Genomic DNA, 86,903 nt, shown 5'->3' with positions numbered 1-86,903 from the left:
CCGATCCACCCCCATTAGGGCTTGGTGACGCAGGTTTCGGAGCCCTTCGCGGCTCGCTTCGCTCGCACCTCAGGGAGCAATGGGGGCGCTTCGCTCGCACCTCAGGGAGCGGTTGGGGCCGCTATAGCTCCTCGCACCTCGCACCTCGGGGACAGAGGGTGTGCGGGTCCGCGGTACTGAGAGCCGAGCGTCACGTCCGGTCGTTGCCACCGCCGGCGGGCAGGAAGCGGAACACGCGGTCGTCGGTGGGCTTCGGTGTCCCCACTTCTTTGTTGACGGTCGCCACCTGCAGCAACCCGTTGGGCAGCGCGGCCATCCGGCCGAGTGCGCCGTACCGGCGTTCGAGCACGACGGCCGGTGCGGTGATCGTCGGCTCCTCACGCGTCGGCTCGTTGATGGCCTCGATGCGCTGCGTCCGCGTCGTCGACACGAAGATGCTGCCGGCGGCGACACCGCACCCGGCGATCTGTGGCCGGTCGGGCCAGGTCCACAGCACCTTGGGTCCACCTTCTTCGAGCACCTGCACGCGATCCTCGGTGGCCGTCTGGTCGGCGACGTAGACGGTCCCGGTGGAAGCGTTGGGGCACAACGACACCGTGGACCCGAACCCGGATGCGAGGATCGCCGGACGGGGACTCGCGCCCGAGGTGAACGAGGTGACCAGCAGCACCTTGCCGGCAAGCGAAGACGGATCGTCGGCGGCCGCGGGATTCCCGGCATTGCCGGTGGCGACCACGAGTTCGGTCGGCGACCGGAAGTACATCGCGCCCATGTTCCCGGTGGCGCCCTTCGGGATGCCGGTGAGGATCGGCTTGGGCACGTCACCCGGCGCCAGGCGGACGATCCGATTGTCCGACGGGGTCGTGATGTAGGCGTAGATCAACCGGTCCTGGGAGTAGGTGGGGGAGAAGGCGAAATCGATCAGACCGCCGTCACCGGACGCGTCGACCGGCGCCTCGCCCAGGGTCCGGGCGGGACCGTAGCGCTTGGTGGTGAGGATCTTTCCGGTCGTGCGTTCGGCGACGACCGTCACCTCGCCCTGCTCGTCGCCGGGCATCACACCGCCGGTCGACGCGAGGCAGGTGGCGATGACCGCGGGGTCGGGGTCGACGCACGGACCGGTCGGCGGCGGCTGTGTCTCCCGAGGGGTCTCGGGGGGCGGAGTCGGCTCGGGCTGGCCGCTCGGCCGGTTGTTGGGGCTGAACGCGCCGGCCTCGCGCTGGTTGTCCTGCGCGGTGAAATCCGCACAGCCGCCGACCAGGACGACCACCGCGGTCAGCACCGTCAGCAGGGTGCGCCACCGAACCCGTACCCGTCGATCCGCCGAGGCGGGTGAACTCGGCCGGCCGGCATGACCGCGCGTGCCCGTCGGGCGCCCCTTCCACATGGCGTCCACAGTAGTGGTGCCCCGGCTCGTGGTGCCCGAGCGTGGTGCCCCGACTCACCCCGCCGGGGTGCGAGGGCCGCGGTGCGCGAGCCTCTAGAGTCGGGCGTGTGAGCGAACGCGACACGTCGGGCACCAGCGGGCGCGACACACCGGCGACGAGTCCCTACGACGAACCGACCGGACAGATTCCGGTCCCGGGTACCGGGGGTGGAGTGCCCAGCGCGGGCACCGGCCCGGGGGCCGCGCGTCCCGAGGCCGGTCCGCCGACACCACCGGCGGTGACCGACCGCGACGACTTCTACAACCGGCACGCCCGGCGGTCCCCGGCGCCCTATTCACGAGTGGACGACCTCGACGACCTCGATCCCGGCGACGTGGAGACCCGTCCCGCCGCCGCGGGTCCGCCGACGACCTCGAGTCCTGCCGCACCGCCCCCACGCTCCGCCGCACCGGCCACGGGCCCGGCAGCGCCGGCGGACGACGATTTCGAGACCGTCCAGTTCGCGAAGCCTCCCGGGCCCGCGCGCGTGCCGCCCGCGGACGACGCGATCACCACCCCTGAGCCCGCCCTCCCGCCGGCCGGCACCGCGCGCTACGACTTCCTCGATGACGACGACGATGCGTCATCCCGCACCCGTGCCCGCGACGAGTCGGCGGCCACCGAGGTGTTGGACGACGAGCCTCGCGCGCGTCGTCGGTTCGGCCGTCGCCGAACCGACGACGACACCGACGTCCGGCCGGACGCGGCGGCCGACGACCTGGAGGAGGCCCTCGCGAAGTCGCGGCGCGGCACGATCGACCTGGGTCTGCTGGTACTGCGCGTCGCGCTCGGCGGTCTGGTCGGAGCCCACGGGCTGCAGAAGCTCTTCGGACTGTGGAACGGCCCGCGACTCAGCGGATTCGAGTCGATGCTCGTCGACGCCGGGTTCACCGCCGACTATGCGCAGATCCTCGCGATCGTCGGCGCCCTGTCGGAGACGATCGGCGGACTCATGGTGATCCTCGGCCTCCTGACGCCGATCGGGGCGTCGGCGATCCTCGGCACGATGCTCGTCGCCGCGGCCTTCAAGATGTCGATGGCGGACGGCTTCTCGTTCTTCGCCGCTGCCGGCGGAGTCGAGTTCGAGCTCTTCCTCGCGGTGGCCGCGGCGGTCGTCATCCTGACCGGACCGGGTCTGTACTCGCTCGACTATCCCCGAGGCTGGGCGCGGCGGCCGTTCGTCGGCTCGTTCCTCTGGCTCATCGTCGGCGCGGCCGCGGCCGTCGCGGTCTGGGTGCTCGCGAACGGCAGCAATCCACTGGTGTGACCCGAGCGGACAACGAATGCGGGGTACGTGTCGGATTCCGACACGTACGCCGCATTCTGTGGTGAGGGGTCAGTCGACCTGACGCACCGCGCCGCGGTCGGCCGACGTTGCGAGCTTGGCATAGGCGCGCAGCGCGGTGGTGACCGTGCGCTGGCGGTCCTTCGGCTGCCACGGACGCTCGGAGGCCTCCATCTTGGCGCGGCGCTCAGCGAGCACGTCGTCGTCGACGAGGACCTCGAGACGGCGGGTCTTGACATCGATGAGGATCCGGTCGCCGTCCTCGACGAGCCCGATGGCACCACCCGACGCGGCTTCGGGAGACATGTGGCCGACCGACAGACCCGACGATCCGCCGGAGAACCGGCCGTCGGTGATGAGGGCGCACTTCTTGCCCATCCCGGTGCCCTTCATGAAGGCCGTCGGGTGGAGCATCTCCTGCATTCCGGGGCCGCCCGCGGGACCCTCGTAACGCACCACGAGGACCTCGCCGGCCTGGATGGTCTTGGACAGGATGACCTGGACGGCGTCCTCCTGGCTCTCGACGACGCGGGCCGGGCCCTCGAAGTGCCACAGGTCCTCGTCGATGCCCGCGGTCTTCAGGACCGCCCCGTCGGGCGCGAGGTTGCCGCGGAGCACGCACAACCCGCCCTCGACGGTGTAGGCGTGCTCGAGGTCTCGGATGCATCCGCCCTCGGCGTCGGTGTCGAGCGAACTCCACCGGTTGGCCGTCGAGAACGGGGTGGTGGTGCGGACGCCGCCCGGTGCTGCGTGGAAGAGTTCGACGGCCTCGTCGATCGCCTTGCCGCCGCGGATGTCCCAATCGTCGAGCGCCTGGGCCATCGTCGGGGTGTGGACGGTCGAGGCGGTGTCGTCGAGCAGACCCGCGCGCCGCAATTCGCCGAGGATGGCCGGGATTCCGCCTGCCCGGTGAACGTCCTCCATGTGGTAGTCGGAGTTCGGCGAGACCTTCGAGAGGCACGGGACGTTCCGGCTGATCTCGTCGATGACCGTGAGGTCGAAGTCGGCGACCTCGCCCTCCTGCGCGGCGGCGAGGATGTGCAGAACGGTGTTGGTCGAGCCGCCCATCGCGACGTCGAGTGCCATGGCGTTACGGAAGGCGGTCGGCGTCGCGATGTTCCGCGGGAGCACCGACGCGTCGTCGTCGCGGTACCAGCGCGTCGCGGCGTCGACGACGACGGTGCCGGCGCGCCGGAACAGGGCGCGACGTGCCTCGTGCGTGGCCAGGGTCGAGCCGTTGCCGGGCAGGGCGAGCCCGAGCGCCTCGGTCAGGCAGTTCATCGAGTTGGCGGTGAACATGCCCGAACACGATCCGCAGGTCGGGCATGCCGCCGCCTCGACCTCGCTCAGGCCCGCATCGTCGACGTCGCTGTTGGCCGACGCGGAGATGGTGGTGATCAGATCCGACGACGGGTGCGCGACATCGCCGACGACGACGGCCTTGCCGGCCTCCATCGGTCCGCCCGAGACGAACACGGTCGGGATGTTCAGGCGCATCGCGGCATTGAGCATGCCCGGGGTGATCTTGTCGCAGTTCGAGATACACACGAGCGCGTCCGCGGTGTGGGCGTTGACCATGTATTCGACGGAGTCGGCGATGATCTCGCGACTGGGCAGCGAGTAGAGCATGCCGCCGTGACCCATCGCGATGCCGTCGTCGACGGCGATGGTGTGGAACTCGCGTGGCACGCCACCGGCTGCCCGCACGGCCTCGGCCACGATGTCGCCGACATCCTTCAGATGTACGTGCCCCGGCACGAACTGGGTGTACGAGTTGGCGATCGCCACGATCGGCTTGCCGAAATCGTCGTCGGTCATCCCGGTGGCGCGCCACAGGGAGCGGGCGCCGGCGGCTTCACGGCCGACGGTGGTGGTGCGTGACCTCAGGGCAGGCATGGCTTCCTCGAATCGATCGTCTGGCTCGGGTGGGCCCGGCGCGATCGGACGTGCGATGACGGACCGGCGCCGGACTCTTCGGCTCAACACCGCGACCCCGGGTGTTGTTTCCCACGGGCTGTGGCCGGGACGAGGCTGTGTTGACGGGCGCCGCCTCGCTGAGGGTGGGCGTGGGGGAGCGCCGAGAAGTCAGGCTACTCCGCCGTGAGATGGGGGAACAAAACGATTCGGACGTGCCCGGCACGACGTCGCCGGCACCACGTAGCGGCGGTGTCAGATCCCCAGCACCGCTTTGGCGATCGAGAAGTAGACGAGGAGGCCGGTGGCGTCGCAGAACGTGGAGATGAACGGTGTGGAGAAGACCGCGGGATCGACGCGGATGGACTTCGCGACCAGCGGCATCACGCCGCCCACGGTCGCGGCCAGCGCGCACACCGACAGGATCGTCAGACCGATGACCACACCGATGTCGAGGCCGTACACGAGTGCGGCGACGGTGAAGCCGGCCAGTCCGAGCAGTGCGCCCATGGTCAGCCCGACGCGGACCTCCTTGGCGGCGACGCGGGTGACGTCGCGTGGGGCGACCTCCTCGGTGGCGAGTGCGCGGGTCACGGTCGTCGCCGCCTGCGAACCGGTGTTGCCGCCGATCCCGGTGAGCAGGGGGATGAACAGGGCCAGCGCGACCCGCTGTTCGAGGGTGCCCTCGAAGATCTCCAGGACGTTGACGGTGAGGATGGCCGACACCGCGAGGACGAACAGCCACACGATCCGGGCTCGGGTGATCGACAGGATGGAGGCGAACAGGTAGGGATCGCGGAGCGGTTCGCGCGCGCCGGCCCGAGCCTCGTCGGTGTCGCGGGCCTGCTCGACGACTTCGACGGCGTCGTCGATGGTCAGGACCCCGACCAGGCGCCGGTCGTTGTCGACGACCGGCATCGCGAGAATTCCGCGGTCCACGCACCGCTGCGCGGTGGCCTCGGCATCGTCGTCGGCATGCGCGAACATCGGTTTGTTCATCAGGTCGCGGACGGAGTCGGCGGGATCGGCCAGGAGGAGATCGCGAAGGCTGACCACACCGCACAGGGAACGGGAACCGTCGAGGACGGGGACGGTGTAGATCGTCTCCGCGGCGTGTCCGCGTTCGCGCACGCGAGCCAGGGCGTCGCCGGCCGATTCGTCCTCGCGCGCGTGGACGAACTCGGGACTCATCCGGCGCCCCACCGAACCTCTCGGATAGCCGAGGACGACGGCGGTCATGTCGCGTTCGGCGGGGGAGAGTTGCTGGATCAGCGACTTGGCGACTCCCGCGGGCAGCTCGTCCAGCAACTCGGCGCGGTCGTCGGGGTCGAGACGGTCGAAGGCGGCGGCCACCTCGACGGTTCCGAGATCATCGATGAGGCGGCGCTGCGAGCCGGCGGACAGGTCGTCGAACACCTCCACAGCGAGGTCCTTGGCCAGCAGGCGGAACGCGACCCCGCGGGATTTGTGGGGGAGCCGGTCGAGCAGGGCGGCGATGTCGCCCGCCGGCAGCGTTGACAGCATCGTCCCGACGTCTGCGAGGCGTCCTGCCGAGATCAGTTCGTCGAGTTCACCGGCGTCGAGTGTTCGGGCGTGCTCCACGGCCGCACTCTATCGCCGCCACGCCGGGCGACGAGATGAGGGAACGAGATCAGAAGAAGGCGCGGCGGTGCTCTCAGATCGCGCGTGCCGCCGACGACTATTCGGCGGAACGGGCCGCCTCGAAGGGGTCCGGGATTCGACCGCCGCTGACGATCGACAACGCCGGGAGATCACGGAAACCGATGGCGGGCAGACGGACTCGACTGCCGTCGGTCAGCACCGCCCGCACCGAACTCCATTTCGGGAACTGCAGCCCCGCGACCTCCGGCCAGGCGATCTCGGTCGTGGAGAACATCCGGACGGCGCGCAGGCCGTCCTCGGTGACCACGGTCCGCAGCCGGTGGATCCACAGCCACAGCACCACCGGCACGACCAGGGCGAAGGTGAACCACGGAGAGGCGCCGACCAGCAGCACGACCACCAGGGCGACCATCGGGACCGTGAAGTAGGCGATCCGATTGATACGGAACGTCACCGGGTAGTCGAACGTGACGTCGTCGTCGGCCGGGGCCGTGCTGGTCTTCGGGTCTGTCGTGGCGGTCTTCGGGTCTGCGGGGTCGGTGGAATCTGTCGGCACCCGTCCATTGTGCCAACCTCGTCGGAGTCTCCCTGTCGACGGGTTCGTCGCGCCGGACCCGATGGGCACTGCGGAAGCGACCGGCACGACCTGTGCGTTCCCACAGTGTGGGACGGCATGGTCCGGAGTTTGACTCAGAACCGAACACAGTCCTACCGTGAACGCGTGATGCAGAACGGGATCCTCGTAGTAATCGGCTGGCGCGTCTTCGCCTGACCGGTCACCTCGCAGACCCCCAACCGGCATCGACGCGCCACCCTCGAACAGCGGAAGCTGTCGGGGGTTTTTTCATGCCAGGTACTTCCATCACCGATATCGGATTCCACAACCAAGATGAGGATCGTGCAGTGAGCGCACCAACAGCACGCACCGACGCCGGCCGCACCGAGCCGTCGCGTAACGCAGGACTGCGGCAGCAGTCTCCGGCGGCGGGCAACCTCCGTGCGGTAAACCAGCACACCGTTGCGCCCGAGCGCGTCAGCGGCGCCCAGTCTGTGGTTCGTTCCCTCGAGGAACTCGGTGTCGAGGTCGTCTTCGGCATCCCGGGTGGCGCGGTCCTGCCGGTCTACGACCCGCTCCTGGACTCACAGAAGGTCCGGCACGTCCTCGTCCGTCACGAGCAGGGCGCCGGCCACGCCGCGACCGGGTACGCCCAGGTCGCCGGACGCGCAGGCGTCATGATGGCCACGTCCGGTCCCGGTGCCACCAACCTGGTGACCCCGCTTGCCGACGCCCAGATGGATTCGGTGCCCGTCGTCGCGATCACCGGCCAGGTCGGACGCGCGCTGATCGGCACCGACGCGTTCCAGGAAGCCGACATCTCCGGTATCACCATGCCGGTCACCAAGCACAACTTCCTGGTCAGTCGGGCGATCGACATCCCGAAGACCATCGCGGAGGCGTTCCACATCGCCGAGAGCGGTCGTCCCGGCGCGGTCCTGGTCGACATCCCCAAGGACATCCTGCAGGCGCAGACCACGTTCTCGTGGCCGCCGCAGATCGACCTGCCCGGCTACCGTCCGGTCACCAAGCCGCACGGCAAGCAGGTTCGCGAGGCGGCCCGCCTGATCAACTCCGCGACGTCGCCGGTGCTCTACGTCGGCGGCGGTGTCATCAAGGCGAACGCGTCGGCGGAACTGCTCGAACTGGCCGAGCTCACCGGTATCCCGGTGGTCACGACCCTGATGGCGCGCGGCGCGTTCCCCGACAGTCACCAGCAGCACCTGGGCATGCCGGGCATGCACGGCACGGTGGCGGCGGTCGCGGGTCTGCAGCGCAGCGACCTGCTGATCACCCTGGGAGCGCGCTTCGACGACCGGGTCACCGGCCAGCTGTCGTCGTTCGCGCCGAACGCGAAGGTCATCCACGCCGACATCGACCCTGCGGAGATCGGCAAGAACCGGCCCGTCGACGTGCCGATCGTCGGTGACTGCAAGGCGGTCACCGAGGAGCTCACCGAGGCCCTGCGCGACGAGCGGGCGACCAGCGGCTCGACTCCCGACATCTCGCAGTGGTGGTCCTACCTCGACAACCTGCGGCGGACCTACCCGCTGAGCTACGACCGTCAGACCGACGGTTCGATGTCGCCGGAGTTCGTCATCCAGGCCCTCGGCAAGGCCGCCGGACCGGACGCGGTGTACTGCGCGGGCGTCGGCCAGCACCAGATGTGGGCCGCGCAGTTCATCTCCTACGAGAAGCCGCGCACGTGGCTCAACTCCGGCGGTCTGGGCACGATGGGCTACGCGGTGCCCGCCGCCATGGGCGCCAAGGCCGCCGACCCCGATGCCGAGGTGTGGGCGATCGACGGTGACGGCTGCTTCCAGATGACCAATCAGGAACTCGCGACCTGCGCGATCGAGGGAATCCCGATCAAGGTGGCGCTGATCAACAACGGCAACCTGGGCATGGTTCGTCAGTGGCAGACGCTCTTCTACGAGGAGCGGTACTCGAACACCGATCTGTCGACCCACTCGCGGATGATCCCGGACTTCGTCAAGCTCTCGGAGGCGCTGGGCTGCGTGGCATTCCGCGTCGAACGCGAAGAAGACGTCGACGAGGTGATCGCGAAGGCCCGGGAGATCAACGACCGTCCGGTGGTCATCGACTTCATCGTCGGCAAGGACGCCCAGGTCTGGCCGATGGTCGCCGCCGGCACCGGCAACGACGAGATCATGGCCGCACGCAACATCCGGCCGCTGTTCGACGACGAGGAGTCGGCGTCGGGTCCGGTGGAGATCCACCAGACGATGGACGGTCATCAGACGGTCGAGAACGCACCGGCCGACCGCGCAACCGAGAAGGACGAGCAGTGAGCACCACCCATACCCTCAGCGTCCTGGTCGAAGACCGGCCCGGCGTCCTGGCGCGCATCTCGGCGTTGTTCTCGCGGCGCGGGTTCAACATCGAGTCGCTCGCTGTCGGCCCCACCGAACTCAAGGGCATCTCCCGGATGACGATCATGGTCTCCGTGGAGGACTTCCCGCTCGAGCAGGTCACCAAGCAGCTCAACAAGCTGATCAACGTGATCAAGATCGTCGAGCAGGACCCGGGGAGTTCGGTCTCGCGCGAGCTGATGATGGTCAAGGTGCGCTCGGACTCGACGGTGCGCACCGAGGTCATCGAGGTCGTGAATCTGTTCCGCGCCAAGGTCATCGACGTCTCGCCCGAGTCGCTCACCATCGAGGCCACGGGTACGTCGGAAAAGCTCGAAGCACTTCTGCGGATGCTCGATCCGTATGGAATCCGGGAGATCGCGCAATCGGGTGCGGTGACCCTCGGTCGAGGACCGAAGAGCATGTCGGCCAACCGCTGACAGAGAATCCCGCTGTCGTCGTGCGCATCTGAGCACCGGCGATGAGCGACAAGAGAATTACGTCCCCGGCGGATTCCGAAATCCACCGAGGACACCACATATCGAAGGGAAACATAGTGGCCATCGAACTGTTCTACGACGACGACGCGGATCTGTCGATCATCCAGGGTCGCAAGGTCGCGGTGATCGGCTACGGCAGCCAGGGCCATGCGCATTCGCTGTCGCTGCGCGATTCCGGCGTCGATGTCGTGATCGGCCTGCGCGAGGGCTCCAAGTCCAAGGCCAAGGCCGAGGAGCAGGGCCTCAAGGTGCTCACCGCCTCCGAAGCCGCCGCATGGGCCGACGTGATCATGGTCCTGGCGCCCGACACCTCGCAGGCCTCGATCTTCACCGAGGACATCGAGCCGAACCTGCAGGACGGCAACGCGCTGTTCTTCGGCCACGGCCTCAACATCCACTTCGGCCTCATCAAGGCGCCGGAGAACGTGACCGTCGCGATGGTCGCCCCCAAGGGCCCCGGCCACCTCGTGCGTCGCCAGTTCGTCGACGGCAAGGGCGTTCCCGCGCTCATCGCCGTCCACCAGGACCCCAAGGGCGAGGGTCAGGCACTCGCGCTGAGCTACGCCAGCGCCATCGGCGGTGGTCGTGCCGGAATCATCAAGACCACCTTCAAGGAAGAGACCGAGACCGACCTCTTCGGCGAGCAGGCCGTGCTGTGCGGCGGCACCGAGGAACTGGTCAAGACCGGCTTCGAGGTCATGGTCGAGGCGGGTTACGCCCCGGAGATGGCCTACTTCGAGGTGCTGCACGAGCTCAAGCTCATCGTCGACCTCATGTACGAGGGCGGCATCGCCCGCATGAACTACTCGGTCTCCGACACCGCCGAGTTCGGCGGATACGTGTCGGGCCCGCGGGTCATCGACGCCGACACCAAGGAGCGCATGCGCGGCATCCTCACCGACATCCAGGACGGCACCTTCGTCAAGCGCCTCGTCGCCAACGTCGAGGGCGGCAACAAGGAGCTCGAGGGTCTGCGCAAGGAGAACGCCGAGCACCCGATCGAGGTCACCGGCAAGAAGCTGCGCGACCTGATGAGCTGGGTGGATCGCCCGATCACCGAGACCGCCTGAGTCGCAACGACAAGCGGGCCCGCACCGAAAGGTGCGGGCCCGTTCTGCTGTCGGGGGAGAGTTTTGCCCGGACGGCCTTCGCTCACTCGATCCGTTCGCGCTCGGCCGCGGGCCGACCACGTTCCCGTACCGCGGCGATGTCGAGTCCGGAGTGTCTCGACACCGCGGCGACGAGCTCGTCGTAGGTACGGCACACGGTCGCCGACCCCGTGAGGGAGGCGACGACCCATCCCGACGGGATCGGGCGCACCGTGTGCCGGCGCAGCACCTCCGACATCCGGCGTGCCACCTGGGCGCGTCGGCGCGGACCGCTCACGAACTCGGCGGCCCAATCCGGGGGTGCCCCGGCGCAGCCCCCGCACATCAGGGCATCACGTCGCCCGAGTTGGGGCCGAGGACCTGACCGACGAACAGATTGCCGCCCGGATCGGAGGCCAGAAGCACCGCCGTCGGGGCGATCTCCTCCGGTCGCCCGAACCGGCCGAGTGGCAGCTCGGCGCGTTTGCTGTGCTTCCACTCGTCGTCGATGCCCTCCACCATCGGGGTGTCGACCGGACCGGGAGCGATGGCGTTCACCAGCACGCCGCGTCCGGCGGTCTCGAGGGCGATCGACTTCGACATGGCAATGACACCTGCCTTCGCCGCGGCGTAATGCGCCAGTGAGACACCGCCTTTGATGGCGAGCTGCGACGCCACGTTGATGATGCGGCCGGCACCCTGGTCCAGCATCGGTCGCAGCGCCGCCCGATTGCACAGGAAGACGCTGGTGAGATCGATGTCGACGGTCTCGCGCCACAATTCGGTCGGCATGTCCACGGTGGGCGACTGGGTGAGGATGCCGTGCGAGCAGACGAGGATGTCGAGTCCGCCGTCCTCGTCGACGACGCGCCCGATCAGGGCGTCGACTTCGGGCTCGGACGTCGCGTCCAGGACGACACCACGCCGGGCCCCGATCTCGTCGGCCACCGCGCTCACCCGGTGGTCGCGATCGGCCAGTGTCACCACGGCGCCCTCGGCGACGTAGGCGGCGGCGATCGCGCGACCGATCCCCGATGCTGCACCGGTCACCAGGGCGCGCCTGCCCGGTAGTACTCCGGTCATGTCGGATCCTCTCTCTCAGATGTTCGTTCAGTCGCGCATCGCAGTGGTCAGCGCGCCGTCCACCACGATCGCCTGGCCGCTGACATAGGACGCCTGCGGACTGGACAGGAAGGCGATGACCTCGGCGACCTCCCGCGGATCACCGACCCGGCCCCACGGGATGTAACCCCCGGCCCGGTCGAGCCCTTCGGGTCCCAGAGAATTGACGGCGTCGCTCGACTGCGGGGTGCGGATGAGCCCGGGGATGATCGCGTTCGCGCGGATGGCCCGGGGTCCGTATTCGACGGCGAGACTGCGCGCGAGGCCGATCACCCCGGCCTTGGCGGTCGCATAGTGCGCGTGATCCTGCCACCCGTAGACACCGCCGGCGATCGACGAGATCACGGTCACCGATCCGCCTGCGGTCATGTGGCGCAGTCCGGCGCGTGCGGTCCGCATCACCCCGTGCAGGTCGACGTCCATCATGTCGTGCCACTGGTCGTCGGTGATCGAGTCGAAGGACGCCTCGCGCAGGATTCCCGCGTTGGCGACGGCGGTGTCGAGACGCCCCCACGTCGCCACGAGTTCGTCGGCGAAGGCATCCACCGACTCGGTCGACCGGACGTCCACTTCGACGATCCGTCCCTGTCCTCCCGCGTCGCTGACATCCCGCAGGGTCGACTCGGGGTCGTGGGGATCGCCCGGGAACGTCCCGATGCCCACCCGCACACCGCGTTCGGCGAGGCACACCGCGGTGGCGGCACCGATACCGGAGGCCGCGCCGGTGATCATCGCGACGGATTGCTCGCTCATGCCTGGGCCCCCGCGGTCGTCGTCGGGCCCGCCGACACACCTGCGGACGGCGGCGCGTCGGCGACCTTGCGCGCGAACAACACCACCACGGCCGAGACGATCGCGCCGAGCGCACCGACCCACAGTGCGGCGGTGGAGTATCCGATGGATGCGGCCGTGAGCCCGGTGAGGATGAAGCCCGAGATGATCGCTCCCGGTTGTGACATCGCGCCGATGAACGCACTTCCGGTTGCGCGGCAATCGGTGTCGAAGCACTCCGCCTGGAAGAACATGATCGCGGCGTAGGGCCCGAGGAGGAAGAACAACCCCATCATGTAGGTCACCAGAACGAAGATCTGGCTCGAGGGTCCCAGCAGCATCGCGCCGAAGAACAGCCCCGACAGCAGCCACCCCACCGCGATGGTGTTGCGGCGACCGAAGCGGTCACCGGCCCACCCGTGGGCGAGGTAGCCGGCGACGGCGACCAGGTTCGAGAGCACGACGAGGATCAGGGTGCTCGAGGCGTCGATGCCCTTGCCCTTCTCGAGCACCGTGGTGCCCAAGACCGAGAAGGTCTGGATCGCGAACCAGTTCAGCAGCCAGGCGAGCGAGAGAACGACCGTGTTGCGCAGGTGCTTACCCGTGAAGATCCGCTTGAACGGTGCCGCGGTCTGTTCGACCGTCGCGGTGGCGGCGGCGAGAGCGTCCGCCTCGTCGTGCTTCCCGGCCTTGCGGAGCTGCTTGACGGCGTGTTGGGCCTCGAACTGCGGGCTCTCCTTGAGCTTTCGGCACACCAGCGCGACGATGATGGCCGGAATGGTCGCCAAGAGGAAGGCGATCCGCCACGAGTCGGCACCGAAGATCGCGGTGACCACGGCGACGAATCCGGCGGCGAGAAGTGCACCCGCGGGCCACCCGGTCTGCACCATCGAGTAGACGAATCCTCGTCGCTTCTTGATCTTGTCGTCCTCGGTGAGCTCGTAGAGCTCGTTGAGATAGGTCGCGTCGACCGATTGTTCGGCGAGCCCGAGTCCGCTGATCGCGCGGACGCCGATCAGTGAGGCCGCGCCGAACGTCGCCGCGGTGGCGGCCGATGACGCAGCCGTACCGCCGACGGAGATGATCATGCCCTTGCGACGGCCGACCTTGTCGACCAGCGGGCCGACGAGGAGGACCACGATGGCGGTGCCGACGCTGACGAGCGTCGAGACCAGCAGCGCGTAACTGGTCGTCCAGCCGAACGATTCCTCGATTCGCGGCAGGAGCGTCCCGAAGAGGATGAAGTCGTAGACCGCGATCGTCCAGGCGAAGAAGGCAATCCCCGAGGCGCGCCGGGTCTCTGTCCCGGTGACGCGCCGGAACCCCGTTGGGGTGGCGGTGTTCTCGTGAGTCATTGTCGTGCTCTCTTGCTCGATGGTGATGTCGATGAGGTGCCGGCGCGTCGTCGGGTCGGCGATGGGTGGGCAACGGGGACGTCGCCCCGGGCAGACGTCAGAGTCGGGGTGACCGCTTCTTGAAGTCCTCGGCGATGGTGTCGAAGTTCGCCCAGCGGACGCCGTCGTGTGAATTGATGTGCTCGATCAATCGCTCGAGCATGAGCAGGACCTGCGGGCGGCCGGAGACATCCGGGTGGATGGTGAAGGTGAAGACCGCATAGTCACTCTCGCGGTAGACCCAGTCGAACTGATCGCGCCACATCTCTTCGATGTGCCGCGGGTTGACGAAGCCGTGGCTGTTCGGGCTGCCCTTGATGAACATCATCGGGGGCAGGTCGTCGAGGTACCAGCTCGCCGGGATCTCGACGAGGTCGGTCTCCTCGCCGCGGACGAGAGGCTTCATCCATTCCGCCGCCGGCTTGTCGTAGTCGATGGGGGTCCACGAGTCACCGACACGGACGTAGTACGGCTCGAAGTCACGGTGCATCAGCGAGTGGTCGTAGGTGATCCCGCGCTCGACGAGCAGCTCGTCGGTGACCTTGCTGAACTCCCACCACGGTGCGACATATCCGGTGGGCCGCTTGCCGGTTCGATTGCTGATCAGATCGATGCAGTGATCGAGGATCTCCGACTCCTGCTCGCGTGTCATCGCGATCGGGTTCTCGTGACTGTAGCCGTGCAGACCGATCTCGTGTCCTGCGGCGACGACCTGATCGAACTGTTCGGGGAATGTCTCGACCGAGTGCCCCGGCCAGAACCAGGTCGCCGGGAGGTCGTATTTCGCGAGCAGGTTGTTGAGGCGGGGGACACCGACCTCGCCCGCGAAGACACCCCGCGAGATGTCCCCGGGCGAGTTCTCGCCCCCGTACGAGCCGAGCCAGCCGCCGACCGCGTCGACGTCGATTCCGAAGGCTACGAAGATTTCCTTGGCCATTGTTCAGTCCTCCTTGGTGGTGTGGCGAGTGGTGGGATGGTGATCGGTGTGGTTGTCGGCCGATGCCAGGTCGGCGTAGGTCGAGATCAGCTCGGTGAGCGACTCCGTACGGGTGAGACCGGTGGACAGCAACAGCGCCAACAGGATTCGTGCCTGGGTCGCGGGTAGGCCGGAGACGGGTGGGACGCCGGCGGCGACCAGGTCGGCGCCGCCGCCGTTGCCGTAGACACCGCGGACGGGGCCGGCCGGTACGCGAGTGGACAGGACGAGAGCGAGGCCGTCTCCGACGAGATCGGCCGCGGCTTCGACGATGTCCGGGTTGCCGTTGCCGATTCCGGTGCCGGCCAGCACGATTCCGGCGGCGCCGCAGTTCGCGGCCGCGCGCAGCAGCGCGTCGTCCGCACCGGGATAGACGTCGACGAGGTCGACGCGCGTGTCGTCGAACGCAGCCCCTGGGCGCGGCAGCGGGTCGGGCCTCGGCGCCGAGTGCCCGAAGCACACCCGGCCGTTCGCCACGGTGCCAGATGGCGGAGAGACGACAGAGCGGAACGCGTCGAGTGCGATCGTGTGGATCTTTCGTGCCCCACGGGCGGGGATGATCTGCCCGGCGAAGACGATCATGACCCCACGGTCGCGGGCAGCCGGCGCCGCGGCGACGCGGACTGCGTCGGTGAGATTGCCCGGACCGTCGCCGTCGGCGGTGTCTCCGGCCCGTTGGGCTCCCGTCAGGACGACGGGGCGGGGATCGTCGTGGACGAGGTCGAGAAGGATCGCGGTTTCCTCCATCGTGTCTGTTCCGTGCGTGATCACCACGCCGTCGACCGGTTCCGTGGATCGCGCGAGAAGTGTTGCGACCGCGTCACTGATCTGCCGCAGGTGCCCGAGCGTCAGCCGGTAGGACCCGACCGTCATCAGATCGACGGTCTCGACCTCGACGTCGTCGAGGCCCGCGTGTTCGACCAGCCGCGCGGCGGTCCGGGTGGCCACCACTCCGGCGTCGGTCGCCTCGGACGCGATCGTGCCCCCCGTGGCGATGACTGCGATCCGCGTCATCGGCTACGGCTCGGCGACGGGGTGGGGCTCCCGGCACCGGGGGCGAAGGTGAGGACTGTGACGTGCATGACGTGAAGTGAACCACGAGACAAACGTTTGCCGCAATCGTTTGTGTAACGTCCGCCAAACGTTTGTGTAAATCGCGACGTAACACAACGCGTTGGGTACGCTGTGGGCCACCGACGAGAGAGGGCCGGGTTGAGAAAGCCAGCAGAGGGGCCGGCACAGGGACCGCTGACGCTCCGCATGATCGCGACCGAACTCGGGGTGAGCCCGTCGACCGTGTCCCGTGTGCTCAACACGCCTGGTGACGCCGCGCTCCGTTGGGGTTCGTCCGAGACGGTCGCCCGGATCCGCGCGTTCGCGGCCGAGCACGACTACTCGCCGAACCCGCAGGCGTCGAGTCTCCGCACACGGCGCTCGGGATTGATCGGGGTGCTCGTGCCCCGGCTACAGGACTACGTCCTCGCCACCATCTACGAGGGAATCGAGGAGGCGGCCTACGAGTCTGGTCTGTCTACGTTCGTCACCAACTCGCTGGACAAGCCGGACAACCAGCGGGCGCGTACCCGCATGATGATCGACCGTCGGGTCGATGGCCTGATCTACGGGGACGCCCACCTCGACCATCACTTTCTCGACGAGATCTATTCGCAGGGAATCAAATTCGCACTCGTGTCCCGAACGGCGGGGGACTATCCCTCGGCGACGGTCGACGACGTGAAGGGCGGACGGCTGGTCGGGGGACATCTGCTCGACACGGGACGGCGAGACGTCGCGGTACTCGCCGGCTGGGAGTTCGCCTCCACCGCCCGCGACCGGACCAACGGGATCGTGACCACGTTCGCCGAACACGGCGTCGAGATCCCGGACGACCGAATCGTCTATTCGGGCTTCGACCCGGCCGGCGGTCGTGCCGCCGTCGAACAGCTGCTCGCGACCGGTCCGGTGCCCGATGCCATCTTCGCGACGAACGACTTCGCCGCGATCGGAGCTTTCGGCGCCTTGCGGGATCGCGGGATCCGGGTACCCGACGACGTCGCACTCGTCGGTTACAACGACACGCCCATCGCCGCGGGCGGCGCCGTCCCGCTCACGACGATCCGCTCACCGATGCACGAGATGGGCAGGCGCGCCGTCGGATTGCTGCTCGAGGTCATCGGTGGCCGGACACCCGAGTCGGTCGTGCTCGAGCCCGAACTGATCGTCCGCTCGAGCAGTACCTCCGCGAACGTCCAGACGGGTGGCCAGCCATCTGTCGAGGCCTGACGAGCGAACTCCCCACACTCCGACACCGCACGCGCTGACACCGAATACGATGACGCCCCAGAACACGACGACGCCCCGGAGGAGAATCATCCGGGGCGTCGGTGGGGGTGGGACTCGGAGTCGTCAGGCGACCCGGAAGCCCCGGTAGGCGTCGAGCGAAGCGATCCGCTTGAGGATCGGCTGGATGTTGGTTCCGGTCTCGGGGCCGAGGCAGCCGAGGAAGTAGTAGGCGTTGACCATTCCGACGAGGCGATCGCCGACGACGACCGGGCTGCCGGAGTCACCTTCGATCACGCACATCTGGCTGACGTGGACGTCGCCGTCGGAGAACCAGGCGATACCGCAGGTATTGCCGGTGGTCCGGCCTTCTTTGCAGGCGATCGTCGGGAAGGCGAGGGGCTTCGGGTCGACCGAGCGGATCGTCACGCCGCGCACGGTACGCAGCGGCACGACGCGCGAGGCGTCGAATTCGATGATCGCCATGTCGAGATCGGGAGCGGTGTACGTGATGGTGCCCGCCTGGCCGCGATCCTGGAAGGTCTCGGAGTACACCTTCTGACCGGGTGTGCCGCAATGTCCCGCGGTGACGCCGATGAGCTTGTTGGTCTTCGAGCGGCCGATGGTGGTCATCGTGCAGGCCGCGGCCGAATTGCCGCCCTTGAGCACCAGGATGCCGGAGCCGCCTCCCAGGAAAATCTTCGCCGGTGCGGCGACCGCGACGCCCCCTCCCCAGCCGGCCAGCACCGTCGCAGCCAAAACCGCCAACAGCACTGTCAGCTTCTTCGTCATCCGCACTCCACTTCTCGGGTCCAACCAGTTCTCGGTCACGGGCATTCGGCCACCCGTCGGGACTTCGAAACTGGCGGCAAGCACACCGTACCGGTCCCCCCGGGCGCTCACGGCTGCGTGGGATCGACCCGCGGTCGGTTTGCAACACTTCCGTGATGCTCCATGCAAGGTAACCGTAATGCGGGTCACACTCTACCCATGCAGGAGGACAGGACTCCGAATTCGGGGTAGGCCACGTGCTCGGCGGCACCTACCACACCTTTAAGCTGTCGTACGGAGTCGTCACCGACACTCCGCATCGCCGATCGTGAAACCGCACTCCCCGAACCTGGAGAAATGACTGTGAGCTCTGCTGGCCGCCCGGTTGTACTCATCGCCGACAAGCTGGCGCCGTCCACCGTGGAAGCACTCGGTGACGGTGTCGAGGTTCGATGGGTCGACGGTCCGGATCGTCCCAAGTTGCTCGAGGCGGTCGTCGACGCCGACGCCATCCTGGTCCGCTCCGCCACGACCGTGGACGCCGAGGTCCTCGACGCGGGCAAGAAGCTGAAGATCATCGCCCGGGCGGGTGTCGGTCTGGACAACGTGGACGTCCCCGCGGCGACCGAGCGCGGCGTCATGGTCGTCAACGCCCCGACCTCGAACATCCACACTGCCGCCGAACACGCCATCGCGCTGCTGATGTCGGCGTCGCGTGAGATCCCCGCTGCTGACGCAACCCTGCGTGAGAAGACCTGGAAGCGTTCGTCGTTCAACGGCGTCGAGATCTTCGACAAGACCGTCGGCGTCGTCGGGCTCGGCCGGATCGGTCAGCTCGTGGCCGCCCGGCTGGCCGCTTTCGAGACCCACATCATCGCCTACGACCCCTATGTGTCGCCCGCTCGCGCGGCCCAGCTGGGCATCGAGCTGGTCAGCCTCGACGAACTGCTCGAGCGCGCCGACTTCATCACCGTGCACCTGCCGAAGACGCCGGAGACGCTGGGTCTCATCGGCGCCGAGCAGCTCGCCCGGACCAAGAAGGGCGTGGTCATCGTCAACGCCGCCCGCGGTGGCCTGATCGACGAACAGGCCCTCGCCGACGCGATCACCTCCGGTCAGGTCCGCGCCGCCGGACTCGACGTCTTCGCCACCGAGCCCTGCACGGACTCGCCGCTGTTCGAGCTCCCGCAGGTCGTCGTGACCCCGCACCTCGGTGCGTCGACCAGCGAGGCGCAGGACCGCGCCGGCACCGACGTCGCCAAGAGCGTGCGGCTCGCGCTGGCCGGACACTTCGTCCCCGACGCGGTGAACATCACCGGCGGCGCCGTCGACGAAGAGGTCGCGCCGTGGCTCGAGGTCGCCCGCAAGGCCGGCGTCCTCGTCGGTGCCATCAGCAAGGAACCGCCGACGTCGCTGGTCGTCGATGTCCGCGGCGAACTGGCCGCGAAGAACGTCGAGGTGCTCGGTCTGTCGGCGCTGCGTGGCCTGTTCTCCGCCGTGCTCGACGAGCCCGTCACGTTCGTCAACGCCCCGGCCGTCGCCGAGAGCCGTGGCGTCACCAGCGAGGTGACCACCGCACCGGACAGCCCCAATCACCGCAGTGTCGTCGACGTGAAGGCCGTCTTCGCCGACGGCTCGGTGCACAACGTGTCGGGCACCCTCACCGAGCCGCGTCTCGTCGAGAAGATCGTCAACATCAACGGCCGCAACTTCGACCTCCGCGCCGAGGGCCACAACCTCATCGTCAGTTACGCCGACCAGCCGGGTTCGCTGGGCAAGATCGGCACGCTGCTCGGCAACGCCGGCGTCGACATCCTCGCCGCCGGCCTGTCGCAGGACGCCGAGGGTGGCGGCGCCACGATGATGCTGCGCGTGAGCAGTGTCGTCGACGACGGCGTCGTCGCCGCGATCGGTGACGCCGTCTCGGCAACCCTCATCGAACAGGTCGACCTCGCATGAGACTCGCAGTCATCGCCGGCGACGGCATCGGACCCGAGGTCATCGGGGAGGCGCTCGGCGTCCTCGAGGCGGTCGTTCCGTCGGTCAGCACCACCGAGTTCGATCTCGGAGCGCGCCGCTACCACCGCAACGGCGAACTGCTGACCGAGGACGACCTCGAGTCCCTCCGCCGTCACGACGCAATCCTGTTGGGCGCCATCGGAGATCCGTCGGTGCCGTCCGGTGTGCTGGAGCGCGGGCTGCTCCTCACCATGCGATTCGCCCTCGACCACCACGTCAACCTGCGCCCGTCGCGCCGTTTCCCCGGTGTCTCCTCGCCGCTCGCCGGTGACCCCGACATCGACTTCGTGGTGGTCCGGGAGGGGACCGAGGGTCCCTACACGGGCAACGGCGGTGCCATCCGGGTCGGCACCCCGAACGAGGTCGCCACCGAGGTCAGCGTCAACACCCGCTTCGGCGTCGAGCGTGTGGTGCGCAACGCTTTCCAGCGCGCGCAGCAGCGTCGCAAGAAGCTGACGCTGGTCCACAAGACCAACGTCCTGACCTTCGCCGGGTCGATGTGGAGTCGCGCGGTCGACGAGGTCGGCGCCGAGTTCCCGGACGTGACGACCGACTACTGCCATGTGGACGCGGCGACCATCTATCTGGTCACCGATCCCGGACGCTTCGACGTCATAGTCACCGACAACCTGTTCGGCGACATCATCACCGACATCGCTGCTGCGGTGAGCGGCGGCATCGGACTGGCCGCATCGGGCAACATCGACGCCACCGGCGCCAACCCGTCGATGTTCGAGCCCGTCCACGGGTCGGCTCCCGACATCGCCGGTCAGGGCAAAGCCGATCCGACCGCCGCGATCCTGTCGGTCGCACTCCTGCTCCAGCATCTCGGCGACCTCGACGCCGCCGCCCGGATCGAGAAGGCCGTCGCCGACGACCTCGCCGACCGCAGCGGCACGTTCGGCACCGCTGAGATCGGGGCACGCATCCGCGAACGGCTGTAGTTCCGGCCCCGCGCCGACCACTCTCGCGACCGACAGACCTGAACTCGACTGGTGGACTTCGATCGAAGTCCACCCGTCGAGATGAGGTTCATCGGTCGGGTTGGTATTCAGCACAGTATGTTCGCGCATCCTGCTCTGTCAGAACAGCTCTGCATTCACGCGTCCACCAAGTCGTCGGCTCCCGGCGACCGGTCGCGGGGGACCAGCGGTGTCGCGACGAGCGGCGCGAGGGCGGTGGCCGCGAACGCGATGGGGAAGCCGACCGCCGCGATCAGTGCCCCCAGTAGGGGTGTGGTGGCCGCGGTGACCAGATACTGCCCGGTGTTCTGGACGGCGAGGCCGCGCCCGCTCCATTCCGGTCCCACGTATTCGGCGATGGCGGTGAACGCCAAGCCGTTGTCGGCGACGGAGATGATGCTCGCCACCGCCATGAGGGCGGGTGCCAGCGGACTGTCGAACCAGTCGGCGATCGCCAGCGCGGACATGGCGGCGACACCGGCGACCGCGATCACCCGTACGGGTCGCATACGCGACAACCAGGCATCCGACCATCGTCCGGCGACTATCCGGCCCAGCGCACCGATGACCTGGGTCACCGTGATCAGCGTGCCGGCGCCGACCGGTGACCATCCGTGCGCGACGATGAGCCAGGTGGGTACGAAGGTCCACAGCATCGACTGCGGGATGACGAGCAGCATGCTGACGATGTGGACACGCGCGAGGAAAGAATTGCCGCGGTAGGGATTCGCACGTGCGGGAGAGTCGTCGACCACCGCGGCGGGTGTTGTGCGGCGCGGTGGGTCGGTGATGCCGACGACCACCGCGACCAGGCCTGCGGCAGTCACGATCGCTGGGATCGCCAGTGCCGCAGCAGGTCCCGAGCCCGCCGCGACAACCGGCATGGTGAGTGCGCAGACGCCGATTCCCAGCGGCTGGGCCATCTGTCGGATGCCCATCGCGGTCCCGCGCTGATGGGCGGGGAACCAGCCGACGACGATGCGGCCGCTGGCCCCGTTGGCAGCTCCCGAACCGAGACCGCCCACGAAGAGTGCGGCGCCCACGACGAGGTACGACGCGTCGGCCGCCGCGGCGACCGCGGCCGCGATCGCGCCGCTGAGGGAGATCGACAGCGACAGCAACAGGATGCGGCGTTCGCCGTAGCGGTCCAACAGGATCCCCCAAGGGATCGTCGCGGCCATCAGGCCGATGGTCGGGATCGCGGCGAGCGTCGACGCCTCGGTCAATGAGAGTCCGGCGTCGGTGTGGAGCGCCGGGATCAGGTAGGCGACACCGCTGACCACGCACGTCGTGGTGAGTGCGGCGAGGAGCGAGCAGCCGAGGATGACCCACCTTCTGGCAGTGGTGATGTCGTCGACATCGGTCATGTTCTGCTCACCTCGCTGTCTGATCAGACGGACGCCCGTGGCGCGGATCTCAATATATGAAACTCGGCGTCCACATTCTAAAACCGGCTCGGAGGTCTGCCAACTCGGCTCCCAACGTGTGGGATCGACGGTGCGATAAGGTCTGGGACATGCGCTTAGGTCGAATTGCGAGTCCTGACGGCGTGGCATTCGTGTCCGTCGAGGGCGATGGTGACGACGCCGTGATGAAGGAGATCGCCGAGCATCCCTTCGGCACGCCGACGTTCACCGGCCGCTCGTGGAAGGCGGCAGATGTGCGGATTCTGGCACCGATCCTGGCCAGCAAGGTGATCTGCATCGGGAAGAACTACGCCGCGCACGCCGCGGAGATGGGTGGCGAGGCGCCCGCCGATCCGGTGATCTTCCTCAAGCCCAACACCTCGATCATCGGGCCCGAGTTGCCCATCGTGCGCCCGCCGTCGTCGGAACGCGTGGACTACGAAGGTGAACTGGCGATCGTCATCGGACGTGCGTGCAAGGATGTGAAGGCCTCGCAGGCCAAGGACGTGATCCTCGGTTACACGGTCGCCAACGACGTGACCGCCCGCGACCACCAGCAGGCCGACGGGCAGTGGACGCGGGGGAAGAGCTACGACTCCTTCTGTCCGCTCGGTCCGTGGATCGACACCGCGTTCGACCCGGCCGATGTCGAACTCGTGACCGAACTCGACGGCGAGGTCAAGCAGCGGACCCGGACGTCGTTGATGCTCCACGACGTCGGTGAGATCGTGGAGTGGATCTCGCGCGTCATGACCCTTCTGCCGGGTGACGTGATCCTCACGGGTACCCCGGAAGGTGTGGGACCGATGGTCGCCGGCCAGCGTGTCTCGGTGACCGTCGAAGGAATCGGTACGCTCTCCAACCCGGTGGTGGACAAGTGACAGCTCCCAGCACGGCACGAGTCAACGGCATCGACATCTCCTACAGCGTGGCCGGTTCCGGCCCGCTGGTCGTCATGGTGATGGGGACCGGTAGCCCCGGACGCGTGTGGAAGGCCCACCAGGAACCGGCGTTGGTCAAGGCCGGGTTCACCGTGGTGACCTTCGACAACCGCGGTGTCGCCCCGTCATCGGAGTGTGCCGAGGGATTCACCCTCGACGACATGGTCGCCGACACAGCCGCCCTGATCGAGCACCTGGGTCGCGGTCCGGCGATCGTGATCGGCACCTCGCTCGGCGCCCGGATCACCCAGGAGCTGGCGCTGGCGCGGCCGGATGTGGTCAAAGCGGCAGTGATGGTCGCGACCTATGGCCGCAACACTCCACTGCAGGAGGCGATCTCGGCCGGGGAGCGGGCGCTCTACGACAACAAGATCAAGCTGCCGCCCGAGTACGAGGCCGCGATCACCGCCCATCTGAACCTGTCGCCACACACGCTCGACGACGACCGCACCGCGCGCGACTGGCTCGACATCATCGGGTTCTCGCCGCAGACGATCACCCCGGGTGTGCGTGCGCAGCTCGAACTCCACAACAAGGAGTCCAACCGCCTCGCGGCCTACCGCGGCATCACCCGGCCCGCCCTGGTCGTCGGTTTCGCCGACGATCGGACGCTGCCGGCGAAGCTGGCGCGCGAAGTCGCCGAGGCCATTCCGGGCGCGCAGTACGTCGAGATCGAACGAGCCGGTCATTTCGGGTATCTCGAACAGCCGGCCGAGGTGAATCGGGTCCTCGTCGAGTTCTGCGAGGCGCACCGGGCCTGACGGCGGGCATGTCGGGGGCGTGGCACGGCTTCGATACCCTGAGCCAATGACCAGTACTGAGGGTGTGCGCGTCCGATTCTGTCCGTCTCCGACGGGGACGCCGCACGTGGGGCTCGTGCGGACCGCGCTGTTCAACTTCGCCCAGGCCCGCCACGACGCCGGCACTTTCGTCTTCCGCATCGAGGACACCGATGCCGCGCGCGACAGCGAGGAGTCCTACGCGGCGATCCTCGACGCGCTGCGCTGGCTGGGACTCGACTGGGACGAGGGCCCCGAGGTGGGGGGACCCTACGGGCCCTACCGGCAGTCGGAGCGTCGGGAACTCCATGCCGACGTCGTCGCCCGGTTGCTCGCAGCGGGCGAGGCCTATGAGGCCTTCTCCACACCCGAGGAAGTCGAGGCCCGTCATCGCGCCGCCGGCCGTGACCCGAAACTGGGTTATGACAACTTCGACCGCGACCTGACTCCCGATCAGCGCGCTGCGTACGTGGCCGAGGGACGCAAACCCGTTGTCCGACTGCGCATGCCGGACACCGACATCTCGTGGGACGATCTCGTGCGCGGTACGACGACCATCAAGGCCGGGACCGTGCCGGACTTCGCCCTCACGCGCGCCTCGGGCGATCCGCTCTACACCCTGGTCAATCCGGTCGACGACGCCATGATGAAGATCACGCATGTGCTGCGCGGCGAGGACCTCTTCTCGTCGACCCCGCGCCAGCTCGCACTGTACGACGCGCTGATCCGCATCGGCGTCGCCGATTCGGTTCCGTCCTTCGGCCACCTTCCGTTCGTCATGGGGGAGGGCAACAAGAAGCTCTCCAAGCGCGACCCGCAGTCGAATCTGTTCCACCACCGCGACCGCGGGTTCATCCCCGAAGGCCTGCTCAACTACCTCGCGCTGCTCGGCTGGGGGTACAAGAGTGATGTCGACGTCTTCAGCCTCGACGAGATGATCGCGGCTTTCGATGTGCGGCAGGTCAATTCCAATCCCGCGCGCTTCGACCAGAAGAAGGCCGACGCCATCAACGCCGAGCACATCCGCCGGTTGGACCTCGGCGACTTCATCGCCCGGCTCAAGTCGTATCTCGTCGCGCAGGGCAAGCTCGCCGAGACCGCCGACGACGAGACCTTCGCAGCTCTGGCCGAACTGGTGCAGACGCGCATCCAGGTCCTGGGTGACGCCTGGGATCTCATCCGGTTCGTCTACGTCTCGGACGCCGACTTCACGATCGACGAGAAGGCGGCGAGCAAGAACCTGGGTGCCGACGCCGTGCCGGTTCTGGACGCCACCATCGCCGCGATCGAGTCGCTGGATTCCTTCACCACGACCGCGCTGCAGGACGCGCTGAACGCCGCCCTGGTGGACGATCTGGGACTCAAACCGCGCAAGGCGTACGGTCCGGTGCGCGTGGCCGTGACCGGTTCGCAGATCAGTCCTCCGCTGTTCGAGTCGATGGAGATCCTGGGTCGCGACAAGACGCTCGCGAGGCTGGCCTCGGCCCGGCGGATTGCAGCCGAATAAGGGGTCTGAGCTGCACGTTTGTGGACTTCCGGCAACCCTTTGATACTCTCTTTCTCGGCAGTTTTCCGCAAGGAGAACCACGCCAATGGGGTATGGTGTAATTGGCAACACAGCGGTTTCTGGTACCGCCATTCTAGGTTCGAGTCCTGGTACCCCAGCGGACAGAAAGAGATCGAGACCGTGCTAAGGTCTTGATCGCCGGAAGTTCCCATGGCCCCGTCGTCTAGCGGCCTAGGACGCCGCCCTCTCAAGGCGGTAGCGCGGGTTCGAATCCCGTCGGGGCTACGAGAAACACCCTCCCTCTGCACTGCAGGGGGAGGGTGTTTTGCTATGCGCCACAGGCCATCTCGCCTGAGTCGCGCTGATCACAGCGCGACGCGGACCGAGCCGGGTCGGCGTCTGTCACCGTCGTCGGGTCACAGGAACTCGGCGGTGCTCCCGGAGGCGGGCATCTCGGGGATGCCGAGCTTGCGGTGATCCCAGGAACGAGTGCGAGACGGTCTGATCCGGACGGCCACGCGCTTGTTCATCATCTGCTCCACGAAGGGCCGCGATTCCTCGGTGTAGGGCGCGGTGTAGCGCTCCCAGACGCTGATGCCGACCTTCAGGCACGAGTCGGGGTCGTCGAGGATCTCCGCGTTGCCCTCGAACGCGACGCCCCGGAGGGTGTCGTAGGTGTCGCCGTCTTCGATCATCACCGAGCACCGGCTGTTGCGGCGGATGTTGACGGCCTTCTGCGACTTGGATTTCGTCTCGAACCAGATGTCGCCGTCGACGATCCCGTACCACATCGCCACCAGGTGGATGTTCCCGTCGGGTCCGGTGGTGGCGAGGGTGGCGGTCCGGCTGCGCGCGACGAACTCGGTGATCTCGGCCTCGGACATGACGATCTGACTGCGTTGATTGACTCCCATTCCCCGACGCTAGCCCACCGACGGGTGCATCGGAACGGCACCGGGTGCAACGGCTCTGGGTCAGGGGCGTGCGGCCTGGAGGCGTTTGTGGATGGCGTCCGCGGCGGCGAGCAGATCGGCGGCCCAGCGCGCACCCGGCCGGCGGCCCATGCGGTCGATCGGCCCGGACACCGAGATCGCGGCGACGACGTCACCGTTGCCGTCGCGCACGGGAGCCGACACACTCGCCACCCCGGCGGCGCGTTCGCCTGCGCTCTGCGCCCACCCGCGGCGGCGGATCTCGTGGAGCGCGCGCTCGCTGAAGATGCTGTCCGGCACGAGCGCACGTTGGGTCGCGGGATCGGCCCAGGCGAGCAGGACCTTCGCCGCCGACCCCGCGCTCATCGGGAAGCGGGTGCCCACCGGCACGGTGTCGCGCAGTCCGGTCGGTGGTTCCATCGCGGCGACGCAGACGCGTTCGGCTCCTTCGCGGCGGTAGACCTGGACCGATTCGCCGGTGATGTCGCGGAGCCGGGGGAGGACCATCAGGGCCGACTCGGTGATGGGATCGTGTGCCGAGGAGGCGAGTTCGCCGAGGACGGGGCCGGGCTGCCAGCGCCCGGTGACGTCCCTGGTGAGGAAGCGGTGGGTCTCGAGCCCGACCGCGAGCCGGTGCGCCGTCGCCCGCGGCAGGCCGGTTCGTTCGCAGAGCTCCGACAGGTTGCACGGGGCCTCGGCGATCGCGTGCAGCACCGCCACGGACTTGTCGAGCACGCCGATTCCGCTGCTGACCGCAGATGCGGTATCCTTTCCCATAGGACGATACTAGCTGTCCAAATAGTGAGATGCACGTTCGAAAGCCAGCCAGAACGTCGAGACCGCGTGCAGAGTCCGAAGAACCCGAGACAGATAACGAGTGCAGCCATGAGCAACAGCCCAGCCCAGCCGCTAACTCTCGCCGAGAAGGTGTGGCGCGATCACGTCGTGGTCCCCGGTGGCGCCGACGCGTCGGGCACCAACGATCCCGACCTGATCTACATCGACCTCCACCTCGTACACGAGGTCACCAGTCCGCAGGCCTTCGAGGGCCTGCGTCTCGCCGGGCGACCGGTCCGGCGACCGGACCTGACGATCGCGACCGAGGACCACAACGTCCCGACGATGGACATCGACAAGCCCATCGCCGACCCGGTCTCGCGCACTCAGGTCGACACACTTCGCAGCAACTGCGAGGAGTTCGGCATCCGCCTGCATCCGATGGGTGATGCCGAGCAGGGCATCGTCCACGTCGTCGGGCCGCAGCTGGGCCTGACCCAGCCCGGCATGACCGTCGTCTGCGGCGACAGCCACACGTCGACACACGGCGCCTTCGGAGCGATCGCGATGGGAATCGGCACCAGCGAGGTCGAGCACGTGCTCGCGACACAGACCCTGTCGCTGCGGCCGTTCAAGACGATGGCCATCAACGTCGACGGCGAGCTGCCGCCCGGTGTGACGAGCAAGGACCTGATCCTCGCGATCATCGCGAAGATCGGCACCGGCGGCGGACAGGGCTACGTGCTGGAGTACCGCGGCGAGGCCATCCGGAAGCTGTCCATGGAAGCCCGGATGACGGTGTGCAACATGTCGATCGAGGCGGGGGCCCGGGCGGGGATGATCGCGCCCGACGAGACCACCTATGAGTTCCTGAAGGGGCGCCCGCATGCCCCGTCCGGTGCCGATTGGGATGCCGCGGTTGCCTATTGGGACAGCCTGCGCACCGATCCCGACGCCACCTTCGACGCCGAGGTGCACATCGACGCCTCCACGCTGACCCCCTTCGTCACGTGGGGAACCAACCCGGGCCAGGGTGCGCCGCTCGGCGCCGCGGTACCGGACCCGGCCGATTACGGCGACGAGGTCAAGGCAGGCGCCGCGGCGAAGGCGCTGGAGTACATGGGCCTGGAGCCCGGAACGCCGCTGCGCGACATCAAGGTCGACACGGTCTTCGTCGGCTCGTGCACGAACGGCCGGATCGAGGATCTGCGCGAGGTCGCCGACATCCTGAAGGGGCGCAAGGTCGCGGACGGCATGCGGATGCTGATCGTCCCCGGCTCGATGCGCGTACGCGCGCAGGCCGAGGAAGAAGGACTGGGTGAGATCTTCGTCGCCGCCGGCGCCGAGTGGCGGCAGGCCGGGTGCTCGATGTGCCTGGGCATGAACCCGGATCAGCTCGCCCCGGGTGAGCGGTGCGCGTCGACCTCGAACCGCAATTTCGAAGGGCGCCAGGGCAAGGGTGGTCGAACCCACCTCGTGTCACCGGCAGTGGCGGCGGCCACCGCCCTGCGCGGCACCTTGTCCGCGCCCGCCGATCTGGACTCACTGCCGGCGACCGCCGATCTCGGTTGAGTCACGGTCCGAACCACATCCCGGCCACATCATTCGAACAGGGGCATTCTCATGGAACCGTTCACCGAACACACCGGCATCGGCGTCCCGCTGCGCCACAGCAACGTCGACACCGACCAGATCATCCCGGCCGTCTATCTGAAGCGGGTGACGCGCACCGGCTTTGAAGACGGTCTCTTCGCCGGCTGGCGAACCGATCCCGACTTCATCCTCAACAACGAACCCTGGAGCCGCGGGTCGGTCCTGGTCGCCGGCCCCGACTTCGGCACCGGCTCCTCGCGTGAGCACGCGGTCTGGGCCCTGTCCGATTTCGGCTTCCGCGTGGTGATCTCGTCCCGCTTCGCCGACATCTTCCGCGGCAACTCGGGCAAGGCGGGTCTGGTGGCCGCCCAGGTCGAGCAGTCCGACGTCGAGCTGCTGTGGAAGCGGCTCGAGGAGACTCCGGGCCTCGAACTGACGGTGAGCCTTGTCGATAAGACGGTCACCGCCGGAGACCTCGTGGTGCCGTTGGCAATTGATGACTACACGCGGTGGCGTCTGATGGAGGGTCTCGACGACATCGGCCTCACGTTGCGCCAGGTAGACGCGATTTCCGAGTACGAGTCGACGCGGCCGGGATTCAAGCCGCGCACCCTGGCGGGCTGATTTCTCGCCGCCGCGACGGGGCGATCCCGTCGCGGCGGCACCGTCGTGAGCTGCCATGCCATTTCGCAACACGGCGTCCTAATTGGCGTGGAAGATGGACGTTTTCACATCCGACGTTTACCGTGTGTTGGTAGCTGGCCGAAACTCGGTCAGATCAGCTTGCGGAGGTACTCATGAACAAGGCGGAGCTCATTGATGAGCTGACCAAGAAGCTCGACGCGGATCGCAAGACTGCGACAGAAGCGGTCGAGCTCGTCGTCGACACGATCGTTCGCGCAGTCAACAAGGGCGAGAGCGTGACGATCACCGGCTTCGGCGTATTCGAAAAGCGGAAGCGCGCACCGCGCGTCGCCCGCAACCCGCGGACCGGCGAGACCGTGAAGGTCCGCGCAACATCTGTTCCGGCATTCCGTCCGGGAGCTCAGTTCAAAGCCGTTGTGGCCGGCAAGCAGAAGCTGTCCGCCACCGGTCCGGCTGTGAAGCGCGGCAGCGGAACCACCACCACGGCAGCCAAGAAGGCTGCGCCGGCGAAGAAGACCGCCGCCAAGAAGGCGACCACCGCGGCCAAGAAGACCACCGCGGCCAAGAAGGCTCCGGCCAAGACCACGGCGGTCAAGAAGACCACGACGGCCGCGAAGAAGGCTCCGGCCAAGACCACGGCGGCCAAGAAGACCACCACGGCCGCGAAGAAGGCTCCGGCCAAGAAGGCCGCGCCGGCGAAGAAGGCCACGGCCGCGAAGAAGGCTCCGGCCAAGAAGGCCCCTGCAAAGAAGACCGCAGCCAAGAAGACCACCCGTCGCTGACCCGCGGACTACCGCGGTCGACAACCACAGTTCAGCCCCCGGCGTACTTCCCCCGCCGGGGGCTGAACTGTGTTCGGACGATCACCGGAGGCGGTGTCGCCCGCGTGCCGACTCCGACTCAGGTCGCGGGAAGCGGTCCGGCGATGTGATCGGCCGCCACCAGGCGGCCGTCGTACAGGGACAGAACCCATACGCTCCCCTTGCGATTGGACGCCTTGGGAAGCGAGATCGAGTCCCGGTCGGCCCACCACTCCATGAGGGGCGGAATCACCTTGCCCTGGCTGCAGACCGCCAGGGTCGACGTCGTGTCGGCCGCGAGTCGAAGGACCCGGTGTTGCGCCGCTGCCGGATTCGTCCGGTACGTCTCCTCCGACAGGTCCGGCTCGGCATGCAGCTCGACGCCGAGGCGGTCGCGCAACGGTTCCAGGGTCTGCTCGCATCGCACGCGATCAGCCGAGTGGACGCGGCCCGCCCCGAACGCCAGCAGCAACGGGACGAGGGCGGCGGCCTGCGCCCGGCCCAGCTTGTCGAGGGGGCGCAACCGGTCGTCGCCCTTGTACGTCGAGCGCCGGCCGGCCTTGGCGTGCCGGACCAACAAAAACGTGTGCAGGTCCGCGGGTAGTCGCACGAACTCCTCCAGGATCGTGCGGTCGAGCGGGTAGCTCAAGGCCTCCCGGGCCCTGTCGACCGAGAGCCAGTGCAGATCGTCGACCTCGCTGCCGGCGACGAAAGCCCCGTCGATGGCCCGTGCCGACCAGTAGCGGACATGCTTAAGGGTGCCACCGAGGTCGTAGTGGACGTCGTCGAGGTGCCGGCCGAGGACGACGTGTTGTCCGGTCTCCTCGGCGATCTCGCGCACCGCGGTGTCGATGAGCGTCTCGCCCGGCTCGGCCTTTCCCTTGGGCAGCGTCCAGTCGTCGTACTTCGGGCGGTGGACGACCGCGATCTCGACACCGTCGGTCTCGGCGGAACCGGAGACCCCCGGCCGCCAGACCACGCCGCCCGCGGCCCACACCTCATTCGTCTTCTTCGCCATATCGGTGGTGATGGTAGAGGCCGAAGGTTACGCGTCGGTGCCGGTCACGAACTGGTCTCCGGCCGACGACGATTGCGCCGCATCATCTGTCGCTGATGGTCGCGCACCTCCTCGCCCTCGGCGGGTGAGGCGACCCAGCTCCCGTCGGAATGCAGAACCCAGCAGCGGGTTCGGGGGTCGAGCGCGGAGGCGAAGATGTCGCCGAGTTCGCCGGCCAGACGTTCATCACGGACGTTCACCATCACCTCGACGCGCCGATCCAGATTGCGATGCATCATGTCCGCGCTGCCGAACCAGTACTGGTTCTGCGCACCGAAGTACAGGATTCGCGAGTGCTCGAGGAACTGCCCCAGGATCGACCGCACGTGGATGTTGTCGCTGTAGCCCTCGACCCCGGGCCGCAGGGCGCTGATGCCCCGGACGACGACATCGACCGGTACCCCGCTCTGGGAGGCCCGGTAGAGCGCATCGATCACCTGCTCGTCGACAAGGGCATTCGCCTTGAGCTGGATCCGCGCTCGAGTGTCCCCCTCGCGGAAGAGCTCGATCTCGCGGTGGATCCGCTTGATGATGCCGGCCCGGATGCCGTGCGGCGCAACGAGGATGTTGCGGTACTCCTGCTTGCGTGAATAACCGGTCAGGGTGTTGAACAGGTCGGTCAGATCGGCGCCGATGTCGGGTGCGGCGGTCAGCAGGCCCACGTCCTCGTAGAGCCGTGCTGTCTTCGGGTTGTAGTTCCCGGTGCCGATGTGGCAGTACCGCTTGATCGTCGAGCCCTCACGACGCACCACAAGGCAGGTCTTGCAGTGGGTCTTGAGTCCCACGAGGCCGTAGACGACGTGGACGCCGGCCTGCTCGAGCTTGCGTGCCCACTTGATGTTCGCCTGCTCGTCGAAGCGTGCCTTGATCTCGACCAGGGCGACGACCTGTTTGCCGGCCTCGGCGGCGTCGATGAGCGCGTTGACGATCGGGGAGTCGCCGGAAGTGCGGTACAGCGTCTGCTTGATGGCGAGTACCTGGGGGTCGGCCGCGGCCTGCTCGATGAACCGCTGGACGCTCGTCGAGAACGAGTCGTACGGATGGTGCACGAGCACGTCGCCGTCGCGCAGTGTCGAGAACACGCTCTTGGGTGTTTCCCGCTCGCCGAACGCCGGATGGGTGGCGGGGACGAACGGGCGGTCCTTCAGGTGCGGGCGGTCGAGCGCGTAGATTTCGAAAAGTGATGACAGATCGAGGAGTCCGGGCACCTGGATGACATCGGCGGGGTCCACCTCGAGCTCGCGCAGCAACAACTCGAGCATGTGCTCGGTCATGTCATCGGCCACCTCGAGCCGCACCGGGGAGCCGAACCGGCGCCGGGCGAGTTCACGCTCCAGGGCCTGGAGCAGATCCTCGTCCCGGTCCTCCTCGACTTCGAAGTCGGCGTTGCGGGTGATCCGGAACACGTGGTGCTCAACGATTTCCATCCCCGGGAACAGATTGCCGAGGTTGGCCGCGATCAGACTCTCCAGCGGCAGATACACCGCGCGTTTGGCCGCCTTGTCGTCGGTGCCCCGATACGGCGACAACCGGTCGACCCGGATGAAGCGGTTCACGTTGTCGGGGACCTTGACCCGCGCGAAATGCTCGCCGCTCTCGTTGACGTCGCGGACCGTCACGGCGAGGTTCAACGACAACCCGCTGATGTACGGGAACGGGTGAGCGGGATCGACGGCCAGCGGGGTCAGGACCGGGAAGACCTCGTCCTGGAAGTAGTCCGTCATCCGCGCCTGCTGCTCGTCCGTGAGCTGTGACCAGGTCACCACGTAGATGTCGTTGTCGGCCAACGCCGGTCGGACCGAGTCGAGGAATACGCGCGCGTGGCGGTCGGCGATGGTCTGGGCACGGCCGGCGATCCGCATGAGCTGCTCTCGAGGCGACAGCCCGTCCGCGGACCGAACCGACAGGCCGGTCTCGTCACGACGTTTCAGCCCGGCCACCCGGACCATGAAGAACTCGTCGAGATTCGAGGCGAAGATCGCGAGGAACTTCGCGCGATCGAGGAGCGGCAACGAGGTGTCCTCGGCGAGCGCGAGCACGCGGGAGTTGAAGTCCAGCCAGCTCAATTCCCGGTTGAGGTAGCGGTCCTCGGGCAGGTCGGCGGACTCGTCGGGAACCAAGGTGGCGGCCGGCGGTGCGTGGGGTATCGGTGACATGGTGAACGTGGTGGTGGTGGTCTTGGAGGAGTCGTCGTCGGCGGGGCTCACCCCCCAATGATGACCCATCTCGGTCCTCGGCGTACACGCCCGCCGGATAGACCGGGATCGATGCCGTGTGCGGGTCAGAGATGACGCAGCGCAGCGGTGGTGTGTGGTCCGAGACCGAGTTCGCGGGCGACGGCGAGGTCCGTCGCGGTGTCGACGTCGGTGCGCAGGTCGGGCCAGTTCCGGCCCGCGGGATCGAGTTCGACGGCGCCGGCGGATCGGTGTGCCGCCGCGGAACCGGGGCCGAAGCGCGGTGCCGCGTCGTCGGCGACGGTTCCGTGCAACAGGACCGTCCCGGTGCCGTCGCGGTCGGTGAGGAAGCTGGATCGATGGTGCTGTGCCTCACGCAGCACGGCGGTGATCGACGTGCTCGTCGCGGCGGGCAGGTCCGCCTGGACGTACATCATGCCCGTCGACTCGGGCCAGGCCTCGCGTGCCCATCGTGCGCCGTCGACGAATGCGGCATTGAGTCCCGCATCCGCAGGAGCCGCCGACTCCCGTAGGCCGCGCATGCCCGAACGCCGGGCAGCGGCGAGGACCTCGTCGTCGGGGCTGACGACGACGATGCGGGAGATCCCCGCGCCGCGCAGGGCGTCGACGGTGTCGAGGAACATCGCGAGCACCAGCGAGCCGCGGGTGACCGGATCATCGCCTTCGAACGCGGTGGACAGGGTTGCGGCCAATCGCGACTTCGCGCGATGCAGGCTCTTCACCGCCAGCACAGCCGCGACGGTCGGCGCGACGGGCTCGCTGCCCCCGGCGTCGACGATCGTCGGGTCGGCGTCCGCGCCGACAGTGCCGTGTTCCATGCAGACCATCATGATGCACCGGCCGATGGCCGGTGACATTCCGGGTCGGTCACACCGGGGAGGGCACTAGGGTGAGCAGGGTCGCCACGGCCAGGAGGCCGCCGGTGTGGATGTGGAATTGGGCTTGCCCGGTGGGAGGTTGCGGTGCGCGCGGCGGTGATGGGAGCGGGTTCCTGGGGAACCTCGGTGGCGAAGGTGCTCGTGGATGCCGGGACGGACACCGTGATCTGGGCCCGACGCCCCGAGCTCGCCGAGGCGATCAACACCGAGCACGTCAACGCCGACTACCTACCCGGGATCACGCTGCCCGGTGCTCTGACGGCGAGGAGTTCGGCGGTCGACGCCCTGATGGGTGCCGACATCGTCGTCTGCGGTGTGCCCTCGCAGTCGTTGCGCCCCAACCTGACGCAGTGGACCCCGTACATCGGTTCGGATGCGTCCCTGGTGTCGCTCGCCAAAGGCATCGAATCGAACACGCTGTTACGGATGAGCGAGGTCATCGCCGAGGTGACCGGCGTCGACGACAACCGGATCGCGGTGCTGACCGGTCCGAACCTGGCCCGTGAGATCGCCGAGGGGCAGCCCGCGGCGACGGTCATCGCCTGCGCCGACGAGGCGCGGGCGGTGACTCTGCAGAGTGCGTTCAGTACGCGGTACTTCCGGCCGTACACGAACACCGACGTCGTCGGATGCGAGATCGGCGGTTCGGCCAAGAACGTCATCGCGCTGGCCTGTGGGATGGCGAGCGGCATCGGGTTCGGTCAGAACACGTTGGCGACGATCATCACGCGCGGGCTCGCCGAGACGATCCGCCTGGGTGTCGCGGTGGGCGCGCAGATCGAGACCTTGGCCGGCCTGGCCGGGATCGGGGACCTCGTTGCGACGTGCTCGTCGCCGTTGTCCCGCAACCGGTCGTTCGGTGCACGGCTGGGGGAGGGCGCCACCATGGCGCAGGCTCAGGAGGCCACGAACGGACAGGTAGCCGAAGGCGTCAAGTCGTGCTCGTCGGTGCGCGCGCTGGCCGAGCGGCATCAGGTGCCGATGCCCCTCACGGACGCGGTCCACCAGGTCTGCCACGAGGGGATGTCGGTGGCCGACGCCGTCGACTCGCTGCTCGGCCGCAGTACCAAGCCGGAGATCTACCGGGACTGATCTCCCCGGCTCGGAGGATCAGCCGAAGTCGAGCGGTCCTCGTTCGAGGGTGCGGTCGATCAGGCCCGAGATGTCGGTGATGGGTCCGTTGCCGGCGTTCGCCGGAATCCACATCGCGACATACGGCCGGTGATCGACGCACACGTAGGCCTGGCCCGAGCCGTCGACGGTGTCGGTGATGAACCACTGGACGCCGGCCTGACCGACCGCGTGGATCTCCTGGAGATTGCTCGTGGGAGACAGCTCCGCCGGCCGGGTCACCCCGCACCGCAGTGTCATGTCGTCGCCAGAGCCGGTCGCCGGCCACGTCGCGCTGTCGCCGGACACCTCTTTCGTGCCGAATCCTTCGAGAGTCTCCGGTGCTTCGGCGAGGAGTCGGCTGCACCCCTCGGCGACCGGGCCGGCGGAGTCGTAGGACTCGATCGGGGTCACCGGGTCGGGACGCAGCGCGGCGAACACGATGAACCCGGCGAGCACCATCACCGGGATGGCGACCAGCGTCGCGACGAGTGCCGGGCTGAGCCGCCCGCCGCCGCCATACCGCGAGGTGTCCTCGGTGGGGTCGTCGGGATCGCTGCCGAGGGGGCTCTGCGGAGTGTCATCCGAACCTGCTGACGTCACCCCACAACAGTAGGAGTCCGATTGTCGGACCCGCGCGCGGGGACCTGTCGCCCGGAGATGCGCGCGGACGGCGGCCGCCGAAGGTCAGCGTGTGGTCGTGACCACCGGGCAGGTGAGGGTACGGGTGATCCCGTCGACCTTCTGGATCTGCGGAACCACGTTCTCGGTCAGATGCGTGACATCGGCCGCATCGACCCGGACGATCACGTCGTACGGCCCACTGACCTCCTCGGACGAGGCGACCCCGGCGATCTCGGCGATGGTCGCCGCCGCGAGTGCGGCCCTGCCGACCTCGGTCTGGATCAGTATGTATGCCTGAACCACGGACATCCTCTCCGTCTGTGTCGTACCCGGGCCACCATCATCTGGGGCACATCGCCGACACGGGCTGTCGATACCGGCGGCTCGGCGCGTGCACGATCGTCGGGCAGTGTACGACGCCGTCGGCCGACCCGGGGTCTGCTCCGAACCGGTCTCGCCCGGCGGCCCATACACTGTGGCACACATTGTCACCGACAACCCCGTGCGCGCGCGACCGGAAGAGGAAAGGCCCGACGAGTGACCTTCGACGAGACCGGTCGGTCCGATCTCCCGATCGACCGGACCGCCACGGTCGGTGCGATCGGTGAGCGTGCCGTGATCGCGGCGCTGACCGCATCCGCGACATCTGGTGAGCCCACGCAGGACATCGTGATCGGATCGGGTGACGACGCAGCCGTTCTCGACATCGGCGGGTCGGCGGTGATCAGCACCGACACCGTCGTCGAGGGTCGCCATTTCCGGTTCGACTGGTCGACGCCACAACAGGTCGGTGCCCGCGCGGTGGTGCAGAGTTCGGCCGATGTCGCCGCGATGGGTGGTCGCACAGCGGGTCTCGTCGTATCCATCGCATGTCCGGCCGAAACGCCGGTCGGCGTGGTCCTCGACCTCAACGACGGCGTGGTCCGTGCGGCGCACGACCTGGGCGCGCGGGTACTGGGCGGTGATCTGGTCGCCGCGGGTGAGGTGGTGGTGAGTGTCACCGCGGTCGGTGCCCTCGAGGACCGCCGCCCGGTGTCGCTGGGTGGCGCGCGAACCGGTGACGTCCTTGCCGTGAGCGGTCCGCTCGGAGCCAGCGCGGCGGGGCTCGCGGTGCTGTCCGATCCGCGTGCCGCCGACGAGGATTGGCCGGAACTCGTTGCGCTGCATCGTGTGCCGGCTCCCGACCTCACCCAGGGGCCGGTCGCCGCAGCGGCGGGCGCGCACGCCATGACCGACATCTCCGACGGTCTGGTCGAAGAACTGCTCACGATGTCGAGAGCCGCGGAGCTCACGATGACCGTGGATTCCGATTCCGTGCCGCGACGCCCCGATCTGGCCGAGGCGGCAGACCGGCTCGGGGTGGACGTCGCGCGGTGGGTTCTCGCGGGGGGCGAGGACCATCACCTGCTCGCCGCGTTCGAAGCGACGTCGGTGCCCCCGGGCTGGAGTGTGATCGGCTCGGTCGGTGCGAGGTCGTCGTCGGCGCCCGAGGTCTGGGTCGACGGCCGGCGCGTCGGCGGGCCCGACGGACCGGACCTGCACGGGTGGCAGTCCTTCGCCGACCCGACCGGTGACTAGCGAGACGCCCCACTAGAGTCGCCGTCATGGCGATCTACGCACTCGACGATCGAGAACCGGTCCTGGGACAGGACACCTACGTGCACCCGGACGCGGTGGTGATCGGCGCGGTCACCCTGGGCGACGGGGTGTCGGTGTGGCCGGGAGCGGTCCTGCGGGGCGACTACGGGACCATCACCGTCGGTGCTCGCACCAACATCCAGGACGGCACCGTCATCCATTGCACGGTGTTCGAACCGACGGTGATCGGCGAGCGGTGCGTCGTCGGCCACAACGCCCACATCGAGGGCGCGACGATCGGTGACGACTGCCTCATCGCATCGGGCTCGGTGGTCTTGAACGGCTCGACGGTCGGCGACGGCGCGATCGTCGGCGCCGGCGCGGTGGTCCCGTTCAAGTTCGACGTCCCGCCGCGACGGATGGCGCTCGGTGTGCCGGCACGGCTGCGCGACGGCTACGAGGTCCCGCAGGGGCACACCGAACTCAACTGTGAGATGTACTTCCAGAACGCACAGCACTACCGCACCGCGCTCAGACGACTGGACTGACGACCACGCACGACGGAGGCAATCGAGTGACCGCACCACCCAAACCCCTCGCCGAACTGATCGACCCGGGTTGGGCGCAGGCGCTGGCCCCGGTCGAGCCGCTCATCACCGAGATGGGCCGGTTCCTGCGCACGGAGATCGCCGAGGGGCGCCGCTATCTGCCTGCGGGACAACATGTCCTGCGGGCATTCACGCGTCCCTTCGAAGACGTGCGCGTCCTGATCGTCGGGCAGGATCCGTACCCCACGCCCGGACACGCAGTCGGACTGAGCTTCTCGGTGGCGCCCGACGTGCGTCCGATCCCTCGCTCACTGACGAACATCTACACCGAGTACTGTGCGGATCTCGGCTACCCGACACCGACCACGGGTGATCTGACGCCCTGGGCGGACAATGGTGTGCTCCTGCTCAACCGTGTGCTCACGGTGGCGCCCGGCGAACCGGCCTCCCATCGTGGCAAGGGCTGGGAAACGGTGACCGAGTGCGCCATCAAGGCGCTCGCGGCTCGCGACGAACCACTCGTCGCGATCCTGTGGGGCCGGGACGCCGCGGGTCTGGAGAAATGGCTTCCCGATGTACCGACCATCGTGTCGGCGCATCCGTCGCCGCTGTCGGCCTCGCGCGGGTTCTTCGGCTCCCGGCCCTTCAGCCGGGCCAACGAGGAACTGCTGGATCTCGGCGCGGAGCCGGTGGACTGGCGCCTGCCCTGACCCTTCGAGGCTCGTCGCTATCGCTCCTCGCACCTCAGGGAGCAGGGGGCGACGCTCGCGCTCCTCACGCCTCAGGGAGCAGGGGGCGACGCTCGCGCTCCTCGCGCCTCAGGGAGCAGGGGGCGACGCTCGCGCTCCTCGCACCTCAGGGAGCAGGCGGGCCAGCGCGTCTGACGGTTCTCTGGGATCAGGGAGCAGTGGCGGCGCGCCCGCGGGTGAAGTCCGGTGCACGCTTGCCGACGAAGGCGTCGACACCCTCGATGCCCTCGGGCAGCCCGGACCGCTCGGAGATCGAGCGGGCCTCGAGAGCGAGGTGTTCGATCAGCGTGGTGTCGGCGGAGACGGCCAGCAGATGTTTCGTGGCGGCGTCGGCGGCGCGGGGGCCCGACGCGATGGTCTCGGCTGCCGTGCGCGCGGCGGATTCGACCTCGTCGTCGGCGACGATCTCCGAGAGCAGCCCCCACTGCTGGGCCTCCTCCGCGGTGATGACGCGGTCGGTCAGGATGATCTGTCGCGCACGGGCGGCGCCGACGGCGCGCGGGAGTGTCCACGTGAGTCCACCGTCGGGGGTCAACCCGATGCCGCGGTAGGCGGGCCGGAGCCTGGTCGACGAACCGCCGATGGCCACGTCGGCGTGCAGAACCAGGGACATGCCGGCGCCGGCGGCCCAGCCCTTGGCCGCGACGACGACGGGTCGGTCGGCCTCGTAGAGGGCGCCGACGAGCCGATGGAAGTTGTCGGCGATCTCGCGGAGGTAGGTCGGACGGTCGTCGGCGCCGGCGAAGGCGCGGACGTTCCCGCCGGCGCAGAAGTTCTTGCCCGGCCCGACCAGCAGGACGGCACCGACGTCGCGCTGACCGCGCGCGACCTCGCGCAGCGCCTGTGTGCCCGCGGCGACCGCCGCGTCGTCGAGCGAGTTGCCCGCGCCCGTGGTCGACACCGCGAGGGTGAGTACTCCGTTGTGTTCGGTCACCAGGGCGTCGGTGTCCGCCACGGCGGCGGTTGCGGTGGGGGCGGCGTGGTTCGATGAGGCCATGTGCGAAACCCTATCGCGCACACGACAAAGACCCGACGCCGGGGAGCTTGCGCTCGCGGCACCGGGTCTCGCGTCTCGGCTTCTGCACCCGCGGGGGTGCGGAAGATCAGACAGCTGCGGTCTTGCCGGCCTTCAGGCAGGAAGTGCAGACGTTCTTGCGCTTGCGGTTGCCGGGGGCGACCTCCACGCGAACGGACTGGATGTTCGGGTTCCAGCGTCGGTTGGTACGGCGGTGCGAGTGAGACACCGACTTGCCGAAGCCCGGGCCCTTGCCGCAAATATCGCAGACGGCAGCCATCGTCGAACTCCCTTGGTAGATGATCATGGTCTGTGGTCAGCCTCTCGGATCGATCGGCACCACCTGGAGGTGTGCACGCCCGAGGCGAAAGGCAACCCTGCAAGGATAACCAGGTCGTGGGGACGTGACCAAATCCGGGTCGATCCCGGCACGCGGTCCAGCTCGGTCGCGTCGCACGGTCGGACACCCCGAGTAGCCTTGCACACAACCTCACCCGCCGGTCACGTCGCCCGCGAGAGCACTGCCCGTCGCGCGCCGCGTCTGCAAGAAAGAGTCACCGTGTGATCGCCCGCACCGTCAACCCGCAGTTGCTGCGCGACTGGGCCCGTGCCTCGGTCGACCAGCTCGAGTCGCTGCGCGGTGAGATCAACGACCTGAATGTCTTCCCGATCCCGGACTCGGACACCGGCAGCAACATGCTCTTCACGATGCGCGCGGCGGCCGAGGCAGTGGAGAAGACCCCGCCCGACGCATCCCTGCCCGAGGTGGCGCGTGCGATGGCCGACGGTGCGGTGGCGCAGGCGCGCGGCAACTCGGGGATCATCCTGTCCCAGGTCCTCGTCGGCTTCGCCGACGGTGCGGAGATCCTGGGCGACACCGACGCGCTGACCTTCGCCGAACTGTCGACGCTGGGTCTCCGGCTCGGTTCGCTCGCCGCGACCCGCGCCGTGAGCGAGCCGCGTGAGGGCACGGTCCTCACCCTCGTGCGGGTGGCCGCCGAGTCGGCCGCGGCACACGAGAGCGAGTCGCCGGCCGACCAGGTGCGCGCGGTGGCCGACGACTGCGCCGAGGCGCTCGAACGCACTCCGGAACAGCTGTCGGTGCTCGCGAACGCGGGTGTGGTGGATGCGGGCGGGCGCGGATTCCTCGCGATCGTCGACGCCATGGTCAAGGTGATCACCGGGGTCTCCCACCGCCGGCGCCGCTACCGGGGCATCCTCACCGACAGCACCACGCTCGGACACGGGCCGGACGACAGCTGCGTCGACGGCAGTGACCAGGACTTCGAGGTCATGTACCTCCTGGACGGGGCGGCCGGTGAGCAGATCGCCGAACTCCGCGCCCGGCTCGACGACCTCGGTGACGCCGTGGTGATCGTGGGCGACAGTTCCAGCGATGAGGGCGAACGCTTCTCGGTGCACGTCCACACCTGCGATCCGGGTGCGGCGGTCGAGGCCGGCGCCGGGATCGGCCGGCTCTCGGACGTCCGGATCAGCTGCTTCGCGCTCGACGCCATTCGGGCACAGGCTGATTCGTCGGAGCCCCCGCCTCGGCACAAGCGTGCGGTGGTGGTCGTCGTGTCCGGTGACGGTGCGGCCGAGTTGTTCGGCGAGGCCGGCGCGGTCGTGCTGCGCGCCGACGAGGGTCTGTCCGCCCACGACCTGGGGCGGGCGATCCGCGACACCGACAGTGCGCACGTCGTCGTCATGGCCAACGGGGCGTTGACATCTCAGGATCTCGTCACGGTGGCCACCGAGGTGCGCTCCACCCAGCGTTCGGTACTCATGCTGCCGACGTCCTCGATGACCCAGTGCCTGGCGGCGCTCGCCGTGCACGATCCGAGTGAGGTGCCCGACGTCGACGCCTACGCGATGGCCGAGGCCGCGGCCGGTGCGCGGTGGGGCTCGCTGCAGTCGGCGACCACGAGGATGATGACGCTGGCCGGGATGAGCGACGTCGGCGACGTGTTGGGGTTGATCGGCGACGACGTGCTCGTGGTCGCGCCGGATCAGACGTCGGCGTGCACCGCCCTCGTCGACCTCATGCTCTCCACCGGAGGCGAACTCGTCACGGTGCTCGCCGGCGTCGACGTCGACGAGGCCGCCCTCGAGGCCGTCGCCGAACAGATGAGGCGCAGTTACCCCGGTATCGAGCTGGCGGTGTATCGCACCGGGCAGCGCACCGATCTCGTCCAGGTGGGTGTGGAGTGACGGAGCTGATGCTGTCGGATTCGCTGGCCGACGTGCTGGGGGTCAAGCCCGCCGAACAGCTCGCCAACGTGGGAGTGCACACGGTCGGCGAACTGCTGCGGTACACGCCGCGCCGATACATACGACGCGGCCACGTGGCCGACCACGAACGTCCCGAACCCGGTGAGTGGCTGACGATCGTCGGGCGGATCACCAAGTCCGATCTCATCAAGATGAGGAGCCGCAAGGGATCGTTCCTCAAGGTGAAGATCACCGACGACAACGACATCTACGAGGCCAGCTTCTTCAACCCGTACCGGATCAAGGGACTGCTGCGTCCCGGTGCGCGGGTGATGATGGCCGGCGCGGTCAAGTACTTCCGCGACCAGATCCAGTTGTCCCATCCGGAATGGATGATCCTTCCCGACGGCGACCCGGAGATCGAGGACGTCGTCGGTTCCAAGATGCTGACCGAGATGTACGCGATCGAGGAGCAGGTCACCGGAGAGCACGGTGACCATCCGCTGATCACGATGTTCGACCGGGACATCCTGCCGATGTACCCGGCCAACAAGAACATTCAGACCTGGGACATCCTCGGTGCGGTCCGGCGGGTGCTGAGCGAGAGTGCGCCGATCCCCGATGCGCTCACCGAGTCCGAACGACGGGCGCGGGGACTTGTGAGCACCGACGAGGCGATCCGCAAGATCCACCTGCCCGAGTCCGAGGACGACGTGAAGATCGCGTCCCATCGGCTGAAGTTCGACGAGGCACTGGCCATCCAGACCGTGCTCGCCCAGCGTCGGCTGGCGGGACGGAATGAGTCGGCGCCACCGTGTCCGCGTGTCCCCGGCGGTCTCGAGGACAAGTTGCGTGACCGACTCCCGTTCACGCTGACCGATGGTCAGGTCGAGGTGGGGGAGGAGCTCGCCGAGGATCTCGCCCGCGCACAGCCGATGTCTCGATTGCTGCAGGGTGAGGTCGGCTCCGGCAAGACCCTCGTGTCGTTGCTCGCGATGCTCCGGGTGGTCGACAACGGTTTTCAGTGCGCGATCCTGGCGCCGACGGAAGTTCTTGCCGCTCAGCATCATCGGACGATGAGGACGATGCTGGGCGACCTCGCCGAGGCGGGTGAGCTGACCGCCGCCGAAGGTGCGACGCGAATCGCGCTGCTGACGGGTTCGATGAAGACCAAGGGCCGGCGCCAGACGCTGCTCGACGTGGTCACCGGGCAGGCGGGGATCGTGATCGGGACGCATGCGCTCCTCGAGGACAAGGTGGAGTTCTTCGACCTCGGCCTCGTCGTGATCGACGAACAGCACCGATTCGGTGTGGAGCAGCGAGACGTCCTGCGCGGCAAGGGGCGCAACGGACGCATTCCGCATTTCCTCGTGATGACCGCGACGCCCATCCCGCGAACCGTCGCCATGACCGCCTTCGGCGATCTGGACACCTCGGTACTCCGGGAACTACCGCGCGGCCGTCAGCCGATCACCACCTCCGTGGTGCCCACGAGCAGAGCCTCGTGGGTCGACCGGGTCTGGTCGCGCGCCAATGAGGAGATCGCGGAGGGTCGCCAGGTCTACGTGGTCTGTTCGCGCATCGGCGACGGCCCCGAACCCGAACCGGACGGGGACGAGGAGAAGGGCCCGAAGACGACGTCGGTGCTCGAGCAGTACGAGGCCCTCGTCTCCGGACCGTTCGCACACCGGCGGGTGGAACTCTTGCACGGCCGGTTGCCCGCCGACGAGAAGAACGCCGTCATGGACGCGTTCGGCCGGGGCGAGATCGACGTCCTGGTGTCGACGACCGTCATCGAAGTGGGTGTCGACGTACCCAATGCGACCACGATGGTCATCGTCGACGCCGATCGCTTCGGCGTGAGCCAGCTGCACCAGTTACGCGGTCGCGTGGGGCGCGGTCGGCATGCCGGACTGTGCCTGCTGATGACGAACGCCCGGGACACGTCTCCGTCGATGGACCGCCTGCGTGCCGTCGCGGGATCGAACGACGGATTCGAACTCGCACGAGTCGATCTCGAACAGCGGCGGGAGGGCGATCTGCTCGGGTCGCTGCAGTCGGGCGTGAACACCTCGTTGCGGTTCCTCTCGCTGCTCGAGGACGTCGAGGTCATCGAAGACGCGCGCGAACTCGCGGAAGACGTTGTGAGCGAGGACATCACGTTGCTCGAGCATCGGCCTCTCGCCGACCTCGTCGACGGCATCCTCGTCCCGCACAAGATCGCGTACCTCGACAAGTCCTGACGGACACGACCGGCGCTCAGTCGTAGTGCGCCGTTGCGCGGGGCGCCACGATCTGCGACACCTGCGCGCGACCGCGTTCCCGACGGAACCGGATGCGCATCGCGTGCGTCTGAGCATGCATGGTGGTGCGCGATCTTCGGCTGCGTTCGCCGGCACTGCGGCGCCTGCGCATGCGGGTGCGATGGATGCTCTCGAATCCGCGGAACGCGCCGTCCTGGCCGACGCGCCGGTGGGCGGCGCTGGTCGCTGTCGTCGTGACAGCGGTGGCGGTCGCTGTCGGCGTCGACGGTTTTCGGGCCGATCCCGACGTCGGTCCGAGGATACGAGCGATGGCGAGTGCGGCGGCAGCGTCCCTGGCCGCGATACCGGTCTCTGCGAGCCGTACCGACCGCGAGGACTACGACCGGTCCGCGTTCGGCAGTGCCTGGTCCGACGCCGCGTCCGTACCCGGGAGTGCCAACGGATGCGACACGCGCAACGACGTTCTGGCGCGAGACCTGCGCGAGGTCGACGCCGGCCCGGTGTCGAGTTGCCCGCGGGCGGTGCTGGCCGGCGAGCTGCGGAGTCCCTACACCGGCGACTTCGTCGTCTTCCGACGAGACCGAGGCGCGTCTGCGGTACAGATCGACCACATCGTCCCGCTGTCCTACGCCTGGGACATGGGTGCGTGGTCGTGGACAGCCGCCAAGAGACTGGACTTCGCGAACGATCCGGCCAATCTCGTTGCTGTCGACGGGCATTCGAATCAGGACAAGAGCGACTCGGAACCGGCGCGCTGGATGCCGCCCGCGACGGGCTTCTGGTGCCAGTACGCGATCCAGTTCGTGATCGTCACCGCCGCCTACGGATTGGCGATCGACGAACCATCACGTCGCGTCTTGTCCGAGGCGTTGCGGTGCGGGGGATAGCGTCAGTGCGCCTCCGCGCCCGCCGTGTTGTGCAGGAGATTCAGTCCGACGACCCCGATCAGGATCAGGAAGATACATCCCAGGCGAGCGAGACCGGCGGGTTCGCGCAGGAACAGGATGCCGTAGATCGCCGTGCCGACCGCGCCGATCCCGACCCAGACCGCATAGGCCGTGCCGAGCGGGATCGAACGGATCGCATAGGCGACACCGGCCATGCTGATGACGACGCCCACGACGAACACCGCCGTCCACAACGGGCGTGTGAAGGTGTTCGACTTCTCCAGGGCTGCCATGTAGATGATCTCGACCAGACCCGCGGTCACCAGGACAAGCCACGCCACTTCGCGATACTCCCGTCGTCGGACATCCGTACCGGCGTCACAGTAGGCGGGTGACGGGCGGGATGCGCGCCGAGATCAGTCCGAGAACGTCGGGGGTCCTCCCGCAGGCCGCTTCACCGGTCAGAAATCAACTGAGGGGGTGGAGACCGGTACATCTCGTTGGGTACTCCGAACCGCCGGCGCTACTCTTGAGAACGGCACTTTCCGGCGATGCCGCCCGGAACCACCGCGAAGTCGAGGATGTTGATGAGCGCACCCACCGCAGAGCAGTCCGTCGCAGGAGGCGGGCCCGGCTCCGAGAAGTCCGCCGGCGAGAAGTCCGACATCGAGAAGGTCGTTCTCGGACTCGCCCGAGCGGCCCGGTCGGCGTCCCGCTCGCTGAGCGGTCTGACGACAGCCGCCAAGAACGAGGTCCTGCTCGCCGCGGCCGACGCCGTAGAGACCGCGACGGAGACCATCCTCGCCGCCAACGCCGAAGACATCGCGCGTGCCGAAGAAGCCGGCACCGAGGCGAGCCTGCTCGACCGTCTGCGGCTCGACGAGTCGCGCGTGGCGGGGATCGCCGACGGTCTGCGGCAGGTCGCCGTGCTCCCCGATCCGATCGGCGAGGTGGTCGCGGGCAAGACCCTCCCCAACGGTCTGCAGCTGCGCCAGCTCCGTGTACCCCTCGGCGTCGTGGGCATCGTGTACGAAGCGCGGCCCAACGTCACCGTCGACGCATTCGGGATCTCCTTCAAGTCCGGCAACGCGGTCCTGCTGCGTGGCTCGTCGTCCGCTGCGTCGTCGAACGCCGAACTCGTCCGCGTGCTGCGGGAGACCCTCTCGTCGAAGGGCGTCAGCGCCGATGCGGTCTCGTTGCTGCCCAGCGACGACCGGTCCAGCGTGACCGCACTCATCCGGGCGCGCGGACTCGTCGACGTGGTCATCCCCCGTGGTGGCGCCGGGCTCATCGAAGCCGTGGTGTCGAATGCGACCGTGCCGACGATCGAGACCGGTGTCGGCAACTGCCACGTCTACGTGCACGCACTCGCCGACCTCGACGTCGCGGCGCGTGTCATCCTCAACTCCAAGACCCGCAGGCCCAGCGTCTGCAACACCGCGGAGACCGTGCTCATCGACAAGTCTGTCGCCGCCGACGCACTGCCGCGGATCACCTCGGTCCTGCAGACACAGGGTGTGGTCATCCACGGCGACGAGCCGGGCATGGAGCCGGCAACCGAGGACGACTGGTCCAAGGAATACCTGTCGATGGACATCGCCATGAAGGTGGTCGACGACCTGGACGCGGCCGTCGCCCACATCGACACCTACGGGACCGGCCACACTGAGGCGATCATCACCACCGACCTGTCGGCCGCCGACGAGTTCACCCGGCGCGTGGACGCCGCGGCGGTGATGGTGAACGCCTCCACGGCTTTCACCGACGGCGAGCAGTTCGGTTTCGGGGCCGAGATCGGCATCTCCACCCAGAAGCTCCACGCCCGCGGCCCGATGGGTCTGCCGGAACTGACCTCGACCAAATGGGTGGTCTGGGGCAACGGCCACGTGCGGCCCGCCTGATGAGCGGCACCACCCCGGGCGAGGGGACTGCTCAGTACACGGGTTCGGGACCGGCCGTCGTGCCCTCGTTCGAGGGTGTCGACGACGTCGTCGGGCGTTTGCGGGCGACGGGTTATCTCGCCGACGACGCCACCGCGACGTCGACCTTCCTCGCCGATCGGCTCGGCAAGCCGCTTCTGGTCGAGGGGCCCGCGGGTGTCGGCAAGACCGAACTGGCCCGATCCATAGCGGCGGCCACGGACGCCGAACTCATCCGATTGCAGTGCTACGAGGGCATCGACGAGGCCCGCGCCCTCTACGAGTGGAATCACGCCAAGCAGATCCTGCACATCCAGGCGACGGGGGACCGCGCCTGGGATGAGGCCAAGGCCGACATCTTCTCCGACGAGTTCCTGCTGCCGCGGCCGTTGCTGAAGGCGATCTCGCGCGAGGGTGCCACCGTGCTCCTCATCGACGAGGTCGACAAGGCCGACGTCGACATGGAAGGCCTGTTGCTGGAAGTCCTCAGCGACTTCGCCATCACCATTCCGGAGATGGGAACCGTTGCCGCGCAACGGCGTCCGATTGTGTTGCTCACGTCGAACGCGACCCGCGAACTGTCCGAGGCGCTCAAGCGCCGGTGTCTCTACCTCTACATCGACTTCCCGGACGCCGAGCGCGAGAAGGAGATCCTCGCGTCGCGGGTGCCCAATCTCTCGGACTCGCTCAGCGCCGAACTGGTGCGGATCGTCGGTGTCCTGCGCACCTTGGACATCCGCAAGAAGCCGTCGGTCGCCGAGACCATCGACTGGGCCAACACGCTGCTGGCGCTGGGAGCCGGCGAGAAGGCAACTGCGCGAAGCGGGGGCGGATTCGACGACGGGCTCATCGCCCGCACGCTCGGTGTGGTCCTCAAACACCGACCGGACCTCAAGACGGCCCTCAAAGAACTCAAGCTGGGCTGATGACGGCTCCGCTCGTCGCGCACCTCACCGACTTCGTCGATGAACTACGCCGACGCGGAATCGTGGTCGGGCCGTCGGCGCTGATCGACGCGGCCGGTGCGATGGAGGTTCTCGACCTCCTCGAACGTCCACGGCTGCGGGAGGGCCTGGCGACGACGCTGCTCGTCGATCATGCTCATCGCGGTGTGTTCGACCGTGTCTTCGACCTGTGGTTCCCGGTCGGTGCCGGAATGCGCACCGTCACCGAGGATCTGCCGCGTACGCCCGACGGCCGACTCGACATCGACGCGGTGCGGGACGCGCTCGCGGAGATGCTCGCCGACGACGCGGCAGCCGGCGACGGCCGGCTCGATCAGGCCGTCGCGATGATCGTCGACGAGTTGGGGCGATACGGATCGACGCGCGGCGAGGCGTTCTCGGCCTACCAGGCCATCAACGCGGTGAGCCCGCAGACGCTGATCGCGAAGATCGCGGCGGCCATGGCCGGCGAGTCGGGCGGTGATGACGGCGGACGAGCCGGCACCGAACCGCTGTACCGGCGGGCGGCGCGCCAGAAGGCCGGCGATCTGCGTGCGGCGATCGAGCGAGAGACGCAGCGACGCATGGCCGACCGCAACGGTCGCGAGAAGGTCGGCGCCTACGCGGTGCCGCCCCTGCCGGAGAACGTCAACTTCCTGTCGGCGGGTGCCAAGGAACAGGTCGAGATCCGCAAGACCATCGAACCGCTGGCCAGATTGCTGGCCGCGAAGCTCGAGACTCGTCGACGGCGAGCTCATCGAGGCGCGGTCGACGTCCGGAAGACGTTGCGCGCGTCGATGTCCACCGGAGGCGTGCCCATCGAACTCAGCCACCGCAAGCCACGGCCGGGGCGTCCGGAACTCGTCATCATCTGCGACGTGTCGGGCTCGGTCGCCGGGTTCAGTCAGTTCACGTTGCGGCTGGTGTACGCACTGCGACAGCAGTTCTCGAAAGTGCGGGTGTTCGCGTTCGTCGACACCGTCGACGAGGTGACGGACTACTTCGACCACGGCGAGGAGGACTTCGGCGCGGCAATGCACCACATGATCTCCACCGCGCGGATCTCGACCCGCGACGGTCACTCCGACTACGGCAACATGCTGGCCGGGTTCGTCGCCGACTACGGCGACTCGCTGACCCACCGGGGTGCGTTGCTGATCCTCGGTGACGGCCGGAACAACTACCACGACCCCCACGCAGCCGCCCTGGCGGAACTGGTCGAACGTGCCCGCCACGCCTATTGGCTGAACCCGGAGGCCAAGCAGCACTGGGGCACGGGGGACTCGGTCGCGACCGACTACGCGGATGTGATCGACATGTTCGAATGCCGCAACGCCACGCAACTGGGCACGGTCATCGCCGACCTCCTGCCGATCTGAGCAGCGCCGCCGTTTTCGATCAGCGCCCGACGCGTAGACTGACCGTCCATGTCACCCGACCGCCCACGTGCGCGCCGTATCGGCGTGATGGGCGGCACGTTCGACCCGATCCACAACGGGCACCTCGTCGCGGCCAGTGAGGTCGCCCACCGGTTCTCGCTGGACGAGGTGATCTTCGTCCCGACCGGCCGTCCGTGGCAGAAGATCGGCGAGCAGGAGACCGTGAGTCCGCCGGAGGATCGCTACCTCATGACGGTCATCGCAACCGCGTCGAATCCGCAGTTCAGCGTGAGCCGCGTCGACATCGATCGCGACGGCGACACCTACACCGTGGACACCCTCCGCGATCTTCGGGCGCTGCTCCCGGAGGCCCAGCTCTACTTCATCACCGGTGCCGATGCGCTGGAATCGATCCTGTCGTGGCAGGACTGGGAAGAACTGTTCGGGCTCGCCCGGTTCGTGGGCGTCAGCCGGCCGGGTTACGAACTCGACGCCACACACCTGGCGCACCACCTCGAAGCCATGCCCGAGGACACCCTCCACCTCCTGGAGATCCCGGCTCTGGCGATCTCGTCCACGGAGTGCCGGACGCGCGCGTCGCTCGGACGGCCCGTCTGGTACCTCGTGCCCGACGGCGTCGTCCAGTACATCGCGAAGCGGAAGCTGTATCGTGCGCCTCGGGCGTCGTCACCGGGTGTTTCCGCCCCCGCTCTGCCGGGGGCCAACCGCCCCGAGAAGCTCCCGGCCGAAGAGTTCCGGCCGGGGGAGTCGACGGACGGTACCGATCGATCGGGCCGGGCCGTGGGTGAACAGGCCGTAAGCGAATGAGAGGACAAGTGTGACTGCGTCAGCTGAAGCGCTGGAGATGGCCAAGGTGGCCGCCCTGGCCGCGGCCGAGAAGCTCGCCCACGAGGTGACGGTGATCGACGTGTCGGAGCAGTTGGTGATCACCGACGCCTTCGTCATCGCGTCGGCGGACAACGAGCGCCAGGTGAATTCGATCGTCGACGAGGTCGAGGAGAAGCTGCGGGAGGCCGGTCACAAGCCGCTGCGGCGTGAGGGCACACGCGAGGGTCGCTGGGCGCTCCTCGACTACGCCGACATCGTGGTGCACATCCAGCACACCGACGAGCGGCGCTTCTACGCGCTGGAGAGCCTCTGGAAGGACTGTCCGGTGGTCGAGGTGGAAGGGCTGTCGTGAGTGGCGGTCCGGATTCACATGACACCGCTGTCGAACGTCTCACCCCGGTGGTCCGACGCCTGATCCTGTTGCGGCACGGGCAGACCGAATACAACGCGGCGAGTCGGATGCAAGGCCAGCTCGACACCGATTTGTCCGAACTCGGTGTGAAGCAGGCCAATTCGGCGGCAGTGGAGCTCGCCAAGCGCCAACCGGTGGTGATCTGGTCGTCGGATCTGCGGCGGGCACGTGACACTGCCGAAGCGCTGGCGCAGCGCACCGGGTTGCCGGTGACCACCGACGCCCGCCTGCGCGAGACGCATCTGGGTGAGTGGCAGGGGCTGACCCATCTGGACGTCGATGCCGCTATGCCGGGGGCCCGTGCCATCTGGCGTGACGACGCGACATGGACGCCGCCGGGCGGGGAGAGTCGCGTCGACGTCGCCCGACGATCCACCCCGCTGGTCGACGAGTTGATCGAGCAGCTGCCGGAGTGGGGTGTCGGCGACAATCCGGAGGCTCCGGTGGTGCTCGTGGCCCACGGCGGCGTCATCGCCGCGATGACGGCGGCACTCCTCGGACTGCCGGTCGAGAACTGGCCCGCCTTCGGAGGCCTCGCGAACACGAGTTGGGTGCAGCTGTCGGGTCACGGTATGCCGGGCGAACTGCCGCGATGGCGCCTGGACGTGTGGAACGCGTCCGCCGAGGACTCCGACCCGGCGGTGCAGTGAACTCCGGTCTTGCGATGAGCGGGACTGCCGGCGGTTCTGGTCCGCCCGCCGACGCGCCGGACCGGTGCGTGCTGGTCCTCTCCGACTCGCTGGCCTACTACGGCCCGCAGGGCGGCCTGCCCGCCGACGACCCCCGTATCTGGCCGACGCTCGTGGGGGCCGCGACCGGTTCGCCGGTGCGGCTGTTCGGCCGGATCGGCTGGACCAGTCGGGACGTCTGGTGGGCGCTCACCCAGGATCCGAACATCTGGGCCACCGTGCCCCGTGCCGATGTCGTGGTGCTCGCGTTCGGCGGGATGGACACCTTGCCGTCGCCACTGCCCACGGCGTTCCGGGAACAGATCCGCTATATCCGGCCGAATGGATTGCGGCAGAAGATCCGTGAGGCCTACGCCTGGGTCCAGCCGCGGGGCGCGCGCCTCGGGTGGCCGCTCGCATTGCCGCCGCGCGTCACGATCGAATACCTCGAGAAGATCCGGGCGGCGCTCACCCAGTTGCGACCGGATCTCCCGATCGTCGTGTGCCTGCCGCCCACCCACCGCAGTCCGTACTACGGCAACGTCCACACCGGCCGGATCCCGACGACCGCGGCGATGTCCCGGTGGGCGTCGCGCCATTCGCTGCCGTGCGTCGACTTCTACCCGGTCACCCGGGACTCGTTCGACGACCCGGAGGTCGAAATGAACCCGGACGGGATCCACTGGGGATTCGCGTGTCATCGCGGGATCGCCGAGCTGGTCTCCCCGGTCGTCGACGCGGTCCGGGGGAGCAGGGACCGCGACGTCGAGGGGCCGACGGCGACGCCCGTGTGAGCTCGGCGCGTGAACCCGTTAACGTAGACGCGTGCCTGTCGTCGTCGTCACAGACTCCTCGTCCCGACTGCCGCGGTCGGTGACCGAGCATTACGGGATCCGGCAGGTCCCGCTGCACGTCACGGTGGATGACAAGGACTACCGCGAGGGCGTCGACGACATCCCCACCGACATCGTGTCGACGCCGGGCGTGACCACATCCGGGGCGAACCCCAGCGATCTGTCCGAACACTTCGACGCCGCGCTCGAGGCGAGTCAGGGCGACGGGGTGGTCGCCGTCCACATGTCCCGCCGACTGTCGGGAACGTGGAGTTCGGCCCGGATGGCCGCGGAGAAGTTCTCCGGGCAGGTGCGTGTCGTCGACTCCCGATCTGTCGGTCTCGCAGTCGGTTTCACCGCCGTCGCGGCCGCCCAGGCCGCCGCGGGCGGAGCCGACCGCGACCGGGTGTACGAGTCCGCCATCCGGCAGGCCGCGACGGTCGACTCACTGCTGTGCGTGCAGCAACTCGACAATCTGCGCAACAGCGGCCGGATCAGTGCCGCGGGCAAGCTGTTCGGGTCGGCGCTGTCGATCAAACCGATCCTGCACATGGTCGACGGCACCCTGACGCTCAGGGAGCGTCATCGTACGTTCTCCAAGGCGCTGGACAAGATGGTCGACGCCGCCGTCGACTCCGCGGGTGGCCGCGCGGTGACGGTCGGGATCCAGCACTGCCAGAGCCCCGTTGTCGCCGAGGAACTGCGAGCCGCGGTCCACGCCAAGCTGCGGGTGGTGACCTCCGAACTGATCGTCGACCTCGGACCCATCCTCGGCACCCACGTCGGCCCCGGTGCGGTGGGCGTCGTCATCGCCGCGCACCTCGACCCGATCGAGGGTCTCGAGGAGCACTGAGAACGGGCAGGCCCGCCCGTCCGGCACCATCCACAGGTCTCAGTGACCGTCCACAGATTCCGGTGTTCGCCCGTCCGGACGTGAAGAAGTGGTGGTGACGGGACCTACCGTGTGGCGTCATGAGCGCATCAGGACGGCGGAATCCGCTGGACCGGCTGGCGCCGGTGGGGGAGCTGCCGGGCCGCCGGAACGGCGCGGCAGGGATCGATCCTGATTCCCCGGCACGCGCATCGGAGACCGATGACCCGGCCGGACCGGTCGGGGAGCCCGAGCACCCCGGGTGGGGGATCGGCGGAATGCCGACCTGGCTCGACACCCCGCCGGCGCGATCGCCGCGTCGGCGAACGGACCCTGACGACGTCGACACCGAGGACGATGACGACGCCGACGACGATCCCTTCCCTCGACGGCGCTTCGCGGTCGCACCGCCGGCCGCTCTCGCACTGATCGCGGTCGGTGTCGTCGTCTGTGCGGTGGCGGCGTTCGGGCTCTTCCGTGGTTCGGAGTCGGCGCCCGTGGTGGATTTCGGTGCGGTGGCCGGCACGTCGCAGGTGCCGGATTCGTCGCCGCCTGCGACGCCGGCCGAGCCGACTCCGGCGCAGATGGTCGTCAGTGTCGTCGGGCTGGTCCACAAGCCGGGGCTGGTACGCCTGGCGCCGGGGGCGCGGGTCGCCGAGGCGATCGACCGGGCGGGTGGGGTGCGCAAGAATGCCGACCTGCTGTCCCTGAATCTCGCGCAGGTGCTCCGGGACGGCGATCAGATCCTCGTCGGCTATGCGGGCGGCGAAGGACAGATGTCGTTGCGCAGTGCCGTCGTCGGGGCTGCCGGCGCGCCATCCCCGCCGGCCGGTGAGAACCCGACCGGTGCCGGTGCTCCCGCCGGCGGTGCGGGAAGTACGCCGGACACCGGTGGACTCGTGAACCTCAACACCGCCACCGAGGCGGACCTGGACGAGCTGCCCGGAGTCGGACCCGTCACCGCGAAGGCCATCCTGTCGTGGCGGGAACGGAACGGACGCTTCACTTCCGTGGACCAGCTCGCCGAGGTCGAGGGGATCGGTCCGGCACGTCTGGCCAGACTGCGCGACCTCGTGACGGTGTGAGGGGTGGACTTCCGCCTGCTCGTGCCTGCGGCGGCGGTGTGGTCGGTGACGGCGCTCGGGCTCGCGGTGCCGACGGCGTACACGCTCGCGCTGGCGATCTGCTCGGGCGCGGTCGCGCTCGCCGGCACGGTGGCCTGCCTCACCGGTCGGATCGGTTGGGACACGGTCGGTCTGGTTGTCGTGGTCGCCGGACTCGCGGCGGTGTGCGCGACCTCGCTGGCCCTTCGGCAGGAGGCCCGCACCGAACATCCGCTGGCGGCGACGACGGGCAAGGCGACGGTCGTGCTGACCGTGCGCGGCGACCCGACGATCGTCGGACAACCGTCCGCAGGGCGGGTGCGCGTCCGGGTGGGGGTGGAACAGATCGGATCGCAACGAGTTCGACCGGCTGCTGCCGATCTGATGGGTGATGTGCAGGAGTGGTCGGGACTGTTGCCCGGCCAGCGGGTGGTGACGATCGTACGGGTACGACCGCCGCCCGCACACTCACTTCTCGTGGCGACGGTGACGGCACAGCGGCCCCGGCCGGTCGGACCACCGCCCGGCCACCAGGAGGTGGCCGGTGCGATCCGAGAGCGGCTGCAGACGCTGGCCGCACGAGGACTCGACGCGGATGCGGCCGGACTCCTGCCCGGGCTCGTACTCGGCGACGAGAGCTCCCTCGACGACGGCCTACGCGACGACTTCCGCGACGCGGGACTCAGTCACCTCACCGCGGTGAGCGGCAGCAACTTCGCGATCGTGTGCGGCGCAGCACTTCTGGTGGTACGCAGTGTGGGTGTCCCGCCGCGGGCGGCCGCGATCGTCGGACTGGTCGTGATCGTGGGGTTCGTCGTGCTCGTCCGCCCGTCGCCGAGTGTGCTGCGTGCCGCCCTGATGGGCGCCGTCGGGGTGCTGGCGCTGTTCGCCTCTCGTCGAGCGCAGGCTGTTCCGGCGTTGGGTGCAGCGGTCGTCGGCGGCCTGCTGTGGTGGCCCGAACTGGCACTGCAGCCGGGGTTCGCGCTGTCGGTCGCCGCGACCGGAGCCATCGTGGTGTGGGCGCCGAGACTCCGGGATCGGCTACGCGAGTGGCGATGTCCGCCCGGCGTGGCCGAGGTGATCGCGATGGCGGTCACCGCCCAGGTGGTGACGGCGCCGATCGTCGTCGTGGTGACCGGAACGTTCTCGGTGGTGGGGATCGTCGCAAACCTCCTCGTCGCGCCCGTCGTCGCCGTGATCAGTGTGATCGGCACCCTCGCCGCACTCATCGGTGCGATCGGGCCGCCCGACGGGCCCGGGGCGCTCGTGGGCGAATTGCTGGTGCGCGCCCTCGCGCCCGAGCTGTGGTGGATGGTCGCCTGCGCGCGCACCCTCGGCGGGGTGAGCTGGGCGAGTGTGGACGTGTGGTCGCCGTTCGGGTGAGGGCGTCGGATTCGCCGGCCGACCTCGGCGGTCAGACCTCGCGGTCGGCCAATTCGCCCGCGGTACGGTTCCACACCAGGTAGCCGATGCCGACGGCGGTGAACCAGACCGCCCCGACGACGAGCGCGATCCGGCCGTCGCGGTCGAAGAACAGCAGGACGAACACGAGCGCGAGGAAGCCGAGTGCGAGCCACGTGGTGACCGGGGCGCCGGGCACCCGGTAGTCCGAGCGAGGCAGTTCGCCGCGCGCGACCTTGCGGCGGTAGGCCATCTGGCACAGCAGGATCGTCGACCAGATGACGATGATGCCCACCGTCGACACCGCGGTGATGTAGGCGAAGGCGTGCTCGGGGTCGATGACGTTCACCACGACGCCGATCGCCATGACCGCGGCGCTCAGGGTGATGCCCGCGGCCGGGACCTTGCGGCTCGAGAGCCAGGTCAGCTGGCGCGGGGCGTCGCCGGTGTGGGCGAGGGAGCGCAGCATGCGACCGGTGGAGTAGATGCCGGAGTTGCACGACGACAGGGCGGCGGTCAGCAGGATGAAGTTGACGATGCCGGCCGCGCCGGGGATGCCGATGTAGGAGAACACCGAGACGAAGGGGCTCTCGCCTTCCTGGAAGTCCTTCCAGCTGCGGACCGAGAGAATCACGATCAGTGAGCCGACGTAGAAGATGCCGATGCGGAACGGCACGGTGTTGATCGCCTTGCGCAGCGTGACGCGCGGGTTCTGCGCTTCGCCCGCGGTCACGCCGACGAGCTCGACACCGACATAGGCGAACATCACGATCTGCAGGCTCAGCAGGGCGTTGCTGAACCCGGTCGCGAAGAAGCCGCCGTCGTTCCAGAGGTTCGTCACCGACGGCCCGGTCTCGGGTCCGAGTCCGGCGATCGGGAGCAGCACGCCGATGCCGACGATGATCATGCCGAGGATGGCGGTGACCTTGATGGCGGAGAACCAGAACTCCGCGCGACCGAACACCCCGACCGAGATCAGATTCGCGCCGAACAGCACGATGAGCGCGATGAGGGCGGTGACCCAGACCGGAACCGACGGCCACCAGTAGTTGATGTACTTGCCCGCCACGGTGATCTCGGCCATGCACGTCGTCGTCCACACGGCCCAGTAGGTCCAGCCCTGGCTGAAACCGGCGAAGCGGCCGAGGAACTCGTCGGCGTACTCGCTGATGCCCCCGGAGACGGGCCGGTAGATGAGCAGTTCGCCGAGGGCGCGCATCACGATGAAGATCGCGAGCCCGGCGAGCGCGTACGCCAGGATGAGTGCGGGTCCCGCCTTCTCGATCGCACCACCCGCGCCGTAGAACAGTCCCGTGCCGATCGCGCCGCCGATGGCGATCATCTGCACGGTGCGGGCGGTGAGGCCGCGCTGGTATCCCTCGTCGGTGTCGGCACCCGTGTCGGTGCCGGGATGCTCCACAGTCACGCGGGCGACTCCCTGAAATGTCGGTGGACCTCTGGCAGAAGCTCACCGTAACGAGCCGCGATCACCCCGATTCATTCGGCCACAGGCGTTGTCCACTTTGTCGTATTCGGCCGACCTGGTGGCGGTCCGGCGATCGTGTCGGGTTCGTCTGGCACCATTGTCGCCGTGACCGATCGCCTGCACCTGCTGCTCGGAGACGACGACTTCCTCACCGGCCGGGTGATCTCGGCGGTGGTCGACGCCGCGACGAAGGCTGCGGGAACCCCCGTGCCGGTGACCCGGGTGCGCGCCGGCGATGTGAGCGAACACGAACTCGCCGAACTGCTCAGTCCGTCCTTGTTCGCCGAGGAGCGGATCGTCGTCGTCGAGGCCGCCGCCGAGGCGGGCAAGGAGCCGGCCGGGCTGATCGTCGCGACGGCGTCGTCACTGCCCGAGGGCATCACCCTGATGGTCGTGCACCACGGCGGAGGGCGGGCCAAGTCGATGGTCCCCGCACTCAAGAAGGCCGGTGCCGTCGAACACGAGACCACGGCCCCGAAGTGGCCGTCGGAGCGGATGACATTCGTGCGCAACGAATTCCGGTCACTGGGCGTGAAGGTCGGCGCCGACGTCGTCGAGCAGGTCGTCGAAGGCGTGGGATCAGAACTGCGCGAGCTGGCCGCCGCGTGCGCGCAGCTCGTGGCCGACACGGGTGGCAAGGTCGACCGCGACGCCGTGCGGTTGTACTACCAGGGTCGTCCCGAGGTGACCGGTTTCGAAGTGGCCGACCGTGCGGTGACGGGCGACCGCGCGGGCGCGCTGGAGTCCCTGGCCTGGGCCCTGCACCACGGAGTGCCACGGGTGCTGCTGGCCGACGCCCTCGCCGAGGCCGTGCATGCGATCGCACGCATCCGGCCGATGGGGTCGATCAACCACTTCGATGCGGCCCGAGAGCTCGGCATGCCGCCCAACCGGGTCAAGAACGTGCAGGCGAAGGCCAAGGCGTGGGATTCGGAGTCGATCGCGCGCGCGATCGGCGTGGTGGCCGCGCTCAACGCCGATGTGAAGGGGCAGGCCGCCGACCCCGACTACAGCCTCACCCATGCGGTCGCGACCGTCGCCGAGCTCAGGCCCGACGGGCGTCGACGCAGCTGACCCACCTGACAGAACGCCGCTCACCCCGGCAGCTGCGTGGACGCTGCCGGGGTGAGCGGAGATATGAAGGAATGGCGACGGGTCAACCCGCCGGGCCGACCGGGGTCGGTGCCAGATCAGAGCTTGTTGACCGCGAGGGCGATGGCCGACTTCTTGTTGGCGGCCTGGTTGGCGTGGATGACGCCCTTGCTGGCAGCCTTGTCGAGCTTGCGGCTGGCGGTCTGCCCGAGCTCGGCAGCCTTCGCCTTGTCGCCGGAGTCGACAGCCTCACGGAAGCTGCGGATCGCGGTACGAAGGGCCGACTTCACCGACTGGTTGCGCTGGCGGTTCGCTTCGTTGGTGCGATTGCGCTTGATCTGAGACTTGATGTTTGCCACGCGTGTTACCTCTGTCGTTGCTGGTGGATACGTCTGTCTGTTCGGGTCGGGCGGTCGGCCTGGGAGGTCGAACTCGCACCGGGCGGCGTCGGCGCGTGAAGCATCTCCACGGCGTCACCGCAACAGCGCACAACATTACCAGTCGGGGTCAGCCCGCCAAAATCCACGCCGCGGACACGCTCCGTGCTCGCGCCGCACGATAAGAATCATCGTGAACGAAAGTCTACAGTGGACTCATCATGTCCGTCGTTTATGTGCACATCGGCCTCCCCAAGACCGGGACCACCCATCTGCAGGATCGCCTCTGGCGAAACCGCGACCTGGCGTTGCAGTCGTCCGGACTGCTGTACCCGGGAAATGTGATCTCCGATCACTTCCACGCCGCGGTGCACCTGCAGCCCGAGCGATACCTCGACTGGGTCGATCCCGCCTTCGCCGGCACCTGGCCGAAGCTGCTCGGTCAGATCCGCGCCTGGCCGCAGATCTCCCTGCTCTCCCATGAGCTGTACAGCACCGCGACGGTCGACCAGATCGAACGGCTGATGACCGATCTGTCCTTCGCCGACGAGGTCCACGTGATCGCGACCGTCCGCGACCTGGGCCGTCAGCTGCCCTCCGTGTGGCAGGAGAATGTCAAGAACCAGCGCCGGGCCTCGTTCGACGAGTTCGTCGATTCGGTGGCGTTCGCGTCCGAGGGGCGCCGCAACGGCGGACCCGTCACGGCGGATGCCTCGGACGAGGAGCCGTTCTGGGAGTTCCAGGACTACATCGGCATCCTCGAGCGCTGGTCTCGATTCGTCGGCCCCGAGCGTGTGCACGTGGTCACCGTGCCGGGGCGTGGGGCCGCGCCGGGTGGCACCTTGTGGGACCGGTTCCTGGGGGTGATGGGCATCGACCCGACGCCGCTGCGCATTCCCGTCCCCAGCCTGAACAGTTCCCTGTCCGCGCCGCAGGCGGAGTTCCTGCGTGGCCTCAACCGCCGGCTGCAGCCCGAGGTCATCGAATGGCGCCGGTACGAGCGGATCATCAAGGGTCAGCTGATCGGCGAGATCCTGTTCGAGGCGCCGTCCGGTCCTCCGCAGGGACTCTCGGACAAGAGTCGGGAATGGGCGGCGGGGGAGTCCCGGCGGATGGTCGCGGCGGTTCGTGAGGCCGGCTACGACGTCGCCGGCGACCTCGCCGACCTGGTGGTGTCGGCAGAACACGACGCCACGGACGTACCGTCGCCGTCGGACGGCGAGGTGCTCGACGTCGCACTCGACACGATCGCGGCGATGGTGCTCGCGGCGCCACTGCCCAAGGTGGGTCCTCGTGCGCGGACCCGCGCGGCGAACGTACTCAGGAAAGTCAAACGGCGGGTGATCGCCGCGCGCCGATCGTCCTGACCGGCGACCTCCGCGCGACGTTCGGGGCCTCGTCGATGACACGGCCGGGCGACGTCGTGCCGATTTCGACATTCTGTAGCACCATGGCAGTTTATGACCCCCGCATCGACAAGTGCGCCTACCAAGAAGGCTGCGCGTAAGTCCGCAGCCGCGAAGTCGGCGTCTTCGAACTCATCAGGCCGTGCTGCATCCGGACGTAACGGCGCGGCGAAGGGCGCTGGTTCGGGTGGCAAATCGGCGAAGTCGACGACCGTGGACAATTTCACCGGCAACTTCGGCGGATACGCAAAAGGCCCGTACGGCAAGGCATATGACGAGATGTTCGACGCCGCCGGCGAGGTGCGCACGCCGTACCGCGGCATCTACAAGGCGATGGCCGACGAGGATCAGTCCGACCTGGTCGAGGCCCGTGTGGAAGCCCTCGGACGTGCCTACCTCGACCAGGGCGTGACCTTCTCGCTCTCCGGCAAGGAACGTCCGTTCCCGTTGGACGTTGTGCCACGGGTGATCTCGGCGGCCGAGTGGAACAAGCTCGAGGCCGGCATCACCCAGCGGGTGCAGGCCCTCGAACTGTTCCTGGACGACATCTACGGCGAGCAGGAGATCCTGCGTGACGGGGTGTTGCCCAAGCGACTCGTCCACTCCTGCGAGCACTTCCACCGGCAGGCCGCAAACATCCGGCCGCCCAACGGTGTTCGCATCCACGTCGCGGGTATCGACCTGATCCGCGACGAGAACGGTGACTTCCGGGTCCTCGAGGACAACCTGCGGTCGCCGTCGGGTGTGTCCTACGTACTCGAGAACCGGCGGGCAATGGCGCGTGTGTTCCCGGACCTGTTCTCCAAACACAAGGTGCGTGCGGTCGCCGACTATCCGAGTCATCTGCTCCGCGCACTGCGCGCGTCGGCGGCGTTCAACGAGGCCGACCCGAACATCGTCGTGCTCACCCCGGGCGTGGCGAACTCCGCCTACTTCGAGCACTCGCTCCTGGCGCGGCTGATGGGCGTCGAACTGGTGGAGGGCCGGGACCTCTTCTGCCGCGACAACGTCGTGTACATGCGCACGACCGAAGGTGAGCAGCGGGTCGACGTCATCTACCGGCGCATCGACGACGACTACCTCGATCCCATGCAGTTCCGTCCGGATTCGATGCTGGGCGTGGCCGGTCTGCTCAACGCGGCCCGCGCGGGCAACGTCGTGATCTCCAGCGCCGTCGGCAACGGCGTCGGCGACGACAAGCTGATCTACACCTATGTCCCCGAGATCATCCAGTACTACCTCGGGGAGAAGCCGAGCCTGCAGAACGTGGACACGCTGCGGTGCTGGCTGCCCGACGAGTGCGAGGAGGTGCTCGACCGCATCGACGAGCTCGTCGTCAAACCCGTTGAGGGATCGGGTGGTTACGGCATCGTCTTCGGGCCCGACGCCAGCGGGGCGGAACTGGATGCGCTGGCACGCAAGGTCCGCAACGATCCGCGCGGATGGATCGCCCAGCCGGTCGTGCAGCTGTCGACGGTGCCGACCAAGATCGGCGACGACATTCGCCCGCGTCACGTCGACCTCCGTCCGTTCGCCGTCAACGACGGTGAGTCCGTGTGGGTCCTGCCCGGGGGGCTCACCCGGGTCGCGCTGCCGGAGGGATCGCTCGTCGTGAACTCGAGCCAGGGTGGCGGTTCCAAGGACACCTGGGTGCTGGCCTCGCGCACCTCCGAGGGAGACCGCGAACTGTCGGGCGCCAAGGTCGTCACGACGAGCGGGGTCGCCGCCGCCCGGCCCGCCGAGAGCGCTCCCGATCCGGTCCACACGCAGACCCAGCAGCAACAGCAGGGCGCCATGACACAGCACATGGGCGGCATGACGCAGCAGCTGACCCCGATGTCCCAGTCTGCCTCGATGTCCCAGTCCGGCTCGATGACGCAGCGCGAGGACGGTGATGTCCGATGATGCTGGCGCGGAACGCCGAGTCGCTGTACTGGATCGGCAGATACGTCGAGCGCGCCGACGACATGGCGCGGATTCTCGACGTCGCGATCCATCAGATCCTCGAGGACACCACGGTCGACGTCGACCGGCAGGCGCGGCTGATCATCCAGGTGCTCGGGCTCACCGCGCCGGAGGACGACGAGGAACTCGACGTCTGGTCGCTCACCGAACGCGTCGCCTACGACGCCGACGCGGTGGGATCGATCGTCGACCTGATCCGCGCGGCGCGTGAGAACGCCCGCGGCGCACGCGAAGTCACCTCCAGCGAGTTGTGGGAGTGCTTGAACACCACCTACAACGGGCTCGACGCCGCCGAACGTCGTTCGCGTCGTCTCGGTCCCCACGAGTTCCTGTCGTATGTGAAGAACCGGGCGGCGATGTTCGCCGGGTTGGCCGACGCCACCCTCAGCCATGACGACGGTTACCGGTATCTGTTGCTGGGCCGGTCGGTGGAGCGGGTCGACATGACGATCCGGATGTTGCTGTCGCGCGCCGGGGATCGGACGTCGTCGCCGGCGTGGGTCAACGTGCTCGTGAGTGCGGGCGGGCACGACACGTTCCTACGGACATACCGAGGGGTGCTGGATGCAGAGAACATCGTCGAGTTCATGCTTCTCGACCGGTTGTTCCCGCGGTCGATCTTCCATGCCCTCAGCGTCGCCGAACACAATCTGGGTCAGCTCGAGAAGGGGCCCAGCCGTGTCGGTGCGCAGGCGGAGGCCCAGTTGCTCCTGGGCCGCGCGCGCAGTTCACTGGAGTTCCTCGAGCCCGGCAAGTTGCTCGACGATCTGCAGGACCGGCTCGTCGACCTGCAGGACACCTGCCGCGCGGTCAACGAAGCCGTGACGAAACAGTATTTCCATGTGTCGCCCTATGTCTCGTGGGCGGACGCCCGGGTGAGCGACGGGAATGTCATCGAGGAGAGTGAGCTGTGAGCTGGCGTCTGCGTGTCGTCCATTCCACCGGTTTCGCCTACCACAGTCCTGTCACCTCGTCGTACAACGAAGCCCGGCTCACCCCGCGCAGCGACACCCGGCAGAACGTCATCGTGAACCGGGTCGAGACGGTCCCGGCGACGAGGTCGTACCGCTACACCGATTACTGGGGCACGGCGGTCACCGCATTCGATCTGCATGCGCCGCATGACGAGCTCGAGGTGTCGGGTCTGTCGGTGGTCGAGACCGAACGCGGACATCGTCCGTCCGAGGACGACGAGGCGTCGTGGGATGACATCAACGGCGACGCCGTGAAAGACCGGTACGACGAAATGCTCTCGTACACAGAATTCGTGGCGAGAAACAGGCAGTTGTTGTCGACAGCCAAGAGAGTGACCAAGGGCCTGACGCCGCAGGAGGCGGTCGAAGAAGTGAGCCGGTTCGTCCACACCGAGATGGAGTACGTGCCGGGGACCACCGGGGTGCACACCACGGCCGTCGATGCGTGGACCGATCGTAAGGGCGTGTGTCAGGACTATGCGCACCTGACCCTGCTGATGCTCCGTGGTCTCGGCATCCCTGCTCGGTACGTATCCGGTTATCTCCATCCCGAACCCGACGCCGAGATCGACAAGACGGTGCAGGGGCAGAGCCACGCCTGGATCGAGGCGTGGACGGGTGGCTGGTGGGGTTACGACCCCACCAACGACACGCCGATCACCGAACAGCATGTGTCGGTCGGGGTGGGCCGTGACTACGCCGACGTGTCGCCGCTGAAAGGGATCTACACCGGCGGGGGTGCCACCGACCTCGACGTCATCGTCGAGATCACCAGGCTCGCCTGAGGATTCACGCCGGTCAGCGCCAGCCGTGGTGTTCGCGCAGTTCGTTCGCGACGGCGTCGAACATCGGACGACCGAGGATCGCGCCCTCCCGGCGGATTCCGTCGTCGTCGACGACGAGTACCCGGTCGAGCCGCACGAAGCTCGGCCGGCCCTGAGGATCCCACGCTCCCGATCCGACGGGAAGCCAGTTGCCGTCGGATCGGTGGTCCTTGCTCGACAGCATGAGACCGAGCACGGAGTCGGGTCGTCCGGCGCGGGCGTCGCGGCCGACGACCAGCACCGGCCGGTCCTTCCCCTGGCTCGGGTCGTCTTCGTAGGCAACCCAGGTCCACACGATCTCGCCGGGATCGGCGTCCCCGTCGAGGTCGGGGGAGTAGCTGATGGTGCGGGCGAGATCGGTGGTCGGCCGGAGGTCGGGCCGGGCGTCGCGGATCGTCACTTACGCATCTCCTCGGTCTGACGGGAACAGGGGCATCAGGAAATCCCGGACCGCGTCGGCGGTGAGGGCGGCGGTCGGCTTCTTCTTCGGATTGAGGTCGTGCCCGACCTTCTCCAGTTCGACGATGTGCGTCGGCGCATCGATGAGGCCGACCGCGCGGCTCATCTCGTCGGTGGTGCCGAACGGGTCGGTACTGCCGTGGACCACGAGGGTGGGGACCGTGATCGACGGCAAGTGCTCGGTGCGCAGCCGGTCGGGTTTTCCCGGCGGATGCAGCGGATACGACGTCAGCAGCAGGCCGTCGGCCAGGTCGGCCCCGTCCTCGGCCACGGCCATCGAGGCCTGCCGGCCGCCGTAGGAATGCCCGCCGACGATCAGCGGCCCGTCGGACTCACCGCGGAACATCGCGCACGCGGCGCGGATGCCGTCGCGGTCGCCCGGTGAGGTGGACGGGCTGGGCGGCCCCTTCGGCCGGCGCCGCCGGTACGGCAGGTCGATGCGGGCCACGACGTATCCGCGGTCGCACAGCTCCTCGGCCAGCGCGCGGAGGATCACGGCGTCACGGTTGCCCCCCGCGCCGTGCGCGAGGACGAGCGTGGCCCGGGCCGGGCTGCCCGGACGGTGGACCTCGGCGGCGACGTCGTCGGTCTCGATGGTGGTGACGGTGGACGCGGACACGGCTGCCACCGTAGCGCCTCACCGCGTGTGCGCGGACTTCCCCGATCCCTGAGGAGGCCCGGAGCTTGCGGAGGGCCGTCTCGAAGGGAAACGTGGCCGGGCGCGGTGCGTCGGCGGGTCATGAGAAACTGGACCACAACCTGTATCCGCGCCCGTTTTCTACCGCAGTTCTCGTTCGAGGAGTAGTTCCCATTCCCAACTTCGCCGACACCACCTTCACCGATCCGGCACGTATCCGGAACTTCTGCATCATCGCCCACATCGACCACGGCAAGTCGACGCTGGCAGACCGGATGCTGCAGCTCACCGGCGTCGTCGAAGAGCGGCAGATGCGGGCGCAGTACCTCGATCGAATGGACATCGAGCGCGAGCGCGGCATCACCATCAAGGCGCAGAACGTCCGTCTGCCCTGGACGGTGAAGTCGGCGGAGGGCGACGAGGACTACGTCCTGCACCTCATCGACACCCCCGGGCACGTCGACTTCACCTACGAGGTGTCCCGCGCTCTGGAGGCGTGCGAGGGAGCTGTCCTGCTCGTCGACGCCGCGCAGGGCATCGAGGCCCAGACCCTCGCCAACCTGTATCTGGCGATGGAGAACGACCTCACCATCATCCCGGTGCTCAACAAGATCGACCTGCCCGCGGCCGACCCCGAGCGCTACGCGGCCGAACTCGCGCACATCGTGGGTTGCGAGCCGGAAGACGTGCTGCGTGTGTCGGGCAAGACCGGCGTCGGGGTCACCGAGCTGCTCGACGAGGTCATCCGGAAGGTGCCGGCTCCGGTGGGCGATTCCGACGCCCCGGCGCGGGCGATGATCTTCGACTCGGTGTACGACACCTATCGCGGCGTGGTCACCTACGTCCGTGTCGTCGACGGCAAGATCGTGCCGCGGGAGAAGATCCTGATGATGTCGACCGGCACCACGCATGAACTGCTGGAGGTGGGCATCGTGTCCCCGGAACCGAAGCCGACCACGGGGCTGGGTGTCGGCGAGGTCGGTTACCTGATCACGGGTGTGAAGGACGTTCGCCAGTCGAAGGTCGGTGACACCGTCACCACCGCCCGCCGGGGTGCCGAGCAGGCGCTGACGGGGTACCGCGAGCCGCGACCGATGGTCTATTCGGGGCTGTACCCGCTCGACGGGTCCGACTACCCGGTGTTGCGCGAGGCGCTCGAGAAGTTGCAGCTCAACGACGCCGCACTGACCTTCGAGCCGGAGACCTCGGTCGCGCTTGGGTTCGGCTTCCGCTGCGGCTTCCTCGGTCTGCTGCACATGGAGATCACCCGCGAGCGTCTCGAGCGCGAATTCAACCTCGACCTGATCTCGACGGCCCCAAACGTCGTCTACCGGGTGGTCATGGAAGACGGTTCGGAGCATGTGGTGACCAACCCGTCGGACTGGCCGGAAGGCAAGACCCGGCACATCTACGAACCCATCGTCAAGACCACCGTGATCGCGCCGAGCGAGTTCATCGGCGCGATCATGGAGCTGTGTCAGTCGCGTCGAGGTGAGCTCGGCGGGATGGACTACCTGTCGGAGACGCGCGTGGAACTGCGGTACACGCTGCCCATGGCCGAGATCATCTTCGACTTCTTCGACGCCTTGAAGTCGCGGACGCGTGGCTATGCCAGCCTCGACTACGAGGAGGCGGGCGAGCAGGAAGCCGATCTGGTGAAGGTCGACATCCTGCTCCAGGGCGAGGCCGTCGACGCGTTCAGTGCGATCGTCCACAAGGACGCCGCCTATGCCTACGGCAACCGGATGGCGATCAAGCTCAAGGAGCTCATCCCGCGCCAGCAGTTCGAGGTTCCGGTGCAGGCCGCCGTCGGCTCGAAGATCATTGCGCGCGAGAACATCCGAGCCATCCGCAAGGATGTGCTCGCGAAGTGCTACGGCGGCGACATCAGCCGTAAGCGCAAACTGCTCGAGAAGCAGAAAGAGGGCAAGAAGCGGATGAAGACCATCGGCCGCGTCGAGGTCCCGCAGGAGGCCTTCGTGGCCGCGCTCTCCACCGACGCGGTGGGTGACAAGCCGAAGGGGAAGTGATGGGCGACGGGCAGACCGGGAGCGGGAGACGATGACCGCAGCACAGGGCGCCAATCCGGTACTGGCGCAAAGCGGCCTGCCCTACGACCTCCCCGACTTCGCGTCGATCTCCGACGACGACTTCCTGCCGGCGTTCACCGAGGCCATGGCGTCGCATGTGGCCGAGGTGCAGGCGATCGCGGCCGATCCCGCGGCGCCCACCTTCACCAACACGATCGAAGCCCTGGAGTTGTCGGGGCGCGACCTGGCCTGCGCGTCGGGGATCTTCTTCAACCTCGTCGGACCCGACACGAACCCCAGACGCAACGCGATCTCCCAGGAGCTGTCGACGCTCCTGACCGATCACTCGAACACGATCGCAATGAATCCGGTTCTCTTCGAACGGATCTCCGACCTCCACTCGCGCGCCGACGAACTCGATCTCACCGAAGCCCAGCGCCGGCTGCTCGACAAGCGGTACCGGGAATCGGTCCGCGCCGGAGCCGGACTCGACCCCGACGCACAGGGTGAGATGCGGGAGATCGCTTCCCGCCTGGCCTATCTCACGACGACGTTCTCCCAGAAGATCCTCGACGACACCAACGACTCGGCGGTGCTCGTCGACGATGCCGCCGAACTGGACGGTCTGTCGGCCGGACAGATCGCCGCCGCCCGCCGTGCCGCCGGCGAGGCCGGGCACGACAGCGGATACCTCCTCACGCTCGAACTGCCGACGAGTCAGTCGGTGCTCACCGAAGTGACGAATGCCGATGTGCGCCGGCGGGTGTTCGACGCGTCGGTGGGGCGGTGCGCCCGAGGCAACGAACACGACACCCGGGAACTGGTCCTCGAGATCGTCCGCCTGCGGGCACGCCGAGCAGAGATGCTCGGCTACCGGGACCACGCCGAATACGTGATCGCCGAGCAGACGGCGCCGGACCCGGGGGCCGTCGACGACATGCTGCGCGAGCTCAACTCCTCGGCCATGCGTGCCGGTGGCCGCGAACTCACCCGGCTCACCGAGTTCGCGGGTGACGCGCCGATCGGCCCCGCCGATCTCACCTTCTGGCTCGATCGGGAGAAGCGGTCGCACTCGGCGGTGCCGCTCGACGACTTCGCGAACTATTGCGAACTGGACGCGGTGCTGACCAGGGGTGTCTTCTTCGCCGCGAACAAGCTGTACGGCCTCAGCTTTCGGGAGATCACCGATCTCCCGCTGTACCACCCGGATGTGCGCGCCTGGGAGGTACGCGACGACGCGGGCGTCGGTATCGGGCTCTTCCTCGGCGACTTCTTCGCCCGACCGTCGAAACGCGGCGGGGCGTGGATGAACAACATCGTCGACCAGTCGTCGGTCCTGCACACCCAGCCGATCATCGTGAACGTGCTGAACCTGACCAAACCCGATGCCGGACAACCGTGTCTGCTCACGATGGATCAGCTCACCACGCTCTTCCACGAGTTCGGGCACGCCCTGCACGGGTTGCTGTCGTCGGTCGACTACCCGTCGCAATCCGGGACGTCGGTACCGCGGGACTTCGTCGAGTTCCCGTCGCAGGTGAACGAGATGTGGGCGCTGCACCCGGACGTGCTGGCGAACTATGCCCGGCATCACGAGACCGGAGAGCCGATCCCGGCCGAGCTCGCCGATGCGGCGCGGGAGTCGGCGGGAGCCGAGTCCGCGCACGGCACCATCGAATACCTCGCCGCATCCTCGCTGGACCTGGCCTGGCACCGGTTGTCGGTGGCGGAGGCCGAGGCGGTGGCCGATGTCGAGGCCTTCGAGGCGCGGGCGCTCACCGACGCGGGCCTGCACACCGAACTGATCCCGCCGCGCTACCGGAGCTCGTACTTCAACCACATCTTCGGTGGCGGCTACTCCGCCGGCTACTACAGCTACATCTGGTCGGAGGTACTCGACGCCGAGACCGAGCAATGGTTCCTTGCCGAGGGCGGGCTGCGTCGCGAGAACGGCCGCCGGTTCGCCGACGCCACTCTCTCCCGCGGCGACAGCGTGGATCCGCTTGTCGCACATGAGGGCCTGATCGGTCGCCGGCCGCGTATCGAACCGCTGCTGCGGCGCCGGGGGCTCGCGGCCTGATCGGGTCCCGGTCATGACGACGACGCGCACCCCGCGCCGGGACCTGTCGGCGTTCGCGGTGCTGAGCATCGTGACCGCGATCGTCGTGATCGGTCTCAAACTAATCGCCTGGCGGGTCACCGGCTCGGTCGGTCTGCTCTCCGACGCGCTGGAGTCCACCGTCAACCTCGTTGCGGCGATCGGTGCGTTCGTCGCGCTGCGGGTGGCGGCGAAGCCACCGGACCGGAGCCACAACTTCGGGCACACCAAGGCGGAATACCTCTCGGCGGTGTTCGAGGGGGTGATGATCGTCGTCGCGGCGGTCGTCATCGTCGCGACGGCCGTCGACCGCCTGCTCCACCCGGAGGAACTGGACGAAGTCGGCATGGGACTGGCGATCTCGGTGGGCGCGACGGTGGTCAACGCGGTCGTCGGCTGGGTGCTCATCCGCGCCGGTCGACGTCATCGGTCGCTGACCCTCGAAGCCGACGGCCGGCATCTCATGACCGACGTGTGGACGACGGCCGGCGTGGTGGTCGGTGTGTTCCTGGTCGCCGTGACCGGCTGGCTGCCGCTCGACCCGCTGATCGCCATCGCGGTGGCTGCCAACATCCTCGTCGTGGGCGGACGGTTGGTCTGGCGATCCGGTGCGGGACTGATGGACTCGGCGCTGCCCGACGACCTGCGCGCCGCGATCGACGCCGTCCTCGCGCGTCACCGCGCCGACCGGATCGACTTCCACGACGTCCGCACGCGGGAGGCCGGCCACGAACGGTTCGTCCAGTTGCACATGCTCGTCCCCGGTGACTGGTCGGTGCAGCGCGCGCACGATCTGGCCGAGACGATCGAGGACGAACTCCGCGCCGCGGTCGACGATCTCACCGTGACCCTGCATGTCGAACCGATCAACGACCCACGCGCCTACGAGGACTGGCGGTTGGACTGAGCGCGTTTCGGCTCGTCGCGCTCAGTGATTCGCCGGCTGGAAGGTGGCCTGGTGGGCGGCTTCCTCGGCGCGGATCACATGCATCACCGCGTTGATGAGGGCGAGGTGGGTGAACGCCTGCGGGAAGTTGCCGAGGTGCTGTCCGGTCTTGGCGTCGATCTCCTCGGCGTACAGCTTGAGCGGGCTCGAGTAGGACAGCAGTCGTTCACACAGCGTCTTCGCCCGTGGCAGTTCGCCGATCTCGACGAGGGCCGACACCAGCCAGAACGAGCAGATGGTGAACGTACCCTCTTCGCCGCTGAGGCCGTCGTCGGTCTCCTCGACCCGGTAGCGGAGCACCAGTTCGTTCTCGGTGAGTTCGTCGGCGATCGCGAGAACCGTTGCGCGCACCCGGGGGTCGTCCGGCGGCAGGAATCGCAGCAGCGGGACGAGTAGTAACGAGGCATCGAGCGCGTCGTCGCCGTAACGCTGGGTGAACACCCCGCGCTCGTTGACCCCGTGCGCCAGGACGTCGGCCTTGATCTCCTCCGCGATCGCGGCCCACTCGCGCGCGTGGGCCTGCTCGCCGTGCATCGTCGCGAGGCGTGACCCGCGGTCGAGGGCGACCCAGCACATGACCTTCGAGGACGTGAAATGCTGCGGCTCCCCGCGCACCTCCCAGATGCCGCGGTCGGGATCCTTCCAGTGCTTGATCGCTTCTTCGACCTGGGCCTTCAGCACGGGCCACAACGTCTCCGGCACCGCTTCGTGCGACTTGATGTTGAGGTACACCGAGTCGAGCATCGTGCCCCAGATGTCGTGCTGTGCCTGGTTGTACGCGCCGTTGCCGATACGGACCGGCCGGGCGCCGTCGTAGCCCGAGAGATGGGTCAGCTCTTCCTCTTCCAGGGTGCGTTCGCCGCCGACGCCGTACATCACCTGCAGCGGATGACGTTCCCCGTTGGTGATGCCCGAGACATCGGCGATGAAGGAGAAGAAGTCGTCGGCCTCGCGGTCGAGACCGAGCGTGTACAGACCCCACAGGGCGAAGGTCGAGTCCCGCACCCACGCATAGCGGTAGTCCCAGTTGCGCTCGCCCTGAGGCGTTTCCGGCAGCGACGTGGTCGCGGCGGCGAGCAGCGCGCCGGTCGGGGAGTAGGTGAGTCCCTTCAGCGTGAGGGCCGAACGCTGCAGATGTGAGCGCCACGGATGATCGGGGAAGCTGCCGATGTTGATCCACTGCCGCCACGACTCGCTTGTCGCCCACATCTTCTGGGCGGCTTCCTCGAAGTTCTGCGGCGCCGGCTGCCGGGACCAGCTGAGTGCGACGAAGCGGTTGTCGCCTTCGACGAGCCGGGTACGTGCCCGCGCTTCGCGACCCTCCAGACCCAGCCGGAGGTCCGTGGTGAGTTTCAAGGTGGGCGTGTCGGCATCGGTGTCCTTGGCGGTCGCGATCGCCTCGCCGTAGGCCGGGCCCGAGTACTCCCACTTCGTCGTCCCGCGGTGGTAGTCGAAGGCGGGTTCGCAACTCATGTGCAGTTCGACGGTGCCGGACACGCAGCGCACGGTGCGCAGCAGGATGTGCTCGGCGTCCCAGTCGGTGGGCGTCCGGCGGTGCGTCTTCGAACGACGTTCGTTGTCGTGCCACGGACCCATGACCAGTGCGTCACGGACGATGATCCAACCGGTGTCGGTCTGCCAGGTGGTCTCGACCATCAGGCTGCCGGGCAGGTAGCGCCGATCCACCGGGACGTTCACGCCGTAGGGCGCCAGTCGGAAGTGGCCGGCACTACGGTCGAGGATGGCGCCGAAGACGCTCGGTGAATCGGGCCGGGGTATGCACATCCACTCGACGGAGCCGTTGCGCGCGATGAGACAGTTGGTCTCGGTGTCGGACAGGAACGCGTAGTCGCCGATCGGCGGGAAGGCGCTCGTGTGCGACGGAGCCGGAGGAGCCGCCGGGGAGACGTCGGCCGCGGTCCCGGATGCCCGCGGCGGCACGGTCGGCAGGGACGTTACGGTGGAGTCATCTGCGACAGACATGAGTTCCATCATCGCGACGGGTTCTCGCCGACGCCACTCGGCTCCCGTGAGGGAGACAGTGGCGGTGATCACGGACTCGGAGCGACGCAGACGCCGCGGACGGATATACGGCTGCCCGCGGGAACGAATGCACAGATGACGGGGTGATGAGGTGTCGGCGTTCTTCGACTGGTGGGACAGCGTGGAGGAGTGGCTCACGGGCCTGTCCTTCGTGCCCCAGTTGCTGGTGACCGTCGCCGTCGTGATCCCGGTGGCGATCCTCATCGCCTACGTGCTCAGTTTGCTGGTCGACGCCGCTGCCACGCTGGTCGACCGACGCCGCTTCGCTGACGACGACGGGACCGGATTGTGAAGAAGATACTGCGCTCGCCGGTCACCTTCGCGCTGCTGGCGCTGCTGGTCCTGGTCATCATCGCCTGGCTTGTCACGGGCTGAGCGTCATCCGCTTCGCGGCTTGTTTCTCATGCTCCCTGAGGTGCGAGCGAAGCGAGCCACGAAGGGGGTGGTGACGTGCCTCGCCCGCCCTTCGTGGCTCGTCGACCTCGACGCGCTCCTTCGTCGCTTGCTCGGCCCGGCGGCTTGCGCTCCTCGCACCTCAGGGAGCAGGGGCTGGGACCTGAGGGTCCCCTCAAGGAGCGGGGTGGTACCCAGCGGGCACCACTCGTTGATCCGCCGCCGTGCGGTAGAGCGACCCGATCGCCTCGATGACGTCCGGATGGGTGCCGAGGGGACCGGCGACGAGGGTGTCGTCGACCAGGGCGTCGAGCGCCGACTCGACCCGCTCGGTGAGCAGTCCGGCCGACAGGAAGTACGGACTCACCGCGATACGTCGGGCACCGCCGGCGCGGAGTCGGCGCACGGCCGAGACGACGGCGCGATCGTGCGGCCCCAGCTTGGTCGCGAAGACCACCTCGACCGGACGGTGGAGCCGTGTCGACAGTTCGATCGCCCGTAGGCGCACCGAACGATCGGCGGCCGGGTCGGAGGACCCGACCGCGGACAGGATCACACCGTCGTGCGGGCCGAGGCCGGCCTCGATCAGACGGTCCGCCAGTGCCCCGGCCAACGACCGGGTCCCCATGACGTCGGTCTGCCGGGCGGTCGGTCGTCGCGACGCGATGATCGACGGTAGGTCGATCTTGTGGTGGTACCCCGCCGACAGCAGCATCGGTACGACGACCGGACCGTGGTGCGTCGAATGCGCCCCGTCGAGCTGTCCGAGAACGTCGCCCACGAGTGGCTCGTCGAGGTCGAGATAGGAAAGCACCACCTCGACACCGGGCAGGCTCGACGCGACGGCGTTCCGCACACGGCGCGCGGTCGCGCCGAAGCGCGGATCGCGACTGCCGTGTGCGGCGAGGACGAGAGTCGGTGTCACACCAACTCTTTGAGATGGAGCGGCGCCAAGGCGTCGCCCACGAGGCCCGCGGCCAGCGTGTTCCCGCCCTGCGGGTCGATGACCAGGAAGCTGCCCGACTCCCGGTTGACCTGGTAGTCGTCGGCCGGGATCGGCTCGGCGGTCTGCACCGAGATCCGCACGATCTGGTTGAGCTCCACCGATTCCGGAGCCTCCACCAGGGCGAGGTTCTGCTCGTCGAACAGCGCGTCGAGGGCGCCGACGATCGCCTGGGTGGTCTTGGTGCCGTGCTTGAGGAGCAGGCGAGCGCCCGGGCGCAGCGGCTTCTCGGCGAGCCAACAGACCGTTGCGCTGAACTGCTGCAACGGTTCCGGGGCGTCAGCGGCGGCGGCGATGAGGTCGCCGCGCGAGATGTCGACGTCGTCTGCCAGCAGAATCGTGACACTGCGTCCGGTGTGCGCGGTGGGCAATTCGCCGTCGGCGGTGTCGATCTGGCTGACGGTGGTCCGCTGCCCCGACGGCAGGACGACCACCTCGTCGCCGACGGAGACCCGGCCGGCGGCGATCTGACCCGCGTAACCACGGTAGTCGGGGTGTTCCGGCGTGCGGGGACGGATGACGTACTGGACCGGGAACCGCAGGCCGACGTCGTTGCGCTCCACCAGATTGGGCACGGTCTCGAGATGCTCGATGAGTGTCGGCCCGTCGTAGAAGGCGGTGGTCTCCGAGCGGTGCGCCACGTTGTCGCCGTGCAGCGCCGACACCGGGATCGCGGTGACCTGCTCGGCGGACCAACCCAGCGACCGGGTGAGATCGGCGAATTCAGCGGAGATCTCGGCGAACACCGACGCCTGATCGGTGACGAGGTCGATCTTGTTGACCGCGAGCACCAGCTGGGGCACGCCGAGCAGTGCCATCACCGCGGCGTGGCGGCGGGTCTGGGCGACGACGCCGGTGCGGGCGTCGACGAGCAGTATCACCAGTTGCGCAGTCGACGCACCCGACACCGTGTTGCGGGTGTACTGGACGTGCCCGGGGGTGTCGGCGAGCACGAACGAGCGCGCGGGAGTTGCGAAGTAGCGGTAGGCGACATCGATGGTGATGCCCTGTTCGCGCTCGGCCCGCAGCCCGTCGACGAGCAGCGACAGGTCCGGGGTGTCGAGACCGCGGTCCACAGAAGCCTTCGTGACCGCGTCGATCTGGTCGGCCAGAACGGATTTCGTGTCGTACAGCAGGCGGCCCACGAGCGTGGACTTACCGTCGTCGACGCTGCCCGCGGTCGCGATGCGGAGGAGATCAGGAGCGTGCTTCATCAGAAATATCCTTCGCGCTTACGGTCTTCCATGGCTGCCTCGGAGACCCGGTCGTCGCCACGGGTGGCGCCACGTTCGGTCAGCCGCGACGCCGCGACCTCGGCGAGCACGGCCTCGTTGTCCGTGGCGTCGGAGAGGACCGCGCCGGTCGAGGAGCCGTCGCCGACGGTGCGGTAGCGCACCGAGAGTCGCTGCACCTCTTCGCCTTCGCGGGGACCGCCCCAGACTCCCGAGGTCATCCACATGCCGTCGCGCTGGTAGACCTCGCGCTCATGGGCGTAGTAGATCGACGGGAGGAGCACCTGCTCGCGAGCGATGTAGCGCCAGATGTCGAGCTCGGTCCAGTTCGACAGCGGGAACACCCGCACGTGCTCACCCGGGGCGTGGCGGCCGTTGTAGAGGTTCCACAGCTCGGGGCGCTGTCGCTTCGGGTCCCACTGGCCGAAGGCGTTGCGCAGCGAGAAGATCCGCTCCTTGGCGCGCGACCGCTCCTCGTCGCGCCGACCGCCGCCGAACACCGCGTCGAAACGGTTCTCGGTGATCGCGTCGAGCAGGGGGATGGTCTGCAGCGGGTTGCGGACCCCGTCGGGGCGCTCGGTGAGCCGGCCGTCCGCGAGGTAGTCCTCCACCCTGGCCACGTGCAGCCGCAGGTTGTGCCGTTCCACGACCTGGTCACGGAACTCGAGGACCTCGGGCAGGTTGTGCCCGGTGTCGACGTGCAGCAGCGAGAAGGGCAGGGGCGCAGGCCAGAACGCCTTGAGCGCGACGTGCAGGAGCACGGTGGAGTCCTTGCCGCCGGAGAACAGGATCACCGGCCGCTCGAACTCTCCCGCGACCTCGCGGAAGATGTGGATCGCCTCGGACTCCAGGGCGTCGAGTGTGGTGAACTCGTCGGCCTCCGCGGCGGCGCCGCTCGTCTGGGCAGCGGCGGCGCCGCTCGTCGCCGGAACGGACGGTGTTTCGGTCACGGTCATGCGTGCAGCCCACATTCTGTCTTGGCGCGACCGGCCCAGCGGCCGCTGCGCGGATCGGATCCGGGTTCGGGTTTGGCGGTGCACGGTGCGCACCCGATCGAGGGATATCCCTCGTCGACGAGCGGATTCACCAGCACGCCGTTGGTGTCGATGTAGTCCTGCATCGTCTCGTCGGACCAGGCCGCGATCGGGTTGATCTTTACCAGTCCGAAGCCCTCGTCGAAGGAGATGAGCGGCGCGTTGGCCCGAGTCGGTGCCTCCACACGACGGATGCCCGTGATCCACGCGTCGTACCCGGCGAGTCCGGCCTTGAGCGGCACGACTTTCCGCAGTCGGCAGCATTCGCCCGGGTCGCGGGCGAAGAGGTTGCGGCCCAACAGTTCGTCCTGCTCGGCGACGCTGTGCTCGGGGGTCAGGTTCACCATCTCCACGCCCGGTCGAGCGAAGCGAGGGGCAGAATGGTTATACACCTGCTCGACGGCGTCGCGGGTGCCGATGGTCTCGGCGAAGTGGTATCCGGTGTCGAGGAAGAGCACCTTGACCGGGTCGCCGTCGAGCAACTCACGGTCGATGTTCTTCACGGCGAGGTCGACCAGGGCCGCGTCCTGCATGTTCGACGCGACGACGAAGTTGGTGCCGAAGGTCTGCGCGGTCCAGCGGATCAATTCCTCCGGGGTGGCGTCGGAACCGAGGTCCGCAGCACCCTTCTCGGCGATGTCCCGCAGCTGGTCCTCGCTGAAGCGCCGGCCCGTACGGGTGGTGGTCTCGATGGTCATCGCAGCGCCTCCTCATCGGCACGAACGGCCCACTGCGCGAACCGTTCACCCTCTTCGCGTTGGTCGACGAAGTTGCGGACCACGCGCTCGATGTAGTCGCCCAGTTCGGTACCCAGCACCTTGTGCTGGCGCAACTTGCGACCGAAACCCGAGTCCAGGCCCAGGCTGCCGCCGAGGTGGACCTGGAAGCCGTCGGTCTGGTTGCCGTCGGCGTCCTCGACGAGCTGTCCCTTGAAGCCGATGTCGGCGATCTGCGACCGTCCGCAGGAGTTGGGGCAGCCGTTGATGTTCACCGTGATCGGCACGTCGAGCTTCGCGTTGATGTCGGCCAGCCGCTCGTCCAGTTCCGGGGCGAGGACCTGCGAGCGCTTGCGGGTCTCGGTGAACGACAGCTTGCAGAACTCGATGCCGCTGCACGCCAGCAGGTTCCGGCGCCACCGCGTGGGCCGGCCGTGCAGGCCGAGCGGCTTGAGCTCGTCGATCAGCCACTCGACCTTGTCGTCGGGGACGTCGAGGACGATCAGCTTCTGGTACGGGGTGAAGCGCACACGGTCGGAACCGGCCGCGGCGACCGCGTCGGCGGTCTTGGTCAGGATCGTGCCCGAGACGCGACCGGCGATGGGGGAGAAGCCGATCGCGTTGAGTCCGTTGCTCAGCTTCTGCACACCGATGTGGTCGATCGGACGCTCCGGCTTTTCCGGCGCCGGGCCGTCGATCAGCTTGCGCCCCAGGTATTCGTCCTCGAGCACCTGGCGGAACTTCTCGATGCCCCAGTCCTTGATGAGGAACTTCAGCCGCGCCTTGGCGCGCAGACGCCGGTACCCGTAGTCGCGGAAGATCGAGACCACGGCCTCCCAGACGTCGGGCACCTCGTCGAGCGGCACCCAGGCGCCGACGCGCTGGGCGAGCATCGGGTTGGTGGACAATCCGCCGCCGACCCAGAGGTCCAGTCCGGGGCCGTGCTCGGGATGCACGACGCCGACGAACGCGACGTCGTTGATCTCGTGGACCACGTCCTGCTGGCCCGAGATCGCGGTCTTGAACTTGCGCGGCAGGTTCGAGTACTTCGGGTCGCCGATGTAGCGGCGGACGATTTCGTCGATGGCCGGGGTAGGGTCGAGGACCTCGTCGAGGGACTCGCCGGCGAGAGGCGAACCCAGCACGACGCGGGGGCAGTCGCCGCAGGCCTCGGTGGTCTGCAGCCCCACGCCCTCGAGGCGCTCCCAGATGGTCGGGACGTCCTCGATGCGGATCCAGTGGTACTGGACGTTCTCCCGGTCGGAGAGGTCGGCGGTGTCGCGGGCGAACTCGGTGGAGATCTCACCGAGGGTGCGCAGCTGAGCAACGTTGAGCGCACCGCCGTCGCAGCGCACCCGCATCATGAAGTGGCTGTCCTCGAGGATGTCGATGTTCTCGTCGCCGGTCCAGGTGCCGTCGTAACCCTCGGCGCGCTGGGTGTAGAGACCCCACCAGCGCATCCGGCCGCGCAGGTCCTGTTTGTCGATCGAGTCGAAACCCTGCTTGGAATAGATGTTCTCGATGCGCGCACGCACGTTGAGCGGGTTGTCGTCCTTCTTGACCTGCTCGTTGGGGTTCAGCGGCTCGCGATAACCGAGCTTCCACTGACCCTCGGCGCGGCGCTTGGTCGGACGAGCCTTGCGGGCCGGGCGCGCGGGCTTCGCGGCGGCCGGCTCTGCAGCGGCAGCGTCGTTCGGTGCACCCGGACCGGAAGCGGCGGGGGCGTCGGTGGTGGACGTCATGAACTCTCCTGTGCCGGCGCACAGGGCCGGCGTTCGTTGCACGAGTTACGGGCTGAAACGTGCCGGCATCCCCAGGGAATCGGGGACAAATCGGGGCCGAGACGTCGCTAGATGCGACAGAAAGCGCTGTTGACGCGCTTGAGATCAATGTGGCGTCGAGCTGCGAGCCACACCCCGGGGAAAATCACGCGGTCCATAGTGCCACGCTCCCTATCGGCTCGTCTACTTGGGGTTATTTTCCATCATGATGATGGAAACCAGGCCGGCCTCCACGCCTGCCTGCGCCGCACAACGCCGTCGAGTACTGCGCTGTTCCCGATCTGGGCGACGATTTCCGTCCACGTCGCCGCGATCGGCATCATGGAACGGTGAACGTCGACACCACCACCATCGCAGCCGACCTGGTCGCCGCTGCGTGCCGCGAGGTCGACACGGACGTACCACTCGCGCTGTACCTGCACGTCCCGTTCTGCGCGACCCGGTGTGGGTACTGCGACTTCAACACCTATACGGCGGGCGAACTCGGTTCGTCGTCGTCGCCGGAATCGTGGCAGCACGCGGTCGCCCGCGAACTCGAGGCGGCGTCGCGGATGCTGGCCCCCGGCCGGCCGGTCTCGACGATCTTCGTCGGCGGGGGCACGCCGTCGCTGCTCGGCGGCGACGGCCTCACACGACTCCTCGACGCCGTCCGGGTCCACTTCGACCTGTCCGACGACGTCGAGATCACCACCGAGTCGAATCCGGAGTCGACCTCGCCGGAGTTCTTCGACGACCTCCGCTCCGCCGGTTTCACCCGCATCTCGCTCGGCATGCAGTCGGCCGCCGCACACGTGCTCCGGCTGCTCGATCGCACGCACACCCCGGGTCGGGCGGTTGCGGCCGCCAGGGAGGCACGAGCGGCCGGGTTCGACCACGTCAACCTCGACCTGATCTACGGCACGCCCGGCGAGACCGACGCCGACCTGCACGCCACCGTTGATGCGGTGCTCGACGCCGGGGTCGACCATGTGTCGGCCTACGCGCTGATCGTCGAGGACGGCACCGCGCTCGCCCGCCGCATCCGGCGCGGGGAGATGCCAGCACCCGACGACGACGTCCTCGCCGACCGCTATCAGATCCTCGACCGTCGTCTGCGTGCGGACGGACTCGACTGGTACGAGGTGTCGAACTGGGCGCGCGGCGAGAAGTCGGTGTGTCGTCACAACATCGCCTACTGGCACAGCAACGACTGGTGGGGCATCGGTCCGGGGGCGCATTCCCACGTCGCCGGCGTGCGCTGGCTGAACGCCAAACATCCTGCGCGCTATGCGAAGTCGCTGGCGGACGGGGTCTTGCCGATCGCTTCGGCAGAACAGCTGACCCCCGAGGACCGGCACCTCGAGGCCGTCATGCTGACCACCCGGTGCCGCAGCGGACTGCCGCGCGACCTCCTCGACGACGCCGAGACCGCGCATGCCGAACAGCTCCGGGCCGCCGGACTGCTCACCGCGGCCGACGACGCCTACGTGCTCACCGACGCGGGTCGGTTGCTGGCCGACGGCGTGATCCGCCGCGTGCTCTGGGGCTGACGCGGGGCCGGTTGTCGGCCTACCAGCTCTGATCGGGGCGAGGCGGACTCGTCCAGCCCGTCGATCGCGCACCGCGCCGATGCGCACCGGGGCCGTCGGGCGTGGTCGGGGGCCGGCGCGCCGGGATCTCGGCGGTGTCTTGGAGTTGCTCGTCGAGGGGTTTGGCCGCGTCGGACAGGTCCAGGGCGTCGAGGTCGAGGGTGCGGGCGTGGATGATGTGGCGGTTGCGCAATGCCGACCGGACGGCGCGATGCAGGCCGTCCTCCAGATAGAGCTCGCCCTCCCACCGCACGACGTGGGCGAACAGGTCGCCGTAGAAGGTGGAGTCCTCGCTGAGGAGCTTGTCCAAGGCGAGGACCTTGGTGATCGGCGTCAGCTGGTCGAGCCGGAGTTGCCGCGGCGGGATCTTGGCCCAGCCACGCGTCGACAGCCCGTGGTCGGGATAGGGCTTGCCCTCCCGCACCCCCTTGAAGATCATGCGAACTCCTCCGACGCCCGTGCCTCGACGATTGCTGATCTGCGACGACGCGTCGACGGTCAGTGCGCGACACCACGCCGTGGCACGGTGATCGCGATCCCATTTCGTACTATGGAACGCACCCAACTGTATGGCAGGGGATCCGAGTCAGGAGGTGTGCCGCGTGTCTACCACCGATGATCGTCGCTTCGAGATCTTGCGGGCGATCGTGACCGACTACGTCGACACACAGGAACCGATCGGTTCGAAGGCGCTCGTGGAGCGACACCAGCTGGGGGTGTCGAGTGCCACCGTCCGCAACGACATGGCGGTCCTGGAGGCCGAGGGATACATCACCCAGCCGCACACCAGCTCCGGCCGGGTACCCACCGACAAGGGCTACCGGATGTTCGTCGACCGGATCAGCGAGATCAAGCCGCTGTCGGCCGCCGAGCGCCGGGCGATCCTCTCGGTGCTCGACTCCGGCGTCGACCTCGACGACGTGCTCCGGCGCTCGGTGCGGCTCCTCGCCCAGCTGACGAGACAGGTCGCGGTCATCCAGTACCCGGTGCTGTCGGCGGCGACCGTGCGTCACCTCGAGGTCGTCACCCTGTCTCCGTCGCGTCTGCTGCTGGTCGTCATCGTCGACAACGGCCGGGTCGAACAGCGCATGGTGGCGCTGAGCGAAGACCACGACGAGGACGAGATCGCCCGGTTGCGCGATCTGTTCTCGGCCGCACTGCACGGCAAACGGCTCGAAGCCGCGTCGGCCGCGGTCGCCGAGCTCGCCAACTCCGCGCCCGAGGATCTGCGCGGTGCGGTCCTCAACATCGCCACCGTGCTGGTGGAGACCCTCGTCGAACGCGGTGACGATCGGCTGGTGCTGGGCGGCACGTCGAACCTCGCGCGGTCGGCGGCCGACTTCACCCCCGTCGTCGGCGGGATGGACACCGTTCTCGAGGCGCTCGAGGAGCAGGTGGTGGTGCTCAAGATCTTGGCGACGACCCAGGACATGGGCCAGGTCACGGTGCAGATCGGCGAGGAGACCCGGACCGAGAACCTGCGTGGGACCTCGGTCGTGTCGACAGGGTACGGTGCTTCGGGAACCGTGTTCGGCGGCGTCGGTGTGCTCGGCCCCACACGGATGGACTATCCGGGAACCATCGCCTCGGTGGCGGCCGTTGCCAAGTACATCGGCGAGGTGCTCGCCGAACGATGATCGCTGTTTCTCCATGATCGCTGTCGGGCACACCGCAGCGTCGACGGCGGCCGCTCGCGAAGAGGAGCCGGGACGACGGCGGGGACGGCCGGTCCCCGCGCGAGTCGCGCGATCGTGAGAGCACCCGCCGCCAGGCACCAACTGAGACCGAAGGATCACTACAACCGTGGCACGTGACTACTACGCAATCCTGGGAGTGGCGAAGGGCGCCAGTGATCAGGAGCTCAAGCGCGCCTACCGCAAGAAGGCGCGGGAGCTGCACCCCGACGTCAACCCGGGCAAAGAAGACGAGTTCAAAGAGGTCAGCACCGCCTACGAGGTGCTGACCGATCCGGAGAAGCGTCGCATCGTCGACGCCGGCGGCGATCCGCTGGCCGGCGCCGGTGCGGGCGGCTTCGGCGGTTTCGGTGGCGGCGGCGGGGGATTCGGCGACGTCTTCGAGGCGTTCTTCGGCAATGGCGGTGCCTTCGGCGGCGGTGGCGGGGGCTTCGGCTCGGGCCGCGGACCCAAGTCCCGTGTCCAGCCGGGTGAGCCGGCGCTGGTGAACGTGACCCTGGATCTCGCCGAGTGCGCCAAGGGGGTCGCCAAGGAGATCACCGTCGACACCGCGATCCTCTGCGACGTGTGTACCGGCTCGGGAACCAACGGCGACAGCAAGCCGGTCACCTGCGACATCTGCAAGGGCGCCGGGGAGATCCAGTCGGTGCAGCGCTCCTTCCTCGGGCAGGTCATGACCGTGCGCGAGTGCCCGACCTGCCACGGCGTCGGCGAGGTCATCCCCGACCCCTGCCACAAGTGCGGCGGCGACGGACGCTACCGCTCGCGACGCACGATGACCGTGCGCATCCCGGCCGGAATCGAGAACGGCATGCGGGTTCGCCTCACCGGTCAGGGTGAGGTGGGTCTCGGCGGCGGCCCCGCCGGCGATCTGTACGTCGAGGTCGCCGAACGGCCGCACGAGGTGTTCCTGCGCGACAAGGACGACCTGCACTGCACCGTCAAGGTCCCGATGGCCGACGCCGCGCTCGGTGCCGAGTTCGAGGTGGAGACGATTCTCGGCGATCCGGTCACCGTGACGGTCGCGCCCGGCACGCAGCCGGGCCAGATCGTGAAGCTGCGCGGGCAGGGCATGCCGCACGTCAGTTCCGGTGTGCGCGGCACCATGCACGTCCACCTCGACGTTGTCGTGCCGACCAGACTCGATGCGGCGCAGACCGAAGCACTGAAGAAGTACCGCAAGATCGCCGCCGACGAGATCGAGGTCGTCAACACCTCGGCGGCCGCGGCGCCCGGCGGCCTCTTCTCGCGGCTGCGCAACGCGTTCGCCGGGAAGTAGGCACCTGGTGTCCGCGGCGGCGATCTCCGAGTGGATGTTCGCGTTCGGGACGGCGGGTACGCGGTGAGTCCACCGCTGTTCTGGGCGGACTCCGTGCCCGCGCCCGGCGCTGACCTGATCCTGAGCGGCGCCGAGGGTCGTCACGCGGTCACCGTCGCCCGGCTGGGCGTCGGCGAACGGATCCTCGTCGGCGACGGCGCCGGCTCGGTCGGCGGTTGCGAGATCCGGGAGATCACCGCCAAGGACACACTGGTGGCGACCGTCCACGACCTCGCGTTCGAGGCTCGCCCGACCCCGCAGGTGACCGTGGTGCAGGCGCTCCCGAAGTCGGAGCGGTCCGAGCTCGCGGTCGACCTCGCCACCGAGGCCGGCGCCGACGTCATCGTGCCGTGGCAGGCGCTGCGGTGCGTGTCGCGGTGGACGGGCAAGGCGGACAAGGGCGTTGCCAAATGGCGGGCCGCGGCCTCGGCAGCTGCCAAACAGAGCCGTCGACCATGGATTCCGGAGATCACCGACCTCGCGACCACCATCGACGTCCGGGCCCGCTGCGCGGACGTCGTGGCGCGGGGAGGGGTCGTCGCCGTCCTGCACGAGGAAGCCGCGCAACCCCTGGCCCGGCTACCCCTCGCCGACGCCACCGAGATCCTGCTCGTGGTCGGGCCCGAGGGCGGACTCGATGCCGGCGAGGTCGCCGACCTGACCGCGCTCGGTGCGCACTCGGTCGTGCTCGGCCCCGAGGTGTTGCGTACGTCGACGGCCGCCGCGGTGGCCCTCGGCGCGATCGGGGTGCTCACCCGCCGGTGGGCCCGATGAGTGTCGTCGGACGCCGTCCGGTGCGTCGGACCAAGATCGAATACGGCTCTGCGCCTTCCCAATTCGGGCACCTGTACGTGCCTTCCGAGGGGCTCGGCGCCGCGACGCCGACGCGGCTCGTGGTGCTCGTCCACGGCGGGTCCTGGTCTGTCGAGTTCGGGTCGACGACCCAGACCGCGATCGCCCGGATGCTCGCCGAACGCGGGGCGGCGGTGTGGAACATCGAGTACCGCCGGGTGGGCGAAGAGGGCGGCGGGTGGCCGAACACCGGCCGGGATGTCCTCGACGCGCTCGGTGCCCTGGACGGTCCCGTCCGTGACCTGCTCCCGCCCGGCGCTGTCGACTTCGCCTCGACCGCGGTCGTCGGGCATTCCGCGGGTGGTCAGCTCGCGGTCTGGGCCGTCGGTCAGCTCGGAGCCCGGACCGCCACGGCCACCATCACCACCGTGATCGCCCAGGCGGCCGTGCTCGACACCGTCGGTGCAGCGGACCGGGAGTCGGTGCGGGCGTTCATGGGTCGGCCGTTCAGCGAGTCGCCGCGCCGCTACTCCGACGCCTCACCACTGCTGGCACCGGTGGTCGACGCCCACGTCGTCGCGATCCACGGCGACGCCGATGACCTGATCCCGGTCGAGTCCAGCCGCCGGTACGTCGACGCCGCGATCGCACGCGGACAGTCCGCCGAACTCATCGTCGTCCCCGGTGAGGGGCACGACGCCTTCGTCGAACCGCGCAGCGTCGGCACGCGACAGACGATCCGCGTGCTCGGGATCTGACGGAAATATTGCCTGCTGATCGGCTGTTGCACCGCGATACACTGACCACACCCCTGCCGCCGCGACCGCGTCGGCCGGGGGCGCCGCATCCAGAACCGAACATCCATCCGGACCAGAACACCAGGAGTGATTTCATACGTGAGTGACGACAACCCCGACCAGAGCGGGCAATCCAGCCGTACGCAGCCGCGCCGGTCTGGGGTCACATCCACTGTCGAAGTCTCTCCCGGAGTCGTGTTCGGGCTGCTCGGCGCGAGTGACGTCAACCTGCGTACCCTCGAGCAGCTCCTGCCCGCCGACATCCACGTCCGCGGCAACCAGGTGACATTGACCGGTGAACCCGCCGAGGTAGCCGCGTCCGAGCGCGTCATCGCCGAACTCGTCGACCTCGTCGGGCGCGGAACCCCGCTGACACCAGATCTCGTCCGGCACAGCGTCTCGATGCTGTCCGACGGCACCGAGGAATCGCCCGCCGATGTGCTGTCACTGGACATCCTGTCGCGCCGCGGCAAGACGATTCGGCCCAAGACACTCAACCAGAAACACTATGTCGACGCGATCGACGAGCACACCATCGTGTTCGGACTGGGCCCGGCCGGCACCGGCAAGACCTATCTGGCGATGGCCAAGGCCGTGCAGGCGCTGCAGTCGAAGTCGGTCAACCGCATCATCCTGACGCGGCCGGCGGTCGAGGCCGGCGAACGTCTCGGCTTCCTGCCGGGCACGCTGAGCGAGAAGATCGACCCGTACCTGCGCCCGCTGTACGACGCGCTGCACGACATGATGGACCCCGACGCGATCCCGAAGCTGATGGCGGCCGGGGTCATCGAGGTCGCGCCGCTGGCCTACATGCGCGGCCGCACCCTGAACGACGCGTTCATCATCCTCGACGAGGCGCAGAACACCACGAGCGAGCAGATGAAGATGTTCCTCACGCGCCTCGGTTTCGGTTCCAAGGTCGTCGTGACCGGTGACGTAACGCAGGTGGACCTGCCCGGCGGCGCCCGCAGCGGTCTCCTCGCCGCGTCGGAGATCCTCGAGGGCATCGACGACATCCACTTCGCCCGCCTCACCAGCCAGGACGTGGTCCGGCACCGCCTGGTCGCCGACATCGTCGACGCCTACGGGCGGGCCGAGGAGGCGCAGCGGGGTCTGCCCAACACGGCCATCGGCGGCAATCGCGCGGCACGCCGGGCGGCGGCGCAGGGTCGTCGCTCATGAGCATCGAACTGGCCAACGAATCCGGGGTCGAGGTCCCGGCCGAGTTGATCATCGACGCCGCGCGTTTCGCGGTCACCGCGATGGACGTGAACCCGGCCGCGTTGCTGTCGGTGCTGTGTGTCGACGAGGACACCATGGCCGACATGCACGTCCAGTGGATGGACCTGCCGGGCCCGACCGATGTCATGAGTTTCCCGATGGACGAACTGGTGCCCGGCGGCCGGCCGGATGCGACCGACCCGGGCCCGGCGATCCTCGGGGACATCGTGCTGTGCCCGGACTTCGCCCGGAAACAGGCGCGCGAGGCCAAGCGGTCCTTCGAGCACGAGCTCGCCATGCTGACCATCCACGGAGTGCTCCACCTCCTCGGCTACGACCATGCCGAGCCGGAGGAGGAGCGCGAGATGTTCGGACTGCAGAACCGCATCCTCGACGCGTTCTACGCCGACCGTCACCGTCGCGCCCAGGAGCAGCGACAGACCGACCGCGATTCCCGGCTGCTGTCCAACATCGGGTTCACCGGAGCCGAGGGAGATTCACCGACCCCCGGTGCCCAGTCGGTGCCCGAGCAGTCGCGGTCCGAGGAGGACCGAGGGTGACCTCCGACTACTGGTTCATCGTGGCGGCAGTCGTGTTGATCGTGGTGGGCGGCGTCTTCGCGGCCGTCGACACCGCGGTGTCGACGGTGTCGAACGCCCGGGTCGACGACATGGTCCGGGAAGGGCGCGCCGGTGCGCGCCGCCTGGCGGGCATCCTCGAGGCACGTGCGACCTATGTCGGCCTCGTGGTGCTGCTCCGAGTCGTGTGCGAGGCCGCGGCGGTCGCGCTCGTCGCGGTCGCCGCGACGCAGCTGATCGGCGTCGGCGGGGGACTGGCGGTGGCCATCGCCGCCATGACGGTCGTCTCGTACGTCGCCGTCGGCGTCGGCCCCCGCACCCTCGGCCGGCAGCACGCGTACACGATCGCGCTGTCGTCGTCGTACCTGTTGTTCGCGCTCGGCGTGCTGCTCAAACCGCTGACCCGGCTGTTGATCCTGATCGGCAACGCCCTCACCCCGGGCCGCGGGTTCCGCAACGGTCCGTTCGCCACCGAGGTCGAGTTGCGCGAGGTCGTCGACCTCG

The 86,903-nt window shown here is 68.2% G+C and carries 80 protein-coding genes and 2 tRNA genes (1 of these 82 running past the window's edge); 49 read left to right on the top strand and 33 right to left on the bottom strand.

Annotation, left to right across the window (positions count from 1 at the left end; translation table 11 throughout):
* Positions 1–190: 190 nt before the first annotated feature.
* Positions 191–1,387: a PQQ-dependent sugar dehydrogenase gene (locus AMD30_RS10065; protein WP_231632676.1), complete on the bottom strand. Its 1,197-nt coding sequence runs from the start codon at positions 1,385–1,387 to the stop codon at positions 191–193.
* A gap of 107 nt (positions 1,388–1,494) precedes the next feature.
* On the opposite strand from AMD30_RS10065, the gene AMD30_RS10060 reads away from it, so the two are divergent.
* Positions 1,495–2,694, top strand: coding sequence for a DoxX family protein (locus AMD30_RS10060; RefSeq protein WP_055475520.1), 1,200 nt, complete (start codon positions 1,495–1,497; stop codon positions 2,692–2,694).
* 69 nt (positions 2,695–2,763) lie between these two features.
* On the opposite strand, the gene ilvD is transcribed toward AMD30_RS10060, so the two are convergent.
* The 3 genes from ilvD to AMD30_RS10045 all read right to left on the bottom strand — a co-directional run bounded on the left by ilvD (position 2,764) and on the right by AMD30_RS10045 (position 6,805).
* Positions 2,764–4,608, bottom strand: coding sequence for a dihydroxy-acid dehydratase (gene ilvD / locus AMD30_RS10055; protein WP_014927502.1), 1,845 nt, complete (start codon positions 4,606–4,608; stop codon positions 2,764–2,766).
* Between the two features lie 273 nt (positions 4,609–4,881).
* Positions 4,882–6,228 carry a magnesium transporter gene (gene mgtE / locus AMD30_RS10050; protein ID WP_055475519.1) on the bottom strand — a complete coding sequence of 449 codons (1,347 nt, stop codon included), beginning with the start codon at positions 6,226–6,228 and terminating at the stop codon, positions 4,882–4,884.
* A 97-nt stretch (positions 6,229–6,325) separates the two neighbouring features.
* On the bottom strand, positions 6,326–6,805 hold the full coding sequence (locus AMD30_RS10045) for a PH domain-containing protein (protein ID WP_010841328.1): 480 nt from the start codon (positions 6,803–6,805) through the stop codon (positions 6,326–6,328).
* A gap of 347 nt (positions 6,806–7,152) precedes the next feature.
* Here AMD30_RS10045 and AMD30_RS10040 point away from each other — a divergent pair, with 347 nt between their 5' ends.
* The 3 genes from AMD30_RS10040 to ilvC all read left to right on the top strand — a co-directional run bounded on the left by AMD30_RS10040 (position 7,153) and on the right by ilvC (position 10,747).
* Positions 7,153–9,117: an acetolactate synthase large subunit gene (locus tag AMD30_RS10040; RefSeq protein ID WP_055475518.1), complete on the top strand. Its 1,965-nt coding sequence runs from the start codon at positions 7,153–7,155 to the stop codon at positions 9,115–9,117.
* Positions 9,114–9,617 (top strand): acetolactate synthase small subunit, encoded by a 504-nt coding sequence (ilvN, locus tag AMD30_RS10035; RefSeq protein ID WP_004019305.1) that lies wholly within the window; start codon positions 9,114–9,116, stop codon positions 9,615–9,617. The genes AMD30_RS10040 and ilvN overlap by 4 nt, the downstream gene beginning before the upstream one ends.
* Before the next feature lie 116 nt (positions 9,618–9,733).
* On the top strand, positions 9,734–10,747 hold the full coding sequence (ilvC, locus tag AMD30_RS10030) for a ketol-acid reductoisomerase (RefSeq protein ID WP_010841326.1): 1,014 nt from the start codon (positions 9,734–9,736) through the stop codon (positions 10,745–10,747).
* 82 nt (positions 10,748–10,829) lie between these two features.
* On the opposite strand, the gene AMD30_RS10025 is transcribed toward ilvC, so the two are convergent.
* The 6 genes from AMD30_RS10025 to AMD30_RS10000 form a co-directional block, all read right to left on the bottom strand.
* Positions 10,830–11,111, bottom strand: coding sequence for a hypothetical protein (locus AMD30_RS10025; protein ID WP_231632675.1), 282 nt, complete (start codon positions 11,109–11,111; stop codon positions 10,830–10,832).
* Positions 11,111–11,848: an SDR family NAD(P)-dependent oxidoreductase gene (locus AMD30_RS10020; RefSeq protein ID WP_055475516.1), complete on the bottom strand. Its 738-nt coding sequence runs from the start codon at positions 11,846–11,848 to the stop codon at positions 11,111–11,113. Before AMD30_RS10020 ends, AMD30_RS10025 begins: the two co-directional genes overlap by 1 nt.
* Before the next feature lie 27 nt (positions 11,849–11,875).
* Positions 11,876–12,640, bottom strand: a complete 765-nt coding sequence (locus AMD30_RS10015; protein ID WP_055475515.1) for an SDR family NAD(P)-dependent oxidoreductase — start codon at positions 12,638–12,640, stop codon at positions 11,876–11,878.
* Complete coding sequence (locus AMD30_RS10010) at positions 12,637–14,013, bottom strand: MFS transporter (protein ID WP_055475514.1); 1,377 nt, start codon at positions 14,011–14,013, stop codon at positions 12,637–12,639. Before AMD30_RS10010 ends, AMD30_RS10015 begins: the two co-directional genes overlap by 4 nt.
* 97 nt (positions 14,014–14,110) lie before the next feature.
* Positions 14,111–14,989 (bottom strand): polysaccharide deacetylase family protein, encoded by an 879-nt coding sequence (locus AMD30_RS10005; RefSeq protein ID WP_055475513.1) that lies wholly within the window; start codon positions 14,987–14,989, stop codon positions 14,111–14,113.
* 3 nt (positions 14,990–14,992) lie between these two features.
* Complete coding sequence (locus AMD30_RS10000; RefSeq protein WP_084817234.1) at positions 14,993–16,042, bottom strand: asparaginase; 1,050 nt, start codon at positions 16,040–16,042, stop codon at positions 14,993–14,995.
* Between the two features lie 246 nt (positions 16,043–16,288).
* On the opposite strand from AMD30_RS10000, the gene AMD30_RS09995 reads away from it, so the two are divergent.
* Positions 16,289–17,311: a LacI family DNA-binding transcriptional regulator gene (locus tag AMD30_RS09995; protein ID WP_055475512.1), complete on the top strand. Its 1,023-nt coding sequence runs from the start codon at positions 16,289–16,291 to the stop codon at positions 17,309–17,311.
* A gap of 123 nt (positions 17,312–17,434) precedes the next feature.
* Here the strand turns inward: AMD30_RS09995 and AMD30_RS09990 are convergent, their stop codons facing one another.
* Positions 17,435–18,100 carry a trypsin-like peptidase domain-containing protein gene (locus tag AMD30_RS09990; RefSeq protein ID WP_010841325.1) on the bottom strand — a complete coding sequence of 222 codons (666 nt, stop codon included), beginning with the start codon at positions 18,098–18,100 and terminating at the stop codon, positions 17,435–17,437.
* A 342-nt stretch (positions 18,101–18,442) separates the two neighbouring features.
* Here AMD30_RS09990 and serA point away from each other — a divergent pair, with 342 nt between their 5' ends.
* Both serA and AMD30_RS09980 read left to right on the top strand, forming a co-directional pair.
* The gene (gene serA, locus AMD30_RS09985) at positions 18,443–20,038 is read left to right on the top strand and encodes a phosphoglycerate dehydrogenase (protein ID WP_010841324.1); all 1,596 of its coding nucleotides are present in this window, start codon (positions 18,443–18,445) and stop codon (positions 20,036–20,038) included.
* Complete coding sequence (locus AMD30_RS09980; protein WP_014927493.1) at positions 20,035–21,042, top strand: 3-isopropylmalate dehydrogenase; 1,008 nt, start codon at positions 20,035–20,037, stop codon at positions 21,040–21,042. Before serA ends, AMD30_RS09980 begins: the two co-directional genes overlap by 4 nt.
* Positions 21,043–21,197: 155 nt before the next feature.
* Here the strand turns inward: AMD30_RS09980 and AMD30_RS09975 are convergent, their stop codons facing one another.
* On the bottom strand, positions 21,198–22,427 hold the full coding sequence (locus AMD30_RS09975) for an MFS transporter (RefSeq protein ID WP_055475511.1): 1,230 nt from the start codon (positions 22,425–22,427) through the stop codon (positions 21,198–21,200).
* A gap of 149 nt (positions 22,428–22,576) precedes the next feature.
* Between AMD30_RS09975 and AMD30_RS09970 the strand changes: the two genes are divergently transcribed.
* The 5 genes from AMD30_RS09970 (at position 22,577) to AMD30_RS09950 (ending at position 25,978) form a co-directional block, all read left to right on the top strand.
* Positions 22,577–23,347 carry a fumarylacetoacetate hydrolase family protein gene (locus AMD30_RS09970; protein WP_055475510.1) on the top strand — a complete coding sequence of 257 codons (771 nt, stop codon included), beginning with the start codon at positions 22,577–22,579 and terminating at the stop codon, positions 23,345–23,347.
* Positions 23,344–24,168, top strand: a complete 825-nt coding sequence (locus AMD30_RS09965) for an alpha/beta fold hydrolase (protein ID WP_014927491.1) — start codon at positions 23,344–23,346, stop codon at positions 24,166–24,168. Before AMD30_RS09970 ends, AMD30_RS09965 begins: the two co-directional genes overlap by 4 nt.
* A 46-nt stretch (positions 24,169–24,214) precedes the next feature.
* A complete protein-coding gene (gene gltX, locus AMD30_RS09960; RefSeq protein ID WP_055475509.1) occupies positions 24,215–25,693 on the top strand; it encodes a glutamate--tRNA ligase in 1,479 nt (492 codons plus the stop codon).
* Between the two features lie 86 nt (positions 25,694–25,779).
* A tRNA-Gln gene (locus AMD30_RS09955) sits at positions 25,780–25,851 on the top strand.
* A 54-nt stretch (positions 25,852–25,905) separates the two neighbouring features.
* Positions 25,906–25,978: transfer RNA gene (locus AMD30_RS09950), tRNA-Glu, on the top strand.
* Between the two features lie 131 nt (positions 25,979–26,109).
* On the opposite strand, the gene AMD30_RS09945 is transcribed toward AMD30_RS09950, so the two are convergent.
* Together AMD30_RS09945 and AMD30_RS09940 are read right to left on the bottom strand one after the other, a co-directional pair.
* The gene (locus tag AMD30_RS09945) at positions 26,110–26,607 is read right to left on the bottom strand and encodes a PPOX class F420-dependent oxidoreductase (protein ID WP_010841318.1); all 498 of its coding nucleotides are present in this window, start codon (positions 26,605–26,607) and stop codon (positions 26,110–26,112) included.
* A 60-nt stretch (positions 26,608–26,667) separates the two neighbouring features.
* Positions 26,668–27,402: an IclR family transcriptional regulator gene (locus AMD30_RS09940; protein WP_010841317.1), complete on the bottom strand. Its 735-nt coding sequence runs from the start codon at positions 27,400–27,402 to the stop codon at positions 26,668–26,670.
* A 108-nt stretch (positions 27,403–27,510) separates the two neighbouring features.
* Here AMD30_RS09940 and leuC point away from each other — a divergent pair, with 108 nt between their 5' ends.
* The 3 genes from leuC (at position 27,511) to AMD30_RS09925 (ending at position 30,422) form a co-directional block, all read left to right on the top strand.
* On the top strand, positions 27,511–28,974 hold the full coding sequence (leuC, locus tag AMD30_RS09935; protein ID WP_055475508.1) for a 3-isopropylmalate dehydratase large subunit: 1,464 nt from the start codon (positions 27,511–27,513) through the stop codon (positions 28,972–28,974).
* Positions 28,975–29,025: 51 nt separating this feature from the next.
* Complete coding sequence (leuD, locus tag AMD30_RS09930; protein WP_010841315.1) at positions 29,026–29,619, top strand: 3-isopropylmalate dehydratase small subunit; 594 nt, start codon at positions 29,026–29,028, stop codon at positions 29,617–29,619.
* A gap of 173 nt (positions 29,620–29,792) precedes the next feature.
* Complete coding sequence (locus AMD30_RS09925) at positions 29,793–30,422, top strand: HU family DNA-binding protein (RefSeq protein WP_055475507.1); 630 nt, start codon at positions 29,793–29,795, stop codon at positions 30,420–30,422.
* A 118-nt stretch (positions 30,423–30,540) separates the two neighbouring features.
* Here AMD30_RS09925 and AMD30_RS09920 read toward each other — a convergent pair whose 3' ends face one another.
* From AMD30_RS09920 to cofC, 3 genes are all read right to left on the bottom strand, one after another.
* Positions 30,541–31,458 carry an NUDIX hydrolase gene (locus tag AMD30_RS09920; RefSeq protein ID WP_055475506.1) on the bottom strand — a complete coding sequence of 306 codons (918 nt, stop codon included), beginning with the start codon at positions 31,456–31,458 and terminating at the stop codon, positions 30,541–30,543.
* 44 nt (positions 31,459–31,502) lie between these two features.
* A complete protein-coding gene (locus AMD30_RS09915; protein WP_055475505.1) occupies positions 31,503–33,704 on the bottom strand; it encodes an RNA degradosome polyphosphate kinase in 2,202 nt (733 codons plus the stop codon).
* A gap of 74 nt (positions 33,705–33,778) precedes the next feature.
* Entirely contained in the window at positions 33,779–34,510 is a 732-nt protein-coding gene (cofC, locus tag AMD30_RS09910) for a 2-phospho-L-lactate guanylyltransferase (RefSeq protein ID WP_231632674.1), read from the bottom strand.
* A gap of 144 nt (positions 34,511–34,654) precedes the next feature.
* Between cofC and AMD30_RS09905 the strand changes: the two genes are divergently transcribed.
* On the top strand, positions 34,655–35,662 hold the full coding sequence (locus AMD30_RS09905) for an NAD(P)H-dependent glycerol-3-phosphate dehydrogenase (RefSeq protein WP_055475504.1): 1,008 nt from the start codon (positions 34,655–34,657) through the stop codon (positions 35,660–35,662).
* An 18-nt stretch (positions 35,663–35,680) separates the two neighbouring features.
* On the opposite strand, the gene AMD30_RS09900 is transcribed toward AMD30_RS09905, so the two are convergent.
* Together AMD30_RS09900 and AMD30_RS09895 are read right to left on the bottom strand one after the other, a co-directional pair.
* Positions 35,681–36,283, bottom strand: coding sequence for a DUF3515 domain-containing protein (locus AMD30_RS09900; RefSeq protein WP_055475503.1), 603 nt, complete (start codon positions 36,281–36,283; stop codon positions 35,681–35,683).
* Between the two features lie 84 nt (positions 36,284–36,367).
* On the bottom strand, positions 36,368–36,613 hold the full coding sequence (locus AMD30_RS09895) for an Lrp/AsnC ligand binding domain-containing protein (RefSeq protein WP_014927483.1): 246 nt from the start codon (positions 36,611–36,613) through the stop codon (positions 36,368–36,370).
* A gap of 228 nt (positions 36,614–36,841) precedes the next feature.
* Between AMD30_RS09895 and AMD30_RS09890 the strand changes: the two genes are divergently transcribed.
* Genes AMD30_RS09890 through AMD30_RS09880 form a run of 3 tightly spaced genes read left to right on the top strand, consistent with a single transcriptional unit; the run spans position 36,842 to position 39,140 of the window.
* Positions 36,842–37,882 carry a thiamine-phosphate kinase gene (locus AMD30_RS09890; protein WP_055475502.1) on the top strand — a complete coding sequence of 347 codons (1,041 nt, stop codon included), beginning with the start codon at positions 36,842–36,844 and terminating at the stop codon, positions 37,880–37,882.
* A gap of 26 nt (positions 37,883–37,908) precedes the next feature.
* Positions 37,909–38,430 carry a gamma carbonic anhydrase family protein gene (locus AMD30_RS09885; protein ID WP_055475501.1) on the top strand — a complete coding sequence of 174 codons (522 nt, stop codon included), beginning with the start codon at positions 37,909–37,911 and terminating at the stop codon, positions 38,428–38,430.
* Positions 38,431–38,456: 26 nt separating this feature from the next.
* A complete protein-coding gene (locus tag AMD30_RS09880) occupies positions 38,457–39,140 on the top strand; it encodes a uracil-DNA glycosylase (protein WP_010841305.1) in 684 nt (227 codons plus the stop codon).
* A gap of 187 nt (positions 39,141–39,327) precedes the next feature.
* Here AMD30_RS09880 and AMD30_RS09875 read toward each other — a convergent pair whose 3' ends face one another.
* Positions 39,328–40,176, bottom strand: coding sequence for an enoyl-CoA hydratase/isomerase family protein (locus AMD30_RS09875; RefSeq protein ID WP_055475500.1), 849 nt, complete (start codon positions 40,174–40,176; stop codon positions 39,328–39,330).
* 106 nt (positions 40,177–40,282) lie between these two features.
* On the bottom strand, positions 40,283–40,474 hold the full coding sequence (gene rpmB, locus AMD30_RS09870; RefSeq protein ID WP_004023092.1) for a 50S ribosomal protein L28: 192 nt from the start codon (positions 40,472–40,474) through the stop codon (positions 40,283–40,285).
* Between the two features lie 281 nt (positions 40,475–40,755).
* Between rpmB and AMD30_RS09865 the strand changes: the two genes are divergently transcribed.
* The 3 genes from AMD30_RS09865 (at position 40,756) to AMD30_RS09855 (ending at position 45,556) form a co-directional block, all read left to right on the top strand.
* Positions 40,756–42,405, top strand: coding sequence for a DAK2 domain-containing protein (locus AMD30_RS09865; RefSeq protein WP_055475499.1), 1,650 nt, complete (start codon positions 40,756–40,758; stop codon positions 42,403–42,405).
* Between the two features lie 8 nt (positions 42,406–42,413).
* Complete coding sequence (recG, locus tag AMD30_RS09860; protein WP_055475529.1) at positions 42,414–44,648, top strand: ATP-dependent DNA helicase RecG; 2,235 nt, start codon at positions 42,414–42,416, stop codon at positions 44,646–44,648.
* 119 nt (positions 44,649–44,767) lie between these two features.
* Entirely contained in the window at positions 44,768–45,556 is a 789-nt protein-coding gene (locus AMD30_RS09855) for an HNH endonuclease family protein (RefSeq protein ID WP_055475498.1), read from the top strand.
* A 2-nt stretch (positions 45,557–45,558) separates the two neighbouring features.
* On the opposite strand, the gene AMD30_RS09850 is transcribed toward AMD30_RS09855, so the two are convergent.
* The gene (locus tag AMD30_RS09850) at positions 45,559–45,897 is read right to left on the bottom strand and encodes a DMT family transporter (RefSeq protein WP_010841300.1); all 339 of its coding nucleotides are present in this window, start codon (positions 45,895–45,897) and stop codon (positions 45,559–45,561) included.
* Between the two features lie 246 nt (positions 45,898–46,143).
* Between AMD30_RS09850 and AMD30_RS09845 the strand changes: the two genes are divergently transcribed.
* The 10 genes from AMD30_RS09845 to AMD30_RS09800 all read left to right on the top strand — a co-directional run bounded on the left by AMD30_RS09845 (position 46,144) and on the right by AMD30_RS09800 (position 55,917).
* Complete coding sequence (locus AMD30_RS09845) at positions 46,144–47,457, top strand: glutamate-5-semialdehyde dehydrogenase (RefSeq protein WP_055475528.1); 1,314 nt, start codon at positions 46,144–46,146, stop codon at positions 47,455–47,457.
* On the top strand, positions 47,457–48,401 hold the full coding sequence (locus AMD30_RS09840; protein WP_197282763.1) for an AAA family ATPase: 945 nt from the start codon (positions 47,457–47,459) through the stop codon (positions 48,399–48,401). The genes AMD30_RS09845 and AMD30_RS09840 overlap by 1 nt, the downstream gene beginning before the upstream one ends.
* The gene (locus AMD30_RS09835) at positions 48,401–49,798 is read left to right on the top strand and encodes a vWA domain-containing protein (protein WP_010841293.1); all 1,398 of its coding nucleotides are present in this window, start codon (positions 48,401–48,403) and stop codon (positions 49,796–49,798) included. Before AMD30_RS09840 ends, AMD30_RS09835 begins: the two co-directional genes overlap by 1 nt.
* Before the next feature lie 48 nt (positions 49,799–49,846).
* A complete protein-coding gene (nadD, locus tag AMD30_RS09830) occupies positions 49,847–50,626 on the top strand; it encodes a nicotinate-nucleotide adenylyltransferase (protein ID WP_010841292.1) in 780 nt (259 codons plus the stop codon).
* Positions 50,627–50,636: 10 nt separating this feature from the next.
* Positions 50,637–50,999, top strand: coding sequence for a ribosome silencing factor (gene rsfS, locus AMD30_RS09825; RefSeq protein ID WP_010841291.1), 363 nt, complete (start codon positions 50,637–50,639; stop codon positions 50,997–50,999).
* On the top strand, positions 50,996–51,709 hold the full coding sequence (locus AMD30_RS09820) for a histidine phosphatase family protein (RefSeq protein ID WP_010841290.1): 714 nt from the start codon (positions 50,996–50,998) through the stop codon (positions 51,707–51,709). The genes rsfS and AMD30_RS09820 overlap by 4 nt, the downstream gene beginning before the upstream one ends.
* 14 nt (positions 51,710–51,723) lie before the next feature.
* Positions 51,724–52,521 carry a diglucosylglycerate octanoyltransferase gene (octT, locus tag AMD30_RS09815; protein ID WP_055475527.1) on the top strand — a complete coding sequence of 266 codons (798 nt, stop codon included), beginning with the start codon at positions 51,724–51,726 and terminating at the stop codon, positions 52,519–52,521.
* Between the two features lie 31 nt (positions 52,522–52,552).
* Positions 52,553–53,413 carry a DegV family protein gene (locus AMD30_RS09810; RefSeq protein ID WP_055475496.1) on the top strand — a complete coding sequence of 287 codons (861 nt, stop codon included), beginning with the start codon at positions 52,553–52,555 and terminating at the stop codon, positions 53,411–53,413.
* A 119-nt stretch (positions 53,414–53,532) separates the two neighbouring features.
* Positions 53,533–54,516, top strand: a complete 984-nt coding sequence (locus AMD30_RS09805; protein ID WP_055475495.1) for a ComEA family DNA-binding protein — start codon at positions 53,533–53,535, stop codon at positions 54,514–54,516.
* A gap of 3 nt (positions 54,517–54,519) precedes the next feature.
* Positions 54,520–55,917: a ComEC/Rec2 family competence protein gene (locus AMD30_RS09800; protein ID WP_055475494.1), complete on the top strand. Its 1,398-nt coding sequence runs from the start codon at positions 54,520–54,522 to the stop codon at positions 55,915–55,917.
* A 31-nt stretch (positions 55,918–55,948) separates the two neighbouring features.
* Here the strand turns inward: AMD30_RS09800 and AMD30_RS09795 are convergent, their stop codons facing one another.
* Positions 55,949–57,361 carry an amino acid permease gene (locus tag AMD30_RS09795; protein ID WP_010841285.1) on the bottom strand — a complete coding sequence of 471 codons (1,413 nt, stop codon included), beginning with the start codon at positions 57,359–57,361 and terminating at the stop codon, positions 55,949–55,951.
* 165 nt (positions 57,362–57,526) lie between these two features.
* Between AMD30_RS09795 and holA the strand changes: the two genes are divergently transcribed.
* The gene (holA, locus tag AMD30_RS09790) at positions 57,527–58,495 is read left to right on the top strand and encodes a DNA polymerase III subunit delta (RefSeq protein ID WP_010841284.1); all 969 of its coding nucleotides are present in this window, start codon (positions 57,527–57,529) and stop codon (positions 58,493–58,495) included.
* Between the two features lie 116 nt (positions 58,496–58,611).
* Here holA and rpsT read toward each other — a convergent pair whose 3' ends face one another.
* Positions 58,612–58,872, bottom strand: coding sequence for a 30S ribosomal protein S20 (gene rpsT, locus AMD30_RS09785; RefSeq protein ID WP_010841283.1), 261 nt, complete (start codon positions 58,870–58,872; stop codon positions 58,612–58,614).
* A gap of 239 nt (positions 58,873–59,111) precedes the next feature.
* Between rpsT and AMD30_RS09780 the strand changes: the two genes are divergently transcribed.
* The 4 genes from AMD30_RS09780 (at position 59,112) to AMD30_RS09765 (ending at position 64,020) form a co-directional block, all read left to right on the top strand.
* Positions 59,112–60,257, top strand: a complete 1,146-nt coding sequence (locus AMD30_RS09780) for a hypothetical protein (RefSeq protein ID WP_055475493.1) — start codon at positions 59,112–59,114, stop codon at positions 60,255–60,257.
* 93 nt (positions 60,258–60,350) lie between these two features.
* Positions 60,351–62,201 carry a circularly permuted type 2 ATP-grasp protein gene (locus tag AMD30_RS09775; protein ID WP_055475492.1) on the top strand — a complete coding sequence of 617 codons (1,851 nt, stop codon included), beginning with the start codon at positions 60,351–60,353 and terminating at the stop codon, positions 62,199–62,201.
* Positions 62,198–63,175, top strand: a complete 978-nt coding sequence (locus AMD30_RS09770) for an alpha-E domain-containing protein (RefSeq protein WP_014927458.1) — start codon at positions 62,198–62,200, stop codon at positions 63,173–63,175. Before AMD30_RS09775 ends, AMD30_RS09770 begins: the two co-directional genes overlap by 4 nt.
* Positions 63,172–64,020, top strand: a complete 849-nt coding sequence (locus tag AMD30_RS09765) for a transglutaminase family protein (RefSeq protein WP_010841279.1) — start codon at positions 63,172–63,174, stop codon at positions 64,018–64,020. Before AMD30_RS09770 ends, AMD30_RS09765 begins: the two co-directional genes overlap by 4 nt.
* A 13-nt stretch (positions 64,021–64,033) precedes the next feature.
* Here AMD30_RS09765 and AMD30_RS09760 read toward each other — a convergent pair whose 3' ends face one another.
* Positions 64,034–64,459: a type II toxin-antitoxin system PemK/MazF family toxin gene (locus AMD30_RS09760; protein WP_010841278.1), complete on the bottom strand. Its 426-nt coding sequence runs from the start codon at positions 64,457–64,459 to the stop codon at positions 64,034–64,036.
* Positions 64,460–65,146: an alpha/beta hydrolase family protein gene (locus tag AMD30_RS09755; protein ID WP_055475491.1), complete on the bottom strand. Its 687-nt coding sequence runs from the start codon at positions 65,144–65,146 to the stop codon at positions 64,460–64,462. It lies immediately after the preceding gene.
* Positions 65,147–65,277: 131 nt separating this feature from the next.
* Between AMD30_RS09755 and lepA the strand changes: the two genes are divergently transcribed.
* From lepA to AMD30_RS09740, 3 genes are read left to right on the top strand one after another with little or no spacing between them, the layout of a single operon-like run.
* Complete coding sequence (gene lepA, locus AMD30_RS09750; RefSeq protein ID WP_269432775.1) at positions 65,278–67,185, top strand: translation elongation factor 4; 1,908 nt, start codon at positions 65,278–65,280, stop codon at positions 67,183–67,185.
* Positions 67,186–67,216: 31 nt separating this feature from the next.
* Positions 67,217–69,265: a M3 family metallopeptidase gene (locus AMD30_RS09745; protein WP_055475489.1), complete on the top strand. Its 2,049-nt coding sequence runs from the start codon at positions 67,217–67,219 to the stop codon at positions 69,263–69,265.
* A gap of 13 nt (positions 69,266–69,278) precedes the next feature.
* Complete coding sequence (locus AMD30_RS09740; RefSeq protein WP_055475488.1) at positions 69,279–70,190, top strand: cation diffusion facilitator family transporter; 912 nt, start codon at positions 69,279–69,281, stop codon at positions 70,188–70,190.
* A gap of 21 nt (positions 70,191–70,211) precedes the next feature.
* On the opposite strand, the gene AMD30_RS09735 is transcribed toward AMD30_RS09740, so the two are convergent.
* Positions 70,212–72,212, bottom strand: a complete 2,001-nt coding sequence (locus tag AMD30_RS09735) for a glycoside hydrolase family 15 protein (RefSeq protein ID WP_055475526.1) — start codon at positions 72,210–72,212, stop codon at positions 70,212–70,214.
* A 151-nt stretch (positions 72,213–72,363) separates the two neighbouring features.
* Here AMD30_RS09735 and AMD30_RS09730 point away from each other — a divergent pair, with 151 nt between their 5' ends.
* Positions 72,364–72,564, top strand: a complete 201-nt coding sequence (locus tag AMD30_RS09730) for a hypothetical protein (protein WP_055475487.1) — start codon at positions 72,364–72,366, stop codon at positions 72,562–72,564.
* Positions 72,565–72,840: 276 nt separating this feature from the next.
* On the opposite strand, the gene AMD30_RS09725 is transcribed toward AMD30_RS09730, so the two are convergent.
* From AMD30_RS09725 to AMD30_RS09705, 5 genes are read right to left on the bottom strand one after another with little or no spacing between them, the layout of a single operon-like run.
* A complete protein-coding gene (locus tag AMD30_RS09725) occupies positions 72,841–73,590 on the bottom strand; it encodes a sirohydrochlorin chelatase (protein ID WP_055475486.1) in 750 nt (249 codons plus the stop codon).
* Positions 73,587–74,882 (bottom strand): sulfate adenylyltransferase subunit 1, encoded by a 1,296-nt coding sequence (locus AMD30_RS09720; protein ID WP_055475485.1) that lies wholly within the window; start codon positions 74,880–74,882, stop codon positions 73,587–73,589. Before AMD30_RS09720 ends, AMD30_RS09725 begins: the two co-directional genes overlap by 4 nt.
* Complete coding sequence (gene cysD / locus AMD30_RS09715) at positions 74,882–75,871, bottom strand: sulfate adenylyltransferase subunit CysD (RefSeq protein ID WP_189340120.1); 990 nt, start codon at positions 75,869–75,871, stop codon at positions 74,882–74,884. Before cysD ends, AMD30_RS09720 begins: the two co-directional genes overlap by 1 nt.
* On the bottom strand, positions 75,853–76,632 hold the full coding sequence (locus AMD30_RS09710) for a phosphoadenylyl-sulfate reductase (RefSeq protein ID WP_055475483.1): 780 nt from the start codon (positions 76,630–76,632) through the stop codon (positions 75,853–75,855). Before AMD30_RS09710 ends, cysD begins: the two co-directional genes overlap by 19 nt.
* Positions 76,629–78,392, bottom strand: coding sequence for a nitrite/sulfite reductase (locus AMD30_RS09705; protein ID WP_055475482.1), 1,764 nt, complete (start codon positions 78,390–78,392; stop codon positions 76,629–76,631). Before AMD30_RS09705 ends, AMD30_RS09710 begins: the two co-directional genes overlap by 4 nt.
* Before the next feature lie 368 nt (positions 78,393–78,760).
* Between AMD30_RS09705 and hemW the strand changes: the two genes are divergently transcribed.
* Positions 78,761–79,960, top strand: a complete 1,200-nt coding sequence (gene hemW, locus AMD30_RS09700) for a radical SAM family heme chaperone HemW (protein ID WP_055475481.1) — start codon at positions 78,761–78,763, stop codon at positions 79,958–79,960.
* 19 nt (positions 79,961–79,979) lie between these two features.
* Here hemW and AMD30_RS09695 read toward each other — a convergent pair whose 3' ends face one another.
* Complete coding sequence (locus tag AMD30_RS09695; protein WP_055475480.1) at positions 79,980–80,438, bottom strand: type II toxin-antitoxin system VapB family antitoxin; 459 nt, start codon at positions 80,436–80,438, stop codon at positions 79,980–79,982.
* A gap of 163 nt (positions 80,439–80,601) precedes the next feature.
* Between AMD30_RS09695 and hrcA the strand changes: the two genes are divergently transcribed.
* The 7 genes from hrcA to AMD30_RS09660 form a co-directional block, all read left to right on the top strand.
* The gene (gene hrcA, locus AMD30_RS09690) at positions 80,602–81,636 is read left to right on the top strand and encodes a heat-inducible transcriptional repressor HrcA (RefSeq protein ID WP_055475525.1); all 1,035 of its coding nucleotides are present in this window, start codon (positions 80,602–80,604) and stop codon (positions 81,634–81,636) included.
* Positions 81,637–81,802: 166 nt separating this feature from the next.
* Entirely contained in the window at positions 81,803–82,972 is a 1,170-nt protein-coding gene (dnaJ, locus tag AMD30_RS09685) for a molecular chaperone DnaJ (RefSeq protein WP_055475479.1), read from the top strand.
* 63 nt (positions 82,973–83,035) lie between these two features.
* The gene (locus AMD30_RS09680; protein WP_055475478.1) at positions 83,036–83,785 is read left to right on the top strand and encodes a 16S rRNA (uracil(1498)-N(3))-methyltransferase; all 750 of its coding nucleotides are present in this window, start codon (positions 83,036–83,038) and stop codon (positions 83,783–83,785) included.
* Complete coding sequence (locus tag AMD30_RS09675; protein ID WP_055475524.1) at positions 83,782–84,561, top strand: alpha/beta hydrolase family protein; 780 nt, start codon at positions 83,782–83,784, stop codon at positions 84,559–84,561. The genes AMD30_RS09680 and AMD30_RS09675 overlap by 4 nt, the downstream gene beginning before the upstream one ends.
* A gap of 138 nt (positions 84,562–84,699) precedes the next feature.
* Complete coding sequence (locus AMD30_RS09670) at positions 84,700–85,782, top strand: PhoH family protein (RefSeq protein WP_055475523.1); 1,083 nt, start codon at positions 84,700–84,702, stop codon at positions 85,780–85,782.
* Positions 85,779–86,381, top strand: coding sequence for an rRNA maturation RNase YbeY (gene ybeY / locus AMD30_RS09665; RefSeq protein WP_055475477.1), 603 nt, complete (start codon positions 85,779–85,781; stop codon positions 86,379–86,381). The genes AMD30_RS09670 and ybeY overlap by 4 nt, the downstream gene beginning before the upstream one ends.
* Positions 86,378–86,903, top strand: partial view of a hemolysin family protein gene (locus tag AMD30_RS09660; RefSeq protein ID WP_055475476.1) — the beginning only. 899 nt of this gene lie beyond the right edge of the window; 526 of the gene's 1,425 nt are visible here — the first part of the coding sequence; it begins with the start codon at positions 86,378–86,380; its stop codon lies off the right edge, out of view. The genes ybeY and AMD30_RS09660 overlap by 4 nt, the downstream gene beginning before the upstream one ends.

The organism is Gordonia sp. HS-NH1 (genome assembly GCF_001418765.1).
GTDB lineage: Bacteria > Actinomycetota > Actinomycetes > Mycobacteriales > Mycobacteriaceae > Gordonia.
The sequence above is the reverse complement of the archived record's forward strand: the minus strand, read 5'-3'. Positions and strand labels throughout refer to the sequence as shown.

Excerpts from the sequence above, each read along its gene's own strand:
- AMD30_RS10065 (WP_231632676.1), bottom strand. The coding sequence starts at position 1,387 with ATGTGGAAGGGGCGCCCGACGGGCACGCGCGGTCATGCCGGCCGGCCG.
- ilvD (WP_014927502.1), bottom strand. The coding sequence starts at position 4,608 with ATGCCTGCCCTGAGGTCACGCACCACCACCGTCGGCCGTGAAGCCGCC.
- AMD30_RS10025 (WP_231632675.1), bottom strand. The coding sequence starts at position 11,111 with ATGTGCGGGGGCTGCGCCGGGGCACCCCCGGATTGGGCCGCCGAGTTC.
- AMD30_RS10020 (WP_055475516.1), bottom strand. The coding sequence starts at position 11,848 with ATGACCGGAGTACTACCGGGCAGGCGCGCCCTGGTGACCGGTGCAGCA.
- AMD30_RS10015 (WP_055475515.1), bottom strand. The coding sequence starts at position 12,640 with ATGAGCGAGCAATCCGTCGCGATGATCACCGGCGCGGCCTCCGGTATC.
- AMD30_RS10010 (WP_055475514.1), bottom strand. The coding sequence starts at position 14,013 with ATGACTCACGAGAACACCGCCACCCCAACGGGGTTCCGGCGCGTCACC.
- AMD30_RS10005 (WP_055475513.1), bottom strand. The coding sequence starts at position 14,989 with ATGGCCAAGGAAATCTTCGTAGCCTTCGGAATCGACGTCGACGCGGTC.
- AMD30_RS10000 (WP_084817234.1), bottom strand. The coding sequence starts at position 16,042 with ATGACGCGGATCGCAGTCATCGCCACGGGGGGCACGATCGCGTCCGAG.
- AMD30_RS09995 (WP_055475512.1), top strand. The coding sequence starts at position 16,289 with ATGATCGCGACCGAACTCGGGGTGAGCCCGTCGACCGTGTCCCGTGTG.
- AMD30_RS09990 (WP_010841325.1), bottom strand. The coding sequence starts at position 18,100 with ATGACGAAGAAGCTGACAGTGCTGTTGGCGGTTTTGGCTGCGACGGTG.
- AMD30_RS09980 (WP_014927493.1), top strand. The coding sequence starts at position 20,035 with ATGAGACTCGCAGTCATCGCCGGCGACGGCATCGGACCCGAGGTCATC.
- AMD30_RS09975 (WP_055475511.1), bottom strand. The coding sequence starts at position 22,427 with ATGACCGATGTCGACGACATCACCACTGCCAGAAGGTGGGTCATCCTC.
- AMD30_RS09970 (WP_055475510.1), top strand. The coding sequence starts at position 22,577 with ATGCGCTTAGGTCGAATTGCGAGTCCTGACGGCGTGGCATTCGTGTCC.
- gltX (WP_055475509.1), top strand. The coding sequence starts at position 24,215 with ATGACCAGTACTGAGGGTGTGCGCGTCCGATTCTGTCCGTCTCCGACG.
- AMD30_RS09945 (WP_010841318.1), bottom strand. The coding sequence starts at position 26,607 with ATGGGAGTCAATCAACGCAGTCAGATCGTCATGTCCGAGGCCGAGATC.
- AMD30_RS09940 (WP_010841317.1), bottom strand. The coding sequence starts at position 27,402 with ATGGGAAAGGATACCGCATCTGCGGTCAGCAGCGGAATCGGCGTGCTC.
- leuC (WP_055475508.1), top strand. The coding sequence starts at position 27,511 with ATGAGCAACAGCCCAGCCCAGCCGCTAACTCTCGCCGAGAAGGTGTGG.
- leuD (WP_010841315.1), top strand. The coding sequence starts at position 29,026 with ATGGAACCGTTCACCGAACACACCGGCATCGGCGTCCCGCTGCGCCAC.
- AMD30_RS09925 (WP_055475507.1), top strand. The coding sequence starts at position 29,793 with ATGAACAAGGCGGAGCTCATTGATGAGCTGACCAAGAAGCTCGACGCG.
- AMD30_RS09920 (WP_055475506.1), bottom strand. The coding sequence starts at position 31,458 with ATGGCGAAGAAGACGAATGAGGTGTGGGCCGCGGGCGGCGTGGTCTGG.
- cofC (WP_231632674.1), bottom strand. The coding sequence starts at position 34,510 with ATGGAACACGGCACTGTCGGCGCGGACGCCGACCCGACGATCGTCGAC.
- AMD30_RS09895 (WP_014927483.1), bottom strand. The coding sequence starts at position 36,613 with ATGTCCGTGGTTCAGGCATACATACTGATCCAGACCGAGGTCGGCAGG.
- AMD30_RS09885 (WP_055475501.1), top strand. The coding sequence starts at position 37,909 with ATGGCGATCTACGCACTCGACGATCGAGAACCGGTCCTGGGACAGGAC.
- AMD30_RS09875 (WP_055475500.1), bottom strand. The coding sequence starts at position 40,176 with ATGGCCTCATCGAACCACGCCGCCCCCACCGCAACCGCCGCCGTGGCG.
- rpmB (WP_004023092.1), bottom strand. The coding sequence starts at position 40,474 with ATGGCTGCCGTCTGCGATATTTGCGGCAAGGGCCCGGGCTTCGGCAAG.
- recG (WP_055475529.1), top strand. The coding sequence starts at position 42,414 with ATGCTGTCGGATTCGCTGGCCGACGTGCTGGGGGTCAAGCCCGCCGAA.
- AMD30_RS09855 (WP_055475498.1), top strand. The coding sequence starts at position 44,768 with ATGGTGGTGCGCGATCTTCGGCTGCGTTCGCCGGCACTGCGGCGCCTG.
- AMD30_RS09845 (WP_055475528.1), top strand. The coding sequence starts at position 46,144 with ATGAGCGCACCCACCGCAGAGCAGTCCGTCGCAGGAGGCGGGCCCGGC.
- AMD30_RS09840 (WP_197282763.1), top strand. The coding sequence starts at position 47,457 with ATGAGCGGCACCACCCCGGGCGAGGGGACTGCTCAGTACACGGGTTCG.
- AMD30_RS09835 (WP_010841293.1), top strand. The coding sequence starts at position 48,401 with ATGACGGCTCCGCTCGTCGCGCACCTCACCGACTTCGTCGATGAACTA.
- nadD (WP_010841292.1), top strand. The coding sequence starts at position 49,847 with ATGTCACCCGACCGCCCACGTGCGCGCCGTATCGGCGTGATGGGCGGC.
- octT (WP_055475527.1), top strand. The coding sequence starts at position 51,724 with ATGAGCGGGACTGCCGGCGGTTCTGGTCCGCCCGCCGACGCGCCGGAC.
- AMD30_RS09805 (WP_055475495.1), top strand. The coding sequence starts at position 53,533 with ATGAGCGCATCAGGACGGCGGAATCCGCTGGACCGGCTGGCGCCGGTG.
- AMD30_RS09780 (WP_055475493.1), top strand. The coding sequence starts at position 59,112 with ATGTCCGTCGTTTATGTGCACATCGGCCTCCCCAAGACCGGGACCACC.
- AMD30_RS09775 (WP_055475492.1), top strand. The coding sequence starts at position 60,351 with ATGACCCCCGCATCGACAAGTGCGCCTACCAAGAAGGCTGCGCGTAAG.
- AMD30_RS09770 (WP_014927458.1), top strand. The coding sequence starts at position 62,198 with ATGATGCTGGCGCGGAACGCCGAGTCGCTGTACTGGATCGGCAGATAC.
- AMD30_RS09745 (WP_055475489.1), top strand. The coding sequence starts at position 67,217 with ATGACCGCAGCACAGGGCGCCAATCCGGTACTGGCGCAAAGCGGCCTG.
- AMD30_RS09740 (WP_055475488.1), top strand. The coding sequence starts at position 69,279 with ATGACGACGACGCGCACCCCGCGCCGGGACCTGTCGGCGTTCGCGGTG.
- AMD30_RS09735 (WP_055475526.1), bottom strand. The coding sequence starts at position 72,212 with ATGTCTGTCGCAGATGACTCCACCGTAACGTCCCTGCCGACCGTGCCG.
- AMD30_RS09720 (WP_055475485.1), bottom strand. The coding sequence starts at position 74,882 with ATGAAGCACGCTCCTGATCTCCTCCGCATCGCGACCGCGGGCAGCGTC.
- cysD (WP_189340120.1), bottom strand. The coding sequence starts at position 75,871 with ATGTGGGCTGCACGCATGACCGTGACCGAAACACCGTCCGTTCCGGCG.
- AMD30_RS09710 (WP_055475483.1), bottom strand. The coding sequence starts at position 76,632 with ATGACCATCGAGACCACCACCCGTACGGGCCGGCGCTTCAGCGAGGAC.
- AMD30_RS09705 (WP_055475482.1), bottom strand. The coding sequence starts at position 78,392 with ATGACGTCCACCACCGACGCCCCCGCCGCTTCCGGTCCGGGTGCACCG.
- AMD30_RS09695 (WP_055475480.1), bottom strand. The coding sequence starts at position 80,438 with ATGATCTTCAAGGGGGTGCGGGAGGGCAAGCCCTATCCCGACCACGGG.
- AMD30_RS09675 (WP_055475524.1), top strand. The coding sequence starts at position 83,782 with ATGAGTGTCGTCGGACGCCGTCCGGTGCGTCGGACCAAGATCGAATAC.
- ybeY (WP_055475477.1), top strand. The coding sequence starts at position 85,779 with ATGAGCATCGAACTGGCCAACGAATCCGGGGTCGAGGTCCCGGCCGAG.